Origin of the sequence: Amycolatopsis thermalba (assembly GCF_023376025.1) — a bacterium.
GTDB lineage: Bacteria > Actinomycetota > Actinomycetes > Mycobacteriales > Pseudonocardiaceae > Amycolatopsis_E > Amycolatopsis_E thermalba.
Window position 1 is genome coordinate 5,490,822 of the sequence record NZ_CP091196.1, and the last position, 113,077, is coordinate 5,603,898.

Here is a 113,077-nt window from a genome sequence, read left to right on the forward strand (position 1 = left end):
TTCTTGCGTCCGAAGATGCCCACTACTTCCTCGTTCCTTCCCCGGGGTTTCCGGTCAGCGTCGCATGCCCGCCGGTCGATCCGTACCCGCCGGCCCCGCGCTCGGTGGCCGCCAGCTCCGCGACCTCCACGAACTCGGCCGTCTCCACGCGCTGGACCACCAGCTGCGCGATCCGGTCACCCCGCGCGAGCCGGATCGGCTCGGTGCGGTCGTGGTTGACCAGGCACACCTTGATCTCCCCGCGGTAGCCGGAATCGATGGTGCCCGGCGTGTTCACCACGGACAGCCCGGTGCGCGCGGCCAGTCCCGAGCGCGGGTGCACGAACCCGGCGTAGCCCGGCGGCAGCGCGATCGCCACGCCGGTACCCACCAGCGCCCGCTCGCCGGGCTCCAGGACGACGTCGGTGGTCGTCACGAGGTCGGCGCCGGCGTCACCGGACCGGGCGTAGGACGGGATCGGGACGCCCGGATCGAGCCGGGTGAGCAGGACCTGAACGGGGGACACGGGCGGCGAGACTACCCTGAAGGCATGGGTGAGCACGCGAGCGCGGCCGGTGCGGTGGGTGAGACGGCCACGGGAGACGGCCGGACGCGGTATTCCGAACGGCTGTACCTGTCGTGGTGGGGCTGGCCGCTGCCGCTGGCGGGCGCGGCGCTGCTGGCCTACGAGATCCACCTCGGCTACCCGGCGGTGCCGTTGTGGCTGCCGTTCGCGGTGCTGATGCCGCTGGCCGTGGCGTTGCTGGTGGCGATGGGCCGGGCCCGGATCCGGGTGACCGGCGACGAGCTGGAGGTCGGGGACGCTCATCTGCCGTTGCGGTTCGTCGGTGAGGTCGAGGTCATCGGGAAGGACCGGAAGCGGAAGGCGATGGGACCGGAACTCGACCCCGCCGCTTACGTGACGCATCGCGGCTGGGTCGGTTCGCTGCTGCGCGTGCACCTGACCGATCCCGCGGACCCGACCCCCTACTGGGTGTTCAGTACCCGCCGGCCGGAGGCACTGGCCGAGCTGCTCCGCTCAGGGAAGTAGCCCGGCCGCCCGCGGTGTCACGCGCAGTCGCGGCAGATCATCTGCCCGTTGTGCTCCTCCGCCAGCCGGCTGCGGTGGTGCACCAGGAAGCACACGGAGCAGGTGAACTCGTCCGCCTGCTTCGGCACCACCTTCACCGTCAGGTCCTCACCCGACAGCCCGGACAGGTCCGCGCCCGGCAACTCGAAGTTCTCCGCGCTCGCGTCCTCGTCCACGTCCACCACGCCGGACTGCGTCTCGTTCCGGCGAGCCTTCAGCTCCTCCAACGAGTCCTCGGCGAGCTCGTCGGCTTCGCTGCGGCGCGGAGCGTCGTAGTCGGTCGCCATTGTCCCTCACCCCTGCGATCAGCTCTGTAATCACTGTTCAAGCACGCTGTTCGCATGCCATCGTGCCGCTGGACAACGTCCCAGCGCCCCGGTTTGTGCCCGCCGCCGTAGTGAGCCAGGTCTCTCTTCAGCAACGTGTTTCGATACCTGATCCACGGGCGGAGCCCGCAGAGGGTAGCTCACGCTTTACCCGGACGCGCAGAGTGTCATTCGAAGCAGGACGTACGTCACCCAACAGGGGGAACGCGGTGCGGGGAGGTTCATGGGACCGTGCGACACGGACCCCGGCTTCGGCCGGGTGACGGCGCTGGTGCACTGTAACGCCTACGCTGATCAGGAACGACGGTTCGGGCGAGCGGGTGTTCGGGTCTTCGATCGAAGGGATGGGGCAGGTGTCGTCGGGGATCGGTTACGGCAACCGGAGATCGCGGCCCTACCGCAAGCGCCGTCCGCTGCCCGCCCTGATCGTGATCGGAGTGCTCGGCCTCATCGCGATGTTCATCTGGGTGCGCGCGATCACCAGCAAGCAGGACATCGACGCGGCGCTGCGGTGCGATCCGCCGCCCACGCCACCGCCCGGGGTGACGTACACCAACCTGGGGTACACCGCGCTCGACGGGACGACACCGGTGCCCGCCGACCGGATCGCGGTGAAGGTGCTCAACGCCAGCGAGAAGCGCGGGCAGGCCGCGATCACCACGGAAAGCCTGCGGCAGCTGGGTTTCACGCAGATCGCGCCGCCCGAGAACGACCCCGCCTACGCGACCGCCGAGGCGGCCTGCCGCGGCCAGTTGCGCTTCGGTGACAACGGCAGCTCCGCGGCGCGCACGCTCAGCCTGGTCGTGCCGTGCGTCGAGCTGGTGCGGGACAACCGCGAGGACGCCAGCGTGGACCTGGCGATCGGCAGCGCCTTCGGCGACGTGGTGCCGACGCAGGCGGCGCGCGAGATCCTCGCGCAGCTGCAGGCGTGGTCGGCCCAGCACGACGGCGACGGCGGCGAGCAGTCCGCGGTGAGCCCCCCGCCGATCGACGAGGCACTGCTGGCCGCCGCGCGCCCCGGCACCTGCTGAGGCCCGGCGAGTCCCCCACTCGGGGAGGCGAGTCCCACGCTCCGGCTGGCGAGTCCCCCACTCGGCCCAGCGAGTCCCACGCTCCGGCTGGCGAGTTCCGCGCTGCGGCTGGCGAGTTCCGCGCTCACGCGCGCGAGTCCCCACTCGGGCAGGCGAGTTCCGCGCTCGGCGCGTGGCCCCGCGAACGCGGGTGGACGGGCGCCGCGGCGGCCAGCCTCATCCAGCGCCCGCGAGTCCCACGCACGGTCCGGGGAGTTCCACGCTCCGGCACGTGAGTTCCGCGCTCGGGCCCGGCAGGCGAGTTCCACGCTCGGCGCGCAGGCGCCGCCAACACGGGCGGAAGGGTGCCGCGGCGGCCAGCCTCATCCGCCCGCGAGTCCCACGCTCCGGCTGGCGAGTCCCACGCTCACGCGCGCGAGTCCCCACTCGGGCCGACGGGCCCCGCACTCCGGCTGGCGAGTCCTGCAACCCGGCAGGCGAGTTCCGCGCTCGGCGCGCGGCCCCGCCAACGCGGGTGGACGGGCGCGGCAGCGGGCCAGCCTCAGCCGCGCCCGCGAGGCCCACGCACGGTCCGGGGAGTTCCACGCTCCGGCACGTGAGTTCCGCGCTCGGGCCCGGCAGGCGAGTTCCACGCTCGGCGCGCAGGCGCCGCCAACACGGGCGGAAGGGTGCCGCGGCGGCCAGCCTCATCCGCCCGCGAGTTCCACGCTGCGGCTGGCGAGTCCCACGCTCACGCGCGCATGTTCCACGCTGCGGCTGGCGAGTCCCACGCTCACGCGCGCGAGTCCCCACTCGGGCCGACGGGCCCCGCACTCCGGCCGGCGAGTCCTGCAACCCGGCAGGCGAGTTCCGCGCTCGGCGCGTGGCCCCGCGAACGCGGGTGGACGGGCGCCGCGGCGGGCCAGTCTCATCCTCGCCCGCGAGTCCCACGCACGGTCCGGGGAGTTCCACGCTCCGGCACGTGAGTTCCGCGCTCGGGCCCGGCAGGCGAGTTCCACGCTCGGCGCGCAGGCGCCGCCAACACGGGCGGAAGGGTGCCGCGGCGGCCAGCCTCATCCGCCCGCGAGTTCCACGCTCGGGCAGGTGAGTCCCCACTCCGGCAGGTGAGTTCCGCGCTCACGCGCGCGAGTCCCCCACTCGGGGAGGCGAGTTCCGCGCTCGGCGCGTGGCCCCGCCAACGCGGGCGCACGGGCGCGGCAGCGGGCCACCCTCATCCGCGCCCGCGGGCCACCCGGCGCTACACGTCCTTGACGCCGCACTCCACTGCCGCGTCGTAGAGCGCCTCGGCGATCGACGGGGCCGCCGCGAAGGTCGCGTCCTCCCCCAGCGCCGGGTCCGCGCCCGGCAGGTGCACCACCGCGCCCGCCTCGGCCGCGATCAGCGCCCCGGCCGCCCAGTCCCACCGGTTCAGCCCGTGCTCCACGTACCCGTCCAGCCACCCGGCCGCCACCGCGCACAGGTCCAGCGACGCCACCCCGGCCCGGCGCACGTCCCGCACCCTGGTCAGCAGCCCGGACACGAACCGGGCCTGCCGGGCCCGCCGCTCGGCCTGGTAGGCGAACCCGGTGCCGACCAGGCTCAGCTCCAGCCGCGACGGCGAGGACACCGCCAGCCGCCGCCCGTCCAGCCACGCGCCCTGGCCCCGCACGGCCGTCCAGCAGCGCCCGCTGACCGGCTCCACCACCGCCCCGGCCACCGACACCCCGTCCACCTGCGCCGCCAGCGACACGGCGAACAGGGGCGCGCCGTAGAGGAAGTTCACGGTGCCGTCGATCGGGTCCACCACCCACGTCACCCCGTCACCGGCGGAGCCGCCGGCCTCCTCCCCCAGCACGTGGTCCCCCGGCCGCAGCTCCGCCAGCCGGTCGCGCACCAGCTGCTCGGCCGCGCGGTCGGCCGCGGTGACCACGTCGGTGTCGGTCGACTTGGTCTCGACCGACACCGCCTCACCTGCGACCATGGCGTCACGGGCACGGCGGACCAGGTCCGCGGCCTCGGCCGCGACCCGGACCGCGACGTCCTTCAACTCTGTTTCGGCAGCTCCCACGTCCACCATGGGACCACACCCGGTTAAAGTCTCCGGCACAGGTTTCTGAATCGAGCGAGAAGGGACGGCGCCAATGACGGCGACCCGAGGTTTCGGAATCGACATCGGCGGCAGCGGTATCAAGGGCGCCCTTGTCGACCTGGAAAAGGGCGCACTGATCGGCGACCGCTTCCGGATCGACACCCCGCGCCCGGCGACCCCGGACGCGGTGGCCGACGTGGTGGCCCAGATCGTGGCCCACTTCGGCTGGGACGGCCCGGTCGGCATCACGCTGCCCGCGGTGGTGAAGAAGGGCGTCGCGCACACGGCGGCGAACATCGACCCCGCCTGGATCGGCACCGACGCGGACGCGCTGTTCGCCAAGCGGCTGGACCGCCACGAGGACGACATCGCGATGCTCAACGACGCCGACGCGGCCGGCATGGCCGAGATCCGCTACGGCGACCCGGCGGCCCGCAAGGGCGTCACCACCCTGCTGACCTTCGGCACCGGCATCGGCAGCGCCCTCTTCCAGCACGGCACCCTGATGCCGAACACCGAGTTCGGCCACCTCGAGGTCGACGGGCACGACGCGGAGAAGAAGGCGGCCGCCTCGGTCAAGGACAACGAGGGCCTGTCCTACCCGCAGTGGGCCAAGCGCGTGAACCGTTACCTTTCCGTGCTGGAGAACCTCATCTGGCCGGATTTGTTCATCGTGGGCGGCGGGGTCAGCAAGAAGGCCGAGAAATGGGTCCCGCTGCTGGAGATCAGGACACCGGTCCTGGTCGCATCGCTGCAGAACAACGCGGGGATCGTGGGCGCGGCGCTGGCGGCCGCCGAGGGCCTGGAGCACTGAGTCCCGGACCGGGTTCGCCGAGTTCGACCGATGATCGGCCGCAACACACCGGCGTATCGTCGTTACAATGGAACACGGCCCACGGTCGCGGAGGACAAAACCGCAGGCCGCGGGACGTTCCCCGAATCTGAGGCGGCCGGGACGCACCATCCCGGCTCGCCGTGATCGACCGCTGCGAAAGGGCGTACGTGGCAGCCGCAAAAACCGCTACCCGAAGCGGCACGAAGACAACGAGCGCCGCCGACGTGAGCGCGGAACCCGACGCGGGCCGTGAGAACGTGACCGAGGCCGAGGCTCAGGGCTCCGGCGCCACGAAGAAGGCGACCACCCGGAAGCCGGCCGCGGCCAAGGGCCCGAAGAAGGCTCCGGCCAAGGGCCGCTCCACCCGCAAGGCCGGCAAGACCGACGACGGGGAGCCGGACGGCCCCGGCGGCGAGGAGATCGAGGACGTCGACCTCGAAGCCGATCTCGCCGACCTCGAGAGCGAGGTGGAGGTCGACGTCGTCGACGCGACCGTCACCGACGAGGCGGAGGATCTCGACGAGGACGAGCCGGACGAGAAGACGCCGGCCAAGTCGGGCGCCAAGTCGACCGACCGCGACTTCGTCTGGGACGAGGAGGAGTCGGAGGCCCTGCGGCAGGCCCGCAAGGACGCCGAGCTCACCGCGTCCGCGGACTCGGTGCGCGCGTACCTGAAGCAGATCGGCAAGGTCGCGCTGCTCAACGCCGAGGAGGAGGTCGAGCTCGCCAAGCGGATCGAGGCCGGCCTGTACGCGGCGGAGCGGCTGCGCGTCGCCGAGGAGGAGGGCGAGAAGCTCGCCACCCAGATGCGCCGTGACCTGCGCTGGATCATCCGGGACGGGGAGCGCGCCAAGAACCACCTGCTGGAGGCGAACCTCCGGCTGGTCGTGTCGCTGGCCAAGCGCTACACCGGTCGCGGCATGGCGTTCCTGGACCTGATCCAGGAGGGCAACCTGGGCCTGATCCGTGCGGTCGAGAAGTTCGACTACACCAAGGGCTACAAGTTCTCCACCTACGCGACGTGGTGGATCCGGCAGGCGATCACCCGCGCCATGGCCGACCAGGCGCGCACCATCCGCATTCCGGTGCACATGGTCGAGGTGATCAACAAACTCGGCCGCATACAGCGTGAGCTGCTGCAGGACCTCGGCCGCGAGCCCACCCCCGAGGAGCTCGCGAAGGAGATGGACATCTCCCCGGAGAAGGTCCTGGAGATCCAGCAGTACGCCCGCGAGCCGATCTCGCTGGACCAGACGATCGGCGACGAGGGCGACTCGCAGCTGGGCGACTTCATCGAGGACTCGGAAGCGGTCGTCGCGGTCGATGCGGTGTCGTTCACGCTGCTGCAGGACCAGCTCCAGTCGGTGCTGCAGACGCTGTCCGAGCGCGAGGCCGGCGTGGTCCGGCTGCGCTTCGGCCTGACCGACGGTCAGCCGCGGACTTTAGACGAGATCGGCCAGGTCTACGGCGTCACGCGCGAGCGCATCCGCCAGATCGAATCGAAGACCATGTCCAAGCTGCGCCACCCCAGCCGGTCGCAGGTCCTCCGGGACTACCTGGACTAGCAGAAGAGAAGAGCCCGGGCTGCCGACGGTGGCCCGGGCTTTTTTCTTTTCCAGCACCACGGCTGAACCGCAAGCCGGCAACGGCAGTGGACCGACCACGCACCAGACCTCCCCCGCCCCCGCTCCACGGTCGTCAACGCGGTACTCGAGGGCGGGCTGAGCTATACCGAAGCGGCGCGCGATGTTGATGTGGTCGCGCAGACGGTGCACAACTGGGTGACGGCCGAGAAAAAGAAGAGAGCTGAAGAGTCGCCGACCGCGACGCGGGGCCAGGTGGGCGAGCTGGAGCGGCGTATCCGCGAACTGGAGCAGGAGAACGCGTTCCTGAAAAGCGGCAGCCTTCTTCGCGAAAGAACAACGGTAGCCCAGCGCTACGCGTGTATTGCAGCGGAGAAGGCGCATTTCGACGTGGCCCTGATGTGTCGGCTGATGGGTGTGTCACGCTCGGGCTTCTACGACTGGGAGCGTCGCACGGTCTCGGCGCAGGAACAGCGCCGGGGATTGTTGATCGAGCAGATTCACGTGGTGTTCGCCGCCTCGAAGCGCACCTACGGCTATCGGTGCGGGCATGCCGAGCTGGTGCGCGGCTGGTCGGCGATATCACGCAGCTCAACACCGGGGCAGCGCACCGTATCCGACTGCCCGCCGGATCGATGTTCGGCAAGCACGTTGCGTGATACGCTCCGCTCGAGCCGCGTCCGACATTCTCGGAGCACATCACTTTCCCGCCTTGACACCCTGCTCGGCGACCGAAACACAATCCAGGAGCGGGGGCGGGGGAGGTCCACCCAAGGTGACCGTCCGGCGCCGTAAGGCGCTTCGCCTGCAAGGCGCCTTCGTCACAACAACCGCCCACCGCGCTGCGCGTCTTCAGGTGATCTTCTAACGTTCCACCATGGGCATCACCCGAACGCTCGACGTCAACGAAGTCCTCGCCCGGCAGGAGTCCAGCGACCTGAAGCGCCGCCTGCGGGCCAGGGATCTGGTCGGCTTCGGCGTCGGGATCATCATCGGCACCGGCATCTTCACGCTCGCGGGCGTGGAGGCCAAGACGCACGCCGGGCCGGCCGTGACGTTGTCGTTCGTGATCGGGGCCGTCGTCGCGGGCCTGGCGGCGCTCTGCTACGCCGAGCTGGCCTCCAGCGTGCCCACCGCGGGCAGCGCCTACACCTACGCCTTCGCCACCCTCGGCGAGGTGTTCGCCTGGATCATCGGCTGGGACCTGCTCCTCGAATTCGCCCTCGGGGCCGCCGTCGTGTCGCGCGGGTGGTCCGGGTATCTCGCCAACCTGCTCGGCCTGCCCCAGGAGTGGTTCGGCGAGGACGCCACCGTCAACGTCGGCGCCGTCGCGATCATCGCGATCCTCACCGTCGTCGCCGTGCTCGGGATCCGCGAGTCGGCCCGGGTGACGAACGTGCTGGTACTCGTCAAGGTCGCGGTGTGCGTCCTGATCATCGCCGTGGGCGTGTTCTTCATCAAGGGCGCCAACCTGACCCCGTTCATCCCGCCGGCCCGGCCGGGCGAGAGCGGCGCGAGCGTGCTGCACCAACCGGTCGTGCAGGCCGGGCTCGGGCTCGAACAGTCCATCTACGGCATCGGCGGTGTGCTGTCGGCCGCGGCGATCGTGTTCTTCGCCTACACCGGGTTCGAGGCGCTGGCCAACCTCGGCGAGGAGACCCGCAACCCGCGCAAGGACCTGCGCGTCGGCATCCTCGGCGCCCTCGGCGTGTGCGCCCTGCTCTACATCGGCGTCTCGCTGGTGCTGACCGGCATGGTGCCGTTCACCGACATCGACGCCGGTGCCCCGCTCGCCGCCGCGTTCGACTCGGTCGGCCAGCACTGGGTCAGCGCCCTCATCTCGCTGGGCGCGGTCACCGGCCTGACCTCGGTGATGATGGTCGAGCTGGTCACCATCGGCCGCATCGGGTTCGCGATGGGCCGCGACGGGCTGCTGCCCAAGCCGATCGGCACCACCCACCCGCGCTGGGGCACGCCGCACCGGATGACGATCAGCGGCGCGATCCTGATCGCCCTGCTCGCGGCGTTCGTGCCGATCACCGAACTGTCCGACATGGTCAGCATCGGCGCGCTGTCGGCGATGGTGATCGTCGCGATCGCGGTGCCCGTGCTGCGCCACAAGCGCCCCGACCTCCAGCGGCCCTTCACCGTCCCGCTGTCCCCGGTGCTGCCGATCGTCGCCGCGCTGGCGTGCCTGTACCTGATGCTGAACCTGGACGTGCTGACCTGGATCCGGTTCGCCGTGTGGCTCGCCATCGGGCTGACCATCTACTTCGCCTACGGCCGCAGACACTCCCGGCTCGCGCCTAAGGAGTGAGGCGCGCCCGCGCGACGAGCGCCAGCGCCGCGGGCGCGTCGGCGGCGGGCACCACCAGCAGCAGCCCGCGCAGTGCCGCGACGACCCGGTCCAGCATCTGCAGGTGCACGCCGTCCCGGCCGATCGAGCGGTAACCGTCCACCACGGCCACGAGCGTGCCGCCGGGACCGCTGACCGTGCCCGCGAGGAACACCGGATTCCGGGCGTGCCAACGGGAACTCCAGAACGGCGGCAGCCCGCCGTCGAGGTAGTCGCGCAGAGCCCGGTCCGGCGTGTCCGGCGCGCCGAGGTCCGCGGTGTCCACAAAGGCCACCAGCGTGACGTCCAGCTCGGGCACACCGGCCAGGATCGCCCGGAGCGCCGCGGCGGTCCACGCGCCCTCCGCGGGGACCGCCGTCAGCTCGCCCCCGGACAACTCGGCGATCGCCGCCGCGGCCGACGCCGGTGACGACCCGGCGGAGGCGGTGTCGTCCTGGCTCGCCACCGCGATTCCGTGCGCCCGCAGGGAAACCAGCGTGACGAACGCGGCCGACTCGCTCTTCTGCTGCGGCATTTCGGCCCGCGCGAGGTCGACGAGGCGCGCGGCGCCGGGGAACCAGCGCACCTCGTCGAGCAGCGCCACTAGTACCGCCAGAGGTGGGCGGCGACGATGTCCTCGACCGTCCGATCGGCGGCCCAGCGCCGGTCGGAGGCCCGCACCGCGCGGAACGCGCAGAGCAGCTCCGCCCCCAGCGCCGCACGCATCCGGCCACTCGATGCCAGCGCCCTGTCCTGTTCGTCCGGAGTGTCCGGAAGGCGGGTGATTCCGGCGGCCGCACGGCGGTCCTCGGTCCAGGTGCCCGGGTCCTCACCCACCGGGTCCGGCAGGGCAAGCCCGTCCGCCAGCCCCTCGACCCCGGCCGTGATCACCGCGGCGAGCGCCAGGTACGGGTTGGCCGAGGCGTCGCACGGCTTCAGCTCGACGTTGGCGTGGTCGTCGCCGAGCAACGCCGACCCCGGCACGTACCGCAGCGGGGCCTCCCGGTTCTCCACGCCCCAGAACGCGTACGCGCTGGCGAAGTAGCCCGGCCGCAGCCGCAGCGTGGACGGCACGCTGGGCGCTGTCACCGCGGTGATCGCGGGCAGGTCCCGCAGCAGCCCGGCGAGGTAGCCGGCCCCGTCGCCGTCCGGCAGCCCGGCCAGCAGGTTGCGTCCCCTGCGCCACACCGAGGTGTGCAGGTGCCAGCCGTTGCCCGCCGCGTCCGGGCTGACGATCGGCGCGAAGCTCAGCCGCAGGCCGTGCCGGTGCGCGGCGGCGTGCAGGGTCTGGCGGGCCAGCAGCTGGTCGTCGGCGGCGGACACCGGGTCGGTCGCCGCGAGCGAGAGTTCCAGCTGCGCCAGGCCGTATTCGGCGTGGAACTGGTTCAACCGCAGGCCGTTGGCCTCGAAGTCGTGCAGCACGGTCGCGACGAAGTCGTCGAGCGGGATCAGCGCGTGCGGGCTGTAGGCGGGGCCGTGGTGACCGGGGGCGGAGGCGATGTCCGGCGCCCCGGCTGGCGCGACGGCGAACTCCATTTCGAAACCCGCGCGGATCTCGTAGCCCCGCCTGGCCGTGGCGGACACCACGTTCTCCAGGGCCGTGCGCTGGCAGTAGGGCCACGGCGACCCGTCGGCGGCGACCTGCCGTCCGGGCGCCCAGGCGAGCGCCGGCTGCCCCGCGAGCCGCCGTAGGCGGTCGATCACCGGCACGAGACGCACGTCACCGGAGGGCGTGGCCAGCCCGGGGTGGTCGAAGGTGATGACGTCGTGCGTGTCGAACACGGCGAACAACGAGGTGATCCCCACGCCGCGCGTGGCCGCCGCGGCCAGGCCGCTCAGCGGCACGATCCGCGACCGCGGGATGCCGTTGTTGTCGGCCCAGGCGATCTGCGCCCCGCCGACCCCGGCCGCCGCCAGGTCCTTCGCGGCCGCCGACGCCTGCTTCGTCATGACAACGAGTGTCTCGCAGGAACCGGCACTGCCCCGCGCGGGGGATGGTTTCGCACACGGACTGATCACGATCTCACCTCGGACCGGTCCGCCGAATTCCGCTGAGAACGAACAAGCCCGTCCGCGCGGCCGCTTGACACCCGTTTTCCCGGGCCGGGTTCCGCCTCATCACACTGGTCCTGACCACGGGAAACAGGTTTCCGGCAGTCCTCTTCGTCCCGGCTGGCGGGATTGATCTACGACATCCGGGGTAATTCTGCGTGACACACATCCCACACAGCCGGGAACACTTGCCAGGCGCTCAACGTCTGCAAGAGTGGAGGCCAGCGAACACCGCGGAGCCGACGGGCAACCGCAGGGCCGAAGTGGTCGCCGCTGGATCGATGGCATCGGGCAGCCGATGCCGGGACGGAGGGAGACTCCAATGACATCACCGACGCTCACCCGCCCCGAGTTGACCGCAGCCGACCGTTGTGACCGGTGCGGCGCTGCAGCACAGGTACGAGCCATCCTCTCCAGCGGTGGCGAGCTGCTCTTCTGCGGCCACCACGCCCGCGAGTACGAGTCGAAGCTCAAGGAGATCGCTGCGGAGATCCAGCGCGGCTGAGCCAGACCACAGACAGCGAGCGGGCGCCCGGACGGACCGGGCGCCCGTTTTCGTTTGTCCCCGCCGGAATTGTGCCCGGCGTCACACCGGGAACCACCGCGCCGCTCCCGGCGACCTGGAGGGAAAGCCGGTCCCTCCCCGCCGAGGAGCAGCATGACGACGGACGACCTCCGCCAGCCGGCCGCGCCGACCGTCGCCGCGGCGCGCGGGACGCTGCGCCCGGTCCTGCTGCGCCTGCACTTCTGCGCCGGGATCCTCGTCGGCCCGTTCCTGCTGGTGGCCGCGATCACCGGCCTGCTGTACGTGTTCGCGCCGCAGCTCGAGCAGGTCGTCTACGACCACGAGCTGCACGTGCCGGCCGGGACAACGACGCAGACGCTGGCCGCCCAGGTCGCCACCGCGGAGGCCGCCGTCCCGGAAGGCACGTTGTACAGCGTGCGGCCCGGGCCGACGGCGACCGACACCACGCAGGTCGTCTTCACGGTCGACGGCCTGCCCGAGAGCTACTACCGGACCGCCTTCGTCAACCCCTACGACGGCGAGCTGCGCGGCGTGCTGGACACCTACGGCTCCGGGGGCGCGATGCCGATCCGGGGCTGGCTGGACAACCTGCACCGCAACCTCCACCTGGGCGAGGCCGGCCGGCTCTACAGCGAGCTGGCGGCGAGCTGGCTGGCGGTCGTGGTGGCCGGCGGGCTGGTCCTGTGGTGGGGCCGCCGCCGCAAGCGCCGGGCCGCGACCGGCCGGGCACGCACGCTGTCCTGGCACGCCACCACCGGCACCGGGGTGGCGCTGGTGCTGTTCTTCCTGTCCGCGACCGGGCTGACCTGGTCGCAGTTCGCCGGGCAGAACATTTCCGAGGTGCGGGCCGCGCTGAGCTGGCAGACGCCGTCGGTGCCGTCGAAACTGCCCGCCGCGACCGCGGCCCCGGCGGTGGGTTTCGACGAGGCGCTGGCCGCGGCGCGCACGGCCGGTCTGGACAACCCGGTCGAAATCACCCCGCCCGCGGCCGGCAAGGCGTACGTGGTGAAGCAGATCCAGCGCAGCTGGCCGGAGAAGCAGGACGCGGCCGCGATCGACCCGGGCACCGGCGAGGTGCTCGGCGTCCTGCGGTTCGCGGACTGGCCACTGGCCGCGAAGCTGGCGCGCTGGGGCATCGACGCGCACATGGGCCTGCTGTTCGGCCTGGCGAACCAGATCGTGCTGGCGGTGGTGATGGTCGGCCTGATCGCGCTGATCGGGTGGGGCTACCGCATGTGGTGGCAGCGCCGCCCGACCGGGCGCGCCCTGGGCCGCCCCTACCCGCGCGGCTCACTGCGGCGGCTGCCCAGGAGGGTGCTGGTGCCGCTGGCCGCCGCCGGCATCGTGGCCGGCTGGTTCGCGCCGGTCTTCGGGCTGTCGTTGCTGGCGTTCCTGCTGCTCGACGGATTCCTCGGGTGGCGGGCCCACCGCGCCGGGACTGCGGTGCCGCGCAGCGGGACGTAGCCGCCGCGCAGGGCAGGGGCCGTGCGCTCCGGCACTTGGCCCTAGGAGTCGCGAAGCCACCCGGCAACGGCCCACCCAGGACGCACTGCGCCCCGACCGCCGCTGCGTAGGGCGGCGCTCCCCGGCCGGGTCAGCCATCCGTGGCCGCCGCGGCCAGCGGGTTCGCTGCCGTCCCCGTGGTCACCACGCCGGTCGCGCTCCGAGGGAGCCCGGCTCACCAGGAGCGCAGCGTCGCGATCCGCTCCTCCAGCTGCTCCATCGTCGCCATCGCCGTCGGTGGGCCGCCGCAGGCACGGCGCAGCTCGCTGTGGATCGCGCCGTGCGGTTTGCGCGTGCGGTGGTGGTACATGCCCACCAGGGTGTTCAGCTCCTTGCGCAGCGCGGCGATCCGCTCGTTCACCGACTGCGGCCGCGGCGCCGGCGCCGGGACCTGCTCCTTCTCCGGCTTGCGGCGGCTCGCGTCGGCCAGCTGCTCCTCCTGCCGCTTGCGCAGCAGCGCCCGCACCTGGTCCGGCTCCAGCAGGCCGGGCAGCCCCAGGTACTCCTGCTCCTCCTCGCTGCCGGAGAACACCGCGGTGCCGAAGGAGTTGCCGTCGTAGATCACCTGGTCCAGCTCGGCCGAGGCGCCCAGCGACGTGAACGCCTTCTCCTCCTCGCCGGGCTCGTCCTCGGTGCGGTTGGCCTGCGCCAGCAGCTCGTCGTCCCAGCCGTCCTTCTCCCGGTGCGGCTTGCCGAGCACGTGGTCGCGCTGCGCCTCCAGCTCGCTGGCCAGCTCCAGCAGCACCGGCACGCTCGGCAGGAACACGCTCGCCGTCTCGCCCTTGCGCCGCGCCCGCACGAACCGCCCGATGGCCTGGGCGAAGAACAGCGGCGTCGACGCGCTCGTGGCGTACACGCCGACCGCCAGGCGCGGCACGTCGACACCTTCGGACACCATCCGCACCGCGACCAGCCACCGGTCGGTCGACTCGGAGAACTCGCCGATCCGCGCGGTCGCCTTCGGGTCGTCGGACAGCACCACGGTGGGCGCCTCGCCGGTGATCCGCGCCAGGATCTTCGCGTAGGCGCGCGCCGACTCCTGGTCGGTGGCGATGACCAGACCACCGGCGTCCGGGATGCCGCCGCTGCGCAGCTGCTGCAGCCGGGTGTCCGCGGCCTGCAGGACCGACGGGATCCACTCGCCGCCGGGGTCGAGCGCGGTGCGCCACGCGCGGGCGGTCTGCTCGGCCGTCAGCGGCTCCCCCAGCCGCGCGGTGAACTCCTCCCCCGCGCTGGTGCGCCAGGACGCCTCACCGCTGTAGGCGAGGAACACGACCGGCCGGACGACGCCGTCGGCGAGCGCGTCGGCGTAGCCGTAGGCGTGGTCGGCCTTGCTGCGCAGCGAGCCGTCGCCGTCGGGCTCGTAGGTGACGAACGGGATCGGCGAGTCGTCGCTGCGGAACGGGGTACCGGTCAGCGCCAGGCGCCGCACGGCCGGCGTGAACGCCTCGCGGATCGCGTCGCCCCAGCTCTTCGCGTCACCGCCGTGGTGGATCTCGTCGAGGATGACCAGCGTCTTGCGGCCCTCGGTGCGCACCCTGTGCAGGGTCGGGTGGGCGGCCACCTGCGCGTACGTCAGGGCCACGCCGCGGTAGTCGGCCGCGACGGCGCCCTGGCCGTTGCGGTAGTTCGAGTCGATCGGGATGCCGGCCATGGCCGCCGAGGCGGCCCACTGGTGCTTGAGGTGCTCGGTCGGGGTCACGATGGTGACCGCCTCGACCGTGCGATCGGACAGCAGCTCGGCGGCGATGCGCAGGCCGAACACCGTCTTGCCGGCACCGGGCGTCGCGACGGCGAGGAAGTCCTGCGGCTGCGTGCTCAGGTACTTCGTCAGCGCCCGGCGCTGCCAGGCCCGCAGCGGGCGGGCGGTGGAGTCGTGCTGGGGCTCGGGTGCGGCGAAGCCCTGACCGGTCCGATTACCCTGGGCCGTGTCCGACAAGGGATTCCTCCCCCTCCTCTCGCCGACGATGGAACGCGACATGCGAATGCCCCCACGGAACTGCCCGGCCGCGACGCCGGACGGGGGTGAGGGCGGCTCATCGGAGATTACCCGTCCCCACCGACAAGGGCCGCGAACGGCACGGCGGAGTTGAACACGCCACAGCTCTTGACAAGCCAAACCGCGCCGCTTCCGCCATGCTTGGGGCTGAGATGAGTGCACCGTCCGACGAGACGCCCGAGGCCGCCGCCCGCCGCAAGGGCCCAGCGCGCCTGCTCGGGCGCACGCTCAACAAGGCGTGGGAAGGCAACATCTTCTCGGAGTCGGCGGAGGCGGCCTTCTGGCAGACGCTGTCGCTCCCGCCGCTGCTGCTCGGGCTGCTGGGCAGCCTCGGGTTCATGGGCGACTGGTTCGGCCAGGGCTTCGTCACCGCGGTGCACGACCGGATCATCACGTTCGCGGACAAGATCTTCAGCGACAGCGTCGTCACCCAGATCATCGAACCGACGGTCGACGACATCCTGACCATCGGCAAGGGCGAGATCGTCTCGGTCGGCTTCCTGATCTCGCTGTGGGCGGGCTCGTCGGCGATGTCGTCGTTCGTCGACGCGATCACCGTGGCGCACGACCAGTACGGTGTGCGCAACGAGGTGTGGCAGCGGATCTACGCGCTGCTGCTCTACCTGGCCAGCCTGGTGCTGCTGGTGGTCGGCCTGCCGATCATCGCGGTCGGGCCGGACATCCTGATCGACTTCCTGCCGGACGGCTGGGCGCCGACGATCACCACCTGGATCAGCTGGCTGTACTACCCGGTGATCGGGGTGCTGCTGGTCCTGGCCGTGGCGACGCTGTACAAGCTGGCCCTGCCGCGCCGGCTGCCGTGGCACCGCGGGCTGCCCGGCGCGGTGCTGGCGATGGTGATCTTCCTGCTGGCGAGCGTCGGGCTGCGGGTCTACCTGTCGTGGATCACCAGCACCGGCTACACCTACGGCGCGCTGGCCACCCCGATCGCGTTCCTGCTGTTCACGTTCTTCATCGGCATGGCCATCGTCGGCGGCGCCTACTTCAACGCCGCGATCCAGGAGCTGTGGCCGGCGAAGATGACCCGCCGCCAGCGCCGCAAGTGGCGGCGGCTGGAGATGGAACGCGCCAAGGAACGCCTGCGCGAGGACTCGCCGTCACTGTGGGAGCGCACGACGCAGCCGCTGCGCAAGCCGCGCAAGCCGGAGGAGGCCCCGGCGGAGGAGGACCTCGCGGATCAGTCCTCGCCGTCCGGACCGGGGCGCAAGCCCTCGTAGATCTCCTTGCACGCCGGGCACACCGGCGAGCCGGGCTTGGGCGAGCGGGTGACGGGGAAGACCTCGCCGCACAGCGCCACCACGTACGTGCCCATGACCGCGCTTTCGGCGATCTTGTCCTTGCGCACGTAGTGGAAGACCTTCGGCTGATCGCTGTCGGTCTCCTCGGTGGACTCCGGGCGGGTGTCTACCTCGGGCAGCGTCGATGTGCTCATGTGCCCATTTTGCCGCAGCGCCCCGGCACGGCGACACCGGTGGGCATCTGTACCTATTGGTATGTACAGTGAGGGCATGCCTCTCGTTCGCATCGACGCCCTGCCCACCCACGACGACGCCACGCTGGCCGCCCTGGGCGACGCCGTCCACCAGGCCATGACCGAGACGATCGACGTGCCCGCGGACGACCTGTTCCAGGTCATCTCGACCGGGGGCCTGCTGCGGTACGGCACCTACCCTGGCATCCGCCGGGACGACGGGGTCGTGTTCGTCAGCATCACCATGCGGGTGGGCCGCACCGACGCGCAGAAGAAGGCGCTCTACGCGCGGATCGCGGAACTGGCCGCCGAGCGGGCCGGGATCGAACCGCGGAACGTGTTCGTCAGCGTGACGGAGAACCACCCGGTGGACTGGTCCATGGGGGAGGGCGTGGCGCAGTACCTGAAGTGAGGCGGCCCGGCTCGCCCACCCGCCGGGGCTCTCCCCCGGACCGTCGGTGAAGATGGTCCCTCGTGACACCCCCGATATCCCTGGCCGACGAGGTCGCCGACGCCGTGCACAGCGGCCGCGCGGTCGTCGCGCTGGAAAGCACGATCCTGTCCCACGGCCTGCCCCCGGGCCGCAACCTCGCGGTCGCGAACCGGCTGGAGGAGACCGTCCGGAAGGCCGGCGCGGTGCCGGCCACGATCGCGGTGCTCGACGGCGTCGCCCACGCCGGGCTGTCCCGCGCCCAGCTGGAGCGCGTGTGCGCGCCCGACGCGGGGCTGGACAAGCTGTCCCTGCGCGACCTCGGGCCCGCCATCGGGCTCGGCCGCTCGGGCGCGACGACGGTGGCGAGCACCTCGGCGCTGGCGCACGCGGCCGGGATCGGCGTGTTCGCCACCGGCGGGCTGGGCGGCGTGCACCTCGGGGCGAACGAGTCCTGGGACGTCTCGGCCGACCTCGGCGTACTGGCGCGGGTGCCGGTGCTGGTGGTCTGCTCGGGGGTGAAGTCGGTGCTGGACATCGCCGCCACCCTGGAGGTGCTGGAGACGAACTCGGTGCCGGTGCTCGGGTACCGGACCGGCGAGTTCCCCGCGTTCTACCGGCGGACCTCGGGTTTCGGCGTGCCGTGGCGGGTCGACGACCCGGTCGCGGCCGCCGCCGTGGTCGCCGCACACCGGCGGTACGCCTCGTCGGGCGTGCTGCTGGCCAACCCGATCCCGGCCGAGGCGGAGATGGACGCCGAGCTGCACGACCGGTTGCTGGCCGAGGGGCTGGCGCTGCTGGAGTCGCGCGGGGTGCACGGCAAGGAGGTGACGCCGGTGCTGCTGGAGCACTTCCACACCGCCAGCGGCGGGGCGAGCCTGGACGCGAACGAGGAGCTGGTGGTGTCGAACGCGCGGGTCGCGGCCGAGGTCGCGGTGGAGCTCGCGTGAAGGTCGTCGTGGTGGGGGACGCCGGGCTGGACGTGGTGGCCCGGCACGAGGGACCGATCGTCCACGGCGGCGACTCGCGGTCGCGGGTGCGGCTGGCCGGTGGCGGCGCCGGCGCGAACACGGCCGCGTGGCTGGCCGCGAGCGGTGTCGAGACCACGCTGATCGCCCGCGTCGGGGACGACGCGGGTGGGCGGATGGTGCGGGCCGAGCTGGAGGCCGCGGGCGTGTCGTGCGCCTTCGCGGTCGATGCCGCCGTGCCCACGTGCTGCGTCGTGGTGCTGGTGGACGGGTCGGGGCAGCGGAGCATGCTGCCGGACCGGGGCGCGATGGGGCGGTTCGCGCCGGAGGACGTGTCCCCTGCCGCGCTCGACGGTGCGGATCACCTGCACCTGTCCGGGTACGTGCTGCTGGATCCGTCGTCGCGGCCGGCCGGGCTGGCCGCGCTGGCGGCGGCGAAGGAAGCCGGGCTGACGACGTCGGTGGACCCGCAGGCGGCGGCGTTGATCACGGACGCGCGGGCGTTCCTGGCGGACGTGCGCGGGACGGATCTGCTGATGCCCAACACCGCGGAGCTGCTGGCGCTGACCGGTTCGGCGGCACCGTCGGCGGCGAAGGCGCTGCTGGACGACGTCGGCGCGGTGGTGGTGACGGCCGGTCTGGAGGGCGCGACGTGGGTGTCCGCGGACGGCGAGGTGAGCGTCCCGGCGGAGGAGGCCGAGTGCGTGGACTCCACCGGCGCGGGCGACGCCTTCGACGCGGGCGTGCTGGCGGCCTGGCTGCGGGGTGAGTCCACTGTGGACGCCCTGCGGGCGGGCGTACGACTGGGCGCGCGAGCGGTCACGAAGGTGGGCGCGCAACCCTGAGCCTCGCGCCCCGCGAGTCCCACGCTCAAGCCCGCGAGTCCCACGCTCCGGCCCGCGAGTCCCACGCTCAAGCCCGCGAGTCCTACGCTCCGGCCCGCGAGCTCTGCACTCGCGGACGCGAGTGCTGCACCGGGGTTTCCCCGCGAACGTGGAACTCGCCCGCGCGAACGTGGAACTCGCCTGCGGGGGCGTGGGACTCGCGTGCGGGGGCGTGGGACTCGCGGGGGTCAGCCGTCGATGATGCGGTGTTCGCGGTGCTCGATGGCCTTCGCGGAGCGCTGGTAGCGGTTGACCTCCTCCCGCTTGCGCGGGGGGCGGTCGTTGGCGATCAGCACCGCGACCCACGGCAGCGGGACCGAGATGACGATGAACAGCAGCGCGAGCCACCAGGTGTGGTAGAAGAGCCCGGCCAGCACCAGGCACGGGAACCGCATGCCCATCATGAGCATGTACTTGCGCTTGCGGGCCGCGTGTTCCTCTTCGTAGGACGGGGCGGCCTCGGTGATGAGAACGGGGGCGTCCTCGTCGCCGGTGCCCCGGGGGACCTGTTCACCGCGACCACCTCCTGTGCCCTCCATGCTGCCACTTCCCCCGCACCGGCGATACTCGGGTGGCGTTAAATCCCGCACCAGGCGGCACAGATGCGCTTCAGGATCTCCACCGACTCCGCCAGGCGGGTGATCGAGCACCACTCGTCGGTGACGTGCGCCTGCTCCGGCTGGCCGGGGCCGCAGATGAGCGTCGGCACGCCGCCCAGCGCGGGCGTCAGCACGGACGCGTCGGTGAAGTACGTCGCCGTCGCCACCTCCCCGCCGGCGCCCGTGACGTCCCGGACGATCTCGGCCGCCGAAGCCGCCCACTCGTCGCCCGGATCGGTCCACACCGGCGGCAGGTCGATCAGCGGCCGGACCTCGACGCCGGCCACCGAGGCCAGTTCGGCCAGCAGCGCCGCGTGGTCCTGCCCCGCCACCGTGCGGACGTCGACCGTCGCCACCGCGCGGTCGGGTACCGAGTTCGTGTTCAGCCCGCCGGCGAAGGTGCCGACGTTGAGCGTCGGCGGCCCCATCACCGGGTGCGGCTCCACGCCGAACCGGTACTCCGCCAGCCGCGTCACCGCCGCCGCCAGTTTGACGACCGCGTTGTCCCCCAGGTGCGGCATCGACCCGTGCGCGGTGACCCCGGACGCGTGCGCCTCCAGCCACAGCGCGCCCTTGTGGCCGTGGAACGCCACGTTCGCCGTTGGCTCGGTGATCACCAGCGGCCCGCTCGGCCCCAGCCGGTCCGCCACGAACCGCGCGCCCTGCGAGCCGGTCTCCTCCGCCGCCGTCAGCACCAGCCGCAGTCCGGACCGCCGCGGCCGGGACCGCGCGACCGCGACCGCCGCCGTGACGATCGCCGCCACCCCGGCCTTCATGTCGCTCACCCCGCGGCCGTAGACCCGGTCGCCGTCGGTCTCCCCGGCGAACGGGTCGCGCTGCCACGGCGCGCCGCCCAGCGGCACCGTGTCGACGTGCCCGGACAGGCACAGCGGCGGCACGTCGTGCCCGGTCTCCCACTCGGCCACCAGCGTGCCGCGGCCGGGTTCGTGCTCGAACACCTCCAGCCGGAACCCCGCCTCCCGCAGCAGCGGCGCCACGACCTCCAGCGCCGCCGTTTCGGCGTGCCCCACCGTGTCGACCGCGGTCAGCGCGCGGGTGAGCGCGAGTGCGTCGGTCACGTTTCCCTCCTTCAGTACCCGGTCTTGCCGTCGATCCGTTCGCGCAGCAGGTCGGCGTGCCCGTTGTGGCGGGCGTACTCGGCGAGCACGTGCACGATGATCCGGCGCAGCGAGACCGGCTCGCCGGAGGCCGCGTGCACGCCGGTGACGTCCAGCGACGGCGCGTCGGCGACGATCCGCCGCGACTGCTCGCACTCGGCGCGCCACACCGCCAGCGCCTCCGCCGGATCGCCGTCCAGGCGCTCGAAGTCCTGCTCCGGATCGTCGTCGGAGTAGTACAGGACCGGCACGTCCTCGCCGCGGAACTGGATGCGGAACCACCAGCGTTCGACACCGGCGAGGTGGCGCAGCAGCCCGTGCAGGGTCAGGCCCGACGGCGGGATCAGCTTCTCGGACAGGCGATCCGGTGGCACGCCGGCGCACTTGAGCTCGAAGGTCTGCCGGTGCCAGTCGAGGTAGGCGGTGAGGATCTCGCGCTCGTCACCGGTCTTGGGCAGGGGCGGGCGCGTGTCCTCGGCCCACAGCTGGGCGAAGTTGGCGGCCGGGATCTCGGTCATGCTCCGAGCGTGCCACCACCCACCGACAAAAACGTGAGCGCGGCCACGACCAGCGTCTCCACGCCGGTGCGCAGCGTCGGGTGCAGCACCGGCGCGAACCGCGGCGAGTGGTTGGACGGCACGTCCCGCTCGAACCGGCCCTCGGCCATGGCGGTGAGCACGAAGTCCTGGTCCAGCCCGCCGACCAGCCAGAACACCGACGGCACCCCGGCCGCGCGGCCGAACTCGCCGAAGTCCTCGCTGCCGGTGACCAGCGGCGCCTCCATGGTGCGGTCGGCGCCGAAGTGGGCGGTGAAGGCCTCGCTCAGCGTCCGGTTCGCGGCCTCGTCGTTGCTGGTCACCGGGAACGTCGCGATCGGCGTGATCTCCGGGGGCCGTGGCGCGCCCGCCGCGGCCGCCTCGCCCCGGACGATGCGCTCGACCGCGGCCAGCACCCGGGACCGGACCTGCTCGTCGAAGGTGCGGACGTTGACCTCGAGCACGGCTTCCTCGGCGATGATGTTGGGCGCGGTGCCGACGTGCATCGACCCGACGGTCACCACGGCCTGCTCGGTCGCCGCGATCTCGCGGGACACGATCGTCTGCAGCCGCATCACCACCGACGCGGCCAGCACCGCCGGGTCGACGGTCGTCTCCGGCCGGGAGCCGTGCCCGCCGCGGCCGTGCAGCACGATCCGCAGCGAGTCGGTCGCCGCCATCAGCACGCCCGGCCGGGTCAGCACCCAGCCGGCCGGGCCGGGCACGACGTGCTGGCCGAGCACCACGGCGGGTGTGCCGACCAGGTCGAACAGGCCGTCGCGGACCATCGCCTCCGCGCCGTCGCCGACCTCCTCACCGGGCTGGTAGACCACGACGAGGGTGCCCCGCCAGCCGTCCCGCCGCGCGGCGAGCAGCCGGGCGGCGCCGTCGAGCCAGGTGGCGTGCATGTCGTGGCCGCACGCGTGCATGACCGGGACCTCGTCGCCGCCGGCGTTCGGCGCGCGCACCTCGCTGGCGTAGGGCAGGCCGGTCTTCTCGGCGACCGGCAGCGCGTCGATGTCCGCGCGCAGCATCACGGCCGGGCCGTCCCCGTTGCGCAGCACCCCGGCCACGCCGGTGCCGCCGATGCCGGTGTGCACCTCGAACCCGGCCTCACGCAACCGCGCCGCGAGCTTGCCCGCGGTCCGGTGCTCGGCGAACGACAGCTCGGGGTGCCGGTGCAGGTCGACGTAGAGCTCCTGCAGGCCCGGCAGGAGCTCGTCGAGCCCCGCGAACAGCGCTGCCCGGTCCGTGGTGGTCATACGGCCATCACAGCACAGCCGCGGCGGCTCGCGTGGGAGGATCACCCACCGTGAGCATTCCGCGGTTCTCCGACGATTTCCTGGCCCGGCTGCGCGAGGCGTTCCGGCGGACCGGCTACGACGCCGACGGCGTGGTCGGCGCGCTCGGCGGGACCGCGCACGCGGCGCTGGGCCGCGGTGAGCCCGAACTCGCCTTCCGCGCCACCGCGGACGCCGGTGAGCTCGGCACGCTCATCCGCCTGTTCCTGCTGGGCTCGGCCGAGCCGGAGGCGGCGGTGCGGGCGGCCCTGGCGCCGCTCGCGCTGGACGACGCGCTCGCGGCCGGTCTCGTGCGCGGACGGGAGCTGCTGCGCGCGGGCCTGGACGTGCGGCCGCACGGGGACGAGCAGGGTTCCTGGTGGGTGGTGTCGGACCTGGACTCCGACGTGCTCGGCGCCGAGGTGCCGCCGGACCACGTGCTCGGCGTCGGCCACGCGTCGCTGAGCCTGATCCGCGCCACCACCCGCCGCCCGGTGGGCAGCCTGCTGGACCTGGGCACCGGCAACGGGGTGCAGGCGCTGCACGCGACCCGGCACGCCCGGCGGGTCACCGCCACCGACGTGTCGGAGCGGGCGCTGGCGCTGGCGGACGCGACGTTCCGGCTGAACGAGCTGGACGTGGAACTGGTGCGGGGCGAGTGGTTCGCGCCGGTCGCGCGCCGCCGGTTCGACCAGATCGTGTGCAATCCGCCGTTCGTGGTGGGACCGCCGCGCATCGACTACACCTACCGCGACTCCGGGCTGGGCGGCGACGACGCGAGCGCGCTGGTGATCCGCCAGCTGCCCGGGTTCCTGACCGAGGGCGGCACCGGGCAGCTGCTCGCCTCCTGGTTGCACGTCGACGGCGAGGACTGGGCCGACCGGGTGAGCCGGTGGCTGCCGGGCGGCACGGACGCGTGGTTCGTGCAACGCGACGTAGCCGACCCGGGGCTGTACGTGGGCACCTGGTTGCGTGACGCGGGCATCGATCCGCGCTCCGAGCGCGGCCGGGCCAAGGCCGCCGGCTGGCTGGATTGGTTCGCGGAGAACAAGGTCCGGGGCGTCGGGTTCGGGTTCGTCACGCTGCGCCGGACCGACGCGGCGCACCCGACGGTGGTGTGCGAGGACCTGCGGCAGGCCTACGACGATCCGCTGGGCCCGGAGGCCGGCGCCTGGCTGGACCGCGTGAGCTGGCTGCGCGAGCACGGCCACGACCTGCTCGGCGCGCGCTTCCGGGTGCCGCCGACGGTGCTGCTGGAGCGGGTTTCCGCGCCCGGCGACGAGGGCTGGGACACCACCGTGCTGCGGCTGCACCGCTCCGACGGGCCCGGCTGGCAGCACGAGGTCGACGAGACGGTCGCCGCGCTGCTGGCCGGCTGCCGGGGCGCGCTGCCGCTGTCGGACCTGCTGTCGCTGCTCGCCGCCGGGCACGGCCTGGACGCCGACGCGCTGACCGAGGCCGCGTTGCCGCTGGTGCGCGAGCTGGTCCGCCACGGGTTCCTGGAGGCGGTGTGAGGGCGGTCGCGGCGCGGGTGACCGAGGCGAGCGTCACAGTCGGGGGTGAGGTCGTCGGCGCGATCGAGGAGCCGGGGCTGCTGGTGCTGCTGGGCGTCCACGTTTCGGACACCGAAGACAAAGCGGTCACCATGGCACGCAAGCTGCACGAGCTCCGGATCCTGCGCGACGAGGAGTCCTGCGCCACTTCCGGGGCCCCGCTGCTGGTGGTGAGCCAATTCACGCTCTACGGCGACACCCGCAAGGGGCGCCGTCCATCGTGGACGCAGGCGGCCCGCCCGGACGCCGCGCTGGCGTTGTTCGACCGCGTCGTGGCGGAGCTGCGCGAGCGCGGAGCCCGTGTGGCCACGGGGAAATTCGGCGCCATGATGGCGGTGCACAGCGCCAACGACGGGCCCTTCACGGTGCTCGTAGAGGTCTGAACCACTGCCCCGCCGGGCGGGTCTCTCAGCAAAACCTCAGCTTTGGTGGAGCAACCCGGTCCGGTACCGCCCCGTCTGGAAGTCGAGGAGGCGGGAACGTTTTGGCAACGGCCGGCGTTGGAACCATTGTCCAGCCGACGAGCTGGGCGCGCGGGGGTGGAGTACTCCACAGGATTCACCCACGCGGCGCAGGAGCCGGTGTGACGCACCGAACGTGTCCGCCCGTGACCGGGGAGGCAGAACATGTCAGTACAGACTCTCGAGCGTCCGACTCGTGAGGTCCCCGAGCCCGAATTCGAGCCCGTCGAGTCCAGCGTACGCCCTTCGCCGAACCTCGACGCGGATCTCGACGCCCAGGGCCCGGCCGCGGACCTCGTGCGGGTCTACCTCAACGGGATCGGCAAGACCGCGCTGCTGTCCGCCGCCGACGAGGTCGAGCTCGCCAAGCGCATCGAGGCGGGGGTGTTCGCGCAGCACATGCTCGACACCGCGCCGAAGCTGAGCCCGCAGCGCCGCAAGGAGCTGGAGGCGCTCGTGCGCGACGGCCACAAGGCCAAGAACCACCTGCTGGAGGCCAACCTCCGGCTGGTCGTGTCGCTGGCCAAGCGCTACACCGGACGGGGGATGCCGCTGCTCGACCTGATCCAGGAGGGGAACCTGGGTCTGATCCGCGCGGTGGAGAAGTTCGACTACTCCAAGGGGTTCAAGTTCTCGACCTACGCGACGTGGTGGATCCGCCAGGCCATCACCCGCGGCATGGCCGACCAGGGCCGCACCATCCGGCTGCCCGTGCACCTCGTCGAGCAGGTCAACAAGCTGGCCCGCATCAAGCGCGACCTGCACCAGCAGCTCGGCCGTGAGGCCACCAACGAGGAGCTGGCCGCCGAGTCCGGCATCGCGGTGGAGAAGGTCGCCGACCTGCTCGACCACGCCCGCGACCCGGTGAGCCTGGACATGCCGGTCGGCACCGACGAGGACGCCCCGCTGGGCGACTTCATCGAGGACTCCGAAGCCACCGACGCCGAGAGCGCGGTCATCTCGGGCCTGCTGCAGGACGACCTGCGCCGGGTCCTGGCCACGCTCGACGAGCGGGAGCAGCAGGTCATCCGGATGCGCTACGGCCTCGACGACGGCCAGCCGCGCACCCTCGACCAGATCGGCAAGCACTTCGGGCTGTCCCGCGAGCGGGTCCGCCAGATCGAGCGCGAGGTCATGTCGAAGCTGCGCCAGGGCGAGCGGGCCGAGCGGCTGCGCGCCTACGCCAGCTGACCCGTCCAGGGCAACCGACAGGGCCACTCCGCCTACGCGGGGTGGCCCTGTTTGCCTTCCACGACAACCCGATCGGCCGTGTTGACGTATGACGTAGGTCACGTCACCGTGGAAGCAACGTCTGGTGAGTTCTTCACGTCCTACGGACGGTGAACTTCGCGGCGGGCGCCCTGTGCTCCCGGCCGCTTTCCCCGGAAGGTCGGGTCCGTCGGGGTGGGCCCGGCCTTCCGACTTTTCCGGGGTGGTTCGCGCCACGCGATCGCCGGCGAGGTCCGCGCCACACCTCAGCGTGGGTGAGCACGCGCAGGCGGTAACGTCAAGGGCCCGAATTGCCTGCGAGGGAGCCCGAGTGACCACCACCACCTTCCAGTACACCGACGTGCTGCCGCTGGGTCCGGACCACGAGACCGAGTACCGGCTCGTGACGGCCGAGGGCGTCCGGGTCGTCGAGGCCGCCGGACGGAAGTTCCTGGAAGTCGACCCCGAAGCGCTGACCAAGCTCGCCCGGACCGCCATCACCGACATCCAGCACCTGCTGCGCTCGTCGCACCTGGCGCAGCTGCGCGCGATCGTCGACGACCCCGAGGCCAGCGGCAACGACCGCTTCGTGGCGATGGACCTGCTGCGCAACGCCGCCATCTCGGCCGGCGGGGTGCTGCCGATGTGCCAGGACACCGGCACCGCGATCGTCATCGGCAAGCGCAGCCAGGGCGTGCTCACCGGCGGCAACGACGAGCAGGCCCTCGCGCGCGGCATCTTCGACGCCTACCAGGAGCTGAACCTGCGCTACTCGCAGATGGCGCCGGTCACCTTCTGGGAGGAGAAGAACACCGGGACCAACCTGCCGGCCCAGATCGAGCTGTTCCACAAGGACGGGACCGGGGATCCGAGCTACGAGTTCCTGTTCATGGCCAAGGGCGGCGGCTCGGCCAACAAGACGTTCCTCTACCAGGAGACCAAGGCCGTCCTGAATCCGAAGCGGCTGGCGAAGTTCCTGGACGAGAAGCTGCGCAGCCTCGGCACCGCGGCCTGCCCGCCCTACCACCTGGCGATCGTGGTCGGCGGCATGTCGGCCGAGTACAACCTCAAGGTCGCCAAGCTCGCCTCCGCGCGCTACCTGGACAACCTGCCGCGCGAGGGCTCCCCGCTCGGCCACGGCTTCCGGGACACCGACCTGGAGCAGCAGGTCCTGGAGATGACCCGGCAGTTCGGCATCGGCGCCCAGTTCGGCGGCAAGTACTTCTGCCACGACGTGCGCGTCATCCGCCTGCCGCGGCACGGCGCGTCCTGCCCGGTCGGCATCGCGGTGTCCTGCTCGGCGGACCGCCAGGCCAAGGCGAAGATCACCGCCGACGGCGTGTTCATCGAGCAGCTGGAGCGCGACCCGGCCCGCTTCCTCCCGGACGTGACCACCGACGACCTGTCCGACGAGGTGGTCCAGGTCGACCTGAACCGCCCGATGGACGAGATCCGCGCGCAGCTGTCCTCGCTGCCGGTGAAGACCCGCTTGTCGCTGACCGGCCCGCTGGTGGTGGCCCGCGACATCGCGCACGCCAAGATCGCCGAGCGCCTCGAAGCCGGTGAGGAGATGCCGCAGTACCTGCGCGACCACCCGGTCTACTACGCCGGCCCGGCCAAGACCCCGGACGGCTACGCGTCCGGCTCGTTCGGGCCGACGACCGCGGGCCGGATGGACTCCTACGTCGCCCAGTTCCAGGCGGCAGGCGGGTCGATGGTCATGCTCGCCAAGGGCAACCGGTCCAAGCAGGTGACCGCGTCCTGCCGGCAGCACGGCGGCTTCTACCTGGGCTCGATCGGTGGCCCGGCGGCGCGGCTGGCGCAGGACTGCATCAAGAAGGTCGAGGTCCTGGAGTACCCCGAGCTGGGCATGGAAGCCGTGTGGAAGATCGAGGTCGAGGACTTCCCGGCGTTCATCGTCATCGACGACAAGGGCAACGACTTCTTCGCCGAGACCTCGGAACCGGTGCTGCAGATCAGCTTCCGCTCCTGACCGGCTGACGGGAACGGGCGCCACCCGCGGGTGGCGCCCGTTCCTTCACGCCTGGAACAGGTTCACCAGCCGGTCCAGCGTCTTGTCGATGGCCTGCTTGTTCTTGCGCGGGAAGAAGCTCAGGTCGATCAACAGCGGGATCCGCGCGGTGGACCAGTCGAAGGTCTCGGTGACCTCGGTCGAGCCGTCCTCGAGGGGCGTGAGCTGCCAGCGCCAGCGGTGCCCGTTGAAGTGCCGCCAGGCGATCAGCCGGTTCTCGTCGTACTCGACGACCGTGTTGAGGATCTTGTACGGCGCGCCCATCTTCATGTCCATGCCGAAGCGGGAGCCGAGCGTCAGGCGTTCCGGCCCGCTGCTCTGCGCGGCCAGCACCGTGCCGGACCCGTCGATCAGCGGGTGCTTCGACGGGTCCGTGAGCAGCTCGAAGATCTTCTCCGGCGGAGCCGCGACGATCCGCGTGGCGGAGACCTGGCGTTTCTTCATGCCCGGGATACTACCGGTCAGTAACCTCGTTTGGCGCTCGTCAGCACCACGGTCCGCTCGTTCAGGGGTTCGGACAGGGTCGCCGATACCACCGGGTAGCGCATGTCCATGGTGCACATCTGGCCCGCCAGGTTGCTCTTGTTCTCCACCAGGGTGACCACGACCTGCCGCGCGTCCTGGGCGGTCACCTCGGCCGCGGCGCGCCCGCACCCGCCTTCCTCGGCTCGGACGAACAGCTGCCTGCCGTCGGCGCTGACGTACACCTCGCGCGGGAAGTCCGAGGGCAGCGCCGAGGAGTCGACGCGGGTGGCCGGCACCTGGGCGGTGTCCGCGGGCGGCTGCATCTGCCGCGGGCCGCCGGGCATCACCGGGGGCAGGTCGGTGGTCGGGATGGGCGCGACGACCGAGGGCTCGCCGGTGGGCTGACCGCCGGAGCCGGGCTGGACGGATTCGGGTCGCTCACCGCAGGCCGTGGCCGCCAGCAGGACGAGGCCCAGCCCGCACATCGTTGCTTTCCACCTCATGCTCCCTGGACGGTACGGGCCCGCCGGCGGGTTGCACGAAAAATCTCCGGGGCCGTGTCGATCGAATCGTTCCCCGTTCGACCCATGGGGTGAGAGGGTCCGAGAGGGACCCGGACATCGAGGGAGAAACACCGTGAAGTTCATGCTGATCTGGCGGGCCACCGACGAGGCGTTCGCGAACCTGGGCGACTTCGACTTCGACCAGATGATCGAGATGACCGGACGCTACAACCAGGAGCTGATCCGCGCGGGCGTGCTGGTCGCCGCCGAAGGGCTGGACGACGCGAACGACGGCGTGGTGGTCGACTTCTCGTCCGAGCCGCCCGTGGTCACCGACGGCCCGTACGGCGAGACGAAGGAGCTGTTCGGCGGGTTCTACATCCTCAACGTGGCCTCCAAGGAGGAGGCGGTCGAGTGGGCCAAGCGGTCGCCGATCAAGGGCAAGGGCTTCAAGACCGAGATCCGCCGCGTCACCACCATCGACGAGTTCCCGCAGGACAACGAGTGGATCCAGAAGGAGCGGGCGTGGCGCGAGGCGACCAGCCAGCTCTGAGATGACCGAACGGGAAGCGATCGCCGCGGTCTGGCGGATCGAGTCGGCGCGGATCGTCGGTGCGCTCGCGCGCTACACCGGCGATTTCGCGCTGGCCGAGGACCTCGCGCAGGAGGCGCTGGCCGAGGCGCTGGTGACCTGGCCGCGTGAGGGGGTGCCGCGCAACCCGGCGGGGTGGCTGCTCACGGTGGGCAGGCGGCGGGCCGTCGACGCGTTCCGCCGCCGCTCCGCGCTCGACTCGAAGTACGCCGTCCTCGCAGCCGACCTGCGCGAGGACGGCGGCGAGGTCGAGTGGGACCCGGACCAGATCGACGACGACGTGCTCGCGCTGATGTTCATCTCGTGCCACCCGGTGTTGTCGCGGGAGGCCAGGGTCGCGTTGACGCTGCGCGTGGTGGGCGGTCTGACCAGCGACGAGATCGCGCGGGCGTTCCTCGTGCCGACGGCGACCGTGCAGGCGCGGATCACGCGCGCGAAGAAGACGCTCGCCGCGGCGCGGGTGCCGTTCGAGGTGCCCGCGCCGGACGAGCGGGCCAAGCGGCTCGGCTCGGTGCTGAACGTGATCTACGTGATCTTCACCGAGGGGTCGTCGGCCAGCTCGGGCGGCGACCTGATCCGGTTCGACCTCGCGGGTGAGGCCCAGCGCCTCGCCCGGGTGGTGTCGCGCCTGATGCCGGACGAGCCGGAGGTGCACGGGCTGCTGGCGTTGCTGGAGCTGACGGCGGCCCGGTTCCCGGCGCGGACCGGGCCGGACGGCGAGCCGGTGCTGCTGGAGGACCAGGACCGGCGGCGCTGGGACCGCTCGGCGATCCGGCGGGGCCGGGCGGCGCTGGCGCGGGCGGAGGCGGCCGGGCGGGGGCTGGGCGCGTACGGCCTGCAGGCCGCGATCGCCGAGTGCCACGCCGTGGCGCCGTCGGTGGCGGAGACGGACTGGGCGCGGGTGGTGCTGCTGTACGAGGCCCTCGGGCGGCTCGCGCCGTCGCCGGTGGTGGAGCTGAACCGGGCGGTGGCGGTGTCGATGGCGCAGGGTCCGGTGGCGGCGCTGCCGCTCGTGGACTCCCTGGCGGCCGGCGGCACGTTCGAGAAGTCCCACTTGCTGCCCACCGTGCGCGGGGAACTGCTGGTCCGGCTCGGCCGGACCGGTGAGGCCCGGGCCGAACTGGAGCGGGCGATCCAGCTGTGCGGGAACGACCGGGAACGCGCGGTGCTGCGGCGCAAACTGGACGCTCTCGGTTGAGCCCGCGTCGCCGAACGAACGGCCGCCGAACATCCCGTAACGGATCACCACCACGGCCGGGCCACCGGCTACGGTCTCCCCGTGACAGGACTGACGCGCCGGCTCGGGACCGGGGACGCGGTGGTGATCGGCCTCGGGTCGATGATCGGGGCCGGGGTGTTCGCCGCCTTCGCGCCCGCCGCCCGCGCCGCGGGGGCCGGCCTGCTGGCCGGGCTGGCGCTGGCGGCCGTGGTCGCCTACTGCAACGCCACCTCCTCGGCCCGGCTGGCCGCCCGGTATCCGGAGTCCGGCGGCACCTACGTCTACGGCCGCGAGCGGCTCGGCCCGTTCTGGGGCTACCTCGCCGGGTGGGGGTTCGTCGTCGGCAAGACCGCGAGCTGCGCGGCGATGGCGCTGACCGTCGCCGCCTACACCGCGCCCGGCGCGGGCCGGTTCACGCAGTCGCTCGTCGCCGCGGCCGCCGTGCTCGCGCTGACCGCCCTCAACTACCGGGGCGTCCAGCGCTCGGTGACCGTCACCAAGGTCATCGTCACCGTCACGCTCGTCGTCCTCACCGCCGCGGTCGTCGCGCTCGCCACGGCCGGCGCGCCCGTCCCCGGCGGCCTCACGCCCGCGATCGACGCCGGTGGCGTCCTGCAGTCGGCCGGGCTGCTGTTCTTCGCCTTCGCCGGGTACGCGCGCGTCGCCACCCTCGGCGAGGAGGTGCGCGACCCCGCGCGCACCATCCCCCGCGCCATCCCGATCGCACTCGGGATCACCCTCGTCGTCTACGCGGTCGTCGCCGTTTTCCTGCTGCGGCAACTGGGCCCGGACGGACTGGCGTCCACTTCGGACCCGATCGCCACCGCGATCACCGGCACGTCCTGGCCGGCGCTCACCCCGGTCGTGCGGGCGGCCGCGGCACTCGCCGCGCTCGGCGCGCTGCTCGCGCTGGTGCTCGGCGTGTCCCGGACGACGTTCGCCATGGCCCGCGACGGTCACCTGCCCGCTCCCCTGGCCGCCGTGCACCCGCGGTTCGCCGTGCCGCACCGCGCGGAGGTCGCGGTCGGTGTCGTCGTCGCCGCCCTGGTGCTGGTGACCGACCTGCGCGGCGCGATCGGGTTCTCCTCGTTCGCGGTGCTGACCTACTACGCCATCGCGAACGCGAGCGCGTGGACGCTCGGCACCCGGCGCGTGGTGCCGGTGGTGGGCCTGATCGGGTGCGTGGTGCTCGCGTTCAGCCTGCCGCTCGCGTCGGTGATCAGCGGTGCCGCGGTGCTGGCCGTGGGCGCCGTGGCGTGGGTGGCAACTTCCGGCCGACGCCGTTGAGGACGCCTCCTCCGGCGCGGACGATTCCGGGCATGACGCTGGAGATGGCACGGACGCGGCCCACCTTCGCCGCGGTGATCGGTGAGGCCCTCCGGAAGTCGTTCGTGGGCACCGGCCGGATGTCGCGGCGCGACTTCTGGTTGTTCGTGCTGTTCTGGTTCCTCGTCAGCTGGGGTCCGCTGCTGACCGCGACCGCGATCGGACAGGAGTGGGTGGGGACCGTCGGGGTGGTCGCCGGCATCGTCCTGATGTTCCCGCTGATCTCCGCGGGGATCCGCCGGCTGCACGACACCGGCCGCTCCGGCGCGTGGTGCCTGCTGCTGCCGACCTTCGCGTCCTTCGTCGTGCTGATCCTGTGGACCGAGGCCGCTCAGCCCCACGCGAACCAGCACGGCCCGGTCACCGGGTCTTGTCGAGCCGGTCGAGCGTCTCGGAGTAGCCGCTGACCAGGTCGGCGATGATCTCGGCCACCGGGCGCACCCGGTCGATCCGGCCGATGATCTGCCCGGCCGGCATCGACACCACCGTCGGGTCGTTCGCCGCGTGGATGCGGTTGTGCGCCTTGCTGACCAGCAGGTTCTGCAGCGGCATCGGCAGCGGCTCGGGCGCGTCCGCGGCCGACCAGGCCTGCGTCCACCGCGTCTTGAGCAGCCGCGCGGGCTTGCCGGTGTAGATGCGCGTCCGCACGGTGTCCGACGACGTGGCCCCGACCAGCGCGCTCTGCATCGCGGTCGAGTCCGGCATCGTCTGCAGGTACTCCTCCGTCGCGAGCCAGATCGAGCCGGTCCACGCGCCGGACGCGCCCAGCGCCAGCGCGGCCGCGACCTGCCTGCCCGAGCCGATGCCGCCCGCGGCCAGCACCGGCGCCCGGTCGCCCACCGCGTCGACGATCTCCGGCAGCAGCACCATCGACGCGATCTCGCCGGTGTGCCCGCCGGCCTCGTAGCCCTGCGCCACCACGAAGTCCACGCCGTTGTCGACGTGCCGCACCGCGTGCTCGGCCTTGCCCGCGAGCGCGGCGACCGGCACGCCGTGCTCGTGGGCCTGCTCGATCACGTCGACCGGCGGGGAGCCGAGCGCGTTGGCGATCAGCTTGATCGGGTGCTTGAGCGCGACCTCGACGTGCGAGCGGGCCACCGAGTGCAGCCAGCCGAGCACACCGGCGCGTTCCGCGGTGTCCTCCGGCAGCTCCGGCACACCCAGCTCGCGCAGGGTCCGCTCGACGAACGCGCGGTGCTCCTCCGGGATCAGCTTCTCGAGGTCGACCGCGGCGCCCTCGGCGGGCACCTTCGCGGGCATGACGATGTCGACCCCGTAGGGCTTGCCGTCGGTGTTGGCGTCCATCCAGTCCAGCACCCGGTCGAGTTCCCCGGCGTCGTTGAACCGCACGCAGCCGAGCACGCCGAGCCCGCCGGCCTTGCTGATCGCGGCGGCCACGTGCTCCGACGGGGTGAACCCGATGATCGGGTACCGGATGCCGAACGTCTCGCACAGCGCGGTGCGCATCAAGTGTCTCCTCAGGCCTTCTGGATCTCGGCGGGCGGGTTCGCGGCGGCGTGCCGCTGCGCCCACGGGTAGTCGGGTTTGCCGCTGGGCAGGCGGCCGATCTCGTCGACGACCCACACGCTGCGCGGCACCTTGTAGCCGGCGATCCGGGTGCGCACGTGGGCCTCGACGTCGGCCAGGTCGAGGCTGCCGCCGGGCCGGGCCTGCACGATCGCCGCGACCCGCTGGCCGAGCCGGTCGTCCGGCACGCCGATGACGAGCGCGTCGAACACGTCCGGATGCGATTTCAGGGCGCCCTCGACCTCTTCCGGGAACACCTTCTCGCCGCCGGTGTTCACGCACTGCGAACCGCGGCCGAGGAGGGTGACGGTGCCGTCCCCCTCGTAGCGGGCGTAGTCGCCGGGCACGACGTAGCGCTTGCCGTCGATCTCCACGAAGATCGTCTCGGTCTTGGCCGGGTCCTTGTAGTAGCCCAGCGGCACGTGCCCGCGCCGGGCGATCCGGCCGACCGCGCCGGGTGCGCGCTCCACCAGGTGGTTGTCGTCGTCGATGAGGATGGCGTCCTTGCCGAAGTTCACCCGCGGGCCCGCGGAGTGGTCGGCGTCCTTGGCCACCATGCCGATGCCGGTGAACCCGCTCTCCGACGAGCCGATCGCGTCGGTGAGCACCAGGTTCGGGAACGTGCGCAGGTACTCCTGCTTGACCGACTGCGAGAACAGCGCCGCGTGGCTGGACACCGCCACCAGCGAGGACGCGTCGTACCCGCCCTGGTGGTAGGCCTCGATCAGCGGGCGCGCCATGGCGTCGCCGACGATCGTCAGCACCTGCACCCGGTGCCGGGCGACCTCGGTCCAGATCTCGTGCGGGTCGAACTGCGGCACGAACACGACGGTGCCGCCGCTGAACATCGCGCCGAACGCGGCCCACTGGGCGGCGCCGTGGATGAGCGGGGCGGCGGGCAGCCGGACCATCGCGCCCTGCTTGCCCTGCTCGGACATCGTCCACTCGTCCGGCACGTACTCGCCGGTGATGAAGTCGATGCCGCCGCCCAGGGCGCGCCAGACGTCCTCGTGGCGCCACATCACGCCCTTCGGGTACCCGGTGGTGCCGCCGGTGTAGAGGATGTAGAGGTCGTCGGAGCTGCGCTCGCCGAAGTCGCGGTCGGGCGACTGGGCGGCCAGCGCCGACTCGTAGTCGACCCCGCCGTAGCCCGAGCAGTCCGCTCCGCTGCCGTCGTCGACCACTAGGACGTGTTTCAGTTTCGGGGTCGACGGGAGCACCGCGGCGACCCGGTCGGCGTACTGCCGCTCGTGCACCAGCGCGACGAGGTCGGCGTTGGTGAACAGGTACTCCAGTTCGGCGTTGACGTAGCGGTAGTTGACGTTGATCGCGATGGCGCGCAGCTTGTACGCGGCGAACATCGCCTCGATCATCTCGACGGAGTTCCGGGAGTAAACGCCGATGTGGGAGCCGGGACCGACCCCCTGGGCGGCGAGGTGGTGCGCCAGCCGGTTGGCCCTGTCCTCCAGCTGGGCGTAGGTGACGTGCCGTTCGCCGCAGATGACCGCGGGGCGATCCGGCACGGCGTCGACGGCGTGCTCGAGCAGATCCGCGATGTTGTAAGCCACGCAGTCAAAGTAGAACATGTTATCGTTTTGGGCAATGGCGCCGGATGGAGAGGTACTCATGGAACAGCCGCACGCCCTGGTGGAACAACGCGCGCACACGCTCGTGGTGACGATGAACCGGCCGGAAGTCCGCAACGCGATCAGCGGCGAGATGATGGCGATCCTGGTCGAAGCCTGGGACCGGGTGGACAACGACCCGGAAATCCGGTGCTGCGTGCTCACCGGAGCGGGCGGGGCGTTCTGCGCGGGCGCGGACCTGAAGTCGATGAACCGCAACTCCCCCGCCGACTCCTACGAGCGCGGCACGTTCGACCCGGGCCGCATCGAGGGCCTGCTGAAGGGGCGGCGGCTGACGAAACCGCTGATCGCGGCCGTGGAGGGCCCGGCGATCGCGGGTGGCACGGAGATCCTGCAGGCCACCGACATCCGCGTGGCCGGGGAGAGCGCGCGGTTCGGGGTGTCGGAGGCGCGGTGGGGGCTGTTCCCGATGGGCGGTTCGGCGGTGCGGCTGCCGCGGCAGATCCCGTACACGCTGGCCGCGGAGATCCTGCTGACCGGGCGGCACCTGACCGCGGCCGAGGCGAAGGAGATGGGGCTGATCGGCAGCGTCGTGCCGGACGGTCAGGCGCTGGAGCGGGCGCTGGAGCTGGCGGACCTGATCGCGGCCAACGGACCGCTCGCGGTGCAGGCGATCCTCCGCACGATCCGCGACACCGAGGGGATGCCCGAGGAGGAGGCCTTCAAGCTGGAGGCGCAGTACGGGCTGAAGGTCTTCCAGTCGGCCGACGCGAAGGAGGGGCCGCGCGCGTTCACGGAGAAGCGCAAGCCCCGGTTCGAGGGCCGCTGAAACTGTCGGTGGTGGCCGCTGGCTCGGGGCGATGGACGACGACTTGCCGGCGGGGCAGTGCGCGTACTGCACGCCGCCGCCGGCGGGAGTGCTGCCCCGGGGCTGGCGCACCACGGGCGGACCGGCCTACCACAACGACGCCCGGCGCGAGTGGCTGGTCAAGGGCCAGGACTCGTGCAGCGCAGGGGCGCCGACGTGGTGCCGGTCCGCTGGGCCGGCGTGGGCCCGGAGAAGCTGCAGCCGTGCGGGCACTGCTGGCTGCGTCTGCGCGGGAAGGCCGAGGCGCCGGCCAGGCCCGGCCCGGTCCAGGACGGCGAGCAGTGGGTGCCCGGCACGCTGACCTGGGAGAAGCACCCCCCGCGGCAACGGGATGTGGTGGGCGTCGGTGCGGTTCTCCCGTGCCGGAGACCTGGTGACGGAGGAGCGCAGTCAGCGCGCGGTGCGCCCACACCCGGCCTGAACCGAGGGCGCGGCGGGGTGGTACCGAGGGGCGGTCTCCTCCGGCAGGCTCGCCCGACCGGCAGGCTCGTCTGGCGGGCTGGCTCGCCCGGCTGGCTGTGGCATCACCTGCGGGGCCTGGTCGTGCCACCGGACTGGTGCTCACCGCGTGCGCCGTCCGTGGTCAGTGGCGTTCCGTGCTCGAAGTGATCGTGCCGGCGCCTCCCGGCAACGCGATCAGATCTTCCGGTCCGTCCAATAGGGATCCCGCAGCTTCCGCTTGTACAGCTTGCCGTTGGGGTCCCGCGGCAGCTCCTCGGCGAAGTCGACGCTGCGCGGCCACTTGAACTTCGCCAGGCGGCCGCGCACCCACTCCAGCAGCTCCGCCGCCAGCTCGGGTCCCGGCGAGACCCCCGGCGCGGGCTGCACGACCGCCTTGATCTCCTCGCCCCAGTCCTCGTGCGGGATGCCGAACACCGCGACGTCCGCGACCTTCGGGTGCATCACCAGCTCGTTCTCGATCTCCGCCGGGTAGATGTTCACCCCGCCGGAGATGATCATGTCGTTCTTGCGGTCGTGCAGGAACAGGTAGCCGTCCTCGTCGAGGTACCCCACGTCGCCGAGGGTGAACAGGTCCCCCACCCGCGCCTTGCGCGTCTTCTCGGCGTCCTTGTGGTACTCGAACGTCGACGAACCCATCCGCATGTAGACCGTGCCGGGCTGACCCGCGGGCAGCTCGTTGCCGTCGTCGTCCAGGATCTTGATCACCGAACCCGGCCACGGCATCCCGACCGAACCGGGCTTGCGCAGCCACTCCTCGCCGGTGATCATCGTGCCGCCGCCCTCCGTCGCGGCGTAGTAGTCGGTCACCACCGGGCCCCACCACTCCAGCATCCGCCGCTTCACCTCCGGCGGGCACGGCGCGGCGCCGTGGATCATGTTCCGCAGCGACGACAGGTCGTAACGCGACCGCACCTCCTCCGGCAGCGCCAGCAGCCGCCGGAACTGCGTCGGCACCATGTGGCTGTGCGTGACGCGGTACCGCTCGATCAGCCGCAGCATCTCCTCCGGATCCCACCGGTCCATCAGCACGACCGTGTGCCCCAGCTGGATCGAGATGGACGCGAAGTTCAGCACCGCCGTGTGGTAGAGCGGCGACCCGCACAGGTGGACGTGGTCGTCGAACGGCTTCAGCCCGAAGATACCGAAGAACCACGTGGACGCCGCCGGCACGCTGTCCGGATCGGCCCCGCTCAACGGCCGCCGCACGCCCTTGGGCCGTCCCGTCGTGCCGGAGGTGTAGAGCATCGGCGACCCCGCCGTGCGCACCTCCGGGCGGCCGCTGCCCCCGGCGCCCAGCTCGGCCACGTCGCGGAACCCGTCGATCCGGCCCACCGCGAACCGCGCCGAAGCGGGCACCCCGGCTTCGTCCGCGGCCGCGATCGCCACCTCGGCGAACCGCTCGTGCGCGAGGAAGGCCTTCGCCCCCGAATCGGACAGGATGTAGGCCACCTCGGGCCCGACCAGGTGCCAGTTGACCATCACCACGTACAGCCCGGTCTGCAGCGCGGCGAAGTAGGCGGCGAGCAGCTCGTCGCTGTTGGGCTGCAGCACCACCACGACGTCGCCGGTCTCCAGGCCCAGCTCGCGCAGACCGCGCGCGTAGGCGTTGGCCTTGTCCGCGAGGGCGCCGTAGCCGACCTCGCTGCCGTCGGGGTTCACGATCGCCGTCCGGTCCGGCTGCCCGGCCGCGATGTGCCACAGGCCGATCGTCTCCAGTGCGGTGGTCATACCCCCGAATCTAGAACTTGTTCCACTTACCGCGCAAGCTCCCGGCGGAGCGTCTTGCCGGGAGATCGAGAACGTGTTTCACTTCGATTCGTGAGTACACCGCTGTCCGCGCCGCTGGATCTCGCCTTCGACTACACCCGCTCCCTCGGGCCCGTGCTCGGCCGGTTCGCCGCCGGTCTGCGCGAGCGCCGCATCGAGGGCGTGCGCGGCTCGGACGGCCGCGTGCACGTGCCGCCGGTGGAGTACGACCCGGTCACCGCCGCGGCGCTCACCGAGTTCGTGCCCGTGTCCGACGAGGGCACGGTGCTGTCCTGGTCGTGGATTCCCGAGCCCCTGGACGGTCAGCCGCTGACCACGCCGTTCGCGTGGGCGCTGATCCGGCTGGACGGCGCCGACACCGCGATGCTGCACGCCGTGCACGTGGCCGGCCCCGCCGACATGCACACGGGCATGCGGGTGCGCGTGCGCTGGGCCGACGAACCCGCCGGTCACATCCGCGACATCGCCTACTTCCGGCCCGTCGGCGCCGGCGACGGGCCCTCGCCCGCGCCGCCGCCGAAGTCCGGACAGGACGGGGTGATGGTCACGCCGATCCAGCTGCACTACCAGCATTCGGCCTCCCCGGAGGAGAGCCGCTACCTGCGAGGTCTCGCCGAGGGCAAGCTGATCGGGCAGCGCTGCCCCGCGTGCGCGAAGGTCTACATCCCGCCGCGCGGCGCCTGCCCCACCGACGGTGTGCCCACAGTGGACGAAGTGGAGCTGCCGGACACCGGGATCGTCACCACCTTCTGCATCGTCAACGTGCCCTTCCTCGGCCAGCGCATCGAGCCGCCCTACGTCGCGGCCTACATCCTGCTCGACGGCGCCGACATCGCGTTCCTGCACCTCGTCCTCGGCTGCGACGCCGCCGAGGTCCGGATGGGCATGCGGGTGCGCGCGGCGTGGAAACCGCGCGACGAGTGGTGGACGAGCCTGGAGAACATCAGCCACTTCGAGCCGACCGGCGAGCCGGACGCGCCCTACGAGTCCTTCGCCCACAACCTGTAGAGGGGAACTGCCATGCGAGACGTCGCGGTGGTCGGGTTCGCCCAGGCCCCGAACGTGCGCTCCACGCCGGGCACCACGAACGGCGTGGAAATGCTCGTGCCCATCTTCGCCGAGGTCTACCAGCAGACCGGACTGTCCAAGAAGGACATCGGGTTCTGGTGCTCCGGCTCGTCGGACTACCTGGCCGGACGGGCGTTTTCGTTCATCTCCGCCATCGACGCGATCGGCGCGTTCCCGCCGATCCACGAGTCGCACGTCGAGATGGACGCCGCCTGGGCGCTGTACGAGGCCTGGCTGAAGATCCGCACCGGCGAGGTCGACACCGCGCTGGTGTACGGCTTCGGCAAGTCCTCGGCCGGGCAGCTGCGCCGGGTGCTGGCGCTGCAGCTCGACCCGTACACGGTCGCGCCGCTGTGGCCGGACTCGGTGAGCATCGCCGGCCTGCAGGCCCGGCTCGGGCTGGACGCCGGGCTGTGGAGCGAGAAGGACCTGGCCGAGGTCGCCGCCCGCAGCCGCGCCGACGCCACCCGCAACCCGCGCGCCCAGTTCTCCGGCGCGAGCGAGGTCGCCGACCTGCTGGACGCGCCCTACGTGGCGGATCCGTTGCGGGCACACGACATCGCGCCGGTCACCGACGGCGCCGCGGTGATCGTCCTGGCCGCGGCCGACCGGGCGCACGAGTTCGCCGAGCAGCCCGCGGTCATCACCGGCATCGAGCACCGCGTGGACACGCCCGTGCTCGGCGCCCGCGACCTGACGCGCTCACCGTCGACGGAGGCGGCCGGGCGCGCGGTCGGCACCGGGGACGTGGAGGTCGCCGAGCTGCACGCGCCGTTCACGCACCAGGAGCTGATCCTGCGGACGGCGCTCGGGCTCGGCGACGACGTCCGTGTCAACCCCTCGGGCGGCGTGCTCACCGGCAACCCGATGTTCTCGGCCGGGCTGGCGCGCATCGGCGAGGCCGCCACCCGGATCCTCACCGGCCAGGCCTCGAAGGTGCTCGCGCACGCCACCAGCGGCCCGGCCCTGCAGCAGAACCTCGTCGCGGTCCTGGAGGCGTGAAATGGCGAAGCAGCTCGCCGCGGTGCTCGGCACCGGGCAGACCCACCACCGGGCCAAGCGGACCGACGTGTCCATGCCCGGCCTGCTGCGGGAGGCGATCGACCGCGCGATGGCCGACGCGCGCGTGGACTGGCCGGACATCGACGCGGTGGTCATCGGCAAGGCACCGGACCTGTTCGAGGGCGTGATGATGCCCGAGCTGTTCCTGGCCGACGCGCTCGGCGCGACCGGGAAACCGTTGCTGCGCGTGCACACCGCGGGTTCGGTGGGCGGGTCGACGGCGCTGGTCGCGACGAGCCTGGTGCAGTCCGGCATCCACCGGCGGGTGCTGACGGTGGCGTTCGAGAAGCAGTCCGAGTCGAACGCGATGTGGGCGCTGTCGATCGCGCCGCCGTTCACGATGCCCGTCGGCGCGGGCGCGGGCGGGTACTTCGCGCCGCACGTGCGGTCCTACATCCGGCGGTCCGGCGCGCCCGAGCACATCGGCGCGATCGTCGCGGCGAAGGACCGGCAGAACGGGGCGCTGAACCCGTACGCGCACCTGCGCCAGCCGGACATCACGGTGGAGAAGGTGCGGTCCTCGCAGGTGTTGTGGGACCCGATCCGCTACGACGAGACCTGCCCGTCCTCCGACGGCGCGTGCGCGATGGTGATCGGCGACGAGGCCGCCGGGGACGCGGCGGCGGGCGCGGCGTGGGTGCACGCGACCGCGATGCGCACCGAGCCGACCACCTTCGCCGGCCGCGACCAGGTGAACCCGCAGGCCGGCCGCGACGCCGCCGCGGCGCTGTGGCGCGAGGCGGGGATCACCGATCCACTGTCCGAAATAGACGCCGCGGAGATCTACGTGCCGTTCTCCTGGTTCGAGCCGATGTGGCTGGAGAACCTGGGGTTCATGCCCGAGGGCGAGGGGTGGAAGCTGACCGAGGCCGGGGAGACCGCGCTGGGCGGGCGGCTGCCGGTCAACCCGTCCGGCGGGGTGCTGTCGTCGAACCCGATCGGGGCGTCGGGAATGCTGCGGTTTTCCGAGGCGGCGAAGCAGGTGATGGGCCGGGCGGGCGACTACCAGGTCGACGGCGCACGCCGCGCGATGGGCCACGCGTACGGCGGAGGCTCCCAGTACTTCGCGATGTGGGTGGTGGGCGCGGAGAAGCCCTAGCGGACGGACGCGGCGGCGCAGTCAGGGCGCCGCCGGGAAACCCACCCTCCACCGGCGCGGCGGGCACCGAGATCGCCGCGGTGCCCGGTCCAGCCCCGCCGCGTGATCAAGGTGCGACCGGGAAACCACCCACCTCCCGCTCGTAGGCCGCGGCCACGCGGAGGACCGTCGCGTCGTCGAAGCGGCGCCCGGCGATCATCAGCCCGGTCGGCAGGCCGTCCACGGGGGCGGCGGGCACCGAGATCGCCGGGTGGCCGCTCGCGTCGAAGGGCGCCGTGTTGCCGACCATCCCCAGCGCGTTGACCATCCGCTCTTCGCGCGTGGTGTCCGGCCCGGGCAGCGGCTTCGCCACGTACGGAACCGTCGGCAGGACCAGCACGTCCACCTCGGACAGCGCCGCGTCGTAGCCCGCGCGCAGCTCCCACGCCAGCTCGCGCGCCATCGCGTAGTGCCGCATGTCATACCGCTGCGCGGCGTAGGCGCCGGTGAGGATCATGGTCTTGAGCGTGTCCGACATGTCGTCGGCGTGCACCCGCCTGCCCTGCGCGAAGTGCACCATCAGCTCGGGGTCGTACCGGCCGGGCACGTTCATGCCGTAGCCGTTGCCGTCGATCATCTGCCGCGCGGTGCCGTCCGTGCCGATCACGGTCCACACGTCGAGCCCCTCGCGGTGCCACGGCACGCTCACCTCGGACACCACCGCACCCGCCGCCGCGAGCCGGTCGGCCGCGGCGCGCACGGCGTCGTCGACGGCCGGCTCGGACACCGGCAGCCCGAAGCCCTCGGTGAGCACCCCGACGCGCACGCCGCGGATGTCCTGCTCGACCGCGGCCAGGTAGTCCGGCGGCTCGGGCGTGCGGTACTGGCGCGGGTCGAACCCGTCGTCACCGGCGAGGACGCTCAGCATCAGCGCCGCGTCCCGCACGGTGCGGGTCATCGGGCCGAGGTGGTCGATGGTGGTCTCGATGGGGAACGCGCCGGTGTAGGGCACGAGCCCGTGCGTCGGCTTGTGCCCGACCACCCCGCAGAACGCCGCCGGCATCCGCACCGACCCGCCCTGGTCGCCACCGATCGCGAGGTCGGCCTCACCGGCGGCGAGCAGGGCCGCGTTGCCCGACGACGAGCCGCCCGCGTGCCGGGCGGGGTCCCACGGGTTGCGCACCGGCCCGCTGGCCGACGTGAAACTGGACCCGGAGTAACACAGGTCCTCGCACACCGCCTTGCCGACGATCGTGCCGCCCGCGGCGAGCACCCGGCTCACCACGGTCGCGTCCCGGCGCGGCACGAACCCGTCCACCGCGCGCGATCCGTTCATCATCGGCACCCCGGCGACCGCGATGTTGTCCTTGATCACGACCTCGCGGCCGCTCAGCGGACCGTCACCGGACGGCGGGATCCGGGTGCGCACGTACCAGGCGCCGAGCGGGTTGTCCCCAGGCCACTCGTAGTCGCGGTGCGGGGCGCTGGGCGCCGAGCGCGCGTACAGCCGCTCGACGGCCTCGTGGGCGGCGAGATTGGCCTCCACGAGGCCGGCGAAGGACTTCCGGTCGGCCTCGCTCAGCTGGAAGCCGTAGCGGGCGGCCAGTTCGGCGAGTTCTTCCGGGGTGGGCGGGATGACGGGCAACGGGCACCTCCTGGCGAGGACGATCGCCTGCGAGGTGTGAGCGTAACCCCTATTCGTAGGCCACCCGGTAGTGCTTGATGCCGTTCAGCCAGCCCGAACGCAGCCGCTCCGGCGGCGCGACCTCACGGATACCAGGCATTTCGTCGGCGATCGCGTTGAAGATCAAGTCGATCTCCAGGCGGGCCAGATTCGCCCCGATGCAGTAGTGCGAGCCGGTGCCGCCGAAGCCGACGTGCGGGTTCGGGTCGCGCAGGACGTCGAAGCGCTCGGGCTCGTCGAACACCTCGGGGTCGAAGTTGGCCGAGCTGTAGAACATGCCGACCCGGTCGCCCTTGCGGATGTGCTGGCCGCCCAGCTCGGTGTCCGCGGTGGCGGTGCGCTGGAAGGCGATCACCGGGGTGGCCCAGCGGACGATCTCGTCCGGCGCGGTCTTGGGCCGCTGCTCGCGGTAGAGCTCCCACTGGTCGGGGTGGTCGAGCATGGCCTTCATGCCGTGGGTGATGGCGTTGCGGGTGGTCTCGTTGCCGGCCACCGACAGCAGGATGACGAAGAAGCCGAACTCCTCCGAGGTGAGCGACTCACCGTCCACATCGGCCTGGATAAGCTTGGTGACGATGTCGTCCATCGGGCACCTGCGGCGCTCCTCGGCCATGTTCCACGCGTAGCCCACCAGCTCCGCGGAAGCGGCGATCGGCTCGACGTCGTACTCCGGGTCGTCGTAGCCGATCATCTGGTTGGACCAGTCGAAGATCTTGCGGCGGTCCTCCTGCGGGATGCCGATCAGCTCGGCGATGGCCTGCAGGGGAAGCTCGCACGCGACGTCCTCGACGAAGTCGCCGGAGCCCTTCTTCTTCGCCTCGTGCACGATGCGTGCGGCGCGGTCGCGCAGGGTGTCCTCCAGGCGGGCGATCGACCGGGGCGTGAAGCCCTTCGAGACGATGCGGCGCAGCTTGGTGTGCTGGGGCGCGTCCATGTTGAGCAGGACGAGGCGGTTCGCGTCGAGGCTCTCGTCGGTCATGTTCTCGTCGAAGCGGATGATCGCCAGCTTCTCCTGCGAGGAGAACAGCTCGCTGTCCTTCGACACGGTCTTGACGTCCTCGTGCCGGGTGACGACCCAGAACCCGTCGTCGCGGAAACCCGCGCGGTTGTGCGGCTGCGCGTTCCACCAGACCGGCGCGGTCTTGCGCAGCTCCGCGAACTCCTCCAGGGGCAGCCGCGTCGCGATCAGGTCGGGGTCGGTGAAATCGAAGCCGGCGGGGATCAGGGGCGTGGCCACGGCTACCTCCCGAGGTGCCTCACATCGTCGTGGAACACGTTCTAAACGCGATTAGAGCATACGGTGTTAACTAAGTCGAGAGGTTGAGTGAAACCCGTTTACTCGATCTTGAACGCGCTGGTGGTCCAGTTGGGCACCGAATGGCGGTTGACCTGGGTCACGCTTGCCCAATACTGAAACAAGTTCTACTTTGAGGGCGAGTCGAGTGGAGGAGGGCTGCCGTGGGTGACCCCGTCATCGTCGAGGCCGTGCGGACGCCGGTCGGGAAGCGGCGTGGCTGGCTGGCCGGGTTGCACGCGGCCGAGTTGCTGGGCGCGGCGCAGCGCGCGCTGGTCGAGCGGGCCGGGGTGGACGCGGCGATCGTGGAACAGGTTATCGGCGGTTGCGTGACGCAGGCGGGTGAGCAGTCGGGCAACGTGACGCGCACGGCGTGGCTGCACGCCGGGCTGCCGGAGACGACCGGTGCGACGACGATCGACGCGCAGTGCGGGTCCGCCCAGCAGGCGGCGCACCTGGTGGCCGGGTTGATCGCGACGGGGGCGATCGACGTGGGGATCGCGTGCGGGGTGGAGGCGATGAGCCGCATCCCGCTCGGCGCGAACCGCGGGGTGGACGCGGGCGCGCCGAAGCCCGGGTCGTGGGCGATCGACATGCCCAACCAGTACGGCGCGGCGGAGCGGATCGCGGTGCGGCGCGGTCTCTCGCGGGAGGATGTCGACCGGTTCGGTTTGGCATCGCAGGCCAAGGCGGCGACGGCGTGGGCGCAGGGCCGGTTCGAGCGCGAGGTGGTGCCGGTGAAGGCGCCGGTGCTGGACGAGGAGGGCCGGCCGACCGGGGAGACCCGGCTGGTGGCGCGGGACCAGGGCCTGCGCGAGACGACGCTGGAGGGGCTGGCCCGGCTGAAGCCGGTGCTGGACGGCGGTGTTCACACGGCAGGCACGTCGTCGCAGATCTCGGACGGCGCGGCAGCGGTGCTGATCATGGATTCGGCGCGGGCGGCTTCGCTGGGCCTGCGGGCCCGGGCGCGGATCCGCGCGCAGGCACTGGTCGGCGCCGAGCCGTACTACCACCTGGACGGACCGGTGCAGGCGACGTCGCGGGTGCTGTCGCGTGCTGGGATGGCGGTCGGTGATGTCGATTTGTTCGAGGTCAACGAAGCGTTCGCGTCGGTGGTGCTGTCGTGGCAGCAGGTGCACGAGCCGGACCCGGAGCGGGTGAACGTCAACGGCGGCGCCATCGCGCTGGGGCACCCGGTGGGCAGCACCGGCGCGCGCCTGCTGACGACGGCCCTGCACGAGCTGGAACGCCGCGACGGCGAGACCGCGCTGGTGACGATGTGCGCCGGCGGAGCACTCTCCACGGCAACCATCCTGGAGCGGCTGTAGGGCGCGCCCGCGCGGCAGGCTGGCGCCGGGGTGCTCGACCAGCCCGGGTGGCCGTCGAGCCCGCCTGCGCGCTGGACCGATGCCGGAGCGCTCCCCACCGCATACCCAACCCGGAGCGGCTGCCGAGCCCACGCGCGCGCCAGACCGGCCGCGGAACGCTCCCACTGCCACCAGTCCGGAGCGGCTGCCGAGCCCGCCCGCGTGCCAGACCGGCCGCGGAACACTCCCACTGCCACCATCCCGGAACAGTTGCGGAGCCACACCCGCGCGCCGGACCGCCGCCGGATTGCTCGCCACAACCACCCCAGCCCGGGTGGCCGTCGAGCCCGCCTGCGCGCTGGACCGATGCCGGAGCGCTCCCCACCGCATACCCAACCCGGAGCGGCTGCCGAGCCCACGCGCGCGCCGGACCGCCGCCGGATTGCTCGCCACAACCACCCCAGCCCGGGTGGCCGTCGAGCCCGCCTGCGCGCTGGACCGATGCCGGAGCGCTCCCCACCGCATACCCAACCCGGAGCGGCTGCCGAGCCCACGCGCGTGCCGGACCGCCGTCGGATTGCTCGCCACGACCACCCCATCCCGGGGTGGCTGTCGAGCGCGCCTGCGCGCTGGACCGCCGCCGAGCACGCTGCCCGCCGCCACCAACCCGGCGCGGCTGCAGAGCCCGCGCACCGCCCCGGAGCACCCGCCACCGCGACCATCCCGAGGTGACTGGAGAGCCCGTCACGGTCAGGGGAACGCTCGCCACGACCAGCAGCTCGCAGCTGTAGCAGAACCCACCTGCGCGCCGGCACGGCCAACGGGGCACTACCGCCGCGACTGTCCCAGCTCGCTCACGGCGCCCGCCCACGCGCCGTCGGCGAGGCGGCGTCCTGCGCGGGCGCGGCCGCCCACGGGCCACGGGCGCCCACGGGCCACGGGCCACCAGCCACGGGCCACGGGCATCAAGCCCACCCTCACGCCCGCCGTGTGAGGGGTGTCCTCGTACCTGTTCTCACTTGCGCTCGAAACGCACCACCTCCCGGCCCGGCCACCAGGTGGTCGCCACCAGCTTGTCGGCCTCGACCGTTGTCAGCACCGCCTGCTGGAGGTCCAGCCGGAAGAGGTGGCTTGGTTGCATGTCGCCCTGGATGGCGTCCAGGACGGCCTTCTCGGTGATCTCGATGGCGACTCCGGACAGCTTCGCGTCGCCCTCGGAGGAGGGGAAGGCGTGCAGCGCGAACCGGCCGTCGCGCTGCAGGTCGCGTGCCTTGCGTGCGCCCCACATCGACCCGATGTACAGCTCGGGCTCCCGCAAGTCGACCTCCGTGCCGCTCACCCGGGGCGACCCGTCCCGCCGCAGGGTCGCCAGCACGTGCGTCTCCGCCGCCGTCAACCGCTCACGCACCGCCGCCGCCAGCGCGGGTGCCTGCTCTTCGAATTCCCTCCAGTTGGCCACGTCCGCAGTGTGCCAGGGGGTACCGACAAAAACGGGACGCGCGCGACCCGCCTTCCAGATAAGGTGCGAACCGTGCCCGACGCGATCTTCGCCCACGCCCGCCTCGCCCCGATCTACGACACCTTCGACGGCGAGCGCGACGACCTCGACCTGTACCTGTCCATCGCCGACGAACTCAAGGCCGAACACGTCCTGGACGTCGGTTGCGGCACCGGCAGCCTGGCCGTGCTCCTCGCCGCGAAGGGACGCACCGTCATCGGCGTCGACCCGGCCGAGGCGTCACTTGCGGTCGCGCGCGCCAAGGACCCGGACGGGAAGATCACCTGGATCCACGGTGACGCCACGGATCTGCCCCCAGCCGTCGGCGATCTCGCCGCCATGACGGGAAACGTCGCGCAGGTGTTCCTCACCGACGACGACTGGGGCCAGACCCTCGCCGGCATCCGGACCGCGCTGCGCCCCGGCGGCCACTTCGTGTTCGAGACGCGCCGCCCGGAACGGCGTGCCTGGGAGGACTGGGCCGCGACCACCGACCCGCTGGTGCTCGACGTCCCCGGAGCCGGCCCCGTCGAGCGCCGTCTCGAGGTCACCGACGTCAGCCTGCCGCTGGTGTCGTTCCGCTTCACGTACCGGTTCCTGGCCGACGGCGAAGTGGTCACATCGGACTCGACGCTGCGCTTCCGCGATCGCGACGAGATCGAGGAAAGCCTTGCTGCGCAAGGTTTCCGCGTGGCCGACGTGCGGGACGCCCCGGACCGGCCCGGCATGGAGTTCGTGTTCCTGGCCCAGCGCGACTAGCTCACGCCGCCCCCACCAGGCGGCGCACCGCCTCCGCGATCACGACGAGCGTGCCGGTCGGGTCGTCGCCGAGTGGGTAGACGCCGACGTGGTCCGCGCCGGCCGCTCGATGGGCCAGCAGCCGTGCCGCCGTGGTGGCCGGGTCGCCGTGTGCGACGAGCGCGTCGATGAGCCGGTCGCTGCCCGCGCCTGACAGGTCGTCTTCGGTGAAGCCGAGCCGCCGCAGGTTCCTCGCGTAGTTGCTCACACCCAGCGCGGTTCCGGGCGGCGCGGACCGGGCGACCGCGCGGGCTCGCTCCACATCCGGCTCGACGAGGGCGAAGTGGCCGGGCAACAGCAGCTTTCCGGGCGCGAGGATCGAGCGGGCGCGCCGGGTGTGCTCCGGGGTGACCATGGCGGGAACGGCTCCGCCGCTGCGGGCGCCGGCCATGCGCAGCATCCGCGGCCCGAGCGCGGCTACCACAATGCGGCCGGCCGGCACGCCCGCAGCGACGAGCCGGTCCACATAGGGCACCAGCGTGTCGTACGGCGAGGCGTATTCAGCGTGGACTTCCCGGTGCCCGATACCGACGCCGAGCAGGAGGCGCCCAGGGTGCTTGGCTTCGATCCTGCGATAGGAGGCGGCGACCGTTTCCGCGTCGGCGGTCCAGACGTTCACCACGCTCGTGCCGACGGTCAGCCGGGTGGTCGCATCGAGCAGCTCCTCCGCGAGGGTGAGATCCGCCGGCGGCGAGGCGTCCAGCCAGAGGGTGCCGTAGCCCGCGCGCTCCACTTCGACCGCGCGGCCGGGGTTCACTTCGTGCCCGCGCAGGTGCGCGCCGAGCAGACCGAGATCGATGTTCATGTCCCGACTCCAGCACCGGAGCCCGCCGGGAACCAGGACCAAGGCTGACGCGCAGCGATAGCCTGGAGGCATCGTCGCGGAGGAGAATCGAGTGGAACTGCGGGCGTTGCGGTACTTCGTCACGGTCGCCGGCGAGCTGCACTTCGGCCGCGCCGCCGAGCGTCTGCACATCGCTCAGCCCGCGGTCAGCAGGCAGATCGCGGCACTGGAGCGCGAGCTGGGGGTCCGCCTGTTCGACCGCTCGCCGCGCCGGGTGCGGCTGACCGATGCGGGACGCCGGGTGCTCGCCTCGGCGCGGGAGGCGCTCGCGGCCGCCGATCGGGTCCGGGTCGTGGCGCGTGAGCAGGCGGGTGTCATGCGCATCGGGACCGGTGCGGGGCAGTTCACCGCCCGTCTGGAACGCGGGATCGACGCCCTGCGGGAACAGGCCCCGGGGTTCGACGTCGTGCTCGTCGACCTGCCGTTGACCGCGCGCCTGAACGCCCTGAGGCAGGGGGAGATCGACCTGGCCCTGGCGAGAGAAGTGCGTTCGGCGCGCGGGTTGCGGGTGTTGCCGGCCTGGACCGAGTCCTTGTTCGCGCTCGTGTCCACCCGGCACCCCGCCGCCGGTCGCGCGGCCGTCGGCGTCGCCGAACTGGGTGCCGATGCCCTGAAGACTTCCCTGGGCCACGACTTGTCGGTGCTCAGCGCGCTGCGGGACGTCGGACTCCAGGGCTCACCGGCGCGCCGCGCGGGGACGGTGCAGGACACGATCGTCGAGGTCGGCTCCGATCCGCGCAGCTGGACGGTGTTGCCCGCCGACCAGGTGACCGAGATCCGCTCCACCCGGGTGCGCGCGATCCCGCTCGAGCCGCGAACGACGATCACGGGCAGCGTCTCGTGCCGGACGACCTCCCGTGCGCCTGCGCGGCGGCCCACGTGACCGCCTTCGGTGACGCCACGGCCGCCTGATCCCAGGACGCAGACGGCTGCGAGCGCGCGTCTAGCGCGCGACCGCCGCCTTCGTCTCGTCGTAGGCGCGACGCGCGGCCATCACGTCCTGCACCCGGCCCTCGACCAGCTCGATCAGCTCCCGCAGCCGGCCCGCGACCTCGGCGCCGAGCGGCGTCAGGCTGTACTCCACCCGCGGCGGGATCGTCGGCTCGGCCTCGCGGTGCACGAAACCGTCGCGCTCCAGTGCCTGCAGCGTCTGGGCCAGCATCTTCTCGCTGACGCCGTCGACCTTGCGGCGCAACGCGTTGAAGCGGAACGGCCCCTCGGCGAGCGCGGCCAGCGCGAGCGTGCCCCAGCGTCCCGTCACGTGCTCCAGCACGCCACGTGAGGTGCACGCGCGCGCGAAGACGTCGGCGACCAGCTGGTCGTGCTCGGCGTCGCAACTCATGCCGTCGAGGATACCTGGTCGGCCCCACGGTGGCCTGTGACGGTACTTACCAATGGTTGGTACTCACCAGAAGTTAGTACTAACTTGAGGCGCAGTCGTCCGAGAAGGAGCGAGGAACATGACCATCGTCGTCACCGGTGCCACCGGCCAGCTGGGCCGCCACGTCATCGCCGGCCTGCGTGAGAAGCTGCCCGCCGACCAGATCGCCGCCGCGGTGCGCAACCCGGAGAAGGCCGCGGACCTCGGCGTCCAGGTACGGGAAGCCGACTACGACCGGCCGGAGACCCTGGTGGCGGCGTTCGCGGGCGCGACCAAGGTGCTGCTGATCTCGGGCAACGAGGTGGGCCGCCGGGTCCCGCAGCACCAGGCGGCGGTGGACGCCGCGAAGCAGGCCGGCGTCACCCACGTGATCTACACGAGCGCGCCGCGCGCGGACGACACCACGCTGGTGCTGGCGCCCGAGCACCAGGCGACCGAGGAGATCATCCGCGCGTCGGGCGTGCCGTTCACGATCCTGCGCAACAACTGGTACACCGAGAACTACGTGCCGAACGCCCAGCAGGCCATCGCGAGCGGCGTGCTGATCGGCAGCGCCGGCTCCGGCCGCGTCGCCAGCGCCACGCGGGCCGACTTCGCCGCGGGCGCCGTCGCGGTCCTCACCGGCGAGGGGCACGAGGGCAAGGTGTACGAACTGGGCGGCGACGTGGCGTGGACGTTCGACGACCTCGCCGCCGAGATCTCCGCCATCGCGGGCACGGAGATCCGCTACCGCGACCTGACCGCCGACGAGCACCGCGCGGCGCTGATCGAGGCCGGGCTGCCGGCGGAGACCGCGGGGTTCGTGGTGGCGCTGGACCAGAACATCGCCGAGGGCACGCTCGCGGAGGTGACCGGCGAGCTGTCGGCGCTGATCGGCCGCCCGACGACCCCGCTGGGCGAGGGACTGGCCGCGGCGCTGAAGGAAGCCTGAGAACCGTCCTTTTCGGACCGAGGAGGCCGGAAGGCGGTTCCGGCGGCCAACGCCACCCCGCTGGCAAACACCCGGCGGGGGTAGCGAGCAGACGCCCCGGCGGTGTGAGCTCCGCAGTCGGCGCGCGCGAGGGTCGAGCACCCACGCCGGAGGGAAAGGCCGGGAGCCCACCGGTCAGCCATCGTGTTGTGCTTGACTTCGCCCATGATCTCGGAGAGCACGTGCCCGGTGCCGGACGGGGAGTTGCACGTCGAGCGGGGTGGGGCCGGGCCGGCGCTGCTCCTGGTGCCCGGGGGGACCGGGGCGGCCGCCTCCTACCGGGCCCTCGCGCAGCGGCTCGCGAGCCACTACACCGTTCTCGCCTACGACCGGCGCGGTCACTTCGGCAGCACGGACTCCACCGAGGGGCCCCTGACGATCGCGCGGCAGGCCGACGACGCGCGCGCCGTCATCGAGCACTTCGGCTACGGCAAGGCCCTCGTGTTCGGCAGCAGCGCCGGCGGCGCGATCGGGCTGGAACTCGCCATCCGGCACCCCGACGCCGTCAGCGGGCTGGTCGTCCACGAACCGCCCACGGTCGGCCTGCTGCCGGACGCCGACGAGTGGATCCGGTTCGCCGAGGAACAGGCGGCGCGCAGCGCGGACGGCGACGTTTTCGGCGCCTTCCAAGAGTTCCTCGCCTCCATCGCGGGCGCCGGACTGCCCCCGCTCAAGACCGTGCGCCTGCCGCACGAACACGAGTGGCGCCTGCTGTTCGACCGTGAACTCGTCGGCATCTACCGCTACCTGCCGGACCTGGACGCGCTCCGCCGCAGCCCAGTACCCATCGTGCTGACCGCGGGCGAGGGCAGCCGCGGCTACTACCACTACCGCCCGGCCCGCGCGCTCGCCCTCGAACTCGGCCTGCCGTTCGTCGAACTGCCCGGCGCGCACCTCGCCCCCCAGCGGAACCCGGAAGCGTTCGCCGACGCCCTGAACACCGTTCTCGCCGACCTGGTCCTCTGACCCCGCCACGCCGAAACCTGTCGAGTTCCTGTGAAACCGGTCCGCACAGCGAAACGCGCGCTATCCTGAATTCATACGGCCGGTGTCATCCTCCCCAGTTTCACACCGGCCGGTGCTCCGGCGCTTACCTCCCCCTCGGGCGCTGGAGCGAGGCCCCCGGGCCGCGCCTTCCTCCCCCAGTTTCGGCGCAGTCCGGGGGTCTTCTCACTTCTCCGAACCCGGCGCGACCACCCGCACGCCGTCCTGCCACACCTCCCGCACCCGTCCGGGCAGCGCGGCCAGGTCGTAGGCGTCGCCGGACACCACCACCAGATCCGCGCGGTACCCGGGCGCCAGCCGGCCCAGCGAGTCGCCGTAGCCGAGCAGCTCCGCCGCCGACGACGTGGCCGCCGCCAGCACCTGACCGGGGCTCATACCGGCCGCTTGCATCAACGGCAGCTCCTCGAGGTTCGTGCCGTGCGGGCCGACGCCGCTGTCGGTGCCCATCGCGATCTTCACCCCGGCCTCGACCGCGCGGCGGATGGACTCGGCGTGCACCTCGGCGACGTCCTCGGCCTTGCGAACCATCTCGTCGGTCAGCGCGGCACCGGCGCGGGCCGCGCGGATCACCGCGATCGGCGCGATCAGCGTCGGCACCAGCCAGGTGCCGTGCGCGAGCATCAGCTCGATCGCCTCGTCGTCGAGGTAGATGCCGTGCTCGATGGACCGGATCCCGGCCCGCACCGCGTTCTTGATGCCGTCGGTGCCCTGCGCGTGCGCCATCACCGCCTTGCCCTGCATCGCGGCCTCGGCGACCAGCACGTCCAGCTCGGCCGGCGTGAACTGGGTGTGCCGCGGGTCGTCGCCCGGGGAGAGCACCCCGCCGGTGGTGCACACCTTGAGCACGTCGGCGCCCGCACGCAGCAACTCCCGCGCCACCTTGCGCATCTCGTCCGGCCCGTCGACCAGCGTCGACGGACGGCCGGGGTGCGGCACCATCAGCGGAACGCAGTGCCCCGAGGGCATCCAGTCGTCACCGTGCCCGCCGGTCTGGCTGATGATGCCGATCGAGATGTCCAGCCGCGGGCCGCTGATCAGCCCGTCCGCCTGGGCCTTCTTGATGCCGAGGTCGGCGCCGCCCGCGTCCCGCACGGTGGTGATGCCCAGTTCGAGCGTGCTGCGCAGGTTCCGCGCCGCCTCGTAGAACTGGTAGGAAAACGGTTTCTGGAACAGCTTGATCAGGCTGATGTCGGACACCGTGACGTGCACGTGGCAGTCGAACAGCCCGGGCAGCACCGTGGTGCCGGTGCAGTCGACCACCTCGTCGCCGTCCAGCCCGGTGCCGATCTCGGCGACGCGGCCGTCCTCCACCACCACGTCCGCGTCGAACGGGTCGCTGCCGGTGCCGTCGAAGACCCGGCCGCCGGCGAACAGGATGCGGGTCACGCGCCCACCCGGCTCAACCGCCGCGCGGCCAGCGACGCGAGCAGCGCCGCGCCGTCGGCGACCACGCTGTCGTCGAACGATGCCTCCGGGGAATGGTTGTAGGGCGCGGAGCCGGGGTCGTCGGCGAAGGTCGCCCCGAGGAACACGAACGCGCCCGGGACGCGGTCGAGCACGCGGGAGAAGTCCTCCGATCCGGTGACCGGGGCGTCCGCCACGGAGAACCGCTCCTCGCCGAACACCTCGCGCACGGTCTCGGCGACGAACTCGTGACCGGCCGCGTCGTTGACGGTGACCGGGTACTCGGCCTGGTAGGTGACCTCGACCTCCAGGCCGTGCGCCGCCGCGATATCCCGGCACAGCGGGACGGCCAGCTCCGCGACCCGCTCCCGCGCCTCCTTCGAGAAGCTGCGGATGGTCGCCTCGAAGCGGGCGTCCGGCGGGATGATGTTGCGCTGGGTGCCGGCGTGGAAGTTGCCGACGGTGACCACGACCGGGTCGAACACGTCGAACCGGCGGGTCACCATCGTCTGCAGCGCGGTGACCATCTCGCACGTGGCCGGCACCGGGTCGAGCGCCGCGTACGGCCGCGACCCGTGCCCGCCCGCGCCGATCACCCGGACGAACAGCCCGTCAGCGGCGGCCATGATCGGGCCGGGCCGGGACACGAACTGCCCGCGCGGGATCATCGCCGACACCACGTGCAGCCCGTACGCCTCGGCGACCGGGCGGCCGGCGGCCTCCAGCACCCCCTCGGCGATCATGTGCCCGGCGCCGTCGTGGCCCTCTTCGCCGGGCTGGAACATGAACACCACGTCCCCGGCCAGCCGGTCCCGGTGCGCGGACAGCAGCCGCGCGGCGCCGACGAGGCCGGCGGTGTGCAGATCGTGCCCGCACGCGTGCATCCGGCCCTCGTGCCGCGAGCTGAAGGCGGCCCCGGTGTTCTCGGTGACCGGCAGGGCGTCCATGTCACCGCGCAGCAGCACCACGGGCCCGCTGCCGCCGTCGCCGCCCTGCCCGCGCAGCACGGCGGTGACCGACGACAGCCCGGTGCCGGTGCTGATTTCCAGGGGCAGCCCGTCGAGGGCGTCGAGGACCGTCTCCTGGGTGCGCGGCAGGTCGAGGCCGAGTTCGGGAACCTGGTGGAGCGCGCGCCGGAGTGCCACGAGGTCGTCGGACAGCTCGCGCGCGTCGTGCCTGAGATCCATTCCCCGACTCTAGAGCCGCCGGGCGGGGCAGGTCACGCGGCGATCGCGTCGACCTCGAAGAGCATCCCGGGCAGCGCGAGCCGGGCCACGCCGACGAGGGTCTGCGCCGGCGGCCGCGACCCCCAGATCTCGGCGATCTGGCTGCCGAGCACCACCAGCTTGTCCGCGTCGTGGTCGACGATGTAGGTGCCCAGCCGCACCACCGAGCCGAAGCCGAGCCCCTCCGCGGCGAGCGCGGTGCCGAGGTTGCGGAAGGACTGGCGCACCTGCTCGGCGAAGTCGTCGGAGACGATCCGCCCGGTTTCGTCGGCCGCGTACTGCCCCGCCACGAAGACCAGTCCGCTCGGCGTGCGGGTCAGGTGGCTGTACCCGTAGGGCACGGGGTCGGCCAGGCCGGCGGGGTTGACGACGGTGTGCGTCATCTCGGTTCCTTCCACTGTGGACACATCTCGCCGGGGACGTCCCGGCGAGATCGAATCTACCGATCACCGACCTGCCGCGCCCACGATTCGTGCGTCACCGCACCATGCGGAAGAACGCGCGCACCTCCGCGGCGAACAGGGCGGGTTGCTCCCACGCCGCGAAGTGGCCGCCGCGGTCGGGTTCGCTCCAGTGCCGGATGTCGGTGTAGCGGCCGGCCGCCCAGCGGCGGGACGGGCGCGGCATCTCCTTCGGGAACACCGTGCAGCCGGTGGGCACGGTGACCGTGTCGTCGGTCGCCGTGGTGAACCACTCGCCGACCTGGCGGAAGCTCTCCCAGTACAGCCGGGCCGACGACGCGGCGGTGCGGGTGAGCCAGTACAGGGTGATGTCGTCGAGCATCTCGTCGCGGGTCAGGACCGTCTCGGGGCGCCCGCCGCTGTCGGTCCAGGACGCGAACTTCTCCACGATCCACGCGCACAGGCCGGCCGGTGAGTCGGTCAGCGCGTAGCCGACCGTCTGGGGTTTGGTGGTCATCTGCTCGGAGTAGCCGGACTCGTGCGCGGCCGCGTGGCGCAGGTCCGCCAGTGCCGCCTTCTCGGCCGGGGTGAGGTCGCCGAACGTGGCCGGGTCCGGCGCCGCGATCGGCGGCACGACGTGGATCCCGGCCAGCTCACCGGTGTTCTGCTGCCCCATGCTGGTGGTGACGCTGGTGCCCCAGTCGCTGCCCTGCGCGCCGTACCGCTCGTACCCGAGGCGGGCCATCAGCTCCCGCCACGCGGCGGCGATCCGCTGCACGCCCCAGCCCGGTGCGACGGGCCGGTCGCTGAACCCGTAGCCGGGCAGCGACGGGATCACCACGTGGAAGGCGTCGGCCGGATCCTCCGGGTCGGTCAGCAGCGGGATGACCTTCTCGAACTCCAGCACCGACCCGGGCCAGCCGTGGGTGAGCACCAGCGGCAACGCGTGCTCGTGCGGTGAGCGGACGTGCAGGAAGTGGATGCCGACGCCGTCGATCTCGGTGCGGTACTGGGGCAGCGCGTTCAGGCGCCGCTCGGTGGCGCGCCAGTCGTACTCGGTGGCCCAGTAGTGGCACAGCTCGCGCAGGTAGGCCAGCGGCACGCCCTGCGACCAGTCGCCGACCGGCTCCTCGTCGGGCCACCTGGTGCGCAGGAGCCGCTCCCGCAGGTCGGTCAGCTCCTCCTCCGGAATGGCGATGCGGAACGGGATCACGTGCCGGTCCTCCTCGGTCGGTGTGGTGCGGCGGCGGCCGCCAGTGCGGACAGGGTCTGCGGGGTGAACGGCTCCCCGGCGATCGCGGTGAGCGCCCCCGCCCACCCGGCGACGAAGTACTCCCAGCCGTCCCGGGTGGACAGTCCGTGGGCCGCCGCCTGGTGCAGGAACCTCAGATCGCCCCGGTAGTTCAGGTCCCACGCCACCGTGCCGGGGGTCCACGGGGCGTGCCCGGTGAGGGGGCTGCCGGGCCGGTCCTTGCCGAGCCCGGTGGCGTTGACCACGAGCGTCGCATCCGGGACGAGGTGGTCGGCCGGCCCGGACAGGTGCACCAGTCCGGGCCGCGCGCCGATCCGCTCGGCGACCCGTCGCAGCGCGTCGAGCGCCGCCGGGTCGACGTCGGCGAACACCAGCCGCTCCGGCGCGTCCGCGCGCGGCCTGCCCGTCTCGACGTCCAGGTGCAGCGCGAGCAGCAGGGCGGTCGCCGCGCCGCCCGCGCCGAGGCACACGATCCGGCCACCGGACGGGGAGCCGAGGATCGCGGTCAGCGAGCGGGCGTCGTTGGCGTAGGCGGCCACCCGCTCACCGGTGACGAGGGTGTTGATCTCGCCGGTCAGGTCGACCAGCCGGTCGCGTCCGGGCAGGTCGGCGGCGCACGCGCGGTACAGCCGCAGCTTGTGCGCGGTCACCACGGCGCCCTGGACCAGCGGGTTGCCGCGCATCGCGGTGAGCAGCCGCCGGTAGACCGGTGGCGGCGTGTCCGGCGGCAGGTCGACGCCGCGCAGCACCCACGGGCGGCCGAGCGCGCGGGCCCAGCCGTCGAACACCGCGTGCGCCAGCGATCCCGCGGTGCTGATGCCGGCGAACAGGACCAGCGGCGGGCCGGTCCAGGTCTCGACGTCCTCGACCGTGATCACGTGGTCCGGCATGGTCCTCCGTTCTCCCCCACGGCCCGCCGCCACGCGGCCACCGTGCCGTCCAGGTCCTGGGCGCGTTCGAACACCGACGCCCCGAAGAACCCGAAGCGCACCCCATCGTGTCCGGTTCGCGGGAACGCTGCCGGATCGGTCAGCGGACCACCGTGCGCCAGCAGCGGCACGGCCGGAGCGGCCGCCGCCACCGCGGTGAGGGTGGCGGTGTGCTCCGCGGTGAGCGGACCCGGGCGGGTGATGCCGAGGTGGATCACGACCGCGTCGGCGCCGTGTGCCACCAGATCCGCCGCCTGCGAGGGTGCGCACGCGTACCCCCAGGCCAGCAGCCCGCGTTCGCGCGCCAGCCCCATCAGCTCGACCTCCCGCCGGTAGCCCAGCCCCGCCTCCTCCACCGCGGCCCGCACCGGCCCGGACAGCAGAGCGGTCGTGGGCGCGTTGAGGACCCCGGCTACTCCGTGCCCGGCCAGTTCGTCCAGCACCGGACCGGGTGGGCGCAGGGCGTCGTTCGCGCACACCGTCGCCAGCACGGGCCGTCCGGCGGCCGCGGCGACGACCTCCGGGACGATCCCGAGCGTCAGCTCGTTCGCGTTGGCCCACGGCAGCAACCCGGCCACCGAGGGCAGGCCGCGGCGGCGCAGCACGCTGGAGTGGTACGCGACGATCACGTCCACCCCCGCCCGGGCCAGGCGCTCCGCGGTGTCCGCGTCCCCCGCGGCCGCGGCGATCAGCGCGTTCACAGCAGGTTCGCGTGCCGCTCGGACAGGGCCGCGTCCGGTATCGCGTGGGCGTGCTGGAAAGCCCCGCACAGGGCGTCGCCGAGCAGGAGGCAGGCCTGCTCGAACAGGGAACCGCCGTGTTGCCCGCCGCCGGTGGGGACGACCACGACGAGGTCGGCCTCCGCGGCGAGCGGGGAGTCCGGCGCCGCGGTCACCACGGCCACCCGGGCGCCGCGGGCGCGGGCGACGCCGGCGTTCGCGAGCGGACCGGTGGTGCGGCCGCTCGCGGACAGGCAGACCAGCAGGTCGTCGGCCGTGATCGCGGGCGCGGTGGTCTCGCCGGCCACGTGCACGCGCAGCCCGAGGTGCATCCACCGCATCGCCAGCGCTTTCGCCACCAGGCCGGAGCGGCCGCGCGCGTCGAAGAACACCGTCCGCGCCGTGGTGATGGCCGCGCCGAGGGCGGCCGCGGCGGCCGGGTCGACGGCGGTCACCGCGTCGTGGACCTCCGCGAGCACCGCCCGGGCCCGGTTCAGCACGCCGGACCGGTCCAGCACGTCAGGCATGCGCGTGACCTCCGATCCGGGCCCGGGCGGCGACCAGCAGACGGCTCGCCGCCCGCTCGTCGTCCCGGCTGGCGAACCTGGCCTGCAGCGCCGCGGTGAGCACGGGCGTGGCGATGCCCTGCCGCACGGCCTCCTCCGCGGTCCAGCGGCCCATGCCGGAGTCGGCGACGGCCGAGCCGACACCGGTGAGGGCGGGGTCGGCGGCGAGCGCGTCGACGGTCTGCTCCAGCAGGAACGACCGGGCCGAGCAGCCCGCCTGCCACACCCGCAGCGCGGTGAGCGGGTCGAGCCCGTCGCGCGCGGACAGCAGGGCGAAACCCTCGGCGTAGGCCTGCATCAGCCCGTACTCCACGGCGTTGTGCACCGCCTTGACGAAGTGCCCGGCCCCGGTGGGCCCGACCACGGCGACCGCGCCGGGCGCGGCCAGAGCCGCCAGCACCGGGTGGATGCGCTCGGCGTCCTCCGCCGCGCCCCCGACCGTCAGCCCGTACCCGTGCCGCCAGCCCCACTGGCCCCCGCTCACCCCGACGTCGAGGAACCGGACGCCCGATTCCGCGAGCCGCGCGGCCCGCCCGGCCGCCTCCCGCCAGTCGCTGTTGCCGCCGTCGACGACGAGATCGCCGTCCGCGAGGAGTCCGGCGAGCTCGTCGACGACCCCGCCGGTCGCGGGCGGCGGCACCATCACCCAGACCGCGCGGGGCGGTGTGAGGGCAGCGACCAGGTCGGCCAGTGAACCGGTGACGCTGGTGCCCGCCACCCGGGCCCGTTCGGCCGCGGTCGGAGACGAGTCGGCGCCGATCACCTCGTGCCCGGCCGCGGCGAGGCGCCGCGCCATCGGGCCGCCCATCGTCCCCAGACCAACCAATCCGAGCTGCATGCCTCGACCTTCCGCCAGTGGATTGACATCGGATACCTCGTTGATGCCAATATGGCGGAGTTCTTCCCGCCCTGATAGGACCAATCACGGTCCGATTGGTTGGAATCGCCATGCACATCCAGGACGCGCTCGGCGACTGGTCCGCCCGCCCGGGTCCGCTGTACGCCCGGTTGTCCGCAGCGCTGGCCGCGGCGATCGATCGCGGCGACATCCCGCCCGGCACCGCGCTGCCGCCGGAGCGATCGCTGGCCACGCGGCTGGCGATCGGCCGGAGCACGGTCATGCACGCCTACGCCCGCCTCCGCGAAGCCGGGATCCTGGAAACCAGGCAGGGCAGCGGTTCCTGGGTCACCGGCGCGCGCCGGACGGGGACCGCGGAGTCTCCGCGCGAATCGCTGGCGGTCGCCGCCCTGCGGAACCCGGCGGCACTCGTCGACCTCGCCACCGCCGCGCTGCCCGCGCACCGCCGTCTGCGCGAAGCGGTCGCCGCGCTGGGCGTGGCCGACGCCGGCACCGCGGCGGTGCTCGACACCCCCGGCTACCACCCCGCCGGGCTGCCCGCGCTGCGTGCCGCGCTGGCCGAGCGGCTGACCGCGCAGGGCCTGCCCACCGACGCCGGCCAGGTGCTCGTCACCACCGGCGACCAGCAGGCGTTGTCGCTGCTGGCCGCGCACGCGCTGCCGGACGGGGAACCGGCGGTCGTGGAGACCCCGACCAGCCCCGGCATCCTCGACGTGCTGCACGGGCTGTCCGTCCCCGTGCGCGGTGCCCCGCCGGTGACCGGCGGAGGCGACGACCTGCCCGCACTCGTCGACCGGATCCGCCCCGGCCTGGTGTACCTCGTGCCGACGCTCGGCCCGCTCGGCCGGATCCTCGGCCCGACTGACCGGAAGCGGCTCGCCACCGCGCTCGCCGGCCGGGACGCCCTGGTGGTGGACGACGTCAGCCAGGCCGGGCTGGCGTTCGAGCAGGCGCCGCCGCCGCTCGCGGCGTACGCGGAGCCGGGCAACCTGGTCACCGTCGGCTCGCTCAGCAAGCTCCACTGGGGCGGGCTGCGGCTCGGCTGGGTCCGCGGCTCGGCGTCGCTCGTGGCCGCGCTCGCCCGGGCCAAGGCACGCGCCGACCTCGGCACCCCGGTGCTCGACCAGGTGCTGGCCACGCGGCTGCTCGGCATCGAGGACGAGGTGCGGGCGGAGCGGATCGCCGAACTGCGCGACCGGCTCGCGCACGCGACCGGCGTGCTGACGGAGTCGCTGCCGGAGTTCCGGTGGACTCCGCCGGAGGGCGGGCTGAGCCTGTGGCTGGCTCTCCCGGCCGGGACGGCGACCCCGTTCTGCGAGGTCGCCGCCCGGTTCGGGGTGGCGGTGGTGCCCGGCGGCGTGCTGTCGTCCCGCGGGCTGACCGACGACCACGTCCGGGTCGTGTACGCGCGGCCGCCGGAGGTGTTCGACGAAGGCGTCCGCCGCCTGGCCGCCGCGTGGGCGCGGTACCGGCACGCCGGCGACGACCAGCCGGTGCTGCTGTGACCACCCTCGGCATCGACCTCGGCGCCACGCACGTCCGAGCCGGGCTGGTCGACCGGGACGGCCGGCTCAGCGACGTGACGCGGCAGGTGCTGCCGCCCGGTCCGGCGGCCCGGCTGGACGCGGTCCGGGCGGTGCTCGCGCACTACCCCGAAGCGGCCGCGGTGGGACTGGCGGTCGCCGGTACCGTGCGGGACGGTGTGCTGACCTGGTCGGCGAACCTCGGGCTGTCCGATGTGGACTTCGCAGCGGAACTGGGCCGCCCGGTCGCCGTGATCAACGACGCCCGCGCCGCCGGACTGGCCGAGGCACGCTTCGGGGCGGGCGCCGGCGCGGCGACGGTCCTGCTGGTGACCGTGGGGACCGGGCTCGGCGGGGCGCTGGTGACCGGCGGACGGCCGCACGAAGGCACGGGGCACGCCGGCGAGGTCGGCCACCTGGTGCTGGACGCCGGTGGACCGCCGTGCCGGTGCGGCAACCACGGGTGCTGGGAACAGCTCGCGGGCGGGGTCGCGTTGAACCGGACCGGCGCCGGGCTGGGACCGGACGGCGGCGGAACACCCGGCGCCGCCCGGCTCGCCGCGGCCGCCGCGGCCGGGCAGCCACGGGCCGTGGCGGCGCTGGCGCGGCACGCCCGGGAGTTCGCCCGCGGGCTGGACAGCCTCTGCGCCGTCCTCGCGCCGCACACCGTCGTGCTCGGCGGCGGTCTGGTCGCGCGAAGCGGCCCGATCCGGGAGGCCTACCTCGCCGCCGCGCGCACCCTGCGCTGGCACACCGGCCCCGTCCGCCCCGCGCGGCTGGGCGACGACGCCGGGGTCATCGGCGCGGCACTGGCGGCCAATCTGTCCTGATTGGTTCTGGAAACCCGCGCCGCGGCGGGGTTTCCTGGTGCCATGCGCGATCGTCCGTGGTGGCAGGACGCCATCGGTTACCAGGTGTACCTACCGTCCTTTCAGGACAGCGACGGGGACGGCTGGGGCGATCTACCCGGGCTGATCAGCCGGCTGGACCACCTCCGGGACCTCGGCGTCACGTTGCTGTGGATCAGCCCGTTCCACCCCTCACCGATGCGTGATCACGGGTACGACGTCGCCGACTACCGGGCGGTCGACCCGCGCTACGGCACGCTGGACGATCTGGACAAGCTGCTGTGCGCCGCCCACGAGCGGGGCATCCGGGTCGTCGCCGACCTGGTGGTGAACCACACCAGCAGCGAGCACCCGTGGTTCCGCAGCGCCCGCCGGTCCCGCACCGACCCCATGCGGGACCGCTACATCTGGCGCGATCCCGGGCCGGACGGCGGCCCGCCGAACAACTGGCTCGCGCACTTCGGCGGTCCCGCCTGGACGTTCGACGACCACACCGGCCAGTACTACCTCCACCTGTTCACCCCGCACCAGCCGGACCTCAACTGGGACAACCCCGATGTCGCCGACGAGGTCGACGACATCCTGCGCTTCTGGTTCGACCGCGGCCTCGACGGCTTCCGCATCGACACCGCGCACTACCTCACCAAGCACCCCGGCCTCCCGGACAACCCGTGGCTGGCGCCGGAAGACGTGCCGTCGCAGGGCGGGGTGGCGGCCGAATGGCTGCGGCAGGACCACCGGTACGACATCGGGCAACCGTCCGCGTTGGACATCCACCGCCGCTGGCGCGCGATCGCCGACTTCTACCACGCGGTGCTGATCGGCGAGGTCTACATCCTGGACCCCACCCGGCTCGCCACCTACGTGCAGGCGGACGGCCTGCACTCCACGTTCTGGTTCGGGCTGGTCGAGTCCGGGTGGGCACCCGAGCGGGTGGCGACCATGCTGCGGGCGGCCGCGGCCGCCGCGCCCACCCTCGCCTGGGTGCAGAGCAGCCACGACCGCAAGCGCGCGGTCACCCGCTACGGCAGCGCCCGGCGCGCCATCGCCGTGGCCACCCTGCTCATGGGGCTGCCGGGCATTCCGTTCCTGTACAACGGGGAGGAACTGGGCCTGCCCGACGGGACCGTCCCACCCGGACACGCGCGGGACCCGCTCGCCGCCGCCGACAGCGGCAGCCAGTCGCGTGACGGCGCCCGCACCCCGATGCCCTGGGAGCCGGGGCCGGGACTGGGCTTCACCACCGCACCGGCGGCGTGGCTGCCGTTCGGGGACCGCACCCCAGCCGACACGGTCGCGGTGCAACGGGAGGACCCGGACTCCCCGCTGTCGATCCACCGCAGGCTCATCGCCGCGCGGGCCCGCACCGCGTCCGTCCGAGCCGCGCCGCTGTGGCTCGACGAATTCGGCGACGTGCTCGGCTACCGCACCGGCCCGGTCGTCGTCGCCGCCAACCTCGCCGACCGGCCGCACCCGTTCGACCCCGGCCCCGGCAACTGGCTATGCGAGTTCGACACCGACGACCCCGAGGCCTGCCAGGTGCCCACCGAGCTGGCCCCCGGCCAGGCGGTGATCCTGATCGACCGCGCGGCGGTCACAGCCAGTCGTCCGGACCGGCCCAGCTGAGCACGTCCGCCTTGACCGGCGCCGCGCCGGTGTACTGGCCGCGGTAGAACAGCAGCGGCCGCCCGTTGGACGCCTCCCCCAGCGCCGTCACGCGGCCGACGACGACGAAGTGGTCGCCGGCCTCGAACACCGTCTCCACCACGCAGTCCACCCAGGTCAGCGCGTCCTCCAGCACCGGACACCCGGACGGCGCGGGCGTCCAGTCGACGGCGGCGAACTTGTCCCCGCCCCGCGTGCCGAACACCCGGCTGACCTGGTGCTGCCCCTCGGCCAGCACGTTGACCGCGAACCGGCCGCTGCGCTCGATCACCGGCCAGGTCCGCGACGCCCGGCCCGGGCAGAACAGCACCAGCGGCGGGTCCAGCGACAACGCCGCGAACGACTGGCACGCGAACCCGGCGGGCTCGGCACCGTCCATCGTGGTCACCACGGTGACCCCGGTGGCGAAGTGCCCGAGCACCTGCCGGAACCGCGCCGGTTCGATCGCGGAGGAGATCACTTCCGCATCCCCACGCTGAAGTCGTGGCCCCACAGGCTCACCGCGGTGCTCTCCCGCGCGATCCACGACTCGTCGTCGACCTGGCGGCCCTCGCAGCCGAACTCGACGTCGAACCCGCCCGGCGTCTTCATGTAGAACGACAGCATCAGGTCGTTGACGTGCCGCCCCAGCGTCGCCGACATCGGCACGTTGCGCCGCTTCGCGCGGTCCAGGCACAGCCCGACGTCGTCGGTGTTCTCCACCTCGACCATCAGGTGCACGATCCCGCTCGGCGTCGGCATCGGCAGGAACGCCAGGCTGTGGTGACGCGGGTTGCAGCCGAAGAACCGCAGCCACGCCGGTGGTCCGTCGGCGGGGCGTCCGACCATCTGCGGCGGCAGCCGCATCGAGTCCCGCAGCCGGAACCCGAGCACGTCGCGGTAGAAGCGCAGCGCGGCGTCGTCGTCGTGGGTGGACAGCACCACGTGCCCGAGGCCCTGCTCGCCGGTGACGAACCGGTGCCCGTACGGGCTCACCACGCGCCGGTGCTCCAGCGCGACGCCGTGGAACACCTCCAGCGTGTTGCCGGACGGGTCGTCGAAGCTGATCAGCTCGGTGACGCGCCGCTCCGCCAGCACCTCGGCGCTGCCCTCCTTGTACGGCACGCCGCCTGCGTCCAGCCGCGACCGCACCTCGTCCAGTTCCGCGGCGTTGGCGGCCTCCCACCCGGCCACCGCGAGCCGGTCGCTGTCCCCGGGCACGATCACCAGCCGGGCCGGGAAGTCGTCCATCCGCAGGTACAGCGCGTCCGGATGCGGGCCCTTGCCCTCGACCATGCCGAGGACCTTCAGGCCGTACTCGCGCCAGGCGGCCATGTCGGTCGCCTCGACGCGCAGGTAGGCCAGGGAGCGGATGCCCATCTCATTCACCTCGCAGGAAGTCGAGGGCCAGGCGGTTGAACTCGTCGAACTTCTCGACCTGCGCCCAGTGTCCACACCGGCCGAACACGTGCAGCTGCGCGCGCGGGATCGTCTTGAGCGCCACCAGCGCGCCGTCGAGCGGGTTGACGCGGTCCTCGCGGCCCCAGATCAGCAGCACGCGTTGCCGCAGCCGGTAGGCGTCGCGCCAGAGCATGCCCTGTTCGTAGTCGGCGCCGGCGAAGGACGCGCCCATCGCGCGCATCGCGGCCAGCGATTCGGGCGTGCTCGCGTTGGCGTAGCGTTCCTCGATCAGCTCGTCGGTGATCAGCGCCGGGTCGAACACCATGAGCCGCAGGAACGCGGCGAGCTTCTCCTTGCTCGGCCCGGGCGGCGCGGCGAACCGGCCCAGCGCCTTGACCCCCTCGGTCGGGTCCGGCGCGAACAGGTTGGTGCTCAGCCCGCCCGGTCCCATCAGGACGAGTCGCCCGGCCCGGTCCGGGTGGTCCAGCGCGAACCGCACCGCGGTGCCGCCGCCGAGCGAGTTGCCCACCAGGTGCGCCTTGCCCACGCCCAGCGCGTCGAGCAGGCCGGCGACCGCGGCCGAACTGTGCGTGAAGTACTGCGGGTGCTCGGTCGGCTTGTCCGACCTGCCGAACCCGGGCTGGTCGACCGCCAGCACGCGGAAGGACTTGGCGAAGACCGGGATGTTGCGGGAGAAGTTGCTCCACGCCGACGCGCCCGGCCCGCCGCCGTGCAGCAGCACCACGGTTTCGGCGTGCTCGGTGCCGGCTTCGTGGTAGTGCAGCCGCAAGCCCCCGCCGACCTCGGCGTACTTGCCCTCGGTCATGTCACACCATCGCATTCTCGACCGGGACGCCGAACTCGCCGTTGCCGTACATGATGTAGGCGCGTTCGGGGTCGTTGGCGGCGTGCACGCGCCCGGCGTGCGCGTCGCGCCAGAACCGCTGGATCGGCGTGCCCCGCTTGAGCGCGCGGCCGCCGGAGTTCTCGAAGAGCCGGTCCACGGCGGCGATCGCGCGTTCGGTGCCGCGCACCTGGTCCCGCCGCACGCGCAGCCGGGTGGCGAACGGCAGCTTCTCGCCGCGGCAGGCCAGCTGGTACAGCTCGTCGATGTTGCGGGTCAGCTGCAGCCACGCGGCGTCGATCTCGCTGGCCGCCTCGGCGACCCGCACCTTGGCGAACGGGTCCTCCTTGGACTGCTCCCCCAGGTACGCGGCGCGGACGCGGGTGCGCTGGTGCTCCACGTGCGCCTCGTAGGCGCCCTGCGCCATGCCGATGATCGGCGCGGTGATCGTCGACGGGTGCACCGACCCGTACGGGAGCTTGTACAGCGGCCCCGGGTTGATCTTCTGCCCCGGCGTGCGGCACTTCGACGTGGCCTGGAAGCTCAGCGCGCGGTGCGCCGGGATGAACGCGTCGTCGACGATGATGTCGTTGCTGCCGGTGCCACGGAGGCCCACGGTGTCCCAGACGTCCTCGATCGCGTAGTCGCCGATCGGCAGCAGGTAGGTGCAGAAGTCGACCGGCTTGCCCTCGGCGTCGAACGCGGGCGCGCCGAGGAACACCCAGGTCGCGTGGTCGCAGCCGGAGGAGAAGCTCCACCGGCCGGAGAGGCGGTAGCCGCCGTCGGTCACGGTGGCCTTGCCCATCGGCGCGTAGGACGACGAGATGCACACGTCGACGTCCTCGCCCCACACGTCCTGCTGCGCCTGCGGCTCGAACAGCCCGAGGTGCCACGGGTGCACCCCGAGGATCGAGGCGACCCATCCGGTCGAGCCGCACGCGCTCGCCAGCAGCTTCACCGCGGTGTAGAAGGTCACCGGGTCGGCCTCGTAGCCGCCGAAGGTCTTCGGCTGCAGCAGCTTGAAGAACCCGGTCTCCTGCAGCGCCTTGATCGACTCGTCCGGAATGCGCCGCGCGTCCTCGGTCTCCTGGGCCCGCTCCCGCAGGACGGGAAGCAGCTCCCGGACCCCGGCCAGCACCCCGCGACCATCCTGATCGGTCATCCCCACGCCCCGTCCGTCATGTACCTGCGTTGTCGTCGGCAAGACTAGAACACGTTCTCGTTTTTGTCATCACTCCGCCCGCCGAGCTGCGGAAATTCCGGCTCTCCGTCCGGAAAACACACAGTCGGCGAGCGACAGCCCGCTCACGTACGACCTGGAACAGATTCCCACCGCGGACCGGCCGGCGGCGTACAGACCGGTGATGCCCGCGCCGTCGGCGTCCCGCACCTGACCGGTCGACTCGTCGACGACGAGACCGCCGAGCGTGAGCATCGGGCACGGGAAGCCCAGGCTCGGTTTGATGGAGACGTCGATCAGCGAGTACGGCGGCGTGCGGACCGGCCGCACGTACTCGGCCGGTTTGCCCGCGGGGTCCGCGGCCCCGGCCTCGGCGGCCGCGTTGTAGGCCTCGACGGTCGCCCGCAGCCCGTCCGGGTCGACCCCGGCCGTGCGCGCCACCTCGTCCAGGCTGCGCCCGGACACGCGGCCGCGGTGCAGCAGGTAGCGGGCCTGCAACCACTGGAACCACTGGCTCTCCCGCCGGGCGGTGCGGCGTGCCTCGGCGATCGTCTCGGCGTCGGCGAGCAGCCAGCCCTTGCCGTCGTGCTTGCCGATCATCGCCTCGCCGACCGCGGCGCCGTAGCGGGACTCGTCGATGATCCGCCGCCCGGCCGCATCGACCAGGACGCCCTTGAGCATCGCGCTGGGCGGGGTGACGAACCGCCACGCGGAGATCCGGTGCATCTCGCCGGTCGCCGCGCCCACCGCGGCGGCGAGCCCGATGCCGGATCCGTCGTCGGCGATCGTGCCCAGCGTCAGGCCGCCGCGGTAGGCGGGGGCGTGCTCGCGCACCAGCGCCCGGTTGAAGATGAAGCCACCCGCCGAGATCACCACCCCGCGCCGGGCGGTGATCTCCTCCTCCCGCGCGTACCGCCGCTCCAGCCGCTCGATCCGGTGCTGCAGGGCCTTGCGCACGCTGGGCACGTAGATCCCGGGCTTGGCGGCGTAGCGCGCCATGCGGGCGTGGGCGGCGCGGACCCGGGCGGGCGCGTCGCGCAGCGTCTTCACCCGCACGCCGGTCACCACGCCGCCGTCGACGATCAGCGACTCGGCCCGCGTGCCGGGCAGGACCCGCACGCCGCGATCCCGCGCCGCCCGGGCCAGCCGCGCGAACAGCAGCTTCCCCGACGTGCCCGGCCCCTTGGTGCGGTGTCCGCGCGCGGCCGGTTTCGCCAGGTCGCGGAACCCGCCGGCGGACTCGCTGCCCGAGTAGTACAGGTAGTAGTCGTCGTTGGGGTACGACGTCTTGTACGGGCACAGGCTGCCCTCGAACGGCACCCCGTTGCGCTCCAGCCACTCGATCATGGCCGGGCTCTGCTCGCAGAAGCGCCGCAGCGTCTCTTCGGAGACCGCCTCACCGACCTCGAGCCGCAGGTAGTCGTACATCGCGTCGACCGAGTCGTCGACCCCGGCCTCCCGCTGCTGGGCGGTGCCCCCGCCCGCGTAGACGATGCCGCCGCTCAGCGCGGTCGCCCCGCCCCCGTCGAACCGGTCCAGCACGAGCACGTCCGCACCCGCGTCGGCGGCCTCGATCGCCGCACAGGCGCCGGCCGCCCCGAACCCGATCACGATCACATCCGCCGTCTGGTTCACACCCGCTACCCTAGAACTGAAACACGTTCTCGTCTATCGTGACTGACGGGCCGACGAACAGGCGCTGCGCAATGTGGAACGTGTTACAGCGGAGGTGGCATGACCGACGAGTTCGACGTCGTGGTGGCCGGCAGCGGCGCGGCCGGCCTGACCGCCGCCCTCGCGGCCGCCGACGCCGGCCTGTCCGTGGTGGTGGTCGAGAAGGCGGCCAAGTTCGGGGGATCCACGGCCCGATCGGGTGGCGGGGTGTGGATCCCGGGCAACGAGGCGCTGCGCGCGGCCGGAGTCGAGGACACGCCGGAAGCGGCGCGGGCCTACCTGGAGGCCATCGTCGGCGACGTGGTGCCCGCCGAGCTGCGGCAGGCGTTCCTCGACCACGGCCCCGAGGTGGTGTCGTTCGTGCACCGGGTCACGCCGCTGCGCCTGCAGTGGGTGCCCGGCTACTCCGACTACCACCCCGAGGCGCCCGGCGGCCGGGCCGGTGGCCGCTCGGTGGAACCCAAGCCGTTCGACGGCAAGCTGCTCGGCGCCGAACTGGCCAACCTCGAACCGCCCTACAGCGGCGCGCCGCTCGGCGTGCCGATCACCCAGGCGGACTACCGCTGGCTGAGCCTGCTCGCCCGGCACCCGAAGGGGCCGCTGCGGGTCCTGCGCATCGGCGCGCGCTGGCTCGCCGGGCTGGCCCGCGGCAAGCGGCTGCTGTCGATGGGCCAGGCGCTGGCCGCCGGGCTGCGGGCCGGGCTGCTGCGCGCCGGCGTGCCGGTGTGGCTGGAGACTCCGCTGGTCGACCTGGTCACGGAGGACGACCGGGTCACCGGTGTGGTCGTCCGGCGGGACGGGCGGGAGGAGATCGTGCGGGCGCGCCTGGGGGTGGTGCTCGCCGCCGGCGGGTTCGAGCACAACGAGGAAATGCGCGCGAAGTACCAGCGCAGCCCGATCGGCACCGAGTGGACCGTGGGCGCGAAGGCCAACACCGGCGACGGGATCACCGCCGGGCTCAAGCTCGGCGCGTCGGTCGCCCTGATGGACGACGCGTGGTGGGGCCCGACGATCCCGCTGACCGGTGGTCCGTGGTTCGCCCTCGCCGAGCGTTCGCGGCCCGGCTGCATCCTGGTCAACGCCCGTGGTGAGCGGTTCGTCAACGAGTCGGCGCCCTACGTCGAGGCCGTGCACGCGATGTACGGGCCGGGCGACGGGCCCGCCGAGAACATCCCCACCTGGCTGATCTTCGACCAGCGCTACCGCGACCGGTACATGTTCACCGGCGTCGGGCCGCGGCAGAAGCTGCCCGGGCGCTGGTTCCAGGCCGGGATCGTGGCCAAGGCGCCCACCCTGGCGGAGCTGGCCGCCCGCATCGAGGTGCCGACGGCGGCGTTGGAGGCCACCGTCGAGCGGTTCAACGGTTTCGCCCGGCGCGGTGCCGACGAGGACTTCCACCGCGGGCGCAGTGCCTACGACCACTATTACGGCGACCCCCGCCACAAGCCGAACCCCAGCCTCGGCCCGCTCGAGAAGGCCCCGTTCTACGCGGTCAAGATCGTGCCCGGTGACCTGGGCACGAAGGGCGGGCTGCGCACCGACACCCACGCCCGCGTGCTGCGCGCGGACGGGTCGGTGATCCCCGGGTTGTACGCGGCCGGGAACACCAGCGCCGCGGTCATGGGACACACCTACGCCGGGCCCGGCGCCACGATCGGACCGGCCATGGTCTTCGGGTTCCTTGCCTCACGCCACCTGGCCACCCAGAATCGCACTGGAGGTCGATGATGACTGAAGTCCGCACGATCGACGCGGGTGCGCCGCCGGCGCGGTTCGCCCGCGGCTGGCACTGCCTGGGCCTGGCCGAGACGTTCCGCGACGGGAAACCGCACGCCGTCAACGCGTTCGGCACCAAGCTCGTGGTGTTCGCCGGCGAGGACGGCAAGCTCAACGTCCTGGACGCCTACTGCCGCCACATGGGCGGCGACCTGAGCCAGGGCAGCGTCAAGGGCAACGAGGTCGCCTGCCCGTTCCACGACTGGCGCTGGGGCGGCAACGGCAAGTGCGTGTCGATCCCCTACGCCAAACGGGTTCCGCTGCGGGCCCGCACCCGGTCGTGGATCACGCTGGAGGAGAACAAGCAGCTGTTCGTGTGGCACGACCCGCAGGGCAACCCGCCGCCGCCGGACGTCGTGATCCCCCGCATCGACGGCATCTTCAGCGGCGAGTGGAGCAACTGGACCTGGGACTCGGTGCTGATCGAGGGGTCCAACTGCCGCGAGATCATCGACAACATGGTCGACATGGCCCACTTCTTCTACATCCACTACGCGTTCCCGACCTACTTCAAGAACGTGTTCGAGGGCCACATCGCGACGCAGTACCTCAACACCAAGGGCCGCCCGGACGTCGGGATGGCGTCCAACTACGGCGGCGAGGACAACCTGCTGCGCTCGGAGGCGTCCTACTTCGGGCCGTCGTACATGATCAACACGCTGCTGAACACGTACAAGGGCTTCGAGATCGAGAACGTGCTGATCAACTGCCACTACCCGGTGACGCCGACCTCGTTCGTGCTGCAGTGGGGCGTGAGCGTGAAGAAGCTGCCGGGCGTGTCGGACGAGCAGGCGGACAAGATCGCCGGCAAGTTCGCCAAGAGCATCGGTGTCGGGTTCCGGCAGGACGTGGAGATCTGGAAGAACAAGACCCGCATCGACAACCCGCTGCTGTGCGAGGAGGACGGCCCGGTCTACCAGCTGCGCCGCTGGTACGAGCAGTTCTACACCGACGTCGAGGACGTCACCGAGGACATGACGCGGCGGTTCGAGTTCGAGGTGGACACCACCAAGGCCAACGAGGTGTGGGCGCGGGAGGTGGCCGAGAACCTGGCCCGGCAGCAGGAGGCGGGGGTCGCCGGATGACCACCGCCGAGCGCACCGAGTTCCTCGCCGGTGGCCTGCGGCCGCACGCGTGCGCGTCGTGCGGCACGCGGGTGCTGGTGAAGAAGAACAGCGTCAAGCACACCAGCATCCAGTGGACCACCGACGCGGGCAGCTGCCCGGTGTTCGCGCGGGAGGTGGCCGAGGGGCGCACCACCGCGCTGCTGGACACCTGCCCGAAGCTGGTGGACAGCATCGACGGGGCGGTGCGGGACGGGGAGTTCGGGGTTCTCGATGCCGGATAGCTACACGCTGACCGTCGCCGAGGTGATCGCGGAGACGGCCGAGGCGTCGTCGATCGTGTTCGACGTGCCGGAGGAGCACGCCGCGAAGTTCTCCTACCGGCCCGGGCAGTTCCTGACGCTGCGCGCGGGTGAGGCGGCGCGGTGCTATTCGCTGTCCAGCGCGCCGCACGAGGGCGCGCGACTCAAGGTGACGGTGAAGCGCACCGACGGCGGGTACGGGTCGAACTGGTTGTGCGACAACGTCTCCGCCGGGTCCACTGTGGATGTGCTGGCGCCGGCCGGGGTGTTCACGCCCGAATCGCTGGACGCCGACCTGCTGCTGATGGCCGGGGGCAGTGGCATCACGCCGGTGATGTCGATCCTGAAGTCCGCGCTGGCTTCCGGCGGCGGGCGGATCGTGCTGGTGTACGCCAACCGGGACGAGAAGTCGGTGATCTTCGCGTCCGAGCTGGCGGCTCTGGCGCGGGAGCATCCGGAGCGGCTGGTCGTGGTGCACTGGCTGGAGAGCGTGCAGGGGTTGCCGTCGGTGACGCAGCTGCGCGAGCTGGTCCGGCCCTACGCGAAGTTCGACGCGTTCCTGTGCGGGCCCGAGGCGTTCATGACGGCCGGGAAGCAGGCGGTGAAGGACCTCGGGATGCCGCGCCAGCGGATCCACCTGGAGCGGTTCGTGTCGCTGGGCGGCAATCCCTTCGAGGACAGGGCCGAGGCAGCCGCATCGGAAGAGGCCGGCACGACGGCGTTGCAGGTCGACCTGGACGGCGCGCAGCACTCGTTCTCCTGGCCGCGTCAGGAGAAGCTGCTGGACTTCCTGCTGGCCCGCGGTCTGGACGCGCCGTACTCGTGCCGCGAGGGCCAGTGCAGCGCGTGCGCGTGCCGGATCGTGTCCGGTGAGGTGAAGATGCTGCACAACGAGGTCCTGGATTCCGAGGACATCGCCGACGGCATCGTGCTGGCGTGCCAGTCGGTACCGTTGACCGACGAGGTGTCGGTCACCTACGAGTAGGAGTGCCCGCGTTGCCCATCGATCCCGACGTCGCCATCGGTGCCGAGCTCGACGAGCTGACGTTCGCCTGGACGCCGTCCGACGTGCTGCTCTACCACCTGGCGCTGGGCGCGGGCGCCCGGCCGGCCGATCCGCGGGAGCTGCGCTACACCTACGAGCGGGACCTGCGGGTGCTGCCGACGTTCGCGACGGTGGCGGCGAACCTGCGCATCTACGAGCCGCCCGCGGTGTCCTTCCCGGGAATCGAGGTCGACCTGGCGAAGGTGGTGCACGGGACGCAGGCGGTGACCGTGCACCGGCCGATCCCGGTCGAGGGCAAGGCCGTGGCGCGGACGCGGATCGTGGACGTGCTGGACAAGGGCAAGGCGGCGGTGATCGTCAACGAGACGTCGGTGACGTCCACGGACGGTTCACCCCTGTGGACGGCCCGGTCGAGCATCTTCGCGCGGGGCGAGGGCGGGTTCGGCGGCTCGCGCGGCTCGTCTTCGCGCGTGGAACTGCCGGAACGGGAGCCGGACGCGGTGATCGACACGCCGACGCTGCCGCAGCAGGCGCTGATCTACCGGCTGTGTGGTGACCGGAACCCGCTGCACATCGACCCCGAGTTCGCCCGATCGGCGGGGTTCGAGGCACCGATCCTGCACGGGCTGTGCACGTACGGGATCGTCGCCAAGGCGGTCACGGACGCGCTGCTGGACGCCGACGTCACGCGGGTGGAGTCGTTCTCGGCGCGGTTCGCGGGAATCGTGCTGCCCGGGGAGACGCTGCGGACGCGAGTCTGGCGCGCGGACGAGGGCCTGGTGCTGACGACGACGGCGGTGGAACGCGACGCGCCGGTGCTGGCGGACGCGGTGCTGGCGCCTACAGGCCAGTGACCAGCATGTAGGCCATGCCGGCGCCCATCAGGGCGCGGCAGACCTGGCGGACCGCGCGGTGGTCGCGCAGGCTCTCGGTGCGGGCCCAGCGCGCGCCGATGATCCCGGCGCGGACGCTGTCGACCGCGAAGTAGGCGATCCCGGCCAGGGCGAGCACCGGCCAGGCGAGTTCGCCGGGCATCATGGACATCCAGGGCCCGTCGCCGTGGCCGGGCATCGCGGTGATCATGTACAGCATCGCCGCGGCGGAGACCAGGTGGTGCACGGCGCAGCAGCGCCGCCCCCGCAGCGCGGCGACGAAGAACCAGCCCGCCGTGAGGACGAGGATCGCCTGCCACCCGGCCGCCGGAATGGGCCCCCCGAGCGGCGAGACCATCGCGAGCATCGCCAGGACCATCAGCAGTTCGGCGAGGTCCTGCTGGCGGGCGTCGGCGCTGGTGGCGGCCTCCAGGCGCACCAGCCGGACCACGCTGGGCACCGCCAGCATCGCGAACGCCACCGTCAGGCTCCACGCAACCACGGCCGGGATGTGCACGTCCTCAAGTTCGCCCATGAACGTGTGTGTGCGCTAGAGGTCATCGAGGTGAATTCCACACCGCGAGACGGCGCATCCGGTCCGGCCCCGCCCAGTGGAAATCGCCGGTGTTTGGTTGCGTACTGTGATGGGAACCACAGACCGTAGGCGACGTCAGGAAAGGACGAAAGACGATGCCGGCCACCGAACCGATCACCGACAACCCCACCATGCTCGACGACGACACCCCGCCCGAGACGGTCCTCGCCGACGACGAGAGTCACCTCATCCGCGGCTACGACTGAGCCAGCACCAGCCCGCTCGTCGGCACACCGGTACCGGCCGTCACCAGAACGTGCGACACCGAGGACACCTGGTTGCAGGACGTCCCGCGGATCTGGCGGACCCCCTCGGCGATGCCGTTCATCCCGTGGATGTACGCCTCGCCGAGCTGGCCGCCGTGCGGGTTGAGCGGCAGTGAGCCGTCCAGCTCCAGCGCCCCGGACGCGACGAACCCGGGCGCCTCCCCGCGGCCGCAGAACCCCAGCTCCTCCAGCTGCATCAGCACGTACGGCGTGAAGTGGTCGTACAGCACGGCGACATCCATGTCCGCCGGCCCGGCCCCGGCCTGCGCCCACAGCTGCCGCGCGACCACCCCCATCTCGGGCAGTCCCGCCAGCTCGTCCCGGTAGTAGCTGGTCATGATGTACTGGTCCGGCCCGCTGCCCTGCGCCGCCGCGGCGATCACCGCGGGCGGGCGGCGCAGGTCCCGGGCCCGCTCGACGCTGGTGATCACCAGCGCGACCCCGCCGTCGGACTCCTGGCAGCAGTCCAGCAGCCGCAGCGGCTCGGCGATCCACCGCGACGCCTGGTGCTCCGCCAGCGTGATCGGCTTGCCGTGGAACCACGCGTCCGGGTTCGTCGCCGCGTGCTTGCGGTCCAGCACCGCCACCCGGCCGAAGTCCTCGGTCGACGCACCGTAGTCGTGCAGGTACCGCTGAGCCACCATCGCGACGGTGGCCGCCGGGGTCGCCAGCCCCATCGGGTAGTGGAACGCGTTGTCCACCCCCGACGAGTTCACCTGCCCGGCCGCCGCGGACGACACCTGCCCGAACCGGTGCCCGGACCGCTCGTTGAACGCCCGGTAGGCCACCACCACGTCGGCCACCCCGGTGGCGACCGCCATCGCCGCCTGCTGCACCGTCGCCGCCGCCGCACCGCCGCCGTAGTGGACGCGGCTGAAGAACGTCAGCTCCGGGATGCCCAGCTCCCGCGCCACCGCGATCTCGGCGTTGCCGTCCATCGTGAACGACACCAGTCCGTCCACATCGGACGGGCGCAGCCCGGCGTCGTCCAGTGCCGCCCGCACCGCCTCGGCCGCCAGCCGCAGCTCGCTGCGCCCCGAGTCCTTGGAGAACTCCGTCGCGCCGATCCCGGCGATCGCCGCCTTGCCCGACAGTGTCATGCCGCCAGCTCCACGGTCACCGTGCCGCTCACGTGCGACCCCAGTCCACCGGTCCCGGTCACCTCGACCACCGCGACCCGCCCGTCCACCGACGCGACCCGCCCGGTGAACACCAGCCGGTCCCCGGCGTAGCAGGGCACCCCCAGCTTGATCTTGATCGAGCGCACCAGCGCGTCCGGCCCCGCCCAGTCGGTGACGAACCGCTGCACCAGGCCGGTGTCGGTGAGGATGTTGAGGAAGATGTCCTTCGACCCGCGCGCGACCGCCGCGTCCCGGTCGTGGTGCACGTCCTGGAAGTCCCGCGTGGCCAGGGCCGTGCTGATCACGAACGTCGGCGTGACGTCGAAGGCCAGTTCGGGCAGCTCGGTTCCGGCGGCGATCATCGCGCCACCCGCCAGGCCGGCAGCGTCAGGTCGTCGTCCACCTTCAGGAACGTCGCGGTCACCGGCAGTCCGATGTGGACCTCCGCGGGATCCGCGCCGACCAGTTCGCCCAGCATCCGCACGCCCTCCTCCAGCTCGACCAGCGCGATCACGAACGGCAGCTGCTTGCCGGGCACGGCCGGCCGGTGGTGCACCACGTAGCTGTAGACGGTGCCGCGCCCGCTCGCCACCACCCAGTCCGGCTTCGCGTCCAGGTCGCCGTCCGGTGGCATCGGCCCGGGCGGGTGCCGCAGCACGTCACCCCAGCGCTGGATCCGCAGCTCACCGGCCTTCGTGCCCGCCCAGAAGAACTCGGTGTCCCGGCTGATCACCGGCCGCAACGCACCCGGTGACGAGGGCGGCGGCGCGAACTTCAGCACCCGGAACAGCATGTCGGCGACCAGCTCGTCGCCGACGTACCAGGACGTGCGGGTGGTGACGAACCAGCCCTCGCCCAGCGCGGTGCGCTTCGGCCCCACCACCGACTCCAGCGCGGTCGAGGCCGACACGTGCTCGCCGACCCGCAGGTAGCGGTGGTAGGTCTGCTCGGAGTTCGTCGCGACCACGGACGTGTACCCGGCCTCGTCGAGCACGGCCATCATCGCGCCCAGCGGGTCGTCCGCGGCGCGCTGCCCGTGCAGGCCGTTCATCGTCCACACCTGGGCCATCGCCGGCGGCGCGATCCCCTCGGCGTACCGGGGGTTGGCGTCGCCGATCGCTTCGACCCAGTTGTTGATCATCGCCTGGTTGACCGGATCGCGCGCCAGGCGCCGGGACGACTCGCCCTGGGCGCGGATCCGGGCCGCGGCCTCCTCGACGCTCATCGCGGCACCCTCGGCAGCTTCAGCCCGGCCATCGCGATCAGTTCCCGCTGGATCTCGTTCACGCCACCCCCGAAGGTCAGCACGATGTTGCGTCGCGCCAGCACGTCCAGCCACTCCACCAGCGCGGCGGTGTCCGGATCGGACAGATCGCCGTGCCGCGCCACGATCCCCTCCATCAGCCGCGCCACGCGCTGGATGCGGTCCGAGCCGAACACCTTGGTCGCCGAGGCGTCCGCGATGTCCAGGTCCGCCGCCGCGACCTGCCAGTTGAGCAGCTCGTTGATCCGCACCACGGCGAGCGTCTCGCCCAGCGCGCGGCGCACGTCGGGCTCGCCGAGCAGGTCCCGGGCGGCGGCCCAGGCGCGCACCCGGTCGTAGAGCCCGCCGATCCGCCCGGCCGGGCCGAGCATGACCCGCTCGTGGTTGAGCTGCGTGGTGATCAGCTTCCAGCCCTGGTTCTCCTCGCCGACGCGCATCGACACCGGCACCCGGACGTCGGAGTAGTAGGTGGCGTTGACGTGGTGCGCGCCGTCGCAGGTGATGATCGGCGTCCACGAGTAGCCGGGGTCGCTGGTGTCGACGATGAGGATCGAGATGCCCTTGTGCTTGGGCGCGTCCGGATCGGTGCGCACGGCCAGCCAGATGTAGTCGGCGTCGTGGCCGCCGGTGGTGAAGATCTTCTGCCCGTTGACCACATAGGACTCGCCGTCGCGCACCGCGGTGGTGCGCAGGGACGCCAGGTCCGTGCCGGCGCCGGGTTCGGTGTAGCCGATCGCGAAGTGCACCTCGCCGGCGAGGATCTTCGGCAGGAAGAACGCCTTCTGCTCGGGCGTGCCGTACTCCTGCAGGGTCGGCCCGACGGTCTGCAGCGTCACCGACGGCAGCTGCACGTCGGCGCGGGCGGCCTCGTCGGCGAAGAGGTGCTGTTCGAGGTCGCCGAACCCGCCGCCGCCGTACTCCTCGGGCCACCCGGCGCCGAGCCGCCCGTCGCTGCCCATGCGCCGCACGATGCGGCGGTAGACCTCGCCGTGCCGCTCCCGCAGCAGCGCCTGCCGCTCCTCCGGCGTGATCAGCCCGGCGAAGTACTCGCGCAGCTCGTCCCGCAGTTTCCGTTGCGACGCGGTCAGTTCGATGTGCATCAGCCCTCCACCAGGTCGCCGAGCCGGTCCAGCCGCGTGCTCGCGCCGCCGGTGACCACGGCGAGTTCCTTGACCATCCCGTAGTGGCGGTGCAGCGGGTAGGTGATGTCGACGCCCAGGCCGCCGTGCAGGTGGTGGCACGACGCGAGCGCCTTGGGCGCCTCCTCGGCGAGCCAGTACGCGGCCACGGCCAGGTCCTCGTCCGGATCGAGCCCCTCGGCGAGCCGCCACACGGCGGACAACGCGGCCAGGTGCAGCGTGCGGGAGGTGATGTAGACGTCGGCGATCTGCTGGGCGACCGCCTGGAACGTCGCGAGTGGACGGCCGAACTGCTCGCGCCGCCGCACGTGCTCGGTGGTCAGCGCGAGCGCCCCGGCCACGGCGCCGTCGCCGAGCGCGACCGCACCGGCGAGCGCGAACCGGTGCAGGTCGGCCACCGATCCGTCACGCAGCAGGTCCGCCTCCCCCACCCGAACCCCGGACAGGCGCAGCGACGTGCCGTGCACCTGCGCGCCGTCGGCCCGGGGATCGACGAGGAACACGCCGGTGCCCCACGGCAGCGTGGCCGGCACGAGCACGCACCGGGCCTCCGGCAACGACGGCACCAGGGTCTTCGTGCCGGTCAGCGCCCAGCCCCCGTCCGCGGCCACGGCCTCGGTCGACGGCTGCGTGACGAACGGCGCGGACGGTTCGTGCAGCGCGGCGGTGACGACCACCTCGCCGGAGGCGATCTCCGGCAGCCACCGCGCCCGCTGCTCCGGCCCGCCCAGCCGGTTCAGCGGCAGCACCCCGAGCGCGAGGGCCGCGAGCGCGGGCACCTGCGCGCCCGCCCGGCCCACCTCGGTCAGCACCACCGCGACCTCGGCCGGCCCGAGCCCGTCCCCGCCCAGCTCGGGCGGCAGGGCGAGCGCGAGCAGGCCGGCCTTCGCCAGCGCCGGCCACGCGTGCTCGGGATCCCGGGCCAGGACCTCCGCGGTCAGCGCGGCGATCTCGGCCTGGGTCGCGTCCAGGGTGAAGTCCACACCGGCTCCTCGGCAGCAAGACTGAAACCTGTTCTAGTCTTAGCCGAGGAGTGGCGTTCAGGCAAGGGTCGAGGCCGCGTGCAGCAGTTCCGTCATCTCCTCGCGCATCGCGTCGGCCAGCGACCACAGATCTGGAACGAGTTCTCGCGCGGCGAGCAGGCCGATGTCGACCTTGCCCGCGTAGGACAGCACGGTCACGTTCAGCCCGGCGCCGTGGAACACCGGGCCGAGCGGGTAGAACGCGGTGATCCGCGCGCCGACGAAGTACAGCGGCATCGGCGGGCCGGGCACGTTGGAGACGACCAGGTTGTGCACCACCGGGTGCTTGTCGGCCAGCCGCAGCGCGGAGTAGGCCCGGACCGCGAGCCCGAACAGGCCGGACGGGGCGAACTGGGCCCAGTCCTGCAGCATGTCCGCGTCGATCGAGTGGTGGTGCTCCTTGGCCTGGCGGTTGCTCTCCGCGACCGCGTAGACCCGGGCGGCGGCCTCCGGCAGGTGCGTGGGCAGGGTCGCGAAGAACGCGGACACCTTGTTGTTGCTGTCGCCCTCCTGGCTGGTGCGGTCCAGCGTCGACACCGGGACGGTCGCCACCAGCGGGTCCGTGGGCAGCTCGCCGCGCGCCTGGAGGTACCGGCGCAGCGCGCCCGCGCACAACGCCAGGATCACGTCGTTCACCTTCACCCCGAAGGCGTTCTTCACGGTCTTGACGTCGTCCAGCTCGACGGTGCCGTAGGCGATGGCGCGGACGCTGGAGATGGTCGAGTTGAACGAGGTGCGCGGCGCGGTGAACGGCACCGGCATGCCCTGGCGGCGCAGGGCGCGCCCGAGCCAGCGGGGCGCCATCCCGGCCAGGCCGGGCAGCAGCTTCGCCATCTCCACCGGGCGCCGCGCCAGCTCCTGCACGCTGGTGCGGAGCAGCTCGAGGTGCGAGGGCGGCGCGGGGTTGCGCTCGGGCTCGGGCAACGGCGGAAGTTCACCCGGTTCGGGGCCGGCCAGGTAGGCGATCAGGCTCGCGCCGCCGACGCCGTCGACGGTCGCGTGGTGCATCTTGAACATCACCGCGACCCCGTCGTCCGGGAGGCCCTCGATCACGTACAGCTCCCACAGCGGGCGGCCGCGGTTGAGCGGCTGCCCGGCGAAGTGGGCGCACAGCTCGGCCAGCGTCTCGCGATCGCCGGGCGCGGGCACGGCGACCCGGTGCAGGTGGTGGTCGATGTCGAACGCGTCGTCCTCCACCCACACCGGGTGCAGGAAGTTCAGCGGCGAATTGTGCAGTTTCCGGCGGAACTCCGGGATCGCGGCGATGCGCTCGGCGAGCACGCGCTTGAACTCGGGGAAGCGATATCCGCCCGGTATGGTCGATCCGTCCAGCGTGAGCAGTCCGCACACGTGCAGCACCTGCGAAGACGTTTCCAGGTACAGGAAACTGGCGTCGAGTCCACTCAGCGGTCGCACCTGATAAGGGTAAGCGAGATTGACTACGATCACGGAGTATGCGACCCCGTTTCCTCACCCGCCGGGCGATCCAGCTGGCCCTGACCGCGAACGCGCTCCGCCCGGTGCCGGGGGTGCGGGCCTCGGTGCCCGCGTTCTTCGCCGGGTGGCTGACCGGGGAACTGGCGCCGCACCTGCTCGCGCTGACCGCGGCCGACACGGCGGCGCACCTGGCGCGGCACGGTGCGCGGTCGGTGCCGGACCGGGTCGGGCTCGGCCTGGCCGCGGCCTCGGCCGCCGGGCTGGGGTCGCTGATCGTCACCTCGCAGCGGGCCCGGGGCGCGGTGGAGGACGCGCTGGCCGAGGCGCTCGGGCCGGAGTACGTGGCGGACCTGTCGCGGCCGCCGGACGCGAAGGACCTGGCGACGCCGTGGGGCCAACTGGTGCTGCCGTTCCGGATGCGCAACCCGGACGTGCGGCGGGACCGCAACCTGGCGTACGCGCCGGGCGGCAAGCGGTTCCTGATGGACATCTACCGGCCGCGGGAGCCGGTCGAGGGGCGGCCGGTGCTGCTGCAGATCCACGGTGGCGCGTGGATGATCGACAGCAAGGACCACCAGGGCATCCCGCTGATGCTGCACATGGCGCAGCGCGGGTGGGTGTGCGTGGCGGTGAACTACCCGCTGTCGCCGAAGGCGCACTGGCCGGACCACATCGTCGGGGTGAAGCGAGCGGTGGCGTGGATCCGGGAGCACATCCATGAGTACGGCGGTGACCCGTCGTTCCTGGCCGCGACGGGTGGTTCGGCGGGCGGTCACCTGGCGGCGCTGCTGGCGCTGACCCCGAACGACGCCGGCCTGCAGCCGGGTTTCGCCGAGGCGGACACGTCGGTGCAGGCGTGCGCCCCGCACTACGGCGTGTACGACTTCGCCGCGACGAGCGGTTCGCCGGCGAGCAAGCAGCGGCTGCACGGGCTGCTGGCGAGGTACGTGGTGGGCAAGGACCCGGTGCGGTTCCTGGACGACTACATCGCCGCGTCGCCGCTGGACCGGATCACCGAGAAGGCGCCGCCGTTCTTCGTGATCCACGGCGCGCACGATTCGCTGGTGCCGGTCCGGGAGGCGCACGAGTTCGTCCGCCGCCTGCGGGAGACGTCCGAGCAGCCGGTGGCGTACGCGGAGCTGCCGGGGGCGCAGCACGCGTTCGACGTGTTCCCGTCGATCCGGTCGGCGCACGTGGTGCGCGGGGTGGAGCGCTTCCTGGAGTGGACGTACCTGCGCTGGCTGCGCGACCAGCGGGGCTAGCCGGCGAGGCCGAACGGGTTGTCCACCACGTAGCGCCACCGCCCGTCGCCGCCGCGGCGGGTGATGTCGGTGGCGGTCCCGTCGATGCGCACCGGGCGGCCTTCGCGGTCGGTGCCGTCGATCACCCAGTCCACGATCAGGAGGGCGATCTCCCCGGTGGCGTAGACCTGCCGCGGCCGGACCGTGATCGGCACGCCGAGGGCCTGGAACCGGGCGTTGGCGGCATGCGCGTCGGCGCCGGTCAGCGGCGAGCCCGGCGAGGCGACGAACACGGCGCCGGGTTCGTACAGCTCGGCGATCGCGGCGGGGTCACCGGTGTTGAACCGCTCGGCGAACACGGCGGGCACGTCTTCCGGGCGATCAGCGAGAGGGCGTGGCATGGTGGACCATCCTTTCGGTTGACGACGCCCGCGAACGCTAGGAGACCGCCCCGTGACTCACCAAACGGTTAGCCGCCCGGGCCTGCCCGCGGATCCGCTCGCGGAAGTGGGCGCACCGACGCCGTCCTGCCCGGTGGAGATGACCCTGGATGTCCTGCGCGGCCGCTGGACGACCCTGGTGATCCGCGAGCTGCTGCGCGGTGAGCTCGGGTTCAGCGAACTGCGGGAGCGGCTGCCCGCGCTGTCGGACAAGGTCCTGTCCGAGCGGCTGGCGCACCTCACGAGCAGCGGGGTCGTGGAACGGCATCGCGAGCGCGGCCGGCCGCCCCGGACCCGGTACCGGCTCAGCCCCGACGGGGAGCGCCTGGGGCCGGTGCTGCAAGCGCTGTGGGACTGGGGCGTGGACCGGGCAACCCCAGGTTGATCACCCGCTCCAGGTGGACGCGCGTCGCGATGGGTGCCTTCATCACGGTGCCGAGAGCCCCGGCCGCGGCCCCTGCGCGCGCTCATCCCGGCTTCCCCAGGCGGACGAGCTCCGTCAGCTCCTCGTCGCTCAGCTCCGTGATCCAGTCCTCCCCCGCGCCGATCACGCGTTCGGCCAGGCCGCGCTTCTCCGCGAGCACCCCGGCGATCCGCTCCTCCAGCGTGCCCTCCGCGATGAGCCGGTGGACCTGCACCGGCCGGTCCTGCCCGATCCGGTACGCCCGGTCGGTCGCCTGGTCCTCCACCGCCGGGTTCCACCACCGGTCGTAGTGGATGACGTGCGTCGCGCGGGTCAGGTTCAGCCCGACCCCGCCCGCCTTGAGCGACAGCAGGAACACCGGCACGTCACCGCGCTGGAACCGCGCCACCATCTCCTCCCGCTGCCGCACCGAGTCGGCACCGGAGAGCAGCTGCACCGGCAGCCCCCGTTCGGTCAGCCGCGCCTCCAGCAGCCGGCACAGCCGCACGTACTGGCTGAACACCAGCACGCTCTCGCCCTCGTCGAGGATCACGTCCAGCAGCTCCTCGAACGCGGCGAGCTTGCCCGACCGCCCGGCGACCGGCCCGCTGTCCGCGAGGTACTGCGCCGGGTGGTTGCAGATCTGCTTCAGCTCGGTCAGCAGCTTGAGCACCTGCCCGCGCCGCTGCACGCCCCGCGACTCGCGGATCACCGCCAGGTTCTCCCGCACCACCGCCTCGTACAGGGTGGCCTGCTCGGTGGTCAGCGGCACGTACCGGTCGGTCTCGGTCTTGCGCGGCAGCTCCGGCGCGATGTCCGGGTCGGTCTTGCGGCGCCGCAACAGGAACGGCCGCACCGTCGCGGCCAGGCGTTCGGCACCGCGGGCGTCGCGGTCGCGCTCGACCGGGCGCGCGATCGTGCGGCGGAAGTGCTCCAGCGTGCCGAGCAGCCCCGGCGTCGTCCAGTCCAGAATGGACCACAGTTCGGTGAGCCGGTTCTCCATCGGCGTGCCGGTCAACGCGACGCGCGCCGCGGCCGGGATCCTGCGGAGTTCCTTCGCCGTCACCGAAAGCGGGTTCTTGACGTGCTGCGCCTCGTCGGCCGCGACCAGCCCCCAGTCCACTTCGGACAGCGTCGCCCGGTCGCGGCGCAGCACACCGTAGGTGGCGAGGACGACCTCGTCGGGCGCCAGGTCGTCCAGGTGCCGCCGCCCGCCGTGGAACCGCCGCACCGGGACCTTCGGCGCGAACCGGGCGAACTCACGCTCCCAGTTGCCCAGCAGCGACGTCGGGCACAGCACCAGCGTCGGCCCCGACGGGCGGCGGTGCAGGTGCAGGGCGATGAGCTGGATCGTCTTGCCCAGGCCCATGTCGTCGGCGAGAACACCGCCGAGGCCCAGCTCGGTCATCCGGACCAGCCACGACAGCCCGGTCCGCTGGTACGGCCGCAGCGTGGCCTGCAACTCCGGATCCGGCTCGACCGGCCCGGCCGGGGCACGCAACCGGTGCACGAGACGGTCGAGCGCGGGCGGGGCGGCGAAGTCCAGCTCCTCGTCGTCGAGCCGCAGCTCGCCGGTCAGGGCCGCGGCCAGCGCCTGCGCGCCGGTGACAGCCGGGCGCGCGCGACGCAGGCGTGCCAGCAGGTGGGAGTCGGCGCGCACCCACTGCCCGCGCAGGCGCACCAGCGGGCGCTTGGCCTCGGCGAGCGCGGTGACCTCGGCCTCGCTGAGGGTTCCGCCGCCCAGGCTGAGCTGCCAGCGGAACCGCAGCAGGTCGGTCAGCCGGAACACGGCCCCGCCCTCGCTGCCCGGCGACGGCGTCACGCTCGCCTTGGCCCGCAGCGGTTCGCCGAACACGCCGCGCGGCCACAGCACCTCGACACCGGCGGCCGCCAGGGCGTCGCGGCCACCGTCGAGCAGCTCGACGACCTCGGTGTCGTCCAGGGTCAGCTCGCTGGGCGGGGCGGCGTCGAGCACGCGGCCCAGCGGAGCCCACGCGCGGGCGCCGCGCCGCAGCCCGATGAGCAGCTGCGCCTCTACCTGCTCACCGAAGCGGGACAACACGGCCTCCGGCGCGTCCCACAGCGCGGCCGCGTCCACGACCAGGCTGGGGTCGGCGCGGCTGCGCACGGCGAGGACGCCGGTGAACGCGAAGTCGTCGCCGGTCTCACGCACCTCGACGCGGAGCTGGATCTGCGCGCCGAACGCGGGCCCGTCGGTGACCACGCGGGCCGCGGGGGTGCGGCCGAGCACGTCGGCGGTGGCGTCCCAGAGCGCGCGGACGAGCGTTTCGGGCGAGTGCAGGCGGATGCGCTTGAGGCCGGACAGCGGGAGGGCGTGCGCCTCGGGCGGCAGGGCGGCGGCCAGGTCACGCAGCAGGTCCTCGTCGGCGGTGTCGAGCGGCCCGGCGCGCCAGCTGTCCACACCGGACGGACGCCGGAGCCGGCCGCGGGCGACGAGGTTCAGGCCCGCGGCGACCGCCGCCGACCACGCCCGCACCGAAGGGCTTCCGTCGCTGACGGCGAGCAGGCGCGGGATGGCGCCGGCGAGCGGGAGGACGTGCGCGTCGACCCTGGTGCGGCGGAAGGACTTGCCGGCGCCGGCGGGCAGCACGAGTTCGACCGGTACCGGCCCCGGCTCGTCACCCCAGACGGCGAGCACACCGTCCCGGGGCGGGTCCGAGGGCACGAAGATCGCCCTGGTCGTCTCGGTCCATTCCACGGTGATCACCATAGGCGGGACCACCGACAGTTTCAGGAGCGCGGCAGCCCCAGCAGGCGTTCCGCCGCCACCGACAGCAGGATCTGCGTCGTCCCGCCGGCGATGCTCAGGCAGCGCGTCAGCAGGAACTCGTGCTGGACCGGGGCGGTCTCGCCGGTCACCAGCACCCCCGGCGGGCCCAGCAGCTCCAGGGCGGCCTCGGCCGCGGCCTGCCGGTGCCGCACCCCGATCAGCTTCCGCACGCTCGACTCCGGCCCGGGGTCCTGCCCGGCCAGCCGCCGCAGCGTCGAGCGCAGGTCGAGCAGCGCGCACGCCGACCCCTCCGCCACCAGCGCGCCCAGCCGCTCCAGCACCGCGCCGTCCGGATCTCGCACCGACGCCAGCAGCGTCTCCACGGCCTCCCCCACCGACGAGCCCCCGCTCATCGCCACGCGCTCGTTCGCCAGCGTCGTCCGGGCCAGGTGCCAGCCGCCGTTCACCTCGCCCACCACGTTCTCCGCCGGGACGAACACGTCGTCCAGGAAGACCTCGTTGAACCGCTCCACCCCGGTGATCTCGCGCAACGGCCGGACGTCGATCCCCGGCGACGACATGTCGACCAGGAAGTACGTGATGCCCCGGTGCTTGGGCGCGTCCGGATCGGTGCGCGCCAGGCAGATCGCCCAGTCCGCCTCCCGCGCGAGCGAGGTCCAGACCTTCTGCCCGGACAACACGAACCCACCCTCCACCGGCCGGGCCCGCGTGCGCAGCGAGGCCAGGTCCGAACCGGCGCCGGGTTCGCTGAACAGCTGGCACCAGGTCAGCTCGCCACGCAGGGTCGGCAGCACGAACCGCTGCCGCTGCTCGTCCGTGCCGTGCTCCAGCAGGGTCGGCACGGCCCAGGCGCCGATCACCAGATCGGGCCGCCGCACCCCGGCCCGCGCCAGTTCGGCGTCGATCACCAGCTGCTGCGCCGGTGTCGCGTCCAGACCGTAGGGCGCGGGCCAGTGCGGCACCAGGTACCCGGTGGACGCCAGCCGCTCGCGCCGGTCCCCCTCGGGCAGCGCGGCGATCTCCTCGACGGTGGCCCGCACGGCCGGGTCGAAGTGCTCCGACAGGTCGACCGCCAGGTCCCGCCGCACCCCCGCGAGCGCCAGCGACGCTGCCGAGCGACGCCAGGCCGCCGAACCGCCCAGCCACTGCCGCAGCGCCACCGCGCGGCGCAGGTACCGGTGCGCGTCGTGCTCCCAGGTGAAGCCGATCCCGCCGAGCACCTGGATGCAGTCCTTCGCGGTGTCCACCGCCGCGTCCAGCGCCCCGGCAGCCGCGACCGCCGCGGCGAACTCGTGCTGCTCCGGCGACTCGTCCGCCGCCCGGGCCGCGTCCCACGCCAGCGCCCCGGCCAGCTCGGCCCGGCACAGCATCTCCGCGCACAGGTGCTTGACCGCCTGGAACGACCCGATCGGCCGGCCGAACTGCTCTCGCACCTTCGCGTACTCCGCCGCCGTCGCCACGCACCACCGCGCGATCCCGGCCGCCTCGGCCGCGGCCAGCGTCGCCGCGAAGATCCGCGGGTCGCCGCCCTCGAACACCGTCCCGTCACCGTCGCGGAGCCGGCCGAACGAGCGGGACAGGTCGAACGACTCGATCCCCTCCGCGCCGGACTCGCGGACGCTCCAGGTGTCACCGTCGGCCACCAGGACGTGCGTGGCGTCCGCGTCGAGCACCGGCCCATCCGGCGACAACGCCACCCCCGCGCTCGCCGAACCGTCCGCGAACGCCGGGAGCAGCTCCTTCGCCACCGGCGATTCGCCGTGACGCGCGAGCACCAGCGCCGCCAGCACCGTCCCGAACACCGGCCCCGGCACCAGCGCGGCCGCGGCCTCCTCGACCGCCACCACGGCGTCGGCGACCGTTCCGCCCGCGCCGCCCAGCTCCTCCGGCACCCCGATGCCGAACACGCCGATGGCCGCCAGGTCGTCCCTGCTCCGGCCGCCGGAGCGGATCGTCCCGGCGAGCGCGCGCTGCTCCGCGGTGAGGACTGACATGCGGCTCACTATAGAACGTGTTTCAGTTTTGTGGCCAGATCCACTCGATGCGCGAGATCAGCAGGCGGACCGGTAAGCTGTCGGGTGAAACTGAAACAAGTTCCGGAGCAGGTGCCGATGGCCGCGAAAGCGAAGACGTCCACCCCACCCAAGAACGGGATGAGCGCGTTGTCCAGCGACGAGCTCGGGTCCGCCGCGCAGCGGGACCGGCGACGGCGCATCATCGACGCGACCCTGGCGCTGGCGTCCAAGGGCGGGTACGACGCCGTCCAGATGCGGGCGGTGGCCGAGAAGGCCGACGTCGCGCTGGGCACCCTCTACCGCTACTTCCCGTCGAAGATCCACCTGCTGGTGTCGGGTCTGGCGCGGGAGTTCGAGCGCGCGCACGAGAAGCTGCAGCGGTCGAGCATCCCGGGCGACACGCCGAGCGAGCGGCTCATCTTCGTGCTCAGCCGCAACACCCGGCTGATGCAGCGCGATCCGCACCTGACCGAGGCGATGGTCCGGGCGTTCATGTTCGCCGACACCACGGCCGCCGCCGAGGTCGAGCAGGTCGGGCGGCTGCTGGAGAGCATGTTCGCGCGCGCCATGGGCATCGCGGAGCCGACCGAGCACGACCGCGCGGTCTTCCACCTCATCGCCGACGTGTGGATGGCGAACCTGGTCGCGTGGGTCACCCGGCGCGCCTCCGCCGCCGACGTGGCGAACCGGTTGGAGCTGTCGGTGCACCTGCTGCTGGACAACACGCGCTGACACCCTTTCGTCGCTCGCCGTCACGATTGCCGGGAGCCGTCTGGCAGGCGGCTGTAAGTTCCCTGTAGATCACGGAAAACCGGGGTCCGCCTGCAACAGGCGCTGATCAAGCCCGCGTTTGTGTGGGCATGAGAAGAAGGACGGCCGGCAAGGTCGTGCTCCCGGCCGCCGTGTTCGGCGCCGTCACGATGCTGACCTTCACGATCCAGCACCAGCCGCGGGTTTCCTCGGCGAGTTCGGTCGTGCAGGTGAGCGCACCGGCGGCGCCGGCGACGCAGAGCGCGCAGCCCGATCCGACGCCGACCGCCAGCGCCTCCCCGTCGCCGGCGCCTGCCGAGAACGACGACATCGCCGCGCGGGCCCTGGCGCTGATGCGCGAGAAGGTGGCGAGCGCCGAGGCCGGGATCGAGGTGTACGACCGGGAGACCGGCGTCGTGCTGACCCAGCTCGATGCCGACCGGCAGTTCTGCTCGATGTCCCTGGTCAAGCTGCTGATCGCGCTCGATGTGTTGCGGGACAACGAATGGGAGCTGCCGGACTCCGCCACCCAGAGCCGGCTGACCCGGATGATCACCGCCAGCGACGACACCATCGCCAGCAGCCTGTGGGTGCAGCAGGGCGGCACCGCGATCGTGACCCGCATGGCGGAGCTGATGCAGCTGACCGGCACCGAACCGCCGTCCTCGCCGGGCCAGTGGGGTTCGACGAAGATCACCGCCGCGGACGTGGTCAAGGTCTACAACTACATCGAGGACACCCTGCCGCAAGCGGGCCGCGACCTGCTCTACAACGCGATGTACCACGCGTCCCAGGCCGGTTCGGACGGGACGAACCAGTTCTTCGGCATCCCGGACGCGCTGCCGGGCACGACGTGGGCGATCAAGCAGGGCTGGGGCACCAGCGGTACGCAGGCTGTATACAACACGACGGGCCTGCTCGGCGAGGACGCCCGGTACGTGGTGGTCGTCCTGAGCAGCGCGCCGTCCCGCTACTACCGCACGCTGCCCGCGGCGCTCACCGCCGGCACCCGAGCCCTGGGATCACTGGTCGACTGACGCGCGGCACGAGCACCCCGCACCGGCGCAGAATGCCTGCACCACTGCCACATGCCGGCCACGGCACCGCAGCCCCGCAACCCTCGCCCAGCTGATGCGGCACGAGCACCCGCACCGGCGCAGAGCGCCTGCACCACTGCCACATGCCGGCCACGGCACCGCAGCCCCGCAACCCTCGCCCAGGTGATGCGGCACGAGCACCCGCACCGGCGCAGAATGCCTGCACCACTGCCACATGCCGGCCACGGCACCGCAGCCCCGCAACCCTCGCCCAGCTGATGCGGCACGAGCACCCCGCACCGGCGCAGAGCGCCACCACTACCGCCCGCCCCGCAGCCCGCTCAGCTGAACCGCGGCACCAGCGCGGCCAGCGCGTCGAGCCGGCGCAGGGTGTCACCCTCGGAGGCGGCCGGCAGGCCCAGCGTGACGCGCTCGGCACCGGCCTCGGCGTAGGCGTCCAGCAGCGCCGGGTCCGGCGGGGCGGACGTCGCGGTCACCGGCACCGATCCGGCCTGCGCCACCTGCTCGGCCGCCGCTTCCGGGTCGCGCAGGGCGTTGGGCAGCCAGCCGGCTCCCAGCCGCTTCGCACGTTCCAGGGCCGCGGCGCTGTTGCCTCCGATGTAGACCGGCACGTCCCGCTCGGGCTTGGGCCACTGGAACACCGGGTCGAAGTTCACGTGCACACCGTGGAACTCGGCCTCGTCGTTCGTCCACACTGTCCGGAGTGCCTGGATCTGCTCGTCCAGCAGCGCCCCGCGCGTGCGCGGGTCGGTGCCGTGGTTGCGCATCTCCTCGCGGTTCCAGCCCACGCCCACCCCGAACAGGAACCGCCCGCCGGACAACAGGTCCAGGCTCGCGACGGACTTCGCGGTGTGCAGGACGTCCCGCTGGATCAGCAGGGTGATGCCGGTGCCCAGCTTCAGCGTCGTGGTCGCGGCGGCGGCCGCGGTCAGCGCGACGAACGGGTCGAGCGCGCGGTAGTAGGCGCGCGCCATCTCACCGCCCGCCGGGTACGGGGTGTCCCGGCTGACCGGGATGTGCGAGTGCTCGGCGACGAACAGGGCGTCGAACCCGCGGTCCTCGACCGCCTTGGCCAGCACGTCCGGCCGCGCGCTCTCGTCGGTGACGAACGTCGAAATGCCCAGTTTCACCGGTAGCCCTCCACGAGTGCGGCGAGCTCGTCCAGCTTGGTCAGCGTCTCCGGCTCGGGGCGGGTGCCGAGCAGGAACGTCACGCGCTCCACGCCGGCCTCGGCGTACCCCGCCAGCGCCTCCTCGCTGCGACCCGCGCCGAAGACGGTGAACGGGACGTCGGTGCGGCCCTGCTCGGCCAGCCAGGCGCGGACCCGCTTGATCTCCTCCGGCGGGGTGTGGGCGCGGGGCATCCAGCCGTCGGCGTGCTTGGCGAGCCGGGTGAGCGCGGCCTCGCTCTCGCCGCCGACGTAGATCGGCGGGTGCGGGCGCTGCACCGGCTTGGGCCACTGCCAGATGGGGTCGAAGTCGACGTGCTCGCCGTGGAACTCGGCCTCGTCCTGGGTCCAGATCGCCTTGAGCGCCTGGATCTGCTCGTCGATCAGGGCGCCGCGGGTGCGCGGGTCGGTGCCGTGGTTGCGCATCTCCTCGCGGTTCCAGCCCACGCCGACGCCGAAGGCCACCCGACCGCCGGAGAGCAGGTCGAGGCTGGCCACCTCCTTGGCGGTGTGGATGACGTCCCGCTGGACCAGCAGGGCGACGCCGGTGAAGAGCAGCAGGTCACGGGTCTCGGCGGCGACCGCGGTCAGCGCCACGAACGGGTCGAGGGTGCGGTAGTAGACGCGCGGCAGCTCACCGCCGCCCGGGTAGGGGCTTTCCCGGCTGACCGGGATGTGCGAATGCTCGGCGAGCAGCAGCGAGTCGAACCCGCGCTCCTCGAGCGCGCGGCCGAGCGCGCCCGGACGGATGCCTTCGTCGGTGACGAACGTCGAGATCCCGAACTTCATGCTCCGACCCAACTTCCGCACCCGGGCGCGCTATTCCCGCTCCGGACGATCCGGACGTCCGGAGCGGGATCACACCGGCTGCGACCCGGTTCCCCGGTCCGCGTCAGATGTTGCGCCGGTACTGGCCGCCGACCTCGAAGAACGCCTCCGTGATCTGGCCGAGCGAGCACACCCGCGCGGCGTCCATCAGCACCCCGAACAGGTTGTCGCCCCGGGTGGCGGCTTCGCGCAGCGCCTGGAGCGCCTGCTCGGCGTCGTGGCTGTGCCGCTGCTGGAAGTCGGCCAGCCGCGTCAGCTGCGACTGCTTCTCCTCCTCCGTCGCGCGCGCCAGTTCGACCTCGACCTCGTCGTCCTCCGGGTGCGGGTTGCGGAACGTGTTCACGCCGATGATCGGCAGCGTGCCCTCGTGCTTGAGCCGCTCGTACAGCATCGACTCGTCCTGGATCTTGCCGCGCTGGTACCCGGTTTCCATCGCGCCCAGCACGCCGCCGCGCTCGGCGATCCGGTCGAACTCGGTGAGCACGGCCTCCTCGACCAGGTCGGTCAGCTCGTCGATGATGAACGAGCCCTGCAGCGGGTTCTCGTTCTTCGACAGGCCCCACTCCTTGTTGATGATCATCTGGATGGCCATCGCGCGCCGCACCGAGTTCTCCGTGGGCGTGGTGATCGCCTCGTCGTAGGCGTTGGTGTGCAGCGAGTTCGCGTTGTCGTACAGCGCGCACAGCGCCTGCAGCGTGGTGCGGATGTCGTTGAAGCTCATCTCCTGCGCGTGCAGCGACCGGCCGGAGGTCTGCACGTGGTACTTCAGCTTCTGCGACCGCTCGTTGGCGCCGTAACGCTCCTTCATCGCGACCGCCCAGATGCGCCGCGCGACCCGGCCGAGCACCGAGTACTCGGCGTCCATGCCGTTGGAGAAGAAGAACGACAGGTTCGGCGCGAAGTCGTCGATGTGCATGCCCCGGGCGAGGTAGGACTCGACGTAGGTGAACCCGTTGGCCAGCGTGAACGCCAGCTGCGAGATCGGGTTCGCGCCCGCCTCGGCGATGTGGTAGCCGGAGATCGACACCGAGTAGAAGTTGCGCACCCCGTGCTCGATGAACCACTCCTGGATGTCGGCCATCATGCGCAGGCTGAACTCGGTGGAGAAGATGCAGGTGTTCTGCCCCTGGTCCTCCTTGAGGATGTCGGCCTGCACCGTGCCGCGCACCTGGCGCAGCGTCCATTCGCGCAGGTCCTCGGCCTCCGACGGCGTGGGCTCGCGCCCGTGCTCGGCCCGGAACGCGTCCATCCGCTGGTCGATCGCGGTGTTGAGGAAGAACGCCAGGATCGTCGGCGCGGGGCCGTTGATCGTCATCGACACCGACGTGTTCGGCGCGGTCAGGTCGAACCCGTCGTAGAGCGCCTTCATGTCGTCCAGCGTCGCGATGGACACGCCGGAGGTGCCGATCTTGCCGTAGATGTCCGGTCGCGTGTCCGGGTCGTGCCCGTACAGCGTCACCGAGTCGAACGCCGTCGACAGGCGCTTCGCCTCGGAGTCGGCCGAGAGGTACTTGAACCGGCGGTTGGTGCGGAACGCGTCGCCTTCGCCGGCGAACATGCGCGCCGGGTCCTCACCCTCCCGCTTGAACGGGAAGACGCCGGCCGTGTAGGGGAAGTAGCCGGGCAGGTGCTCACGGCGCAGGAACGACAGCAGCTCGCCGCGGTCGGTGTAGCGCGGCAGCGCCACGCGCGGGATCCGGTTGCCGGACAGGGTGTCCCGCCACAGCTGGGTGCGCAGCTCCTTGTCCCGGATGCGGACGACCAGCTCCTCCTGCCGGTAGGACTCGGCCAGCTCGTCCCACCGCTCCAGCAGCCCGGCCACCGACGGGTCCACCTCGGACTCCGCTTTCGCCAGCAGCGCCTCGATCGGGCCGGTGTCCGCGCCGTCCGCGGCCAGCGCCCCCTTCGCGGCGCGCAGCTGGTCGACCTTGCGCACGGCCGCGACCTGGTCCCGCGTCTTCTCGTGGTAGCCGCGCACGGTGGCGGCGATGTCGGCGAGGTAGCGCTCCTTCGACGGCGGGATGATCACCGTCGCCCCGGTGGACACCTTGGCCTCCACCTTCGGCAGCTGGCCCGCCGACACCGACAGGCCGCGCTCGGCGAGCGCGTCGCGCAGGTACTGGTACAGCGCGGTCACACCGTCGTCGTTGAAGCGCGCGGCGCTGGTGCCGAACACCGGCATGTCCTCGGGCGAGGCCCCGAACGCCTCGCGGTTGCGCACCAGCTGGCGCGCCACGTCGCGGCGCGCGTCCTCGGCGCCGCGGCGCTCGAACTTGTTGATCGCCACCACGTCGGCGAAGTCGAGCATGTCGATCTTCTCCAGCTGCGACGCGGCGCCGAACTCCGGCGTCATCACGTACAGCGAGTAGTCGACGTGGTCCACGATGCCCGCGTCGCCCTGCCCGATGCCCGGCGTCTCGACGACCACCAGGTCGTAACCCGCGGCCTTGCACGCCAGCACGGCCTCGTCCAGGCCGTCGGGTACCTCACCGCTGGCCTGGCGGGTGGCCATCGAGCGGAAGTAGACCTGCGCCCCGTCCAGGCCGTTCATCCGGATCCGGTCGCCGAGCAGCGCACCACCGCCGCGGCGCCGGGTCGGGTCGACCGCCAGCACCGCGATGCGCAGCTTGTCCTCCTGGTCCAGCCGGAAGCGCCGGAGCAGCTCGTCGGTCAGCGACGACTTGCCCGAGCCGCCGGTGCCGGTGATGCCCAGGACCGGGACCGTGCGGGCCCGCGCCGCCTCGGTGATGCGGGCGAGCCGGTCCTCGGTCACGCTGCCGGCCTGCAGCTGGGTGATGAACCGCGCGAGCGACGGGACGTCCCCGGCCAGCAGGTCGTCGTCCGACCCGGCCGGCACCTCGGCCAGGTCGTAGTCGCACTCCTTGATCATCAGGTTGACCATGCCCGGCAGGCCCAGCTGGAGGCCGTCGTCCGGGGAGAAGATGCGGGCGACGCCGCGGGAGTGCAGCAGCTCAATCTCCTCGCGGACGATGACGCCGCCCCCGCCGCCGTACACCTTGATGTGCCCGGCGCCGCGCTCGTTCAGCAGCTCGACGAGGTAGCTGAAGTACTCCACGTGGCCGCCCTGGTAAGCGCTGATCGCGATGCCGTGGGCGTCCTCGCTGATCGCGGCCGTGACGACCTCGTCCACCGACCGGTTGTGCCCGAGGTGGACGACCTCCGCACCCTGCGACTGCAGGATGCGCCGCATGATGTTGATCGAAGCGTCGTGCCCGTCGAACAGACTCGAGGCGGTGACGAACCGCACCGGGTGCACGGGCCGGTGAAGTGAGGCGTTCATGCCTCAAAAATACTTGGACTTCCTACTATCGCAAACCCAAGCGTGACCGCGGCGACATCCAGCGCGGGACCGTAACGATTCAGAAGGCGGACAGCACGACGACGGCGTCGTCCGGACGGGTGCCGGGCCCCCGCCCGGCACTTCCCCAGCTACCTCGCCGGCGTCAGCGCGCGCCGGCCGTGCGCATCGCGATCCACTGCCGCATCGCGTACTCGACCAGCGTGATCAGCGTCTGCTTGGTCGACTCGCGGTCGCGGGCGTCGCAGCGCACGATCGGAATGCTCTCGTCGATCGCCAGCGCCTCGCGCACGTCGCTCAGCTCGTGGTGCAGCTGCCCGTCGAACGTGTTGACGCCGATGATGTAGGGCAGCCTGCGGTCCTCGAAGAAGTCGACCGGCGCGAACGAGTCCGCCAGCCGCCGCGTGTCCGCGAGCACCACGGCACCGATCGCGCCGCGGACCAGGTCGTCCCACATGAACCAGAACCGCTGCTGACCGGGCGTGCCGAACAGGTACAGGATCAGGTCCTTGTCCAGCGACACCCGGCCGAAGTCCATGGCCACGGTGGTGGTGGCCTTGTTGGGTGTCTGGTCGAGGTTGTCGATGCCGCGGCTCGCGTCGGTCATCATCGCCTCGGTGGTGAGCGGCACGATCTCCGAGACCGAGCCGACGAAGGTGGTCTTGCCGGCACCGAAACCACCGGCGACCACGATCTTCGCCGAGGTCATGGTCTGCGGCGCGGCCTGCCGCGGTGCCTTAAAGCCGACGGAGTCCACTCAACACCCTTTCCATCAACATGAGATGCGCCTCGGCGTCGTCGTTGGTCGACACCGTGCGGTGCACGGTGACCAGACCAGCATCGGCGGCGTCGCTGATGAGGACTCTGGCCACGCCGATCGGGACCCGCAGCAGCGCTGCGACCTCCGCGACCGACCGCGGTGTACGACATTCTTCCATGATCGAGCGGTGCTCGAACTGCACCGTCAGCGCGCCGGCGTCGAGCCGGGCGAGGACGGCGTCCTGGACGGAGATCAGCGTCTCCAGTTCCAGGGCGACCCGGGCCTTGGTGCGGCCGCCGGTGAGCGCGTAGGGGCGCACCACCGCGGTCTCCTCGGCGGGGTGGAGCTCCGGCTCCTCGCGGCGCGACGGCACGCGCGGGGCCGGCTGCGGGGGCTGCACCGGGTCGAAGAACCCGCTGCCCGGCGAGGAGTCGAAGAGGCTCGCCGGCCGGGCCGGGTGCTCCGGCTCCGGTCGCGGCGCGGGTGCCGGTTGCGGTGACGGCTGGGGCACCGGCGGCGCCTGCTCGGCCTGCGGTGCTTCGGGGGCCTCGGCCGTTTCGGTCCCGGGCTGCTGGTCGCGCTGCTTCTTGCGCTTCCAGCGGCCACGCCCGGAGTCCAGGCTGAAGCTGTTCATCACGTCGGCGAACGTCGGCTCCGGTTCGCCGCCGGATGGGGAGCCACTCTCGGATCCCGTGGTCATGTCGGCATCATCCCACCGGTTCACCGATCAGGGGGCCACCGGCTCCCTGCAGCTGAGCCCGCAGTTCGGGGGTGAGGATCTGGCCCACCCGGTCGACCAGCATGGTCATCTCGTAGGCGACCTGGCCGATGTCGCAGTTCGGGGCGGCCAGGACCGCCAGGCACGAGCCGTCGCTGATGGACATCAGGATCATGATCCCGAGTTCCATCTCCACGACGGTTTCGTTGACCGCACCGGCTTCGAAGCACCGCGCCGCGCCCTGGGTCAGGCTGACGAGCCCGGAGGCCACCGCGGCGAGCTGGTCGGCGCGGTCGAGCGGCAACCGGTTCGAAGCGGTCAGCAGCAGGCCGTCGGCCGAAACGACCACCGCGTGCGCTACGCCAGGCACACGCTCGGCGAAATCATTGACCAGCCATCCGAACTGGTTCTGTGGCTGCGGCGTGGTCATTCACCCTCCATGGTTCCTTGTTCGGGGTCGGCGGACTGAGCGGTCCGGTGCCTTCCACGCTGAACACCTTGCTGGAAACTGCTCAGCCTGCCACGCACATCCTGCGGGTCACGGCGTGTCCGCGGTGCCGGGGCGGGCGCCCCCGGGGACAGGGCGCTGCCGGGCAGCAACTGCTCACCGCGGCGCCGCTTGGGCAGCCCCGCCGCGGTGAAGTTCGACGGCGACGACGAGGAGACGGTCTGAACCGCCGCCCAACTCTCGTCCGAGGCGAACGACCAGGCGCCACCCGGGACACCCTCCGCTCCGGCCGGCTGGCGGTCCGGGGTGGATCCGGACTGCTGGCCGCCGCCGGGTCCGGACTGCTGGGCGCGGGCGGGTTCGGGCTGCTGGCCGCCGCCGGGTCCGGGCTGTAGGTCGCCGGCGGGTCCGGGCTGCTGGGCACCGGCGCGTTCGGGCCTCTGGAAGAGGCCGGTGCCCTCGCCGGTGCCCGGACGCTGGAACAGCCCGGTGCCCTCCACCGGCCGCGGCTGGCGCCGGGGCAGGCCGTTCTCGGCCTGCCCCGAGGCCGGCTGCCGCTGGGGCAAACCGTTCTCCGGCTGAGCTTCGGCACCCTCGGCAGGCTGCGGCTGGCGCTGCGGCAAGCCGGGCTCCGCCCCGGCAGCAGCAGCCGTCTCGGCCGACGGGCGCTGCGCCAGGCCGCTCTCGGCAGGCTTCGGCTGGCGCTGCGGCAGGCCGCTCTCGGCAGACTTCGGCTGCCGCTGCGGCAGGCCGGGCTCCGCCCCGGCAGCAGCAGCCGTCTCGGCCGGCGGGCGCTGCGCCAGGCCGCTCTCGGCAGGCTTCGGCTGGCGCTGCGGCAAATCGGGCTCCGGCTGAGCGTCCGCGCCCGCCGCAGGCTTCGCCTGACGCTGCGGCAGGCCGGGCTCCGGCTGAGGCTCCGCGGACGGCTTCGGTTCGCGCTGGGGTAGCTCGGGGCCCTTGTTCGTGGCGGTGGGCTCGGGCTTTGGCTCGGGTTTCGGTTGGCGGCGTGGCAGGCCGCTGTCCGTGGCGGTGGGCTTCGACGAGCCGTCCGCATCCTTCGCCTTCGGGAGAGCGGCCTCGGCGCCTTCGGCTTCCTTCGCCTGCGCGCCGGCCTTCGGCTTGCGGCGGGGTAGTCCGCTCTCCGTCGCCTCGGTGCTCTTCGGCTCGCGCTGCGGGAGGCCGCTGTCCAGCTGCGGCGCCTCCGCGCCCGGGCGCGGCTTGCGGCGCGGCAGGCCGGTCTCCGGCTGCGCCGTCCCGGCGGCGGTGCCCTCCGCCGGAGTGGCAGCGCTTTCCCGCTGCGCCGCGGCACCTTCCTGCGCCGCGGCGCTCGCCTTCGCAGCGGCACCCGCCTGCGCAGCGCTAACCCCTTGCGTCGCGGCGCTCGCCTTCGCAGCAGCATCCCCCTGCGCAGCAGCTTCCTGCGCGGCAGCACCCTCCTGCACTGCGCCAGTCCCCTGCGCGGCGGCGCTGCCCGGCACGGGGGCACTCCCCTGCCCAGCGGATCCCGGCACAGCAGCAGTCCCCGCCGCAGCAGCAGCTCCCGGCGCGGCACTGCCCGCACCCGCGCTGCCCTGCGTAGTCGCAGTGTCTCCGTCCGCGCTGGTAGCGCTTTCCCGCCCCGCAGCGGCTTCCGCGGACTGGTCCCGCTTCGCGTGGCGGGCGCGGTTCACGCCGTGCTGGAAGCTGCTCAGCCGGCCCCGCACGTCGGCCGGGTCGCGGACCGGCATCTCCCGCTGCGGGTTCGGCTCCGGGGTCTCCGCGGCGGCACTGCCGGGCAGCAGCTGCTCCCCGCGGCGGCGCTTCGGCAGGCCCGCGTCGGTGAAGGTCTTCGGCTCCACCTGGGACGCCGCCTGGACCGCGCGCCAGTTCTCGTCGACCGCGAAGTCCCAGCCGCTGGCCGCCTTGGCGCTCTCCGGCTCGTCCGAAGTGGACTCACCCGCCGTCGAGGCCACCTTCGCAGCCGCCGGCGGATCGTCGCTGCGGAACCACGCCGACAGGGTCTCGTCGAAGATCGGCGTCGTCTCGCGGCGCGACGGCGGCGGCGTGGCCGGCTTCGGCTCGTTCGCCGCCGAGCTCCACCACTCCGACAACGGGCTGCTGTTCGCCGCGAACAACGCCTTCCCGCTGGGCAGCTCATCCGAGGCCGGCGTCGGCTCCGGCTCGGCAGGCGCCTCGGGCGCGGGCGACGGCTCCGCACCCTCCGCGGGGATCGGCGTGAACAACGCGGTCCCGGAGATCTCCAGGTCCGACGGCGGCCGCGGCGGCAGCACCCCGGAGTGCCCGTTCTGCGCCCACGACGGGGCGTTCGCACCATCCCCGGGCGTCGGCGCCTGACCGAAACTCGCCAGCGCCTCCGGCCGCCCCGCACCGTTGACCGTGCGCCGCCGCGGCAGCGCGGCCGACGGGTCCGGCTGGGCCGGGGCCGGCGCGGGCAGGTCCATGACCAGGTCCGCGGGCACGGTGACGGTCGCCCGCACCCCGGCGATGTCCTTGCCCCCGTGCAGGACCACCCCGATGTTGTGCCGCCCGGCGAGGCGGCCGACCACGAACAGGCCCATCCGGCGCGAGGTCGCGAGGTCAACCGTGCCCGCCTCGGTCAGCCGGGCGTTGGCCTCGGCGACCTCGGCCTCGTTCATCCCGATGCCCTGGTCGATGATGTCGATGACCAGGCCGCCCTGGTCGTTCGCGCGGGTCGTGACCGTCACGTGGGTCTCCGGCGCGGAGAACGCGGTCGCGTTGTCCAGCAGCTCGGCGACCAGGCGCATCAGGTCGCTCGCGGCGAACCCGACGATGCGCGCGTCCGGCGGGGTCTGCACCACGACCCGCTGGTACTGCTCGATCTCCGACACCGCGGCGCGCAGCACGTCGGAGGTGGTGACCGGCTGGCCGGAGCGGCGGCCCGGCTCGGCGCCGGAGAGCACCATCAGGTTCTCGTTGTTGCGCCGCATGCGGGTCGCCAGGTGGTCCAGCTGGAACAGCGTCGCGAGCTGGTCGGCGTCCTCCTCGTCCCGCTCCAGCCGCTCGATCAGCTGCAGCTGCCGCTGCACGAGGCTCTGGCTGCGGCGCGAGAGGTTGACGAACACGCTGCTGTAGCCGGTGCGCATGTTGGCCTGCTCGACCGCGAGCCGCAGCGCCTGGCTGTGCACCGCGTCGAACGCCTTGGCCACCTCGCCGATCTCGTCCTTCGTGCCGACCGGCACCGGCTGCACGTCGGTGGTCTGCTCGCGGCCCTCCTGGATGTTGCGCACCGCGGCAGGCAGCTGCCGGTCGGCGACGTCCAGGGCGCCGGCCCGCAGCACGCGCAGCGAGTGCAGCAGCTGGCGGGTGATGAGGATGACGACCGCGGCGGTGACCACGAGCGCGAGGAACAGCAGCACCGCGAGCAGGCCGGCGTCGGTGCCCGCGCTGTCCGCGAGGTCCGCGGAGGTCGCGGTGAGCTCGTCGCCCAGGCTGTCGCTGACGGTGTTCAACGCGGCGATCACCGACGCCGACACCGCGGTCCACTGCTGGGCCGAGATGCCGCGCAATGCGCTCGGCACGGAGGCGCCCTCGGCCGCGAGCACGCCGTTGACCAGGCGGCTGCGGGTGTTGAAGTCCTGGCCCATCACCGTGCGGTCGAACAACGCCTCCTGCGCGGAGCCGGCCGCGGCGCGGAAGTCGACGAGCCGGTCGGTCAGCCGCAGCTCGGCCGTGCGCAGGTCGTTGAGCTGGCTCGGGGTGAGGTTGCCGCGCGCGATGCCGTAGCCGAGCAGCGACTGGGCGATGGACGCCTCTTCCTTCACCACCAGCACGTCGTGCAGCGCGCTCGGCGTGCCGCCGATGGCGTCGTCGCCGATGCCGGCGACCAGCGAGGTGTCCAGGCCGATCAGCGACTCGGTCATCTCGCTGTAGGCGGCCAGCGCCTGCACCGCGTCGAGGCGGCCCTCGGCGACCTGGCGGCGCACCTCGGGCAGACGGCCGACGGCGGCCGCGGCGGCCTCGCCGGGCGCGCGGATGCCGTCGTCGGCGTCCGCGGCGTGCCCGGTGGCGCCGGCGAGCGGGCCGGTCGCGCTGTCCACCAGCTGCCGGGCGGCGTCCAGCCGCGGGGAACTGCCGACGGTGCCCTGGGTGAGCAGCGCCGCGGTCTCGGTGCGCTCCTGTTGCAGGGCGTCGACCAGCGTGCGGACCGCGCCGTTCAGCTCGACCAGCCGGTTCATCCGCTCGTAGTTGCCGGAGCGCTCGACCTGGTTGCCGATGGTGATCCCGCCCAGCACCAGGGCGACCACGATGGGCACCAGGGACACGGCGGCGAGCTTGGCGGACAGCCGCCAGTCCCGCCAGCGCGTGAGCGTGGCCCACTTCGACGGCTCCTCCGGTTGCTGGCCGAGGAGCTGTCCCACAGGCACTTGGCCCTGTCCTGCAACGGTCACGAAGGTGACTCCCTGTCCGGCGTCTGCTGTGCGTGGTGGGCCGGACCCGTGCCGGAGCGCACGGCGGCGGCACCGCGTGACCTCAACCGCATGGCTCTCCTCATCACGGGTGGAACTCGTCGCTTCTCTTGCAGCCCCAGCCGACGGCGCTGTCCCGGCCGCCCGCCGTCCCGCCGGACCGGCCCGGCGCCGTTGCCGGTGCATCATGCGGTGTGCACGATGCGGCGCACAACACCGGTTTACGCTCGGTCACAGCGAGTCAGCGTGGCCCAGGAAGCGTACACCAAACGGGCCCCACCGAAGCCCGCCGAACCTGGCGGTGCTGACCTGCGGAAATACCGCTGGTGACCAGGGGTTTACGCGAAATGCCTTGTCAGGGCGCCAGAAGCGCGGTTTCCGGTTACCGCAGGGCACACCCACACCGTGGACCTGTCACCCACTTAGCCCAGAGCTGACTGGGACGAAGCGGAAAATCCACACCGACCGTGCGGACGCCCCGTGTCCGGCGAGCCGAATACCCCCCGATCTTGTGGCTTTCGCTGTGATGTGGATTTCTGCCCGGTCACCACGTCTGGCCAGCGCTTTTTCACCACCGCCGCGGTGTTACGCGGTATCGCGCGCCTCACCCCTTCCAGGGACGGCACCCCGCGTCACCTCACTGCCGGTTACGTGCTTCGGCGGAATCCCGCCCGCCTTTCGCCCGATCAGCGGATTAACCCGTCCGGGTGGCCCAGGCCCGCTTCACTCTGAAGAGGTCCTCCGATGTCGGAGGCCCAGGTCGGCGTAGTTAGCATGTGCGCCCACTGAAAGAGTTTCACCGACTTCGCTCGCTTGCCGGGAGGCAGAGATGCAGAACGTCGCCCCCACCGCCGCGACGCGCCCCGGGGAAGACACGGGGCAGATGCGGCCGCTGTTCGGCAACCCCAGCGAGCAACCGCCGCCCGCGCCGCGGCGTCCGGCCGGTCCCGACTTCGTCGCGATCCAGCGCAGCCCCGAGTTCGGCGAGCTGCGGGGGCGGTTCCGGCGGTTCGTGTTCCCGATGAGCCTGGCGTTCGTGCTCTGGTACCTGGTCTACGTGCTGCTCGCCGCGTACGCGCACGACTTCATGAGCATCAAGGTCTTCGGCGAGGTCAACGTCGCGATCGTGCTGGGGATCCTGCAGTTCGTCTCGACCGCCCTGATCACGGCCGCGTACCTGCGGTTCGCCCGGCGCCGCATCGACCCCGCCGTGGACGAGGTCCGCCAGCAGGCAGGAGTGCAGTAACCCGATGACCCACCTTCTCGCCGCGGGCACCGCGACCGCGGCCAGCAACCCGGTCCTCAACATCGCCGTCTTCGCGTTGTTCGTCGCCATCACGCTGTTCGTGGTGTACCGCGTGAGCAGCCGGAACTCCTCCCGCTCCGACTACTACGCCGCGGGCAGCGCGTTCACCGGGCGGCAGAACGGCATCGCGCTCTCCGGCGACTTCCTGTCGGCCGCGTCGTTCCTCGGCATCGCCGGCGCGATCGCCGTGCACGGCTACGACGGGTTCCTCTACTCGATCGGCTTCCTGGTCGCCTGGCTGGTGGACCTGCTGCTCATCGCGGAGCTGCTGCGCAACACCGGCCGCTTCACCATGGGCGACGTGCTGAGCTTCCGGATGAAGCAGCGCCCGGTGCGCGCCGCCGCCGCGACGTCGACCCTGGTGATCTCGCTGTTCTACATGCTGGCCCAGATGGCCGGCGCCGGTGGCCTGATCGCGCTGCTGCTGGACATCCACGGCGGCTTCGGCCAGGCCCTGATCATCGCCGTGGTGGGCATCGTCATGGTGCTGTACGTGCTGGTCGGCGGCATGAAAGGCACCACCTACGTGCAGATCATCAAGGCCGGCATCCTGATCCTGTCCGCGGTGCTGATGACCGTGTTCCTGTTCGGCAAGTTCGGCTTCAGCCTGTCGAACCTGCTCTCCCAGGCCGCCTACCACAGCCCGATGGGCGACAAGCTGCTCGAGCCGGGCGGCCAGTACGGCGCGAACGGCACCACGAAGCTGGACTTCGTGTCGCTGGCCATCGCGCTGATCCTGGGCGCGGCCGCCCTGCCGCACGTGCTGATGCGCTTCTACACCGTGCCGAACTCGCAGGAGGCGCGCCGCTCGGTCGTGTGGGCCACCGCCTGCATGTTCGTGTTCTACCTGTGCACCCTGGTCATCGGCTTCGGCGCGGCCGCGCTGGTCGGCACCGACGCGATCAAGGCCGCGCCCGGCGGCGAGAACTCCGCGGCGCCGCTGCTGGCCCTGCACATCGGCGGCACCCTGCTGCTGGGCATCATCGCCGCGGTGGCGTTCGCGACGATCCTGGCGGTCGTGGCCGGCCTGACGCTGACCGCGTCGGCATCCTTCGCCCACGACGTGTACGCCAACATCTTCAAGCGCGGCCACGCCGACCCGGTCGACGAGGTGCGGGTGGCGCGGCTCACCGCGATCGTGATCGGGGTGCTGGCGATCCTCGGCGGCATCCTCGCCAACGGGCAGAACATCGCGTTCCTGGTCGCGCTGGCGTTCGCGGTCGCGGCCTCGGCGAACCTGTCGACGCTGCTGTACTCGCTGTTCTGGAAGCGGTTCAACACCACGGGCACGCTGTGGGCCATCTACGGCGGCCTGGGCGCCTGCCTGGTGCTGGTGATCTTCTCGCCGGTGGTGTCCGGTTCGCCGGACTCGATCATCAAGGGCGTGGACTTCCACTGGTTCCCGCTGAAGAACCCGGGGCTGGTGTCGATCCCGTTCTCGTTCCTGTGCGGCTTCCTCGGCACGATCCTCGCCAAGGACAAGGCCGACCCGCGCAAGCACGCCGAGATGGAGGTCCGTTCGCTGACCGGCATCGGCTCCTGAGACGCTTCGGGGGTGACACCCCGAAGCCTCGGCCGGATCCGGCGCTTCCTGGCCGCGCACGACGTGCCGACGCCGTGCCTGGTCGTGGACACCGACGCGGTCGCCACGCGCGTGCGGGAGCTCCTCGGCGAGTTCCCGCACGCCCGTCTGTGTTATGCGGTGAAGGCGAACCCGGAGCCGGCGGTGCTGCGGGCCGTGCTGGGCGCGGGCGGCGGGTTCGACGTGGCGAGCCCGGCCGAGATCGAGGCGTGCCTGGCGGCCGGCGCCGAGCCCGCGGCCCTGTCCTACGGGAACACGATCAAGAAGCCGGCCGACATCGCGTTCGCCTGGTCGCGCGGGGTGCGGGACTTCACCACCGACGCCGAGGGCGACCTGGCCGCCTTGGCCGCGCACGCACCGGGCGCGTCGGTGTCGGTGCGGATCCTGGTGGACGGCCCGGCGTCGGCGACGCCGTTCGGGCAGAAGTTCGGCTGCGAGCCGGGCCGCGCGGCCGACCTGCTGGTGGAGGCGGACCGGCTGGGCCTGGACACGGCCGGGATCGCCTTCCACGTCGGCTCGCAGCAGCCGGAACCGCAGGCGTGGGAGGCCGGGATCGCCGCGGCCGCCAAGATCTTCGCCGACTGCGCCGCGCGCGGGGTGCGGCTGCGGCGCCTGAACATCGGTGGCGGTTTCGGCATCACCTACCGGCAGGCCGTGCCGTCGCTCGCCGCCTACGCCCGCACGATCCGGGCCGCGGTGGCGGCGTACTTCCCCGACGAGCCGGAGGTGCTGCTCGAACCGGGCCGGGCCGTGGTCGCCGAGGCCGGGCTGATCCGCACCGAGGTCGTGCTGGTGTCGACCCGGTTCGGGCGGCGGTGGGTCTACCTCGACATCGGCCGGTACAACGGCCTGGCCGAGACCGAGAACGAGGCCATCCCCTACCGGCTGGAGCCGCTGGACTCGCACGGTGAGCGGGGTCCCGTCGTGCTGGCCGGGCCGACGTGCGACGGTGACGACGTGCTGTACCAACGGACTCCCTACGAGCTGCCGCTGTCGCTGCGCGCCGGGGACCGGCTCGACATCCTCGACGCCGGCGCCTACACGGCGAGCTACTCGTCGGTGGCGTTCAACGGGATCCCGCCCCTGCGCACCTACTGCCTGGAAGGAGGCACCCTCGCCGATGGCACGTGAGATCGGCGCGTTCGCCGGACGGCACGTCCTGGCCGAGCTGCGCGGCATCGACCCGGGCCTGCTGGACGATCCGGCGTTCCTGCGCGACGCGCTGCGGACCGCGGTGACCGAAGCCGGGGCGACGGTCCGCGAGGTGGTCGGCCACCGGTTCGAGCCGCAGGGCGTGACGGTGCTGGCGCTGCTGGCCGAGTCGCACGCTTCGGTGCACACCTACCCGGAGATCGGGGCGGTGTTCGCGGACGTGTTCACGTGCGGGGACCAGGCGGATCCGGTGCTCGCGGTGCGCCTGCTGGCCGCCGCTTTGGGCACCGCCGAGGTGGAGATGTCGGTCGTCGAGCGCGGGGAGAAGCATGTCACGGCAGATCGTTGAGCCCCTGGGCCCCGGGTTGTCGCGGGTGTGGGACGTGCCGGAGGTGCTGTTCGACGAGCACACCGGGTTCCAGCGGCTGCTGATCGGCCGGACGGCCCAGGGCGTGTCGCTGTTCTGCGACGACGAGCGGCAGAGCACCGAGGCGAGCCAGCTCGTCTACCACGAGGCGCTGATGGTGCCGGCGATGCTGCTGGCCGAGCGGTTGCGCAGGGTGCTGATCATCGGGTCGAGCGAGGGCGTGGCGAGCCAGCTGGCGGTGGCGTTCGGCGCGTCGCAGGTCGACCACGTCGACATCGACCGGGTGGCCGTGCGTACGTGCGCTTCGCTGCTCCCCTACGGCTACACGGCCGAGGAGCTGGAGGCCGCCGAGCGCGGCGAGGGGCCGGTGCGGGTGCACTACGCCGACGGGTTCTCGTTCGTGGAGTCGTCGCCGGGCGGGTACGACCTGGTGGTGATCGACCTGCCGGACGAGAACACCGATCCGCGGGCCCAGCACAACCGGCTCTACGGCGCGGACTTCCTGCGGCGGTGCGCCGGGTTGCTCGCGCCCGGCGGGGTGGTCTGCTGCCAGGGCGGCTGCCCGACGCTGTGGCGCAACGAGACGCTGCGGATCGCCTGGGCCCGGTTCACCGAGGTGTTCGCCACGCCGGTGTACTACGGCAGCGACGAGCACGAGTGGGCGTTCCTGTCCGGCCGCGTGGACGAGGTGGCCGACCCGGTGGGCACGATGATCGCCCACCTGGACGGCTTCACCCCGGCGACGCTGGACGCGGACACCCTGCGCGGGTCGACCGTGGTGCCCTACTCGCTCAGAGCTTGCGCCCCGCCTGGACGCGGTGCGTGACCGACCGCTCCGCGACGAACGACAGGAACGGGATGGTGCCCGCGAGCAGCACCAGGATCGTGCCCTTGATCGACCACCGCGCCTTGAGCGCCAGGTCGACCGCGAACACCAGGTAGACCATGTAGAAGATGCCGTGGCTGACACCGGCCCAGCTCATCATCCCCGGCGAGTCGAACGCGTACTTGAGGATGAAGGCCGCCGTGAGCAGCAGCAGCGCGATACCGGTGGCGTAGGCCAGCACGCGGTAGCGCAGCAGCGGTCCCCGCAGGGCCGGCGCGGCCTTCGCGGCCGGGGCGCCTTCGCGTTCGTCCGTGTCCACCATCAGGTCTGCCTTTCTAACTCTCGCGCTGGTCGCGGGCGTGCAGCTCGGCCAGGTAGCGGTTGTAGGCGGCGAGCTCGGGGTCCTCGTCCTCGGCCGGGAGCTGCCGCCGCACCCGGGGCGCCGGCACCTCGCGCACCGGCTGGTGGCCCCACTCGGCACGCGACTCCTCCGGCCGGGCGTCCTCGTCGGCCGCCTCGCGGCGCAGCTTCCAGATCCGCCACACCAGGAACGCCGGGAACACCCCGAACAGCGGCCACTGCAGCACGTAACCGAGGTTCTGGAACGAGCCGCTCGCCGATTCGAACCGGTTCCACTGCCACCAGGCCAGCCCGCAGCACACCGCGAACGCGGCGACGCACAGGACGCCGATCGCGATCCGGCGCGGCGTGAACAGACCCGTGGGCACACCACGACGCTAGCACCCGCGGGTCAGGAGACCTTGACGACCTGGGCGGCCTTGGCGTAGGCGTCGGCCAGGCCGAACACCTTCTGCGCGTAGTCGACCGAGTTGTTGTACGACAGGATTCCCGACCACCAGCCGTTCGCGCTGGCCATGTCGCGGCTGCCGACGCACAGGTACTTGGCGGCGGCGAGCGCGGCGGCGTCGATCTGCTGCGGGTTGTAGCCGCCGCCGTAGCGGGCCCACGTGCTGGGCAGGAACTGCATCGGCCCGACCGCCCGGTCGTACACCGGATCGCCGTCGAACCGGCCGCCGTCGCTGTCGCCGATCGCCTTGATGCCGGGCGAGCCGTCCAGCGGGACGCCGACGATCGCCTTCGACGGCAGCCCGTTGGCCTGCAGCACCGCGCCGCCGTACTGGCCGTGGTTGGACTCGACCCGGCCGATGCCGGCGAGCGTGGCCCAGGACAGCCGGCACTTCGGCTGCGTGGCCCGCATCTCCAGCTCGGCGTTGCCGTAGGCGACGAGCGCGCGGGCCGGGATGCCGGTGACGTCGGCGACCTGGGCCGCCCACCGCGAGAGCAGGTCCCCGCCGCCGGACTGCTGTTGCTGCTGGGGTTGTTGCTGCGGCTGGGTCTGCGCGGCGGGCGTGCCCTCGACGGTCACGCTCACCGGGGCGGCCGAACCGGGTTCGACCTGCGCCGCGGCGTTGGCCAGGTCGGGGATCTCGGTGGTGGTCTCGGTGCGGCCGGGACGGGTGACCGCGCTGGTCGTCCAGATCCCGCCGACGGCCGCGGCCAGCACCAGCACCACGACCGCGAGCCTGCCGAGCATCGCGGGCGCGGCCCGGGCGGGCCGGGCCGCGGGATCGTCACCGGTGGACACGTCCGCAGGGTCGTGCTCGATCTGCTCCGTGTCCAAGAACCTTGCCTCCCACCTGTCGCCCGCACGCTTCGCGCGCCGACGATAGGTGCGCCGATGTCAAGCGAGCGCTAAAGCCTCACCTGACCAACGAGGCCGCGTTTCCTGACGTTACGCGGCCACGACGGTCAGCTGGCGCGCTGGCGGGCGAGCCGGGCGACGCACCAGGCCGGGGCGCTGCCGCGGCGCAGGTGCTGCAGGACCGTCATCGGGCCGAGACGACGGGACAGGTCGGACGGGGTGAGGCCGGCGGACCGGTAGTCCAGGGCGCGCTGGTCGAGCGGGCTGATGCCGGCGTCCCACCAGGCCTTGGCCTCCTCGATGTCGCCGACCATCTGCCACCAGCCGGCGGCCGCGACGAGCAGGTCGACCGGCACATCGGGCAGCCGTTCCTGCATCGCGTCAAGGTAGTCCGGGTCGGCCGACTCGACCGGCTTCCACGTGCGGGTGCCGGTGCGGGCGCGCTGGCCGGGGATCCCTGGTGGTTGCTGCGGCAGTTCGGCGAGCCAGGCGGAGGCGATCCGGTCGGCCTCCATCTCCTCGGGCGTGCGCTCGAGCTCGGACGCCCACTGGGCAATCACCGCATCCACCCCGGGATCTCCGGTCATCCCTGCCTCCTTGTGCCCCAACTGAAAGCCACCATCGAACGGCGATGATCGAAGCGATCGACCGTTTCGCCCGTGAGAACCGGCCGGTCACGCAATGTGAGCACCGTAGGGGGAATTCGGGCCGTCGCGCCAGAGGTTCCGGGCAAGGAATTCGGCGACCAGCGCGTTAATCACGGCAATCCACCCGGATGGTCGAACAGTGCCCCTCTGATGCCAGGATTGATGACTTTGCGTAGTTGTCCACGGAACGCGCACGGCCACGGCCGGCACCGCGGCGAGGCGGTGCCGGCCGTGGCCGGATGGGGTCAGGAGAAGAGGCTGCGGACGAAGGTCACGATGGCTTCGGCACCGTCCCGGAGCCAGCCCAGCGCGCTGCGCACCACCTCGGCGGACTCGGTGGGACGGGTGATCAGGAAGAACAACACAAGCGCGACGACGGCCACGATGACGATCTTCTTGGTGTTCGCCGACATGGCCGTGTTCCCCTCGCTGCACTGGACCCGCGGGCCTGGTTCCCCCCGATCAACGGCAATCCTGCCGTCACCGGGACGTTTTCGACACCCCTTCACACGGATGGCTGGGCGTTGTGACGCTGCGTGCCCAGCCGGGACGTGTGACCACTCTAAACGATCTGTCGCACGCGCGTCAGGAGGCGATCACCCCCGCCTGCCGCAGCGCCGCGACACCGTCGGTGTCATACCCGAGTTCGGCCAGGACATCCTCGGTGTCCGCCCCCTTTTCGTGCGGTGGTTCCGGGGTGGCGGGCGGGGTGCGGTCGAACCGCGGCGCCGGGGCGGGCTGCACCACGCCACCGATCTCGACGAACGTGCCGCGCGCCGCGTTGTGCGGGTGCGCGGCCGCCTCCCACGGGCTGAGCACCGGCGTCAGGCAGGCGTCCGTGCCCTCCGCCCGCGCCACCAGCTCGTCGCGGGTGTACTTGCCGATCGCCGCCGCCAGGATCTCGCGCAGCCGCGGCCACTGGTTCCAGTCCAGGTGCACCGGCAGCTCCGCCGGGTCCAGTTCGAGCACCTGCACCAGATCGCCCCAGAACCGCATCTCGATCGCCCCGACCGCGACGTACTTGCCGTCCGCGGTCTCGTACGTGTCGTAGAACGGCGCGCCCCCGTCGAGGACGTTGCCACCCCGCTCGTTCGGCCACATCCCGGCCGACCGCATCCCGAACAGCTGCGTCATCAGCAACGCCGCGCCGTCGACCATCGCCGCGTCCACGACCTGCCCGCGCCCCGAGGTGGTCCGCTCGTGCAGCGCGGCGAGGATGCCGAACGCCAGCAGCATCCCGCCGCCGGCGAAGTCACCCACGAGGTTGAGCGGCGGCACCGGCCGCTCCCCCGCGCGCCCGATGGGTTCGAGCGCGCCCGCGACGCTGAGGTAGTTGATGTCGTGCCCGGCCGCCGATGCCAGCGGCCCGTCCTGGCCCCACCCGGTCACCCGGCCGTAGACGATCCGCGGGTTGCGCCCCTGCACGTGCTCGGGCCCCAGACGCATGCGCTCGGCCACGCCCGGGCGGAAGCCCTCGATGAACACGTCGGCCCGCTCCGCGAGCCGCAGCACGACCTCGACGCCGTCGGGGGTCTTGGTGTCCACGCCGATGGTCCGGCGCCCGCGCGTGAGCGGGTCGCCGGGCACGCCGAGGACGTCCGCGCCCGGCTTGGCCCGGTCGACCCGCACCACGTCGGCACCGAGGTCGGCCAGCAGCGTGCCCGCGAACGGCGCCGGGGCCAGGCCGGCGAGTTCGACGACCTTCAGCCCGGCGAGTGGTCCCGCCATCACAGCGTCCGCGAGATGACTTCGCGCATGATCTCGCTGGTCCCGCCGAAGATGCGGGAGATGCGCAGATCCGTCCACGCGCGGGCGATCGGGTACTCGGTCATGTAGCCGTAGCCGCCGTGCAGCTGGACGCAGTCGTCGACGACCTTGTTGGCGCGCTCAGTGGTCCACAGCTTGACCATCGCCGCGCCCTGGACGTCCAGCTCGCCCTTGAGGTGCCGTTCGACGCACTGGTCGAGGAACGCGCGCGCGACGACCGCCTCGGTGGCCGCGTCGGCGAGCTTGAACTTGCTGTTCTGGAAGTTGTAGACCGGGCGGCCGAACGCGGTGCGGCCCTTGGTGTACTCGATGGTGAGGTCGATCGCGGCCTCCATGCCTGCCACCGCGGTGACCGCGATGATCAGCCGCTCCTGCGGGAGCTGCTGCATCATCTGGATGAAGCCCTGGCCCTCCTCGCCGAGCAGGTTCGCCGCGGGCACGCGCACGTCGTCGAAGAACAGCTCGGCGGTGTCCTGGCCCTTGAGGCCGACCTTGTCCAGCACGCGGCCGCGGCGGAAGCCCGGCCGGTCGGTCTCGACGACGATCAGCGACACCCCGGCCGCGCCGGCGTCCGGATCGGTCTTGCAGGCCAGCACGACCACGTCGGCCATGCCGCCGTTGCTGATGAAGGTCTTGGCGCCGTTGATGACGTACTCGTCGCCCTCGCGAACCGCGCGGGTTTTGATGCCCTGCAGGTCGGAGCCGGTGCCCGGCTCGGTCATCCCGATCGCGCCGACCCACTCGCCGCTGGCGAGCTTGGGCAGCCACTCCTTCTTCTTCTCTTCGGTGGCGTAGTTGAGCAGGTAGTGCGCCACGATGCCGTTGTGCACGGACACGCCCCACGAGCCGTCCCCGCTGCGGGCCTGCTCCTCGTAGAGCACGGCTTCGTGCGCGAAGGTGCCGCCACCGCCGCCGTACTCCTCGGGGATCGAGATGGCGAGCAGCCCGACCTCGCCGGCCTTCGTCCACAGCTCACGGTCGACGGACTTCTGCTGGTTCCACCGCTCCTGGTGCGGCACGAGCTCCTTCTGGCAGAACGAGCGGGCCAGTTCGCGGAACTCGCCCAGGTCCTGCGCCCAGGAACTCTTCGGTGCGGGCAACGGCATCGGTGACCTCCAGCAGTGGAAAACATTACGGACGGAATGTAAGTTCCAGGTGGAATGTACATCCGGCGGGAGCGCCGGTAAAGGAGGCGACGTGACCGCGCGGGGGCACCGCACACAGGCGCAGCGCCGGGAGCAGACCCGGACGGCCCTGCTCGACGCGACCATCGAGTGCCTGGTCGAGCTGGGGTATGCGCGCACGTCGGTGCAGGAGATCTGCGCCAGGGCGGGGGTCTCGAAAGGCGCGGCGCAGCACCATTTCGCGGACAAGGCCGAGCTGATGGCGGCCGCTGTGGCGCATCTCACGGCCCGGCGGACGGAGGCGCTGTCGGAGTCGTTCGCGGACCTGCCGAGCGGCGAGGAGGCCATCCCGGCGGCGATCGACCTGCTGTGGGCGGGTTACTCGGGCACGCTCGCCGCGGCGGCGACGGAACTGTGGATCGCGGCGCGCACGGACCCCGTCCTGCGGGCGGCGATCCGGCCGGTCGACCGGGCGCTGGGCCGGGAGACGCTGACGCAGATCCGGAACCTCGCGCCGGACCTGCCCCGGGAACGCGTGGAAACGCTGTTCTGGCTGACGGTGAACTTCACGCGAGGACTGGCGCTGGACGCCGAACTGGGCGGCGCACCCGCACGGCGAAAGCAACTACTGGAGGAGTGGAAGCGACTCGCGGTGGCCGCCTACCGGGGCGACACGGAGGCTGACTGAAGGCGACACCGACACGACAGCGAAGCGCGGAGCGGCGGGAGCCGCCGCGCGGACGCGACGGACCACGCAAAGCACCTGGACCGCGCCATCCCGGCGAAAAGGGCCGCGGGAGCGGCCCGCCGGCCTCCCAAACGGGCAGCGGGAGCACCAACGACGTGCCGGCCCCGAGAGCACCCTGGCCAGGGGCGGTCGCCGGGGAGTGAGTGGCCGGCCCGGCCCTCGCCCGGGCCGGCCGCTCACTCTTGAGACGTGTGGATCTCCGAATGTGACGTTCGCGAACGGAAAGAGTGTGCCGCCATACCGGCGGTATGCTGTACTCGCCGGTAACGTTGCCGACCAGTGCCAGGAGGGCCGATGACCAGCACCACCGCGAGCACGGGCGAGGCTTCGACGGGGCCGAACACCGTCGGCGGCATCGTCGGTGCGCCCACCGCCGCCCGGGCCGCCCAGCTCGCCCGCCGCGCCGAAGGCGGTCAGGACTCCGCCCCGGTCGAGATCACCGCCCCGTTCACCGGGCTGCCGACCGCGACCCTGCCGCAGGCCACCGACGCCGACGTGCGTGCGGTGTTCGCCGAGGCCCGCAAGGCGCAGCGCGCCTGGGCCGCCCGTCCGGCGACCGAGCGGCAGCGCGTGCTGAAGCGGCTCGGGGACCTGATCCTCGGCCGCCAGGAGGAGATCCTGAACCTGGTGCAGCTGGAGGCGGGCAAGGCACGCATCGACGCGTTCGACGAGGTCAGCGCGACGGCGCTGGTCGCGGGCTACTACGGCAAGCACAGCGCGAAGTTCCTCGCCGCCCGGCGCGCCGCCGGGGTCATCCCGGTCGCGACGAAGGCGGGCGAGATCCGGCACCCCAAGGGCGTCGTCGGGGTCATCTCGCCGTGGAACTACCCGCTCGCGCTGACCGCCATGGACGTGCTGCCCGCGCTCGCCGCCGGGAACGCGGTCGTGCAGAAGCCGGACAACCAGACCGCGTTGTCCGCGCTGTGGCTGCACGAACTGGCCGAGGAGGCCGGGCTGCCGTCGGGCGTGTGGCGGATCGTGCTGGGGCGGGGCTCGCGCATCGGCGACGCGCTCGTCGAGGAGTCGGACTACCTGTGCTTC

Annotated in this window: 106 protein-coding genes and 1 pseudogene (2 of these 107 only partly in view); 48 read left to right on the plus strand and 59 right to left on the minus strand. The window is 72.4% G+C overall.

Going from position 1 to position 113,077, the window contains the following annotated elements; all coding sequences use genetic code 11:
* Together L1857_RS26620 and dut are read right to left on the minus strand one after the other, a co-directional pair.
* A protein-coding gene (locus L1857_RS26620; protein ID WP_094007179.1) for a DUF3710 domain-containing protein crosses the window boundary here: on the minus strand, positions 1-23 show its beginning. The gene continues 628 nt to the left of window position 1, outside the view; 23 of the gene's 651 nt are visible here — the first part of the coding sequence; it begins with the start codon at positions 21-23; the stop codon falls past the left edge of the window.
* Positions 23-505 carry a dUTP diphosphatase gene (gene dut / locus L1857_RS26625; protein ID WP_094007178.1) on the minus strand — a complete coding sequence of 161 codons (483 nt, stop codon included), beginning with the start codon at positions 503-505 and terminating at the stop codon, positions 23-25. Before dut ends, L1857_RS26620 begins: the two co-directional genes overlap by 1 nt.
* Positions 506-529: 24 nt before the next feature.
* On the opposite strand from dut, the gene L1857_RS26630 reads away from it, so the two are divergent.
* Entirely contained in the window at positions 530-1,030 is a 501-nt protein-coding gene (locus L1857_RS26630; RefSeq protein ID WP_094007177.1) for a DUF3093 domain-containing protein, read from the plus strand.
* Positions 1,031-1,047: 17 nt separating this feature from the next.
* On the opposite strand, the gene L1857_RS26635 is transcribed toward L1857_RS26630, so the two are convergent.
* Positions 1,048-1,356, minus strand: a complete 309-nt coding sequence (locus tag L1857_RS26635; RefSeq protein WP_017983710.1) for a DUF4193 domain-containing protein — start codon at positions 1,354-1,356, stop codon at positions 1,048-1,050.
* 392 nt (positions 1,357-1,748) lie between these two features.
* On the opposite strand from L1857_RS26635, the gene cei reads away from it, so the two are divergent.
* Positions 1,749-2,426: an envelope integrity protein Cei gene (gene cei / locus L1857_RS26640; protein WP_162830980.1), complete on the plus strand. Its 678-nt coding sequence runs from the start codon at positions 1,749-1,751 to the stop codon at positions 2,424-2,426.
* A gap of 1,237 nt (positions 2,427-3,663) precedes the next feature.
* Here the strand turns inward: cei and L1857_RS26645 are convergent.
* Complete coding sequence (locus tag L1857_RS26645; RefSeq protein ID WP_249466613.1) at positions 3,664-4,482, minus strand: inositol monophosphatase family protein; 819 nt, start codon at positions 4,480-4,482, stop codon at positions 3,664-3,666.
* Between the two features lie 64 nt (positions 4,483-4,546).
* On the opposite strand from L1857_RS26645, the gene ppgK reads away from it, so the two are divergent.
* The 4 genes and pseudogenes from ppgK (at position 4,547) to L1857_RS26665 (ending at position 9,229) form a co-directional block, all read left to right on the plus strand.
* The gene (ppgK, locus tag L1857_RS26650) at positions 4,547-5,308 is read left to right on the plus strand and encodes a polyphosphate--glucose phosphotransferase (RefSeq protein WP_094007171.1); all 762 of its coding nucleotides are present in this window, start codon (positions 4,547-4,549) and stop codon (positions 5,306-5,308) included.
* 161 nt (positions 5,309-5,469) lie between these two features.
* The gene (locus L1857_RS26655; protein ID WP_369806809.1) at positions 5,470-6,894 is read left to right on the plus strand and encodes an RNA polymerase sigma factor; all 1,425 of its coding nucleotides are present in this window, start codon (positions 5,470-5,472) and stop codon (positions 6,892-6,894) included.
* A gap of 135 nt (positions 6,895-7,029) precedes the next feature.
* Positions 7,030-7,707: pseudogene (locus L1857_RS26660) on the plus strand (transposase); the annotation flags it as partial.
* Between the two features lie 82 nt (positions 7,708-7,789).
* Positions 7,790-9,229: an amino acid permease gene (locus L1857_RS26665; RefSeq protein ID WP_094009019.1), complete on the plus strand. Its 1,440-nt coding sequence runs from the start codon at positions 7,790-7,792 to the stop codon at positions 9,227-9,229.
* Here L1857_RS26665 and L1857_RS26670 read toward each other — a convergent pair.
* Both L1857_RS26670 and L1857_RS26675 read right to left on the minus strand, forming a co-directional pair.
* Positions 9,219-9,851, minus strand: coding sequence for a DUF6885 family protein (locus L1857_RS26670; RefSeq protein WP_094009020.1), 633 nt, complete (start codon positions 9,849-9,851; stop codon positions 9,219-9,221). The genes L1857_RS26665 and L1857_RS26670 overlap by 11 nt on opposite strands.
* Positions 9,851-11,197, minus strand: coding sequence for a type I glutamate--ammonia ligase (locus tag L1857_RS26675; RefSeq protein ID WP_249466616.1), 1,347 nt, complete (start codon positions 11,195-11,197; stop codon positions 9,851-9,853). The genes L1857_RS26670 and L1857_RS26675 overlap by 1 nt, the downstream gene beginning before the upstream one ends.
* 424 nt (positions 11,198-11,621) lie before the next feature.
* On the opposite strand from L1857_RS26675, the gene L1857_RS26680 reads away from it, so the two are divergent.
* Both L1857_RS26680 and L1857_RS26685 read left to right on the plus strand, forming a co-directional pair.
* Positions 11,622-11,804, plus strand: a complete 183-nt coding sequence (locus tag L1857_RS26680) for a DUF7455 domain-containing protein (RefSeq protein ID WP_017983718.1) — start codon at positions 11,622-11,624, stop codon at positions 11,802-11,804.
* A 153-nt stretch (positions 11,805-11,957) separates the two neighbouring features.
* Positions 11,958-13,289: a PepSY-associated TM helix domain-containing protein gene (locus L1857_RS26685; protein WP_094009022.1), complete on the plus strand. Its 1,332-nt coding sequence runs from the start codon at positions 11,958-11,960 to the stop codon at positions 13,287-13,289.
* A 214-nt stretch (positions 13,290-13,503) separates the two neighbouring features.
* Here the strand turns inward: L1857_RS26685 and L1857_RS26690 are convergent, their stop codons facing one another.
* A complete protein-coding gene (locus L1857_RS26690) occupies positions 13,504-15,267 on the minus strand; it encodes a DEAD/DEAH box helicase (RefSeq protein WP_249466618.1) in 1,764 nt (587 codons plus the stop codon).
* Positions 15,268-15,479: 212 nt separating this feature from the next.
* Between L1857_RS26690 and L1857_RS26695 the strand changes: the two genes are divergently transcribed.
* Positions 15,480-16,565, plus strand: coding sequence for a YihY/virulence factor BrkB family protein (locus L1857_RS26695; RefSeq protein ID WP_094009024.1), 1,086 nt, complete (start codon positions 15,480-15,482; stop codon positions 16,563-16,565).
* On the opposite strand, the gene L1857_RS26700 is transcribed toward L1857_RS26695, so the two are convergent.
* Positions 16,526-16,780 (minus strand): DUF3039 domain-containing protein, encoded by a 255-nt coding sequence (locus L1857_RS26700; protein ID WP_094009025.1) that lies wholly within the window; start codon positions 16,778-16,780, stop codon positions 16,526-16,528. The two genes, L1857_RS26695 and L1857_RS26700, sit on opposite strands and share 40 nt — an antisense overlap.
* Positions 16,781-16,856: 76 nt before the next feature.
* Here L1857_RS26700 and L1857_RS26705 point away from each other — a divergent pair, with 76 nt between their 5' ends.
* The 3 genes from L1857_RS26705 to L1857_RS26715 all read left to right on the plus strand — a co-directional run bounded on the left by L1857_RS26705 (position 16,857) and on the right by L1857_RS26715 (position 19,062).
* Positions 16,857-17,231: a tautomerase family protein gene (locus tag L1857_RS26705; protein WP_094009026.1), complete on the plus strand. Its 375-nt coding sequence runs from the start codon at positions 16,857-16,859 to the stop codon at positions 17,229-17,231.
* A gap of 62 nt (positions 17,232-17,293) precedes the next feature.
* A complete protein-coding gene (locus L1857_RS26710; protein WP_249466622.1) occupies positions 17,294-18,199 on the plus strand; it encodes a pseudouridine-5'-phosphate glycosidase in 906 nt (301 codons plus the stop codon).
* Positions 18,196-19,062, plus strand: a complete 867-nt coding sequence (locus L1857_RS26715; protein ID WP_116109876.1) for a carbohydrate kinase family protein — start codon at positions 18,196-18,198, stop codon at positions 19,060-19,062. The genes L1857_RS26710 and L1857_RS26715 overlap by 4 nt, the downstream gene beginning before the upstream one ends.
* 227 nt (positions 19,063-19,289) lie before the next feature.
* On the opposite strand, the gene L1857_RS26720 is transcribed toward L1857_RS26715, so the two are convergent.
* Genes L1857_RS26720 through L1857_RS26735 form a run of 4 tightly spaced genes read right to left on the minus strand, consistent with a single transcriptional unit; the run spans position 19,290 to position 22,616 of the window.
* A complete protein-coding gene (locus L1857_RS26720) occupies positions 19,290-19,640 on the minus strand; it encodes a DUF3099 domain-containing protein (protein WP_249466624.1) in 351 nt (116 codons plus the stop codon).
* Between the two features lie 38 nt (positions 19,641-19,678).
* A complete protein-coding gene (locus L1857_RS26725) occupies positions 19,679-20,779 on the minus strand; it encodes a M20 family metallopeptidase (RefSeq protein WP_094009030.1) in 1,101 nt (366 codons plus the stop codon).
* 11 nt (positions 20,780-20,790) lie between these two features.
* Positions 20,791-21,336, minus strand: a complete 546-nt coding sequence (locus tag L1857_RS26730; protein ID WP_094009031.1) for a DinB family protein — start codon at positions 21,334-21,336, stop codon at positions 20,791-20,793.
* Complete coding sequence (locus L1857_RS26735) at positions 21,333-22,616, minus strand: amidohydrolase (protein WP_094009032.1); 1,284 nt, start codon at positions 22,614-22,616, stop codon at positions 21,333-21,335. Before L1857_RS26735 ends, L1857_RS26730 begins: the two co-directional genes overlap by 4 nt.
* A gap of 50 nt (positions 22,617-22,666) precedes the next feature.
* On the opposite strand from L1857_RS26735, the gene L1857_RS26740 reads away from it, so the two are divergent.
* The 4 genes from L1857_RS26740 (at position 22,667) to L1857_RS26755 (ending at position 27,850) form a co-directional block, all read left to right on the plus strand.
* Positions 22,667-24,148 (plus strand): N5-glutamine methyltransferase family protein, encoded by a 1,482-nt coding sequence (locus L1857_RS26740; RefSeq protein WP_162831659.1) that lies wholly within the window; start codon positions 22,667-22,669, stop codon positions 24,146-24,148.
* Complete coding sequence (dtd, locus tag L1857_RS26745; protein WP_094009033.1) at positions 24,145-24,570, plus strand: D-aminoacyl-tRNA deacylase; 426 nt, start codon at positions 24,145-24,147, stop codon at positions 24,568-24,570. Before L1857_RS26740 ends, dtd begins: the two co-directional genes overlap by 4 nt.
* Before the next feature lie 243 nt (positions 24,571-24,813).
* On the plus strand, positions 24,814-25,839 hold the full coding sequence (locus L1857_RS26750; RefSeq protein ID WP_094009034.1) for a sigma-70 family RNA polymerase sigma factor: 1,026 nt from the start codon (positions 24,814-24,816) through the stop codon (positions 25,837-25,839).
* Positions 25,840-26,188: 349 nt separating this feature from the next.
* Positions 26,189-27,850, plus strand: coding sequence for a fumarate hydratase (locus L1857_RS26755; RefSeq protein ID WP_094009035.1), 1,662 nt, complete (start codon positions 26,189-26,191; stop codon positions 27,848-27,850).
* Between the two features lie 45 nt (positions 27,851-27,895).
* Here the strand turns inward: L1857_RS26755 and L1857_RS26760 are convergent, their stop codons facing one another.
* Both L1857_RS26760 and L1857_RS26765 read right to left on the minus strand, forming a co-directional pair.
* Positions 27,896-28,333 (minus strand): SRPBCC family protein, encoded by a 438-nt coding sequence (locus L1857_RS26760; protein ID WP_094009036.1) that lies wholly within the window; start codon positions 28,331-28,333, stop codon positions 27,896-27,898.
* A gap of 17 nt (positions 28,334-28,350) precedes the next feature.
* A complete protein-coding gene (locus L1857_RS26765; protein WP_233157545.1) occupies positions 28,351-28,857 on the minus strand; it encodes a hypothetical protein in 507 nt (168 codons plus the stop codon).
* Between the two features lie 133 nt (positions 28,858-28,990).
* Here L1857_RS26765 and L1857_RS26770 point away from each other — a divergent pair, with 133 nt between their 5' ends.
* From L1857_RS26770 to L1857_RS26785, 4 genes are all read left to right on the plus strand, one after another.
* The gene (locus L1857_RS26770; protein WP_116109879.1) at positions 28,991-29,410 is read left to right on the plus strand and encodes a YciI family protein; all 420 of its coding nucleotides are present in this window, start codon (positions 28,991-28,993) and stop codon (positions 29,408-29,410) included.
* Position 29,411: 1 nt separating this feature from the next.
* Entirely contained in the window at positions 29,412-30,647 is a 1,236-nt protein-coding gene (locus L1857_RS26775; protein ID WP_094009039.1) for an RNA polymerase sigma factor, read from the plus strand.
* A 90-nt stretch (positions 30,648-30,737) separates the two neighbouring features.
* The gene (locus tag L1857_RS26780) at positions 30,738-31,955 is read left to right on the plus strand and encodes an APC family permease (protein ID WP_283258035.1); all 1,218 of its coding nucleotides are present in this window, start codon (positions 30,738-30,740) and stop codon (positions 31,953-31,955) included.
* Between the two features lie 32 nt (positions 31,956-31,987).
* Positions 31,988-32,401 carry a DUF805 domain-containing protein gene (locus L1857_RS26785; RefSeq protein ID WP_116109882.1) on the plus strand — a complete coding sequence of 138 codons (414 nt, stop codon included), beginning with the start codon at positions 31,988-31,990 and terminating at the stop codon, positions 32,399-32,401.
* Here L1857_RS26785 and L1857_RS26790 read toward each other — a convergent pair.
* Positions 32,355-33,461: an NAD(P)H-dependent flavin oxidoreductase gene (locus L1857_RS26790; RefSeq protein ID WP_249466626.1), complete on the minus strand. Its 1,107-nt coding sequence runs from the start codon at positions 33,459-33,461 to the stop codon at positions 32,355-32,357. The two genes, L1857_RS26785 and L1857_RS26790, sit on opposite strands and share 47 nt — an antisense overlap.
* Positions 33,462-33,472: 11 nt before the next feature.
* Entirely contained in the window at positions 33,473-35,089 is a 1,617-nt protein-coding gene (locus L1857_RS26795; RefSeq protein ID WP_205413186.1) for an acyl-CoA synthetase, read from the minus strand.
* 58 nt (positions 35,090-35,147) lie between these two features.
* Here L1857_RS26795 and L1857_RS26800 point away from each other — a divergent pair, with 58 nt between their 5' ends.
* The gene (locus L1857_RS26800; protein WP_116109885.1) at positions 35,148-35,936 is read left to right on the plus strand and encodes a crotonase/enoyl-CoA hydratase family protein; all 789 of its coding nucleotides are present in this window, start codon (positions 35,148-35,150) and stop codon (positions 35,934-35,936) included.
* Between the two features lie 675 nt (positions 35,937-36,611).
* Here the strand turns inward: L1857_RS26800 and L1857_RS26805 are convergent.
* Positions 36,612-38,165 (minus strand): acyl-CoA synthetase, encoded by a 1,554-nt coding sequence (locus tag L1857_RS26805; protein ID WP_116109886.1) that lies wholly within the window; start codon positions 38,163-38,165, stop codon positions 36,612-36,614.
* A 90-nt stretch (positions 38,166-38,255) separates the two neighbouring features.
* Here L1857_RS26805 and L1857_RS26810 point away from each other — a divergent pair, with 90 nt between their 5' ends.
* The 3 genes from L1857_RS26810 to L1857_RS26820 are packed head-to-tail and all read left to right on the plus strand — an operon-like array spanning position 38,256 to position 41,433.
* On the plus strand, positions 38,256-39,212 hold the full coding sequence (locus L1857_RS26810) for a Zn-ribbon domain-containing OB-fold protein (RefSeq protein WP_116109887.1): 957 nt from the start codon (positions 38,256-38,258) through the stop codon (positions 39,210-39,212).
* A gap of 12 nt (positions 39,213-39,224) precedes the next feature.
* Positions 39,225-40,274 carry a thiolase domain-containing protein gene (locus L1857_RS26815; RefSeq protein WP_116109888.1) on the plus strand — a complete coding sequence of 350 codons (1,050 nt, stop codon included), beginning with the start codon at positions 39,225-39,227 and terminating at the stop codon, positions 40,272-40,274.
* A gap of 1 nt (position 40,275) precedes the next feature.
* Positions 40,276-41,433 (plus strand): thiolase domain-containing protein, encoded by a 1,158-nt coding sequence (locus L1857_RS26820; RefSeq protein ID WP_116109889.1) that lies wholly within the window; start codon positions 40,276-40,278, stop codon positions 41,431-41,433.
* Positions 41,434-41,539: 106 nt separating this feature from the next.
* On the opposite strand, the gene L1857_RS26825 is transcribed toward L1857_RS26820, so the two are convergent.
* Positions 41,540-43,057 carry an amidase gene (locus tag L1857_RS26825; protein WP_249466627.1) on the minus strand — a complete coding sequence of 506 codons (1,518 nt, stop codon included), beginning with the start codon at positions 43,055-43,057 and terminating at the stop codon, positions 41,540-41,542.
* Between the two features lie 49 nt (positions 43,058-43,106).
* The gene (locus L1857_RS26830) at positions 43,107-44,333 is read right to left on the minus strand and encodes a cytochrome P450 (RefSeq protein ID WP_094009051.1); all 1,227 of its coding nucleotides are present in this window, start codon (positions 44,331-44,333) and stop codon (positions 43,107-43,109) included.
* 221 nt (positions 44,334-44,554) lie between these two features.
* On the opposite strand from L1857_RS26830, the gene L1857_RS26835 reads away from it, so the two are divergent.
* On the plus strand, positions 44,555-45,718 hold the full coding sequence (locus tag L1857_RS26835) for a steroid 3-ketoacyl-CoA thiolase (RefSeq protein ID WP_116109891.1): 1,164 nt from the start codon (positions 44,555-44,557) through the stop codon (positions 45,716-45,718).
* A gap of 994 nt (positions 45,719-46,712) precedes the next feature.
* Here the strand turns inward: L1857_RS26835 and L1857_RS26840 are convergent.
* A complete protein-coding gene (locus tag L1857_RS26840; protein WP_116109892.1) occupies positions 46,713-47,156 on the minus strand; it encodes a pyridoxamine 5'-phosphate oxidase family protein in 444 nt (147 codons plus the stop codon).
* 72 nt (positions 47,157-47,228) lie between these two features.
* Between L1857_RS26840 and L1857_RS26845 the strand changes: the two genes are divergently transcribed.
* On the plus strand, positions 47,229-47,954 hold the full coding sequence (locus L1857_RS26845) for a class I SAM-dependent methyltransferase (RefSeq protein WP_116109893.1): 726 nt from the start codon (positions 47,229-47,231) through the stop codon (positions 47,952-47,954).
* 1 nt (position 47,955) lies between these two features.
* On the opposite strand, the gene L1857_RS26850 is transcribed toward L1857_RS26845, so the two are convergent.
* Positions 47,956-48,798, minus strand: coding sequence for a TIGR03620 family F420-dependent LLM class oxidoreductase (locus L1857_RS26850; protein WP_116109894.1), 843 nt, complete (start codon positions 48,796-48,798; stop codon positions 47,956-47,958).
* A gap of 91 nt (positions 48,799-48,889) precedes the next feature.
* On the opposite strand from L1857_RS26850, the gene L1857_RS26855 reads away from it, so the two are divergent.
* Complete coding sequence (locus L1857_RS26855) at positions 48,890-49,720, plus strand: LysR family transcriptional regulator (protein WP_240323099.1); 831 nt, start codon at positions 48,890-48,892, stop codon at positions 49,718-49,720.
* Positions 49,721-49,780: 60 nt separating this feature from the next.
* Here the strand turns inward: L1857_RS26855 and L1857_RS26860 are convergent, their stop codons facing one another.
* Entirely contained in the window at positions 49,781-50,179 is a 399-nt protein-coding gene (locus L1857_RS26860; protein ID WP_094008230.1) for a winged helix-turn-helix transcriptional regulator, read from the minus strand.
* A gap of 118 nt (positions 50,180-50,297) precedes the next feature.
* On the opposite strand from L1857_RS26860, the gene L1857_RS26865 reads away from it, so the two are divergent.
* Both L1857_RS26865 and L1857_RS26870 read left to right on the plus strand, forming a co-directional pair.
* Complete coding sequence (locus L1857_RS26865; RefSeq protein WP_249466629.1) at positions 50,298-51,149, plus strand: SDR family oxidoreductase; 852 nt, start codon at positions 50,298-50,300, stop codon at positions 51,147-51,149.
* A gap of 204 nt (positions 51,150-51,353) precedes the next feature.
* A complete protein-coding gene (locus L1857_RS26870) occupies positions 51,354-52,154 on the plus strand; it encodes an alpha/beta fold hydrolase (RefSeq protein WP_116109897.1) in 801 nt (266 codons plus the stop codon).
* 204 nt (positions 52,155-52,358) lie between these two features.
* On the opposite strand, the gene L1857_RS26875 is transcribed toward L1857_RS26870, so the two are convergent.
* The 8 genes from L1857_RS26875 to L1857_RS26910 all read right to left on the minus strand — a co-directional run bounded on the left by L1857_RS26875 (position 52,359) and on the right by L1857_RS26910 (position 59,612).
* The gene (locus L1857_RS26875) at positions 52,359-53,579 is read right to left on the minus strand and encodes a metal-dependent hydrolase family protein (RefSeq protein ID WP_094008233.1); all 1,221 of its coding nucleotides are present in this window, start codon (positions 53,577-53,579) and stop codon (positions 52,359-52,361) included.
* Positions 53,576-54,784: a M20 metallopeptidase family protein gene (locus tag L1857_RS26880; protein ID WP_249466632.1), complete on the minus strand. Its 1,209-nt coding sequence runs from the start codon at positions 54,782-54,784 to the stop codon at positions 53,576-53,578. Before L1857_RS26880 ends, L1857_RS26875 begins: the two co-directional genes overlap by 4 nt.
* A 32-nt stretch (positions 54,785-54,816) precedes the next feature.
* Entirely contained in the window at positions 54,817-55,206 is a 390-nt protein-coding gene (locus L1857_RS26885) for a RidA family protein (protein ID WP_116109899.1), read from the minus strand.
* Between the two features lie 94 nt (positions 55,207-55,300).
* Positions 55,301-56,437 (minus strand): epoxide hydrolase family protein, encoded by a 1,137-nt coding sequence (locus tag L1857_RS26890; RefSeq protein ID WP_116109900.1) that lies wholly within the window; start codon positions 56,435-56,437, stop codon positions 55,301-55,303.
* On the minus strand, positions 56,434-57,366 hold the full coding sequence (locus tag L1857_RS26895) for a hypothetical protein (RefSeq protein WP_249466634.1): 933 nt from the start codon (positions 57,364-57,366) through the stop codon (positions 56,434-56,436). The genes L1857_RS26890 and L1857_RS26895 overlap by 4 nt, the downstream gene beginning before the upstream one ends.
* Complete coding sequence (locus L1857_RS26900) at positions 57,351-58,106, minus strand: phosphoenolpyruvate hydrolase family protein (RefSeq protein ID WP_158224476.1); 756 nt, start codon at positions 58,104-58,106, stop codon at positions 57,351-57,353. Before L1857_RS26900 ends, L1857_RS26895 begins: the two co-directional genes overlap by 16 nt.
* Positions 58,103-58,651, minus strand: coding sequence for an SIS domain-containing protein (locus L1857_RS26905; RefSeq protein ID WP_249466637.1), 549 nt, complete (start codon positions 58,649-58,651; stop codon positions 58,103-58,105). Before L1857_RS26905 ends, L1857_RS26900 begins: the two co-directional genes overlap by 4 nt.
* Positions 58,644-59,612 carry an NADP-dependent phosphogluconate dehydrogenase gene (locus tag L1857_RS26910; protein WP_346731885.1) on the minus strand — a complete coding sequence of 323 codons (969 nt, stop codon included), beginning with the start codon at positions 59,610-59,612 and terminating at the stop codon, positions 58,644-58,646. The genes L1857_RS26905 and L1857_RS26910 overlap by 8 nt, the downstream gene beginning before the upstream one ends.
* Positions 59,613-59,638: 26 nt before the next feature.
* Between L1857_RS26910 and L1857_RS26915 the strand changes: the two genes are divergently transcribed.
* From L1857_RS26915 to L1857_RS26925, 3 genes are read left to right on the plus strand one after another with little or no spacing between them, the layout of a single operon-like run.
* Positions 59,639-61,054, plus strand: a complete 1,416-nt coding sequence (locus L1857_RS26915) for an aminotransferase-like domain-containing protein (protein WP_249466643.1) — start codon at positions 59,639-59,641, stop codon at positions 61,052-61,054.
* Positions 61,051-61,902 (plus strand): ROK family protein, encoded by an 852-nt coding sequence (locus tag L1857_RS26920; protein ID WP_162830982.1) that lies wholly within the window; start codon positions 61,051-61,053, stop codon positions 61,900-61,902. Before L1857_RS26915 ends, L1857_RS26920 begins: the two co-directional genes overlap by 4 nt.
* A gap of 42 nt (positions 61,903-61,944) precedes the next feature.
* On the plus strand, positions 61,945-63,546 hold the full coding sequence (locus tag L1857_RS26925; RefSeq protein WP_249466645.1) for an alpha-amylase family glycosyl hydrolase: 1,602 nt from the start codon (positions 61,945-61,947) through the stop codon (positions 63,544-63,546).
* Here the strand turns inward: L1857_RS26925 and hsaB are convergent.
* The 5 genes from hsaB to L1857_RS26950 all read right to left on the minus strand — a co-directional run bounded on the left by hsaB (position 63,515) and on the right by L1857_RS26950 (position 68,624).
* Positions 63,515-64,045, minus strand: coding sequence for a 3-hydroxy-9,10-secoandrosta-1,3,5(10)-triene-9,17-dione monooxygenase reductase subunit (gene hsaB, locus L1857_RS26930; protein WP_116109907.1), 531 nt, complete (start codon positions 64,043-64,045; stop codon positions 63,515-63,517). The two genes, L1857_RS26925 and hsaB, sit on opposite strands and share 32 nt — an antisense overlap.
* Positions 64,042-64,944, minus strand: coding sequence for an iron-dependent extradiol dioxygenase HsaC (gene hsaC, locus L1857_RS26935; protein ID WP_116109908.1), 903 nt, complete (start codon positions 64,942-64,944; stop codon positions 64,042-64,044). The genes hsaB and hsaC overlap by 4 nt, the downstream gene beginning before the upstream one ends.
* A gap of 1 nt (position 64,945) precedes the next feature.
* Complete coding sequence (hsaD, locus tag L1857_RS26940; protein ID WP_094008245.1) at positions 64,946-65,791, minus strand: 4,5:9,10-diseco-3-hydroxy-5,9,17-trioxoandrosta-1(10),2-diene-4-oate hydrolase; 846 nt, start codon at positions 65,789-65,791, stop codon at positions 64,946-64,948.
* 1 nt (position 65,792) lies between these two features.
* Positions 65,793-66,971 carry a 3-hydroxy-9,10-secoandrosta-1,3,5(10)-triene-9,17-dione monooxygenase oxygenase subunit gene (hsaA, locus tag L1857_RS26945; protein WP_116109909.1) on the minus strand — a complete coding sequence of 393 codons (1,179 nt, stop codon included), beginning with the start codon at positions 66,969-66,971 and terminating at the stop codon, positions 65,793-65,795.
* A 69-nt stretch (positions 66,972-67,040) separates the two neighbouring features.
* Positions 67,041-68,624, minus strand: coding sequence for an FAD-binding protein (locus L1857_RS26950; RefSeq protein ID WP_116109910.1), 1,584 nt, complete (start codon positions 68,622-68,624; stop codon positions 67,041-67,043).
* Between the two features lie 99 nt (positions 68,625-68,723).
* On the opposite strand from L1857_RS26950, the gene kstD reads away from it, so the two are divergent.
* Genes kstD through L1857_RS26975 form a run of 5 tightly spaced genes read left to right on the plus strand, consistent with a single transcriptional unit; the run spans position 68,724 to position 73,665 of the window.
* A complete protein-coding gene (gene kstD, locus L1857_RS26955; RefSeq protein ID WP_249466648.1) occupies positions 68,724-70,391 on the plus strand; it encodes a 3-oxosteroid 1-dehydrogenase in 1,668 nt (555 codons plus the stop codon).
* Entirely contained in the window at positions 70,388-71,524 is a 1,137-nt protein-coding gene (locus L1857_RS26960) for a 3-ketosteroid-9-alpha-monooxygenase, oxygenase component (RefSeq protein ID WP_429727870.1), read from the plus strand. Before kstD ends, L1857_RS26960 begins: the two co-directional genes overlap by 4 nt.
* Entirely contained in the window at positions 71,521-71,787 is a 267-nt protein-coding gene (locus tag L1857_RS26965; RefSeq protein ID WP_094008250.1) for a hypothetical protein, read from the plus strand. Before L1857_RS26960 ends, L1857_RS26965 begins: the two co-directional genes overlap by 4 nt.
* Positions 71,777-72,790: a ferredoxin--NADP reductase gene (locus L1857_RS26970; protein WP_116109913.1), complete on the plus strand. Its 1,014-nt coding sequence runs from the start codon at positions 71,777-71,779 to the stop codon at positions 72,788-72,790. The genes L1857_RS26965 and L1857_RS26970 overlap by 11 nt, the downstream gene beginning before the upstream one ends.
* A gap of 11 nt (positions 72,791-72,801) precedes the next feature.
* Entirely contained in the window at positions 72,802-73,665 is an 864-nt protein-coding gene (locus L1857_RS26975) for a MaoC/PaaZ C-terminal domain-containing protein (RefSeq protein WP_094008318.1), read from the plus strand.
* Here the strand turns inward: L1857_RS26975 and L1857_RS26980 are convergent.
* The 7 genes from L1857_RS26980 to L1857_RS27010 all read right to left on the minus strand — a co-directional run bounded on the left by L1857_RS26980 (position 73,652) and on the right by L1857_RS27010 (position 80,506).
* Positions 73,652-74,218 (minus strand): DUF5134 domain-containing protein, encoded by a 567-nt coding sequence (locus tag L1857_RS26980; RefSeq protein ID WP_094008252.1) that lies wholly within the window; start codon positions 74,216-74,218, stop codon positions 73,652-73,654. The two genes, L1857_RS26975 and L1857_RS26980, sit on opposite strands and share 14 nt — an antisense overlap.
* A gap of 256 nt (positions 74,219-74,474) precedes the next feature.
* Positions 74,475-75,644 (minus strand): lipid-transfer protein, encoded by a 1,170-nt coding sequence (locus L1857_RS26985; RefSeq protein ID WP_249466651.1) that lies wholly within the window; start codon positions 75,642-75,644, stop codon positions 74,475-74,477.
* Positions 75,641-76,027, minus strand: a complete 387-nt coding sequence (locus L1857_RS26990; protein WP_094008254.1) for a MaoC family dehydratase — start codon at positions 76,025-76,027, stop codon at positions 75,641-75,643. Before L1857_RS26990 ends, L1857_RS26985 begins: the two co-directional genes overlap by 4 nt.
* Positions 76,024-76,890 carry a bifunctional MaoC family dehydratase N-terminal/OB-fold nucleic acid binding domain-containing protein gene (locus L1857_RS26995; protein WP_116109916.1) on the minus strand — a complete coding sequence of 289 codons (867 nt, stop codon included), beginning with the start codon at positions 76,888-76,890 and terminating at the stop codon, positions 76,024-76,026. Before L1857_RS26995 ends, L1857_RS26990 begins: the two co-directional genes overlap by 4 nt.
* Positions 76,887-78,029, minus strand: a complete 1,143-nt coding sequence (locus tag L1857_RS27000; protein ID WP_249466653.1) for an acyl-CoA dehydrogenase family protein — start codon at positions 78,027-78,029, stop codon at positions 76,887-76,889. Before L1857_RS27000 ends, L1857_RS26995 begins: the two co-directional genes overlap by 4 nt.
* Complete coding sequence (locus tag L1857_RS27005; RefSeq protein ID WP_116109918.1) at positions 78,029-79,051, minus strand: acyl-CoA dehydrogenase family protein; 1,023 nt, start codon at positions 79,049-79,051, stop codon at positions 78,029-78,031. Before L1857_RS27005 ends, L1857_RS27000 begins: the two co-directional genes overlap by 1 nt.
* A gap of 57 nt (positions 79,052-79,108) precedes the next feature.
* The gene (locus L1857_RS27010; RefSeq protein ID WP_094008258.1) at positions 79,109-80,506 is read right to left on the minus strand and encodes a WS/DGAT/MGAT family O-acyltransferase; all 1,398 of its coding nucleotides are present in this window, start codon (positions 80,504-80,506) and stop codon (positions 79,109-79,111) included.
* A 38-nt stretch (positions 80,507-80,544) separates the two neighbouring features.
* On the opposite strand from L1857_RS27010, the gene L1857_RS27015 reads away from it, so the two are divergent.
* Positions 80,545-81,789, plus strand: a complete 1,245-nt coding sequence (locus L1857_RS27015) for an alpha/beta hydrolase (RefSeq protein ID WP_116109920.1) — start codon at positions 80,545-80,547, stop codon at positions 81,787-81,789.
* On the opposite strand, the gene L1857_RS27020 is transcribed toward L1857_RS27015, so the two are convergent.
* Entirely contained in the window at positions 81,786-82,169 is a 384-nt protein-coding gene (locus L1857_RS27020; RefSeq protein ID WP_116109921.1) for a YybH family protein, read from the minus strand. The genes L1857_RS27015 and L1857_RS27020 overlap by 4 nt on opposite strands.
* 106 nt (positions 82,170-82,275) lie before the next feature.
* Between L1857_RS27020 and L1857_RS27025 the strand changes: the two genes are divergently transcribed.
* Positions 82,276-82,593 (plus strand): winged helix-turn-helix transcriptional regulator, encoded by a 318-nt coding sequence (locus L1857_RS27025; protein WP_233157481.1) that lies wholly within the window; start codon positions 82,276-82,278, stop codon positions 82,591-82,593.
* Positions 82,594-82,675: 82 nt separating this feature from the next.
* On the opposite strand, the gene L1857_RS27030 is transcribed toward L1857_RS27025, so the two are convergent.
* Both L1857_RS27030 and L1857_RS27035 read right to left on the minus strand, forming a co-directional pair.
* Entirely contained in the window at positions 82,676-85,339 is a 2,664-nt protein-coding gene (locus L1857_RS27030) for a DEAD/DEAH box helicase (protein ID WP_249467489.1), read from the minus strand.
* A gap of 23 nt (positions 85,340-85,362) precedes the next feature.
* On the minus strand, positions 85,363-87,357 hold the full coding sequence (locus L1857_RS27035; RefSeq protein ID WP_249466656.1) for an acyl-CoA dehydrogenase family protein: 1,995 nt from the start codon (positions 87,355-87,357) through the stop codon (positions 85,363-85,365).
* A 117-nt stretch (positions 87,358-87,474) separates the two neighbouring features.
* On the opposite strand from L1857_RS27035, the gene kstR reads away from it, so the two are divergent.
* Both kstR and L1857_RS27045 read left to right on the plus strand, forming a co-directional pair.
* Entirely contained in the window at positions 87,475-88,110 is a 636-nt protein-coding gene (gene kstR, locus L1857_RS27040) for a cholesterol catabolism transcriptional regulator KstR (protein WP_094008263.1), read from the plus strand.
* Between the two features lie 128 nt (positions 88,111-88,238).
* The gene (locus tag L1857_RS27045; protein WP_240323100.1) at positions 88,239-89,165 is read left to right on the plus strand and encodes a serine hydrolase; all 927 of its coding nucleotides are present in this window, start codon (positions 88,239-88,241) and stop codon (positions 89,163-89,165) included.
* Between the two features lie 341 nt (positions 89,166-89,506).
* On the opposite strand, the gene L1857_RS27050 is transcribed toward L1857_RS27045, so the two are convergent.
* From L1857_RS27050 to L1857_RS27080, 7 genes are all read right to left on the minus strand, one after another.
* On the minus strand, positions 89,507-90,316 hold the full coding sequence (locus tag L1857_RS27050) for an LLM class F420-dependent oxidoreductase (protein ID WP_116109924.1): 810 nt from the start codon (positions 90,314-90,316) through the stop codon (positions 89,507-89,509).
* Complete coding sequence (locus L1857_RS27055; protein WP_116109925.1) at positions 90,313-91,143, minus strand: LLM class F420-dependent oxidoreductase; 831 nt, start codon at positions 91,141-91,143, stop codon at positions 90,313-90,315. The genes L1857_RS27050 and L1857_RS27055 overlap by 4 nt, the downstream gene beginning before the upstream one ends.
* A gap of 103 nt (positions 91,144-91,246) precedes the next feature.
* Positions 91,247-94,483: a fused isobutyryl-CoA mutase/GTPase IcmF gene (gene icmF, locus L1857_RS27060; RefSeq protein ID WP_116109926.1), complete on the minus strand. Its 3,237-nt coding sequence runs from the start codon at positions 94,481-94,483 to the stop codon at positions 91,247-91,249.
* Positions 94,484-94,646: 163 nt separating this feature from the next.
* Positions 94,647-95,258, minus strand: coding sequence for a GTP-binding protein (locus L1857_RS27065; RefSeq protein ID WP_094008268.1), 612 nt, complete (start codon positions 95,256-95,258; stop codon positions 94,647-94,649).
* Complete coding sequence (locus tag L1857_RS27070) at positions 95,239-95,961, minus strand: DUF742 domain-containing protein (protein ID WP_116109927.1); 723 nt, start codon at positions 95,959-95,961, stop codon at positions 95,239-95,241. Before L1857_RS27070 ends, L1857_RS27065 begins: the two co-directional genes overlap by 20 nt.
* 7 nt (positions 95,962-95,968) lie before the next feature.
* The gene (locus L1857_RS27075) at positions 95,969-96,409 is read right to left on the minus strand and encodes a roadblock/LC7 domain-containing protein (RefSeq protein WP_094008270.1); all 441 of its coding nucleotides are present in this window, start codon (positions 96,407-96,409) and stop codon (positions 95,969-95,971) included.
* Positions 96,406-100,806: a nitrate- and nitrite sensing domain-containing protein gene (locus L1857_RS27080; RefSeq protein ID WP_429728417.1), complete on the minus strand. Its 4,401-nt coding sequence runs from the start codon at positions 100,804-100,806 to the stop codon at positions 96,406-96,408. The genes L1857_RS27075 and L1857_RS27080 overlap by 4 nt, the downstream gene beginning before the upstream one ends.
* 877 nt (positions 100,807-101,683) lie before the next feature.
* Here L1857_RS27080 and L1857_RS27085 point away from each other — a divergent pair.
* Genes L1857_RS27085 through L1857_RS27105 form a run of 5 tightly spaced genes read left to right on the plus strand, consistent with a single transcriptional unit; the run spans position 101,684 to position 106,087 of the window.
* Positions 101,684-102,100: a DUF485 domain-containing protein gene (locus L1857_RS27085; protein ID WP_094008272.1), complete on the plus strand. Its 417-nt coding sequence runs from the start codon at positions 101,684-101,686 to the stop codon at positions 102,098-102,100.
* Positions 102,101-102,104: 4 nt separating this feature from the next.
* Positions 102,105-103,703, plus strand: coding sequence for a solute symporter family protein (locus L1857_RS27090; protein ID WP_249466662.1), 1,599 nt, complete (start codon positions 102,105-102,107; stop codon positions 103,701-103,703).
* Positions 103,704-103,715: 12 nt separating this feature from the next.
* Positions 103,716-104,873: a type III PLP-dependent enzyme gene (locus tag L1857_RS27095; protein ID WP_116109930.1), complete on the plus strand. Its 1,158-nt coding sequence runs from the start codon at positions 103,716-103,718 to the stop codon at positions 104,871-104,873.
* The gene (speD, locus tag L1857_RS27100) at positions 104,863-105,243 is read left to right on the plus strand and encodes an adenosylmethionine decarboxylase (RefSeq protein ID WP_116109931.1); all 381 of its coding nucleotides are present in this window, start codon (positions 104,863-104,865) and stop codon (positions 105,241-105,243) included. The genes L1857_RS27095 and speD overlap by 11 nt, the downstream gene beginning before the upstream one ends.
* The gene (locus L1857_RS27105; protein ID WP_116109932.1) at positions 105,224-106,087 is read left to right on the plus strand and encodes a spermidine synthase; all 864 of its coding nucleotides are present in this window, start codon (positions 105,224-105,226) and stop codon (positions 106,085-106,087) included. The genes speD and L1857_RS27105 overlap by 20 nt, the downstream gene beginning before the upstream one ends.
* Here the strand turns inward: L1857_RS27105 and L1857_RS27110 are convergent.
* From L1857_RS27110 to L1857_RS27140, 7 genes are all read right to left on the minus strand, one after another.
* Positions 106,053-106,409 (minus strand): DUF3817 domain-containing protein, encoded by a 357-nt coding sequence (locus tag L1857_RS27110; protein ID WP_094008277.1) that lies wholly within the window; start codon positions 106,407-106,409, stop codon positions 106,053-106,055. The genes L1857_RS27105 and L1857_RS27110 overlap by 35 nt on opposite strands.
* 13 nt (positions 106,410-106,422) lie before the next feature.
* Positions 106,423-106,815 carry a hypothetical protein gene (locus L1857_RS27115; RefSeq protein WP_094008278.1) on the minus strand — a complete coding sequence of 131 codons (393 nt, stop codon included), beginning with the start codon at positions 106,813-106,815 and terminating at the stop codon, positions 106,423-106,425.
* Between the two features lie 23 nt (positions 106,816-106,838).
* The gene (locus L1857_RS27120) at positions 106,839-107,729 is read right to left on the minus strand and encodes a lysozyme family protein (RefSeq protein WP_094008279.1); all 891 of its coding nucleotides are present in this window, start codon (positions 107,727-107,729) and stop codon (positions 106,839-106,841) included.
* Positions 107,730-107,857: 128 nt separating this feature from the next.
* Positions 107,858-108,337: a transcriptional regulator gene (locus L1857_RS27125; protein WP_094008280.1), complete on the minus strand. Its 480-nt coding sequence runs from the start codon at positions 108,335-108,337 to the stop codon at positions 107,858-107,860.
* A 305-nt stretch (positions 108,338-108,642) separates the two neighbouring features.
* A complete protein-coding gene (locus L1857_RS27130) occupies positions 108,643-108,810 on the minus strand; it encodes a hypothetical protein (RefSeq protein ID WP_020418820.1) in 168 nt (55 codons plus the stop codon).
* Positions 108,811-108,982: 172 nt separating this feature from the next.
* A complete protein-coding gene (locus tag L1857_RS27135; protein ID WP_249466665.1) occupies positions 108,983-110,125 on the minus strand; it encodes a CaiB/BaiF CoA transferase family protein in 1,143 nt (380 codons plus the stop codon).
* Positions 110,125-111,270, minus strand: coding sequence for an acyl-CoA dehydrogenase family protein (locus L1857_RS27140; protein ID WP_094008282.1), 1,146 nt, complete (start codon positions 111,268-111,270; stop codon positions 110,125-110,127). The genes L1857_RS27135 and L1857_RS27140 overlap by 1 nt, the downstream gene beginning before the upstream one ends.
* Before the next feature lie 91 nt (positions 111,271-111,361).
* Here L1857_RS27140 and L1857_RS27145 point away from each other — a divergent pair, with 91 nt between their 5' ends.
* Complete coding sequence (locus L1857_RS27145; protein WP_094008283.1) at positions 111,362-111,976, plus strand: TetR/AcrR family transcriptional regulator; 615 nt, start codon at positions 111,362-111,364, stop codon at positions 111,974-111,976.
* Positions 111,977-112,330: 354 nt separating this feature from the next.
* Positions 112,331-113,077 carry the start of a succinic semialdehyde dehydrogenase gene (locus tag L1857_RS27150; RefSeq protein ID WP_249466667.1) on the plus strand. The gene runs 864 nt beyond the window's last position, so 747 of the gene's 1,611 nt are visible here — the first part of the coding sequence; it begins with the start codon at positions 112,331-112,333; the stop codon falls past the right edge of the window.

What these genes read in the sequence shown, in the direction of transcription:
- L1857_RS26630 (WP_094007177.1), top strand. Translation starts at nt 530, where the DNA reads ATGGGTGAGCACGCGAGCGCGGCCGGTGCGGTGGGTGAGACGGCCACG.
- L1857_RS26635 (WP_017983710.1), bottom strand. Translation starts at nt 1,356, where the DNA reads ATGGCGACCGACTACGACGCTCCGCGCCGCAGCGAAGCCGACGAGCTC.
- L1857_RS26645 (WP_249466613.1), bottom strand. Translation starts at nt 4,482, where the DNA reads ATGGTGGACGTGGGAGCTGCCGAAACAGAGTTGAAGGACGTCGCGGTC.
- ppgK (WP_094007171.1), top strand. Translation starts at nt 4,547, where the DNA reads ATGACGGCGACCCGAGGTTTCGGAATCGACATCGGCGGCAGCGGTATC.
- L1857_RS26665 (WP_094009019.1), top strand. Translation starts at nt 7,790, where the DNA reads ATGGGCATCACCCGAACGCTCGACGTCAACGAAGTCCTCGCCCGGCAG.
- L1857_RS26675 (WP_249466616.1), bottom strand. Translation starts at nt 11,197, where the DNA reads ATGACGAAGCAGGCGTCGGCGGCCGCGAAGGACCTGGCGGCGGCCGGG.
- L1857_RS26680 (WP_017983718.1), top strand. Translation starts at nt 11,622, where the DNA reads ATGACATCACCGACGCTCACCCGCCCCGAGTTGACCGCAGCCGACCGT.
- L1857_RS26685 (WP_094009022.1), top strand. Translation starts at nt 11,958, where the DNA reads ATGACGACGGACGACCTCCGCCAGCCGGCCGCGCCGACCGTCGCCGCG.
- L1857_RS26695 (WP_094009024.1), top strand. Translation starts at nt 15,480, where the DNA reads ATGAGTGCACCGTCCGACGAGACGCCCGAGGCCGCCGCCCGCCGCAAG.
- L1857_RS26700 (WP_094009025.1), bottom strand. Translation starts at nt 16,780, where the DNA reads ATGAGCACATCGACGCTGCCCGAGGTAGACACCCGCCCGGAGTCCACC.
- L1857_RS26705 (WP_094009026.1), top strand. Translation starts at nt 16,857, where the DNA reads ATGCCTCTCGTTCGCATCGACGCCCTGCCCACCCACGACGACGCCACG.
- L1857_RS26720 (WP_249466624.1), bottom strand. Translation starts at nt 19,640, where the DNA reads ATGGAGGGCACAGGAGGTGGTCGCGGTGAACAGGTCCCCCGGGGCACC.
- L1857_RS26730 (WP_094009031.1), bottom strand. Translation starts at nt 21,336, where the DNA reads ATGACCGAGATCCCGGCCGCCAACTTCGCCCAGCTGTGGGCCGAGGAC.
- L1857_RS26735 (WP_094009032.1), bottom strand. Translation starts at nt 22,616, where the DNA reads ATGACCACCACGGACCGGGCAGCGCTGTTCGCGGGGCTCGACGAGCTC.
- L1857_RS26750 (WP_094009034.1), top strand. Translation starts at nt 24,814, where the DNA reads ATGTCAGTACAGACTCTCGAGCGTCCGACTCGTGAGGTCCCCGAGCCC.
- L1857_RS26760 (WP_094009036.1), bottom strand. Translation starts at nt 28,333, where the DNA reads ATGAAGAAACGCCAGGTCTCCGCCACGCGGATCGTCGCGGCTCCGCCG.
- L1857_RS26765 (WP_233157545.1), bottom strand. Translation starts at nt 28,857, where the DNA reads ATGAGGTGGAAAGCAACGATGTGCGGGCTGGGCCTCGTCCTGCTGGCG.
- L1857_RS26775 (WP_094009039.1), top strand. Translation starts at nt 29,412, where the DNA reads ATGACCGAACGGGAAGCGATCGCCGCGGTCTGGCGGATCGAGTCGGCG.
- L1857_RS26785 (WP_116109882.1), top strand. Translation starts at nt 31,988, where the DNA reads ATGACGCTGGAGATGGCACGGACGCGGCCCACCTTCGCCGCGGTGATC.
- L1857_RS26790 (WP_249466626.1), bottom strand. Translation starts at nt 33,461, where the DNA reads ATGCGCACCGCGCTGTGCGAGACGTTCGGCATCCGGTACCCGATCATC.
- L1857_RS26800 (WP_116109885.1), top strand. Translation starts at nt 35,148, where the DNA reads ATGGAACAGCCGCACGCCCTGGTGGAACAACGCGCGCACACGCTCGTG.
- L1857_RS26805 (WP_116109886.1), bottom strand. Translation starts at nt 38,165, where the DNA reads ATGACCACCGCACTGGAGACGATCGGCCTGTGGCACATCGCGGCCGGG.
- L1857_RS26815 (WP_116109888.1), top strand. Translation starts at nt 39,225, where the DNA reads ATGCGAGACGTCGCGGTGGTCGGGTTCGCCCAGGCCCCGAACGTGCGC.
- L1857_RS26820 (WP_116109889.1), top strand. Translation starts at nt 40,276, where the DNA reads ATGGCGAAGCAGCTCGCCGCGGTGCTCGGCACCGGGCAGACCCACCAC.
- L1857_RS26850 (WP_116109894.1), bottom strand. Translation starts at nt 48,798, where the DNA reads ATGAACATCGATCTCGGTCTGCTCGGCGCGCACCTGCGCGGGCACGAA.
- L1857_RS26860 (WP_094008230.1), bottom strand. Translation starts at nt 50,179, where the DNA reads ATGAGTTGCGACGCCGAGCACGACCAGCTGGTCGCCGACGTCTTCGCG.
- L1857_RS26865 (WP_249466629.1), top strand. Translation starts at nt 50,298, where the DNA reads ATGACCATCGTCGTCACCGGTGCCACCGGCCAGCTGGGCCGCCACGTC.
- L1857_RS26870 (WP_116109897.1), top strand. Translation starts at nt 51,354, where the DNA reads ATGATCTCGGAGAGCACGTGCCCGGTGCCGGACGGGGAGTTGCACGTC.
- L1857_RS26880 (WP_249466632.1), bottom strand. Translation starts at nt 54,784, where the DNA reads ATGGATCTCAGGCACGACGCGCGCGAGCTGTCCGACGACCTCGTGGCA.
- L1857_RS26885 (WP_116109899.1), bottom strand. Translation starts at nt 55,206, where the DNA reads ATGACGCACACCGTCGTCAACCCCGCCGGCCTGGCCGACCCCGTGCCC.
- L1857_RS26895 (WP_249466634.1), bottom strand. Translation starts at nt 57,366, where the DNA reads ATGCCGGACCACGTGATCACGGTCGAGGACGTCGAGACCTGGACCGGC.
- L1857_RS26905 (WP_249466637.1), bottom strand. Translation starts at nt 58,651, where the DNA reads ATGCCTGACGTGCTGGACCGGTCCGGCGTGCTGAACCGGGCCCGGGCG.
- L1857_RS26915 (WP_249466643.1), top strand. Translation starts at nt 59,639, where the DNA reads ATGCACATCCAGGACGCGCTCGGCGACTGGTCCGCCCGCCCGGGTCCG.
- L1857_RS26925 (WP_249466645.1), top strand. Translation starts at nt 61,945, where the DNA reads ATGCGCGATCGTCCGTGGTGGCAGGACGCCATCGGTTACCAGGTGTAC.
- hsaC (WP_116109908.1), bottom strand. Translation starts at nt 64,944, where the DNA reads ATGGGCATCCGCTCCCTGGCCTACCTGCGCGTCGAGGCGACCGACATG.
- hsaD (WP_094008245.1), bottom strand. Translation starts at nt 65,791, where the DNA reads ATGACCGAGGGCAAGTACGCCGAGGTCGGCGGGGGCTTGCGGCTGCAC.
- hsaA (WP_116109909.1), bottom strand. Translation starts at nt 66,971, where the DNA reads ATGACCGATCAGGATGGTCGCGGGGTGCTGGCCGGGGTCCGGGAGCTG.
- kstD (WP_249466648.1), top strand. Translation starts at nt 68,724, where the DNA reads ATGACCGACGAGTTCGACGTCGTGGTGGCCGGCAGCGGCGCGGCCGGC.
- L1857_RS26960 (WP_429727870.1), top strand. Translation starts at nt 70,388, where the DNA reads ATGATGACTGAAGTCCGCACGATCGACGCGGGTGCGCCGCCGGCGCGG.
- L1857_RS26965 (WP_094008250.1), top strand. Translation starts at nt 71,521, where the DNA reads ATGACCACCGCCGAGCGCACCGAGTTCCTCGCCGGTGGCCTGCGGCCG.
- L1857_RS26970 (WP_116109913.1), top strand. Translation starts at nt 71,777, where the DNA reads ATGCCGGATAGCTACACGCTGACCGTCGCCGAGGTGATCGCGGAGACG.
- L1857_RS26980 (WP_094008252.1), bottom strand. Translation starts at nt 74,218, where the DNA reads ATGGGCGAACTTGAGGACGTGCACATCCCGGCCGTGGTTGCGTGGAGC.
- L1857_RS26985 (WP_249466651.1), bottom strand. Translation starts at nt 75,644, where the DNA reads ATGACACTGTCGGGCAAGGCGGCGATCGCCGGGATCGGCGCGACGGAG.
- L1857_RS26990 (WP_094008254.1), bottom strand. Translation starts at nt 76,027, where the DNA reads ATGATCGCCGCCGGAACCGAGCTGCCCGAACTGGCCTTCGACGTCACG.
- L1857_RS26995 (WP_116109916.1), bottom strand. Translation starts at nt 76,890, where the DNA reads ATGAGCGTCGAGGAGGCCGCGGCCCGGATCCGCGCCCAGGGCGAGTCG.
- L1857_RS27000 (WP_249466653.1), bottom strand. Translation starts at nt 78,029, where the DNA reads ATGCACATCGAACTGACCGCGTCGCAACGGAAACTGCGGGACGAGCTG.
- L1857_RS27015 (WP_116109920.1), top strand. Translation starts at nt 80,545, where the DNA reads ATGCGACCCCGTTTCCTCACCCGCCGGGCGATCCAGCTGGCCCTGACC.
- L1857_RS27020 (WP_116109921.1), bottom strand. Translation starts at nt 82,169, where the DNA reads ATGCCACGCCCTCTCGCTGATCGCCCGGAAGACGTGCCCGCCGTGTTC.
- L1857_RS27035 (WP_249466656.1), bottom strand. Translation starts at nt 87,357, where the DNA reads ATGTCAGTCCTCACCGCGGAGCAGCGCGCGCTCGCCGGGACGATCCGC.
- kstR (WP_094008263.1), top strand. Translation starts at nt 87,475, where the DNA reads ATGGCCGCGAAAGCGAAGACGTCCACCCCACCCAAGAACGGGATGAGC.
- L1857_RS27045 (WP_240323100.1), top strand. Translation starts at nt 88,239, where the DNA reads ATGAGAAGAAGGACGGCCGGCAAGGTCGTGCTCCCGGCCGCCGTGTTC.
- L1857_RS27055 (WP_116109925.1), bottom strand. Translation starts at nt 91,143, where the DNA reads ATGAAGTTCGGGATCTCGACGTTCGTCACCGACGAAGGCATCCGTCCG.
- icmF (WP_116109926.1), bottom strand. Translation starts at nt 94,483, where the DNA reads ATGAACGCCTCACTTCACCGGCCCGTGCACCCGGTGCGGTTCGTCACC.
- L1857_RS27070 (WP_116109927.1), bottom strand. Translation starts at nt 95,961, where the DNA reads ATGACCACGGGATCCGAGAGTGGCTCCCCATCCGGCGGCGAACCGGAG.
- L1857_RS27075 (WP_094008270.1), bottom strand. Translation starts at nt 96,409, where the DNA reads ATGACCACGCCGCAGCCACAGAACCAGTTCGGATGGCTGGTCAATGAT.
- L1857_RS27085 (WP_094008272.1), top strand. Translation starts at nt 101,684, where the DNA reads ATGCAGAACGTCGCCCCCACCGCCGCGACGCGCCCCGGGGAAGACACG.
- L1857_RS27090 (WP_249466662.1), top strand. Translation starts at nt 102,105, where the DNA reads ATGACCCACCTTCTCGCCGCGGGCACCGCGACCGCGGCCAGCAACCCG.
- speD (WP_116109931.1), top strand. Translation starts at nt 104,863, where the DNA reads ATGGCACGTGAGATCGGCGCGTTCGCCGGACGGCACGTCCTGGCCGAG.
- L1857_RS27105 (WP_116109932.1), top strand. Translation starts at nt 105,224, where the DNA reads ATGTCACGGCAGATCGTTGAGCCCCTGGGCCCCGGGTTGTCGCGGGTG.
- L1857_RS27110 (WP_094008277.1), bottom strand. Translation starts at nt 106,409, where the DNA reads ATGGTGGACACGGACGAACGCGAAGGCGCCCCGGCCGCGAAGGCCGCG.
- L1857_RS27125 (WP_094008280.1), bottom strand. Translation starts at nt 108,337, where the DNA reads ATGACCGGAGATCCCGGGGTGGATGCGGTGATTGCCCAGTGGGCGTCC.
- L1857_RS27130 (WP_020418820.1), bottom strand. Translation starts at nt 108,810, where the DNA reads ATGTCGGCGAACACCAAGAAGATCGTCATCGTGGCCGTCGTCGCGCTT.
- L1857_RS27135 (WP_249466665.1), bottom strand. Translation starts at nt 110,125, where the DNA reads ATGGCGGGACCACTCGCCGGGCTGAAGGTCGTCGAACTCGCCGGCCTG.
- L1857_RS27140 (WP_094008282.1), bottom strand. Translation starts at nt 111,270, where the DNA reads ATGCCGTTGCCCGCACCGAAGAGTTCCTGGGCGCAGGACCTGGGCGAG.